The 82856-nt window shown below is 39.8% G+C and carries 79 protein-coding genes and 1 riboswitch; of the genes, 42 read left to right on the forward strand and 37 right to left on the reverse strand.

Features of this window, described 5'->3' with window-relative positions; all coding sequences use genetic code 11:
- Positions 1–48 precede the first annotated feature (48 nt).
- Positions 49–672, reverse strand: coding sequence for a 7-carboxy-7-deazaguanine synthase QueE (locus B3H30_RS20525; protein ID WP_046674459.1), 624 nt, complete (start codon positions 670–672; stop codon positions 49–51).
- Positions 673–1302: 630 nt separating this feature from the next.
- Here B3H30_RS20525 and thrS point away from each other — a divergent pair.
- From thrS to B3H30_RS20550, 5 genes are all read left to right on the forward strand, one after another.
- Positions 1303–3228: a threonine--tRNA ligase gene (thrS, locus tag B3H30_RS20530; protein WP_286834839.1), complete on the forward strand. Its 1926-nt coding sequence runs from the start codon at positions 1303–1305 to the stop codon at positions 3226–3228.
- An 11-nt stretch (positions 3229–3239) separates the two neighbouring features.
- Positions 3240–3800 (forward strand): translation initiation factor IF-3, encoded by a 561-nt coding sequence (infC, locus tag B3H30_RS20535; protein ID WP_083295912.1) that lies wholly within the window; start codon positions 3240–3242, stop codon positions 3798–3800.
- Between the two features lie 39 nt (positions 3801–3839).
- Entirely contained in the window at positions 3840–4040 is a 201-nt protein-coding gene (rpmI, locus tag B3H30_RS20540; protein WP_002993964.1) for a 50S ribosomal protein L35, read from the forward strand.
- Between the two features lie 98 nt (positions 4041–4138).
- Positions 4139–4483, forward strand: a complete 345-nt coding sequence (gene rplT, locus B3H30_RS20545) for a 50S ribosomal protein L20 (RefSeq protein WP_046674462.1) — start codon at positions 4139–4141, stop codon at positions 4481–4483.
- 250 nt (positions 4484–4733) lie between these two features.
- Entirely contained in the window at positions 4734–5183 is a 450-nt protein-coding gene (locus B3H30_RS20550; RefSeq protein WP_070565655.1) for a DUF3060 domain-containing protein, read from the forward strand.
- A 70-nt stretch (positions 5184–5253) separates the two neighbouring features.
- On the opposite strand, the gene B3H30_RS20555 is transcribed toward B3H30_RS20550, so the two are convergent.
- From B3H30_RS20555 to B3H30_RS20575, 5 genes are all read right to left on the reverse strand, one after another.
- Positions 5254–7995: a DUF3857 domain-containing protein gene (locus tag B3H30_RS20555; protein WP_070565653.1), complete on the reverse strand. Its 2742-nt coding sequence runs from the start codon at positions 7993–7995 to the stop codon at positions 5254–5256.
- A 160-nt stretch (positions 7996–8155) separates the two neighbouring features.
- Complete coding sequence (gene rimK / locus B3H30_RS20560; protein WP_070565651.1) at positions 8156–9091, reverse strand: 30S ribosomal protein S6--L-glutamate ligase; 936 nt, start codon at positions 9089–9091, stop codon at positions 8156–8158.
- Positions 9092–9148: 57 nt separating this feature from the next.
- Entirely contained in the window at positions 9149–9586 is a 438-nt protein-coding gene (locus B3H30_RS20565; protein WP_070565649.1) for an ATP-dependent zinc protease, read from the reverse strand.
- Positions 9587–9649: 63 nt separating this feature from the next.
- Complete coding sequence (locus B3H30_RS20570; protein ID WP_070565647.1) at positions 9650–10828, reverse strand: AIR synthase related protein; 1179 nt, start codon at positions 10826–10828, stop codon at positions 9650–9652.
- A 53-nt stretch (positions 10829–10881) separates the two neighbouring features.
- A complete protein-coding gene (locus B3H30_RS20575; RefSeq protein ID WP_070565645.1) occupies positions 10882–11364 on the reverse strand; it encodes a DNA-deoxyinosine glycosylase in 483 nt (160 codons plus the stop codon).
- A gap of 96 nt (positions 11365–11460) precedes the next feature.
- On the opposite strand from B3H30_RS20575, the gene B3H30_RS20580 reads away from it, so the two are divergent.
- The 4 genes from B3H30_RS20580 to mgtE all read left to right on the forward strand — a co-directional run bounded on the left by B3H30_RS20580 (position 11461) and on the right by mgtE (position 14797).
- The gene (locus tag B3H30_RS20580; RefSeq protein ID WP_070565643.1) at positions 11461–12324 is read left to right on the forward strand and encodes an SPFH domain-containing protein; all 864 of its coding nucleotides are present in this window, start codon (positions 11461–11463) and stop codon (positions 12322–12324) included.
- Positions 12325–12334: 10 nt separating this feature from the next.
- The gene (locus tag B3H30_RS20585) at positions 12335–12511 is read left to right on the forward strand and encodes a ribbon-helix-helix domain-containing protein (protein ID WP_070565641.1); all 177 of its coding nucleotides are present in this window, start codon (positions 12335–12337) and stop codon (positions 12509–12511) included.
- An 87-nt stretch (positions 12512–12598) separates the two neighbouring features.
- Positions 12599–13309, forward strand: a complete 711-nt coding sequence (gene pepE / locus B3H30_RS20590; protein ID WP_070565639.1) for a dipeptidase PepE — start codon at positions 12599–12601, stop codon at positions 13307–13309.
- A gap of 171 nt (positions 13310–13480) precedes the next feature.
- Complete coding sequence (gene mgtE, locus B3H30_RS20595; RefSeq protein ID WP_070565637.1) at positions 13481–14797, forward strand: magnesium transporter; 1317 nt, start codon at positions 13481–13483, stop codon at positions 14795–14797.
- A gap of 138 nt (positions 14798–14935) precedes the next feature.
- Here the strand turns inward: mgtE and B3H30_RS20600 are convergent, their stop codons facing one another.
- The 6 genes from B3H30_RS20600 to ubiE all read right to left on the reverse strand — a co-directional run bounded on the left by B3H30_RS20600 (position 14936) and on the right by ubiE (position 19234).
- Complete coding sequence (locus B3H30_RS20600; RefSeq protein WP_070565635.1) at positions 14936–16174, reverse strand: voltage-gated chloride channel family protein; 1239 nt, start codon at positions 16172–16174, stop codon at positions 14936–14938.
- 36 nt (positions 16175–16210) lie between these two features.
- Positions 16211–16273: riboswitch (Fluoride riboswitch) on the reverse strand.
- A 6-nt stretch (positions 16274–16279) separates the two neighbouring features.
- Positions 16280–16654, reverse strand: a complete 375-nt coding sequence (locus B3H30_RS20605; protein ID WP_070565633.1) for a DUF423 domain-containing protein — start codon at positions 16652–16654, stop codon at positions 16280–16282.
- An 11-nt stretch (positions 16655–16665) separates the two neighbouring features.
- A complete protein-coding gene (locus tag B3H30_RS20610) occupies positions 16666–17169 on the reverse strand; it encodes a GNAT family N-acetyltransferase (protein ID WP_236560229.1) in 504 nt (167 codons plus the stop codon).
- A gap of 36 nt (positions 17170–17205) precedes the next feature.
- The gene (locus tag B3H30_RS20615) at positions 17206–17655 is read right to left on the reverse strand and encodes a GatB/YqeY domain-containing protein (protein ID WP_070565629.1); all 450 of its coding nucleotides are present in this window, start codon (positions 17653–17655) and stop codon (positions 17206–17208) included.
- Between the two features lie 10 nt (positions 17656–17665).
- Positions 17666–18427 carry an SDR family oxidoreductase gene (locus tag B3H30_RS20620; RefSeq protein WP_070565627.1) on the reverse strand — a complete coding sequence of 254 codons (762 nt, stop codon included), beginning with the start codon at positions 18425–18427 and terminating at the stop codon, positions 17666–17668.
- A 66-nt stretch (positions 18428–18493) separates the two neighbouring features.
- Positions 18494–19234 carry a bifunctional demethylmenaquinone methyltransferase/2-methoxy-6-polyprenyl-1,4-benzoquinol methylase UbiE gene (gene ubiE / locus B3H30_RS20625; protein WP_070565625.1) on the reverse strand — a complete coding sequence of 247 codons (741 nt, stop codon included), beginning with the start codon at positions 19232–19234 and terminating at the stop codon, positions 18494–18496.
- Positions 19235–19619: 385 nt separating this feature from the next.
- Between ubiE and dnaB the strand changes: the two genes are divergently transcribed.
- From dnaB to B3H30_RS20640, 3 genes are all read left to right on the forward strand, one after another.
- Positions 19620–21230: a replicative DNA helicase gene (dnaB, locus tag B3H30_RS20630; protein WP_370445164.1), complete on the forward strand. Its 1611-nt coding sequence runs from the start codon at positions 19620–19622 to the stop codon at positions 21228–21230.
- A gap of 412 nt (positions 21231–21642) precedes the next feature.
- Complete coding sequence (gene rlmH, locus B3H30_RS20635; RefSeq protein ID WP_070565601.1) at positions 21643–22116, forward strand: 23S rRNA (pseudouridine(1915)-N(3))-methyltransferase RlmH; 474 nt, start codon at positions 21643–21645, stop codon at positions 22114–22116.
- Positions 22117–22142: 26 nt separating this feature from the next.
- Positions 22143–22289: a hypothetical protein gene (locus B3H30_RS20640; RefSeq protein ID WP_172462499.1), complete on the forward strand. Its 147-nt coding sequence runs from the start codon at positions 22143–22145 to the stop codon at positions 22287–22289.
- A gap of 432 nt (positions 22290–22721) precedes the next feature.
- Here the strand turns inward: B3H30_RS20640 and B3H30_RS20645 are convergent, their stop codons facing one another.
- The 4 genes from B3H30_RS20645 to B3H30_RS20660 form a co-directional block, all read right to left on the reverse strand.
- Complete coding sequence (locus B3H30_RS20645) at positions 22722–23975, reverse strand: PQQ-dependent sugar dehydrogenase (protein WP_070565599.1); 1254 nt, start codon at positions 23973–23975, stop codon at positions 22722–22724.
- 153 nt (positions 23976–24128) lie between these two features.
- Entirely contained in the window at positions 24129–24374 is a 246-nt protein-coding gene (locus B3H30_RS20650; protein ID WP_046674482.1) for a hypothetical protein, read from the reverse strand.
- Positions 24375–24445: 71 nt separating this feature from the next.
- Positions 24446–25270, reverse strand: coding sequence for a glutamate racemase (gene murI / locus B3H30_RS20655; protein ID WP_070565597.1), 825 nt, complete (start codon positions 25268–25270; stop codon positions 24446–24448).
- Between the two features lie 53 nt (positions 25271–25323).
- Positions 25324–26739, reverse strand: coding sequence for a glycoside hydrolase family 125 protein (locus tag B3H30_RS20660; RefSeq protein ID WP_070565595.1), 1416 nt, complete (start codon positions 26737–26739; stop codon positions 25324–25326).
- A gap of 195 nt (positions 26740–26934) precedes the next feature.
- Between B3H30_RS20660 and B3H30_RS20665 the strand changes: the two genes are divergently transcribed.
- Together B3H30_RS20665 and aroQ are read left to right on the forward strand one after the other, a co-directional pair.
- Complete coding sequence (locus tag B3H30_RS20665; protein WP_070565592.1) at positions 26935–28608, forward strand: gliding motility protein RemB; 1674 nt, start codon at positions 26935–26937, stop codon at positions 28606–28608.
- A 267-nt stretch (positions 28609–28875) separates the two neighbouring features.
- Positions 28876–29295 (forward strand): type II 3-dehydroquinate dehydratase, encoded by a 420-nt coding sequence (gene aroQ, locus B3H30_RS20670; RefSeq protein ID WP_070565703.1) that lies wholly within the window; start codon positions 28876–28878, stop codon positions 29293–29295.
- 89 nt (positions 29296–29384) lie between these two features.
- On the opposite strand, the gene B3H30_RS20675 is transcribed toward aroQ, so the two are convergent.
- Genes B3H30_RS20675 through B3H30_RS20695 form a run of 5 tightly spaced genes read right to left on the reverse strand, consistent with a single transcriptional unit; the run spans position 29385 to position 33084 of the window.
- Complete coding sequence (locus tag B3H30_RS20675; RefSeq protein WP_070565590.1) at positions 29385–30359, reverse strand: bifunctional riboflavin kinase/FAD synthetase; 975 nt, start codon at positions 30357–30359, stop codon at positions 29385–29387.
- 55 nt (positions 30360–30414) lie between these two features.
- A complete protein-coding gene (gene truB, locus B3H30_RS20680) occupies positions 30415–31137 on the reverse strand; it encodes a tRNA pseudouridine(55) synthase TruB (RefSeq protein WP_070565588.1) in 723 nt (240 codons plus the stop codon).
- A 9-nt stretch (positions 31138–31146) separates the two neighbouring features.
- A complete protein-coding gene (locus tag B3H30_RS20685) occupies positions 31147–31941 on the reverse strand; it encodes an undecaprenyl-diphosphate phosphatase (protein WP_070565586.1) in 795 nt (264 codons plus the stop codon).
- Between the two features lie 22 nt (positions 31942–31963).
- A complete protein-coding gene (locus tag B3H30_RS20690) occupies positions 31964–32203 on the reverse strand; it encodes a DUF3098 domain-containing protein (protein WP_046674488.1) in 240 nt (79 codons plus the stop codon).
- 2 nt (positions 32204–32205) lie between these two features.
- Positions 32206–33084: a cell division protein FtsX gene (locus B3H30_RS20695; protein ID WP_046674489.1), complete on the reverse strand. Its 879-nt coding sequence runs from the start codon at positions 33082–33084 to the stop codon at positions 32206–32208.
- 217 nt (positions 33085–33301) lie between these two features.
- Here B3H30_RS20695 and leuS point away from each other — a divergent pair, with 217 nt between their 5' ends.
- Entirely contained in the window at positions 33302–36085 is a 2784-nt protein-coding gene (gene leuS, locus B3H30_RS20700; protein ID WP_070565584.1) for a leucine--tRNA ligase, read from the forward strand.
- Between the two features lie 53 nt (positions 36086–36138).
- Here leuS and B3H30_RS20705 read toward each other — a convergent pair whose 3' ends face one another.
- Entirely contained in the window at positions 36139–36420 is a 282-nt protein-coding gene (locus B3H30_RS20705; protein ID WP_070565582.1) for a GNAT family N-acetyltransferase, read from the reverse strand.
- A 404-nt stretch (positions 36421–36824) separates the two neighbouring features.
- On the opposite strand from B3H30_RS20705, the gene B3H30_RS20710 reads away from it, so the two are divergent.
- Positions 36825–37250 carry a cold-shock protein gene (locus B3H30_RS20710; protein ID WP_070565580.1) on the forward strand — a complete coding sequence of 142 codons (426 nt, stop codon included), beginning with the start codon at positions 36825–36827 and terminating at the stop codon, positions 37248–37250.
- A gap of 305 nt (positions 37251–37555) precedes the next feature.
- Here B3H30_RS20710 and B3H30_RS20715 read toward each other — a convergent pair whose 3' ends face one another.
- Both B3H30_RS20715 and B3H30_RS20720 read right to left on the reverse strand, forming a co-directional pair.
- Positions 37556–38419, reverse strand: a complete 864-nt coding sequence (locus B3H30_RS20715) for a metallophosphoesterase (protein WP_070565579.1) — start codon at positions 38417–38419, stop codon at positions 37556–37558.
- Complete coding sequence (locus B3H30_RS20720; protein ID WP_070565577.1) at positions 38416–38928, reverse strand: GNAT family N-acetyltransferase; 513 nt, start codon at positions 38926–38928, stop codon at positions 38416–38418. Before B3H30_RS20720 ends, B3H30_RS20715 begins: the two co-directional genes overlap by 4 nt.
- Before the next feature lie 119 nt (positions 38929–39047).
- On the opposite strand from B3H30_RS20720, the gene B3H30_RS20725 reads away from it, so the two are divergent.
- Positions 39048–39527 carry an SRPBCC family protein gene (locus tag B3H30_RS20725; protein ID WP_070565575.1) on the forward strand — a complete coding sequence of 160 codons (480 nt, stop codon included), beginning with the start codon at positions 39048–39050 and terminating at the stop codon, positions 39525–39527.
- A gap of 216 nt (positions 39528–39743) precedes the next feature.
- On the opposite strand, the gene B3H30_RS20730 is transcribed toward B3H30_RS20725, so the two are convergent.
- The 4 genes from B3H30_RS20730 to B3H30_RS20745 all read right to left on the reverse strand — a co-directional run bounded on the left by B3H30_RS20730 (position 39744) and on the right by B3H30_RS20745 (position 44633).
- Positions 39744–40361 (reverse strand): hypothetical protein, encoded by a 618-nt coding sequence (locus B3H30_RS20730; RefSeq protein WP_070565573.1) that lies wholly within the window; start codon positions 40359–40361, stop codon positions 39744–39746.
- A gap of 1423 nt (positions 40362–41784) precedes the next feature.
- Positions 41785–42264: an RrF2 family transcriptional regulator gene (locus tag B3H30_RS20735; protein ID WP_070565571.1), complete on the reverse strand. Its 480-nt coding sequence runs from the start codon at positions 42262–42264 to the stop codon at positions 41785–41787.
- A gap of 99 nt (positions 42265–42363) precedes the next feature.
- Positions 42364–43566: an NO-inducible flavohemoprotein gene (gene hmpA / locus B3H30_RS20740; RefSeq protein ID WP_236560227.1), complete on the reverse strand. Its 1203-nt coding sequence runs from the start codon at positions 43564–43566 to the stop codon at positions 42364–42366.
- A 227-nt stretch (positions 43567–43793) separates the two neighbouring features.
- Positions 43794–44633: a DUF4846 domain-containing protein gene (locus tag B3H30_RS20745; RefSeq protein WP_070565569.1), complete on the reverse strand. Its 840-nt coding sequence runs from the start codon at positions 44631–44633 to the stop codon at positions 43794–43796.
- Positions 44634–44797: 164 nt separating this feature from the next.
- Between B3H30_RS20745 and B3H30_RS20750 the strand changes: the two genes are divergently transcribed.
- From B3H30_RS20750 to B3H30_RS20760, 3 genes are all read left to right on the forward strand, one after another.
- A complete protein-coding gene (locus B3H30_RS20750) occupies positions 44798–48220 on the forward strand; it encodes a glycosyltransferase (protein ID WP_070565568.1) in 3423 nt (1140 codons plus the stop codon).
- A 137-nt stretch (positions 48221–48357) separates the two neighbouring features.
- On the forward strand, positions 48358–49866 hold the full coding sequence (locus B3H30_RS20755; protein ID WP_070565566.1) for a bifunctional ADP-dependent NAD(P)H-hydrate dehydratase/NAD(P)H-hydrate epimerase: 1509 nt from the start codon (positions 48358–48360) through the stop codon (positions 49864–49866).
- Entirely contained in the window at positions 49863–50294 is a 432-nt protein-coding gene (locus B3H30_RS20760) for a GNAT family N-acetyltransferase (RefSeq protein ID WP_070565564.1), read from the forward strand. Before B3H30_RS20755 ends, B3H30_RS20760 begins: the two co-directional genes overlap by 4 nt.
- A gap of 41 nt (positions 50295–50335) precedes the next feature.
- Here the strand turns inward: B3H30_RS20760 and B3H30_RS20765 are convergent, their stop codons facing one another.
- Complete coding sequence (locus B3H30_RS20765; protein ID WP_070565562.1) at positions 50336–50926, reverse strand: sugar O-acetyltransferase; 591 nt, start codon at positions 50924–50926, stop codon at positions 50336–50338.
- A gap of 338 nt (positions 50927–51264) precedes the next feature.
- Here B3H30_RS20765 and B3H30_RS20770 point away from each other — a divergent pair, with 338 nt between their 5' ends.
- Positions 51265–53478, forward strand: coding sequence for a glycosyltransferase family 4 protein (locus tag B3H30_RS20770; protein WP_070565698.1), 2214 nt, complete (start codon positions 51265–51267; stop codon positions 53476–53478).
- Here the strand turns inward: B3H30_RS20770 and B3H30_RS20775 are convergent.
- Entirely contained in the window at positions 53450–54934 is a 1485-nt protein-coding gene (locus B3H30_RS20775) for a glycoside hydrolase family 130 protein (RefSeq protein ID WP_070565560.1), read from the reverse strand. The genes B3H30_RS20770 and B3H30_RS20775 overlap by 29 nt on opposite strands.
- Positions 54935–55060: 126 nt before the next feature.
- On the opposite strand from B3H30_RS20775, the gene B3H30_RS20780 reads away from it, so the two are divergent.
- The 6 genes from B3H30_RS20780 to B3H30_RS20805 all read left to right on the forward strand — a co-directional run bounded on the left by B3H30_RS20780 (position 55061) and on the right by B3H30_RS20805 (position 62060).
- Positions 55061–56518: an aminoacyl-histidine dipeptidase gene (locus B3H30_RS20780; protein ID WP_286776686.1), complete on the forward strand. Its 1458-nt coding sequence runs from the start codon at positions 55061–55063 to the stop codon at positions 56516–56518.
- Positions 56519–56755: 237 nt separating this feature from the next.
- Positions 56756–58084, forward strand: coding sequence for a gluconate:H+ symporter (locus B3H30_RS20785; protein ID WP_070565556.1), 1329 nt, complete (start codon positions 56756–56758; stop codon positions 58082–58084).
- A 30-nt stretch (positions 58085–58114) separates the two neighbouring features.
- The gene (locus B3H30_RS20790) at positions 58115–58579 is read left to right on the forward strand and encodes a RidA family protein (RefSeq protein WP_046674510.1); all 465 of its coding nucleotides are present in this window, start codon (positions 58115–58117) and stop codon (positions 58577–58579) included.
- 10 nt (positions 58580–58589) lie between these two features.
- Positions 58590–59696: a D-TA family PLP-dependent enzyme gene (locus tag B3H30_RS20795; RefSeq protein WP_070565555.1), complete on the forward strand. Its 1107-nt coding sequence runs from the start codon at positions 58590–58592 to the stop codon at positions 59694–59696.
- Between the two features lies 1 nt (position 59697).
- On the forward strand, positions 59698–60822 hold the full coding sequence (locus tag B3H30_RS20800; RefSeq protein WP_286834840.1) for a dipeptidase: 1125 nt from the start codon (positions 59698–59700) through the stop codon (positions 60820–60822).
- The gene (locus B3H30_RS20805) at positions 60819–62060 is read left to right on the forward strand and encodes an MFS transporter (RefSeq protein ID WP_070565553.1); all 1242 of its coding nucleotides are present in this window, start codon (positions 60819–60821) and stop codon (positions 62058–62060) included. The genes B3H30_RS20800 and B3H30_RS20805 overlap by 4 nt, the downstream gene beginning before the upstream one ends.
- A gap of 95 nt (positions 62061–62155) precedes the next feature.
- Here B3H30_RS20805 and B3H30_RS20810 read toward each other — a convergent pair whose 3' ends face one another.
- A complete protein-coding gene (locus B3H30_RS20810) occupies positions 62156–62500 on the reverse strand; it encodes a hypothetical protein (RefSeq protein WP_070565551.1) in 345 nt (114 codons plus the stop codon).
- Between the two features lie 94 nt (positions 62501–62594).
- Complete coding sequence (locus tag B3H30_RS20815) at positions 62595–64376, reverse strand: ABC transporter ATP-binding protein (protein WP_070565548.1); 1782 nt, start codon at positions 64374–64376, stop codon at positions 62595–62597.
- Positions 64377–64557: 181 nt separating this feature from the next.
- Here B3H30_RS20815 and B3H30_RS20820 point away from each other — a divergent pair, with 181 nt between their 5' ends.
- Genes B3H30_RS20820 through yajC form a run of 4 tightly spaced genes read left to right on the forward strand, consistent with a single transcriptional unit; the run spans position 64558 to position 67478 of the window.
- Positions 64558–65637, forward strand: coding sequence for a Glu/Leu/Phe/Val family dehydrogenase (locus B3H30_RS20820; RefSeq protein ID WP_046674513.1), 1080 nt, complete (start codon positions 64558–64560; stop codon positions 65635–65637).
- Between the two features lie 60 nt (positions 65638–65697).
- Positions 65698–66645 (forward strand): transcription antitermination factor NusB, encoded by a 948-nt coding sequence (gene nusB, locus B3H30_RS20825; protein WP_070565546.1) that lies wholly within the window; start codon positions 65698–65700, stop codon positions 66643–66645.
- A 27-nt stretch (positions 66646–66672) separates the two neighbouring features.
- Positions 66673–67134, forward strand: coding sequence for a DUF1573 domain-containing protein (locus B3H30_RS20830; RefSeq protein ID WP_070565544.1), 462 nt, complete (start codon positions 66673–66675; stop codon positions 67132–67134).
- Positions 67135–67160: 26 nt separating this feature from the next.
- Entirely contained in the window at positions 67161–67478 is a 318-nt protein-coding gene (gene yajC / locus B3H30_RS20835; protein ID WP_070565542.1) for a preprotein translocase subunit YajC, read from the forward strand.
- Positions 67479–67540: 62 nt separating this feature from the next.
- Here yajC and B3H30_RS20840 read toward each other — a convergent pair whose 3' ends face one another.
- Positions 67541–68200 carry a DUF6266 family protein gene (locus tag B3H30_RS20840; protein ID WP_070565540.1) on the reverse strand — a complete coding sequence of 220 codons (660 nt, stop codon included), beginning with the start codon at positions 68198–68200 and terminating at the stop codon, positions 67541–67543.
- Between the two features lie 362 nt (positions 68201–68562).
- Here B3H30_RS20840 and B3H30_RS20845 point away from each other — a divergent pair, with 362 nt between their 5' ends.
- Genes B3H30_RS20845 through B3H30_RS20860 form a run of 4 tightly spaced genes read left to right on the forward strand, consistent with a single transcriptional unit; the run spans position 68563 to position 72084 of the window.
- Complete coding sequence (locus tag B3H30_RS20845; protein WP_070565538.1) at positions 68563–69537, forward strand: BtrH N-terminal domain-containing protein; 975 nt, start codon at positions 68563–68565, stop codon at positions 69535–69537.
- 52 nt (positions 69538–69589) lie between these two features.
- Positions 69590–70540 carry a hypothetical protein gene (locus B3H30_RS20850; protein WP_046674519.1) on the forward strand — a complete coding sequence of 317 codons (951 nt, stop codon included), beginning with the start codon at positions 69590–69592 and terminating at the stop codon, positions 70538–70540.
- Positions 70541–70550: 10 nt separating this feature from the next.
- A complete protein-coding gene (gene coaE, locus B3H30_RS20855) occupies positions 70551–71126 on the forward strand; it encodes a dephospho-CoA kinase (RefSeq protein WP_172462500.1) in 576 nt (191 codons plus the stop codon).
- 4 nt (positions 71127–71130) lie between these two features.
- Positions 71131–72084 carry an exonuclease gene (locus B3H30_RS20860; protein ID WP_083295911.1) on the forward strand — a complete coding sequence of 318 codons (954 nt, stop codon included), beginning with the start codon at positions 71131–71133 and terminating at the stop codon, positions 72082–72084.
- Between the two features lie 41 nt (positions 72085–72125).
- On the opposite strand, the gene B3H30_RS20865 is transcribed toward B3H30_RS20860, so the two are convergent.
- Complete coding sequence (locus B3H30_RS20865) at positions 72126–72530, reverse strand: hypothetical protein (protein ID WP_197084053.1); 405 nt, start codon at positions 72528–72530, stop codon at positions 72126–72128.
- A 265-nt stretch (positions 72531–72795) separates the two neighbouring features.
- On the opposite strand from B3H30_RS20865, the gene dinB reads away from it, so the two are divergent.
- From dinB to B3H30_RS20900, 7 genes are all read left to right on the forward strand, one after another.
- Positions 72796–73893, forward strand: coding sequence for a DNA polymerase IV (gene dinB / locus B3H30_RS20870; protein ID WP_070565536.1), 1098 nt, complete (start codon positions 72796–72798; stop codon positions 73891–73893).
- A gap of 144 nt (positions 73894–74037) precedes the next feature.
- Positions 74038–76164, forward strand: coding sequence for a S9 family peptidase (locus B3H30_RS20875; protein WP_286834841.1), 2127 nt, complete (start codon positions 74038–74040; stop codon positions 76162–76164).
- A gap of 207 nt (positions 76165–76371) precedes the next feature.
- Positions 76372–77178: a beta-carotene 15,15'-monooxygenase gene (locus B3H30_RS20880; protein WP_070565532.1), complete on the forward strand. Its 807-nt coding sequence runs from the start codon at positions 76372–76374 to the stop codon at positions 77176–77178.
- 15 nt (positions 77179–77193) lie between these two features.
- A complete protein-coding gene (locus B3H30_RS20885; protein WP_112376162.1) occupies positions 77194–78351 on the forward strand; it encodes a 1-deoxy-D-xylulose-5-phosphate reductoisomerase in 1158 nt (385 codons plus the stop codon).
- Positions 78352–78367: 16 nt separating this feature from the next.
- Positions 78368–79693: an RIP metalloprotease RseP gene (rseP, locus tag B3H30_RS20890; RefSeq protein WP_070565528.1), complete on the forward strand. Its 1326-nt coding sequence runs from the start codon at positions 78368–78370 to the stop codon at positions 79691–79693.
- A 264-nt stretch (positions 79694–79957) separates the two neighbouring features.
- Positions 79958–80161: a YwbE family protein gene (locus B3H30_RS20895; protein WP_070565526.1), complete on the forward strand. Its 204-nt coding sequence runs from the start codon at positions 79958–79960 to the stop codon at positions 80159–80161.
- Between the two features lie 249 nt (positions 80162–80410).
- A complete protein-coding gene (locus B3H30_RS20900) occupies positions 80411–80788 on the forward strand; it encodes a response regulator (RefSeq protein WP_070565524.1) in 378 nt (125 codons plus the stop codon).
- Between the two features lie 32 nt (positions 80789–80820).
- Here B3H30_RS20900 and B3H30_RS20905 read toward each other — a convergent pair whose 3' ends face one another.
- From B3H30_RS20905 to B3H30_RS20915, 3 genes are all read right to left on the reverse strand, one after another.
- Positions 80821–81033 (reverse strand): DUF6965 family protein, encoded by a 213-nt coding sequence (locus B3H30_RS20905; protein WP_070565692.1) that lies wholly within the window; start codon positions 81031–81033, stop codon positions 80821–80823.
- A 25-nt stretch (positions 81034–81058) separates the two neighbouring features.
- Positions 81059–82525: an efflux transporter outer membrane subunit gene (locus tag B3H30_RS20910; protein ID WP_070565522.1), complete on the reverse strand. Its 1467-nt coding sequence runs from the start codon at positions 82523–82525 to the stop codon at positions 81059–81061.
- Positions 82525–82856, reverse strand: a 332-nt coding sequence (locus B3H30_RS20915) for an efflux RND transporter permease subunit (RefSeq protein ID WP_286834842.1), incomplete at its 5' end; no start/stop codon positions are given. The genes B3H30_RS20910 and B3H30_RS20915, both read right to left, overlap by 1 nt.

An 82856-nucleotide genomic window follows, 5' to 3' on the forward strand; every position in this document is an offset into this window, starting at 1 on the left:
ATTTGAGACAGCTTCTTTTTTGTGTCTATTTAATCGTGCATTTCACTATTAAGGAATGTTTAAAAACTTATGTGTTTGTAGTGAAATATCCCATTTAGGGTTTTCTTTTACGTAATCAATAATAGAAGGCGTCATTTCTTTAGATTTCGACCATTCAGGTTGAAGGTATAATCTGCAGTTTGGCCCTACAAGTTGTGCATATTCTTCTCCCCAAGCGAAATCGCTTTTATTGAAAACGATAACTTTAAGTTCACCAGCAGCTTCTAACACATCTTTGCGTGGTGCTTTGAATTTTTTTGGAGATAAACATATCCAGTCCCATTCACCACTCAGAGGATATGCACCAGAGGTTTCAATAAACGTTTTAATCCCTGCCTCATGAAGCCCTTTTGTTAGGTAATCCAAATTATAAATAAGCGGTTCGCCACCCGTAATGACAACAGTTTTTGCCGGATATTTCTTTGCATTTTCGATAATCGAATCTGCGGCTGTAAGGGGGTGGATAGATGCATCCCAGCTTTCCTTTACATCGCACCAATGGCAGCCAACATCGCAACCACCCAATCGTATGAAATAAGCAGCAGTCCCGGTATGGTAGCCTTCTCCCTGAATCGTGTAAAATTCTTCCATTAGGGGTAATAGTGTTCCGTCTTCTGGTACTTGATTTGACATAGTTAAAATTTCAGTCTGCAAAGGTAGCAAATATTAATGAGATGCTCAATTTGTCCTGTTGCTTTTAAGTAGCTGCCCTGTCATTTTTTTATATATAGTAGCTGGTATAATCTGCTTTTATCCCTTTGTTTTTAGGTTCATGTTTAAACAAAGCACATAGTTTACTGCTACCATGCTATCAGCCTATACTATGTTTTCTATTAACAGTGAAACAACACTCTTTTTGTAGAGGTATAACAGGGGGTTAATAGGGATTTACCCCTGTTAACCCCCTGCAATTACCCTGTTAATATATAACCTGATTTTCATTAATTGTTGGGATGTACCTCGGTACCATAGAGCGATATTGTTGGTCAATAAGATCAGATTATCAATCCGTTTTAAACTGCAACGATGAGGATGTAAAGTGTGTAAAGCCAATGAAGTCGGCGTATTTGAACAGTGGAGAGGTGGGGAGCCTGTAAATGCCCTGAATAATGCGTTGAATAGCGCAAAAAACCTGTTATTTTATCAGAATTTTTACTAAATTTGTGTCACAATTTATTTATTGAAAACGTAAGTGTAATAACATAATTGTACATGTTGTTTTATGTTTTCTATTTTTTAACAATTTAAAGATCATAGTTGTAAATGATTAAAATTACACTACCGGATGGTTCCGTAAGAGAGTATCAAAAAGGAATCACTGCTGCAGAGATTGCGTTATCCATCTCAGAGGGGCTTGCAAGAAACGTTCTTGCTGCCGAAGTAAATGGCGAAGTGTGGGATTCTGCCCGTGCTATTGAAAATGATGCTACTGTTAAGTTATTAACCTGGAATGATACCAAAGGTAAATCCACTTTTTGGCATTCTTCAGCCCACTTACTGGCTGAGGCTTTGGAGGCATTGTATCCAGTGATTAAATTTGGTATTGGTCCCGCGATTGAAACCGGATTTTACTACGATGTTGATTTTGGTGATCGTGAATTCTCGTCTGATGACTTTAAAGCCATCGAAGACAAGATGCTGGAGCTGGCTAAACGGAAAGAAACATTTGAACGTAAAGCTGTTTCGAAATCGGATGCATTGGCTTACTTTACTGAAAAAGGAGATGAGTATAAGCTAGATTTAATCAAAGACTTGGAAGATGGAAAGATTACTTTCTACACGCAAGGGGAATTTACAGATTTATGTCGTGGCCCTCATATTCCAAATACTGGGTTTATTAAAGCGATTAAATTGACTAATGTTGCCGGTGCTTACTGGAGGGGTGATGAGTCTCGCAAACAGTTGACACGTATTTATGGTGTTACGTTCCCTAAGGCATCGGAGCTTACAGAGTATTTGAAATTTATAGAAGAGGCGAAAAAACGCGATCACCGTAAACTTGGGAAAGAGTTGGAACTTTTTGCTTTTTCTGAAAAAGTTGGTGCAGGTTTGCCACTTTGGTTGCCTAAAGGAGCTGCATTACGTCAAAAGCTGATAGACTTTTTGCAGAAAGCACAGTTAAACTCTGGGTATGAGCCTGTTGTTACGCCGCATATCGGGCATAAGCAGTTATATGTGACTTCTGGACACTATGAGAAATATGGCGCGGATTCATTTCAACCAATAAAGACTCCGATCGAAGGAGAAGAGTTTTTGTTAAAACCAATGAACTGTCCGCATCATTGTGAAATTTATAAAGTAAAACCACGCTCGTATAAGGACTTACCGGTTCGCTTTGCTGAGTTTGGTACTGTATATCGTTACGAGCAATCTGGTGAGCTTCACGGTTTGACAAGGGTTCGTGGGTTTACGCAAGATGATGCACATTTGTTTTGCCGTCCTGATCAGGTTAAAGATGAATTCAAAAAGGTAATAGACTTGGTTCTTTATGTATTTGGAGCGTTAGGCTTTAATGATTATACAGCACAAGTGTCATTACGTGATCCTGAAAACCGTACAAAATATATTGGTACTGACGAAAATTGGGCTTTGGCTGAGTCTGCGATTATTGAGGCTGCTGAAGAGAAAGGTTTACCGACAGTCGTGGAATATGGAGAGGCGGCTTTCTATGGTCCTAAGTTAGACTTTATGGTGAAGGATGCTTTAGGACGGAAGTGGCAATTGGGTACAATACAGGTCGATTATAATTTACCTGAGCGTTTTGAATTGGAATATACTGGAAGTGATAATATGAAACATCGTCCAGTAATGATTCACCGTGCACCTTTTGGATCTTTGGAGCGTTTTGTAGCTGTACTGATCGAACATTGTGCGGGACAATTCCCGTTATGGCTTGCACCTGAGCAATTTATCGTCTTGCCAGTGTCAGAAAAATACGAAGAATATGCGCAAAATGTTTTGAATTCGCTAAATAATTCCGATATTCGCGGACTGATAGACTTACGTGACGAGAAAGTGGGCAGAAAAATCAGAGACGCCGAAGTGAAAAAGCTTCCTTATATGTTGATTGTAGGGGAAAAAGAGGTGGAAAATGGCACAGTTTCTGTACGTAAACATGGCTCAGTGGAATTGGGAACAATGACTGCTGAGGCATTTAGAGATATATTAATTAAGGAAATAACCGTTTAATTTTTAAACATTTGGCATTAAAAAGACCCGGTGGTCCAAGACCACCAATGAGAAAGAAAGAACCAGATCACCGCATTAATGAGTTAATCAAGGTACCGGAGGTGCGCTTGGTAGGAGATAATGTGGAACAAGGAGTTTACCCTACGCGCAAAGCGTTAGAGTTGGCTGATGAGTTGGAACTTGATTTAGTGGAGATTTCGCCAAATGCTGTACCGCCGGTTTGTAAGATTATCGACTACAGTAAGTTTGTTTACGAACAGAAGAAGAAACAAAAGGAAATCAAAGCTAATGCAAAACAGACTGTTATTAAAGAAATCCGTTTCGGACCTAACTCTGGTGAGCATGATTTTGAGTTCAAATTGAAACATGCTATTAAGTTTCTAGAAAGTGGAGAGAAAGTTCGTGCTTATGTACACTTCAAAGGTCGTGCTATTGTACACAAGGATCAAGGTGAGATCTTGTTGTTACGCTTTGCTCAGGCTTTAGAGGATTACGGTAAGGTAGAGCTTTTACCGAAATTAGAAGGTAAACGCATGTTTTTAACAGTAGCTCCAAAGGCTCCTAAAAAATAATAAGAATTCTAACAGATTGATATAAAATTTATAAGTATTATGCCAAAAGTTAAAACCAATTCCAGCGCAAAGAAACGTTTCAAATTGACTGGAACAGGTAAAATTGCAAGAAAAAACGCTTTCAAAAGCCACATCTTGACAAAAAAGAGCACAAAACGTAAACGTAACTTAACACAAACAAGTTATGTATCTGATGGCGATATGGGCAACGTAAAACGTATGCTTGCTATCGGTAAATAAGTTTTATTCGATTTTATTAATAATAATTTTTTAACCGGGTATAAGGTTGTAAGTTCATTGAAATACATGACACCTTCTACCAAACTAATTTTAAAAATATGCCACGTTCGGTTAACGCAGTAGCTTCTAGAAGAAGACGCAAAAAAATCCTAGGCCTTGCAAAAGGTTACTTTGGATCACGTAGCAAAGTTTATACTATTGCTAAAAATACAGTAGAAAAAGGTTTACAATACGCTTACCGCGATCGTAAAACCAAAAAACGCGAGTTTAGAGCTTTATGGATTCAACGTATCAACGCTGGAGCTCGTCAACACGGAATTTCTTATTCCCAATTGATCGGTAAATTAAACGCTAAGAATATTGGTTTGAACCGTAAGGTTTTAGCTGACTTAGCTTTAAATAACCCAGAAGCTTTCAAAGCAGTTGTAGACGCAGTAAAATAGAGTTTTTAATCCGCTGTCAATTTGTTAGAGATATTAAAGGAGCCTGTTAGGCTCCTTTTTTTGTTGTAACGGATGCTGTATCTTTTTTGGGACGTTATGTTCCAAGTAAAACCAATACATGCTGTATTTCATTTTATTTCTTATTCCCCAATTATACTTTTGAGGCATTGACGTAGTATATTACAGCTCATATCCCTTTTAAATCTGAAATTAGGTTTGATTTTTGTTGAACTGTAGAAAATAGAGCATTATGAAACTAAGAACAATTACATTTGGATTTTCGCTTCTTTTGATCGGAAGCTTGGTTATAGCGGCCAAAGAGCCATTTTCCAAGGCTCTAACGAACGATGTGGTTAATCAACAGGGAAAAGTTATCTCGATTGAAGGGGTAAACAATAACCGTACAATAGAGGCCAAAGGAGGAGAGATCGTACAAATAGAAGGAGCTGACAATAAAGTTGTGATTCGTGGCAATGTGAGCAAATTGATTATTGAGGGGAAGGGGAATACAGTAACAGGCAATGACATCGCAACGGTAACGATAGAGGGAGCAGACAATAGGGTCAATATTGGTTCAGTAGAGACCGTTCAGATTGAGGGAGTCAAAAACCATGTCCATTATAAGTCTACGAAGAACAAATCTGGTCAGGTAAAAGTGTCTACTGAAGGCGCGGATAATATGGTGATGAAGATGAAATAATGTAAATCATATTTTCATAAAAAATGGTTTCGTATATTATTTACGAAACCATTTTTACGCGAGGTGGCAACTATGGTTTATCTGGATGATCCTCGGGATGACTGCTATTGGCTCTATCACCCTGGGATTGAAATTCCGCCTCAGCTTCGTTTTCTCTTTGTTTTGTAATTGAATAAGGCTTTAGAAAATCTTGATCAAAAGGATGAACTGTCGCAGCCTTCTGAATAATCTCATCGTTCTGATACGTCCGAATACAGGTGCCTTTTACACGTTCCGATTTATAGACGTAAGTTCCCCAAATACAGAAGAAAAAAATTGATTTTATAGTATCTTTATAATGTGTGAACAAGTCTTCTGTTTTATCAAAATAACTTTTGAACATAAGATGGGATACAATTCCATCAATAGTACAGAATACGGCCATAAATAGTGCAACCATAAAGAAGGTCTGAGCGAAAATATCGCGTTTCTTGACCAGCAAGATGCAGCTATAAATCAAACCCGCTAGTACCAATATATTACCGATTATTTCTAATAATAGTAAAGTTCTGTATAAAAAGGGGGAAACACCTTCCAGCTGATCTGCCGCCTGCCAAGTATTTAAATTAAAGAAGGACTGCTGGAAGAAAAATATACCGGATAGGGTCACTATATTTATAAATAGTACAATAAGCAGCACGATCATCCATCCGCCGATCTGATCGTGATAGATCTCGTCATAAGGTTTGATGATAAAAGCTCTGGTTTTATTATACTTTTTAACAATATACCAGATGATGGCTGGCACCAGAAGAACGAATAGGATTAATGAAAACCAATTAATTTCATTGACTGAAGAAGGGGTTCCTAAGCGAGGTATCCCATCTGTTACATATCCGTCATTGTCAAGATAAAAGCCATTATAAAAGATATCATCACGATCTGCAAAATCTGTATAATACTGTTTCAGGTCTTTTTGTTCGACAAAGGGTTCGTGGAAACTTAACGTGTATGAGAGCTTAATACTATCTTGATTTACTTCCAGTGTTTTACCGAAGACATACGCAGTCCTGTCAAAATAACTATTGTCCCTGTAATTACCAAATTCCTTTTTGCCTTTGTTGACAATATACATTTCGTAGGTTAGATCTGTTGGAAAAGAAAGGCTTAGGGGAGCAATACGATCCTCCATAATCTCTGGAAGCTTTTCATTGATATTTGTTCCCAACAAAGGAATATATTTTTTTGTAGATCCGCTTTCCTTCTTTCCAATGTTCTTTATTTTATACTTTTCGATGACCTCCACAATATTGTTCTCCATATCATCTTTGTATTGTATATGACCAGTTTTATTGATCTTGGGGTAGATCTTTGTATAATACTCTAAGTATTGCTTCTGTATGTCATTTTTGGCGCTACTTTGAAAATAACTGCGCATATCGTCCGCCTCATTTCCAACATAAGTTGTGTGGACATCCAGGGTAGCCTCAAATTTGCCTTCCAGTGTCAAGGTTTCCTTGACTTTAATATTGCCGGTAACATGCTGCGGTACGTCTGTAAGCTTTCCACTACCCATGGTGGAGAGTACTTTCCCATAAGCTGGGAAATACCTGTTTTTGATATCTCCACCCTGCTGAGTTATGGTGGGGTCAATATATTGGGAACGTCCACCAATATTAACTTCAATAACCATATGGTTGAAAGCATAGGGCGAGGGGAGCTCTTCCTGCAGGCCTCTATTCTTATAGGTATTGGCTAATACGAGTCCTACATCAATATTCTTGTTTTTGAGCATTGTAGCCAGCAGCATTGATTTATCCTTGCAATCGCCGTAGCGCTGGGAAAATACTTTTTCTGGAACATTTGCCCGGTGCGAATATTCTCCCATCTCAATACCCATATAACGTATCTCATTTTGTACAAAGTCGCAGGCTTTTTTCAGGTATGTATAGGGCTGTCCTTTGGACTCTTTCCAAAGTTGGTTGACGAAGGTTTGCAGTGTACTTGTCGTTGCTATTTGCGGGATGGGATTAATTTTACGGTTCCATTGATCAACTTCCTGCCAGGTATTGAATTCCGTGCATTGGATATATTTTAAAGGGCTGTACCATGACGGGCTATAATCTTCGTATTGAACCGTTTTGTCAGCCGTCAGCTCCCAGAAGAAATTTGTTGTATTTCCTGTTGACTGTTGCTGCACCTCAGGAGCGCCATTGAAACTCTTAAACTGAAGTTTGCGACCATTGGGTACAATATAGTTGAGATGGACCAGACCTGTAGGTTCATATCCCTGTAAGTAGTAGCTGTCGAAAAATTTCTGTTCAAATACTGGGTTTACACCTATTATTGAATAAGCAAATACAATCTTGTCGTCTTTACGTAAATCCTCCAAAACATAATGGGCCATTTGACTTCCGTTGTAGATAGATCTCGAAAGCTCTGTTTCGGAGGCAAGGAGCTTAAATTTTGCTTGCGGTAGTAGATTAATATCCTTGCCGTTGCGAATAACCTTTAGCTCATGTAGTTGAAGTTTTTGAAAATGCGGGTCAAAGGTTACCTGAATTTGCCCCAGATTTTCGATTCCAGTCTGATCAAATAGAACTTTTATGTCCTTATAATATTTTGTTTGGGTAGCCAAGTTTATTTGATGTTCGATTAGCTCATAGTAATATCCATCACTAATATCATCCAAATTTGGCTTTATGGCCTTTTTTGTAGTGGGCCGGAGCCAAGTTGGCGATGCCGTCTTTTGGATAGTTGTTTGGCTAAAAGACCAGGAAAATGCAGCTAGTACGAGTACAAAGGCAAATAGAAGATGGCTAAATCTTTTCATTAATTCATAATTTAGCCTAAGATAAGTAAAAATTGGAAGCAACGGTAGGCGAATTTAAGGAGTATTGGAAATTCGGCTTTAGTTGAGTCTAGGTTATCTAGCAACTAAAAAGGGTTGTCCGTATATACGAACAACCCTTTTAGTTGCTAATCCGGTAATTTTATAATTTACTTTCTCTTTTTTTCTTTTTCTTAACGACTTTAGGCATTTGAGCTTGCTTTGCTTCATATTGTCTCTCAATATATTGTATAATTTCTGAGGCAATATCTTTTTTTGTCGCTTTCTCGATGCCTTCCAAACCAGGAGATGAGTTTACTTCCAGTACTAAAGGGCCTCTGTCAGAAGGAATCATATCTACACCACAAACCGTAAGTCCTAGCTGTGCCGCAGCCGCAATTGCTGTTTCTCTTTCAGCTTTACTTAACCGGATAATCTGAGCGGTGCCACCCCGATGGATATTTGATCTAAACTCACCCTCTTTCGCCGTGCGTTTCATCGCTCCAACAACTTTGCCGTCAACCACGAATGCACGAATATCAGAGCCTTTAGACTCTTTGATGAACTCTTGGATCAGGATGTTATTGCCCAGGCCGTAGAACGCTTCTATAACAGAAGAGGCCGCTTTTTTGGTTTCGGCAAGTACAACACCGATACCTTGGGTTCCCTCGAGTAGTTTAATGACTAAAGGAGCTCCACCTACCATACTGATGAGATCGTCCACATCGGAGGCTGTGCGTGCAAATCCTGTAATCGGGAGTCCGATACCTGCCCCGGATAAAATCTGTAGGCATCTCAATTTGTCTCGGGAACGCGTAATGGCTTGACTGGGATTCGCGGAAATGACATCCATCACCTCAAATTGTCTAACGATAGCAGATCCATAGAATGTTACTGATGCTCCTATCCGGGGAATAATGGCATCAATATCACTGAGATCCTGTCCTTTATAATGAATACTGGGTTTACCTTGTTGAATGCCTACATAACATTTGCTGTGATCGATGACAACACATTCGTGTCCTCTTTGTTGTGCGGCTTCTACGAGACGACGAGTTGAGTATAAACTCTTTACTGTCGATAATACGGCAATTTTCACGATTTGTATATTGAATATATTTTGTGCTAAGATAACAAAATAGCTTGGCTAATTGTTTTATTTTACCAGGGTCTTCGTCGACAGATTTTCTTTGGAAACATCGACCAAAAATCTTTTGTTTAAGAAATTTTTACCCAACAGCATAGGATAGGTCATTTGTGATCTATTTCTAAAGGAGATCTTAATGCTAAATACCTGGTTATATAATGTTGCTGTTGTGCGGATATAGTAACGCTTTTCTTCTTGGCCAAAAGAACTTTTCACGAGTTTTGTCCTATAGAGTTTTAACTTCAGTGTTTTTGTTTCTTTTGTCCCAAAATTTGTTATAAGTTCACAGATAATCCAATCCTGACCATCTTCCTTAACGATCTCGTACGAATTGCAATGTAGTACCGATGAAGCAGCACCGGTATCGACTTTTGCTTCTATACCATATATTCCCAATTCAGGTAAATCAAGGGTCTCTTTCCAGCCCACAAGAAGTTTCTCTTTCATTTATACCAAATTGAAAAAATAGCCCTGTCGCCTGTATAAGCAGGGGACAGGGATGAAAATCTTTTATTCGTAGATAAATTCTCCGTAAGGAGAGGTTATAGTAACTTTTTTAGCAGTAGATTCTTCCACGCGACCTATGATTTGAGCCGGAATGCCAAACGACTCTGAAATAGCAATGATATCCGATGCAATTGACTCCGGTACATATAATTCCATACGATGTCCCATATTAAATACTTTGTACATTTCTTTCCAGTCTGTATTGGATTCTTTCTGTATTAATTCAAAAAGAGGTGGGATCGGGAAAAGATTATCTTTGATGACATGCACATTATCAACGAAGTGTAAAACCTTTGTTTGCGCTCCACCTGAGCAATGCACCATTCCGTCGATTTGTGAACGATACTTGTCCAGTATTTGTTTGATAACAGGCGCATAAGTACGCGTCGCCGAAAGAACAAGCTTACCCGCAGTTATTTTTTCTCCTGTTTCAACTTCGATTTCATTGGTGAGGTCCTGGCTTCCAGCGAAAACTAGTTCGTAAGGAACAGCTGGATCATACGCTTCAGGATATTTTTCAGCTACTTTTTTGTTAAATACATCATGACGTGCAGAAGTTAGTCCATTGGAACCCATTCCGCCATTGTACGTCTGTTCATAGGTTGCTTTTCCATTCGATGCCAATCCAACAATTACATTGCCACCTTTGATGCGATGATTTGAAATGACGTCTTCACGTTTCATACGACAGGTCACCGTACTATCAACAATGATGGTGCGAACAAGGTCGCCAACGTCGGCCGTTTCACCTCCTGTAGAATAGATGCCAATTCCCAAATCCCGAAGTTCAGATAGAATCTCTTCTGTGCCATTGATGATTTCTGCGATCACCTCTCCAGGAATAAGATTTTTATTTCTGCCAATCGTTGAGGATAAAAGAATGTTATCGATGGCTCCCACGCAAAGCAAGTCGTCAATATTCATGATAATTGAATCCTGTGCTATACCTTTCCACACTGAAATATCACCGGTTTCCTTCCAGTATACATAAGCCAATGAAGATTTGGTACCAGCACCATCCGCATGCATAATATTACACCAGTCTGGATCTCCACCCAAAATATCTGGAATTATTTTGCAAAATGCTTTGGGAAACAGACCCTTATCTATATTTTTTATCGCATTGTGCACATCCTCTTTCCCTGCGGATACGCCTCGTTGATTGTATTTTAAATCTGACATCTTAGGGCAAAAATAAGCAATAGGACTGAATTAACGAATCTAATTCGTGTAATTTAATCACTTATTATTATGCGCCAATGTTGAATTAGATTTTCGAGATTACTTTTCGCATTGGCCGGACTTGTGCTGGGTAAGCATCTGTACATAATGTCTTCTCGTTTGTTGAAATGCTTTAAATACAAACTGTACGCTTTTTGTCCGTTAAAAATAATTTGTGTGATTGTGGGAAAGGTTTGCAGCAGCTCGTCAATCGGATTCGGAACTTCATTTTGTATGGCTAAATCCATACTGCCGGGACGAGAGGCTTCTGCACAAACATCCCAAAGACCAATGTTGTTTTTGAGTAATAAATCTATCTTCTCCGTATAATTTGTTTGTTCCGGTGCATTGAACAAATTGGTGATTACTTTCCAAAAGCGATTTTGTGGATGTGCATAATATTCATTTTCTGCCAGAGATTTATCTCCGGGCAACGAGCCAAGGATGAGTATTTCTGTCGTCGAATTGACTAAGGGTAGAAAGGATTTTTTGCGCATGATCAAAAATAGCAATTTTAAATTTTCCTTTGAAATATGAAAATTATTGTAGTATTTTTATGATATTAAAATGATATCAAATATATATTAACAATTATGGAAAAACTAATTAAACCAATGTCAGGCTATTTAGCTTTATTGATAGCTGTTGTCTCGTTTGTGGCAGCTATATTTTCATTTGCGAGTGTAGAAGAAAGTTCGCTGTATGTTGTATTGGGAGTGGTATTAATGATTGCTACTTTTTTTATTTTAAAGGGATTGATGATTATTAATCCAAATCATTCACGTGTGCTGAATTTCTTCGGAAAATATGTAGGTACCGTTAAGGAAAATGGATTGTTTTTTGTCAATCCGTTGTATTCAACGATTAAAGTAAGTCTTCGTTCGGATAACTTACAGGGACAGACACTGAAAGTAAATGACAAGATGGGAAACCCAATTGAGATTGGGGCAGTGATCGTGTGGCAAGTGGGTGACACGTATAAAGCTGCTTATGATGTCAGTAACTACACATCTTATGTACGCACGCAGAGTGAAGCAGCAGTAAGACATTTGGCCGGAAGCTTTCCTTACGATAACTTGGAAGATGAAGGAGCGGAGATCACCTTGCGTGAAGGTGGGGATACCGTAAATCATATTCTTGAACAAGAATTGTCGGATCGTTTGGCGCCAGCTGGCGTTATTATTAAGGAAGCAAGAATCAGCCATTTGGCCTACGCGTCAGAAATCGCTGGTGCGATGCTTCAAAGACAACAGGCGGCAGCAATTGTGGCCGCAAGGGCAAAGATCGTAGATGGTGCAGTTGGGATGGTGGAAATGGCCTTGCATAAATTGTCTGAGAAAGATATTGTAGAGTTGGATAACGAGAAAAAAGCAGCAATGGTCAGCAATTTAATGGTTGTACTCTGTGGAGAGAAAGCAGCGACACCAATTGTAAATACAGGTACGTTGTACCAATAAACGAAATGAAATGGCGGATAAGAAAAACTTTATGCTACGCTTAGACGACCAAATGTACAAAGCATTGGAAAAATGGGCTGCAGATGAGTTTAGAAGTGTTAATGGGCAGATAGAATATCTTTTACATAAGGCACTGCAAGAAAATAAAAGATTGGGTGCAGAAAAAAAGCCTGCTGATAAGAAATAGCCTATAGTAAGGAACGAAAACTGTACCTTTGGCCTCGCAATTAATAAAGCCAAAGGTACTTTTTATTTAATGTTTTAACGATAGAAGATGAAGATTAATCCAGCGTACAAGTTATTGGTCGTAAGTACAAGCACGATCCATGGGAGTGAGTTTTTAGCTTATATTAAGCACGATTTTGTCGAATTTATTCAGTCAGACGAATTGCTGTTTGTCCCTTTTGCGAGACCTTCAGGAATTTCCTTTGATGCTTATACCGCTAAGGTACAAGATGCCCTGAAAGATGAGGGCGTGACGGTTAGGGGGCTCCATGAGTTTGACAATATGAAGAAGGCTATTCAGGATGCTAAAGCTATTTTTATTGGTGGAGGAAATACATTTTTACTCTTAAAAACGCTGTATGATCTGGATTTGGTTCCGCAACTGCGCGTACAAGTAGCAAAGGGGATTCCATATGTGGGCACATCCGCGGGGTCCAATTTGACCGGATTAACAATTGGAACCACGAATGATATGCCTATTGTTTATCCGCCTAGTTTTAACGCACTTGGTTTCTTACCTTTTAATATCAATCCACATTATTTGGATCCAGATCCAAATTCTACACATAAAGGAGAGACGAGGGAAACGCGAATTCAGGAATTTCATCAATTGAACAGCCAACCTGTTATAGGCTTGCGTGAAGGTAGCTGGCTACACGTAAATGACGGGACCATTGTACTGCAAGGTGGTTTAAAAGCACGGTTGTTTAAGGCGGGGCTTGAACCTGTAGAGCTAGCACCTGGATTAATTAATTTTTAAGCTATTGTAAAGTTAATGGGCAAGGAACGTCAAATGGACCGTTCAGCACAGTGGTAGACGATTTTATGAAAAGCTGGCCCTAATTCCCATTGGAAAAAATAGTTTTTCAGATTGTTGAAAATAATACAAAATAAGCTACTTTTGCGCTAAATCCATTAAAATTTTCTTCCAATGGAACAAAATTCAGCATTACACCCGGCCGATATCGCGGAAGAAATATCGCGTTTAAGTAAAGGGGAGCAACATCAAGAGTTTATGGACTATCCTTTGGAGGATAGATTGGAGATCTTTTCTTTTTTTGAAATGGATGTTCAATATACGTTGATCAAATCCATGACGGAGCATGAGCTGTCCGAATTGCTGAATAATTTGAAGCCGGATACCCGGAATGAATTATTGTCGGAATTGCCGGATGATCTGATTAAATATCTGATCAATCTATTGAATGAGCGCGAGAAGCAAATGGCTTTGGAGCTGATCGGATATAAAGAGGATAGTATAGCCCGACTTATGACACCAATGTATGTGCAAGTTCGTCCTTATTATACTGTTGATGATGTCTTTCGGCATATTAAAGTTTTTGGAAGGAAAGCTGAAACGCTCAATTTTATTTATGTAGTTGATGAGAAAAACGTATTGATCGATGACTTGAAAATTGGTCAATTACTACTATCGGATTCTTCTACTAAGATTTCCGACTTAATTGACTACAATTTTGCCGCGATTAAAGCCTCTACACCCATGGAAGAGGCCTTCGAGATTTTTCAAAAATATGACCGCAGTGCTTTGCCTATCGTTACAGAAGCAGGGGTGTTGGTTGGAATTGTGACATTTGATGATGTGTTGGACCGAATTGAAGATCGCGATACAGAAGATATCCAGCGATTTGGAGGGATGGAAGAATTGGATCTGGCTTATACCAAAACCCCCTTGTTGCAATTGATTCAAAAAAGAGCTGGCTGGTTAATCATTTTGTTTTTTAGCGAAATGCTTACAGCCTCAGCAATGGGCTTTTTTGAGGGGGAATTGGAAAAAGCGGTTGTGCTTGCTTTGTTTGTTCCTTTAATTATATCCAGTGGAGGTAATTCGGGGTCGCAGGCGGCATCTTTAATTATTCGTGCCATGGCGCTCGGAGAGTTAAAGCTTAAAGATTGGTGGTATGTGATGAAGCGCGAAGTTTCTTCCGGTTTAATTTTAGGTGGGATATTAGGTTCGATCGGATTTCTACGGATATTGGCCTGGCATTTTCTTGGTCTATATGACTATGGTCCTTATTGGATTTCAATTGGCTTTACGGTTGCGGTTTCCTTATTGTTTATTGTTTTATGGGGAACTTTGTCGGGATCGTTTATTCCATTTATCCTACGTCGGTTCGGTTTGGATCCAGCGACAGCATCAGCGCCGTTTGTTGCAACGTTGGTGGATGTCTCCGGATTGATTATCTATTTTACTGTTGCAGCATTCTTTCTGCACGGAAAACTACTGTAGTTCAGATGTCATCTATCCATTCTTGTAATCTGCACTCTTCTTTTTAGCATGTTTTTTTGTCCGATCTTGTGTTTATTTGAAGTAGTCCATAATGGAACACAAGGAGATAGACAAAGAAGCTGAAAGCGTATTGCTTGTTTATAAATTTAGCCTGCGGTATAATTTTTCCTTTAAACCGCCTTTTTGCGCGATATAAATTCCTTTTTTTCCGGAAAATAAAAAAGCGACTATACACGCTATTGCTATAAATAAAATAGGTTGAATCCCAAATAATTCATAACCCATTACAATACAGGCGAGCGGGGTGTTTGTAGCGCCTGAAAATACGGCTACAAAGCCCATGGCAGCCAGCAGGCTGACGGGAAGTGGAATAATGGTGCTTAATGCACTACCTAAGGTTGCCCCGATAAAAAATAAGGGGGTGACTTCTCCGCCTTTAAACCCGGCCGAAAGGGTGAAAGTCGTCAAAAGTAATTTGATAATAAAATCATAATAGTTCGACTGATCGACAAATGCGTTCTGAATCATGGGGATACCAAGTCCAATATAGTTACTGCTATGGAATAACGTAATGATAGGTACCAAAATAATACCGCCAATCACTGGTCTAAGCAGAGGATATTTAATTCGTTTGAATTGAAGGCTAAAGAAATCGCTGGCAGATGTAAAAAGCCATGCTGTAATACCGAATAGAATACCTGCGGCGAGGCTAAATCCAATATTGGTCAAGGACAGCATTGGAATAACATCATGAATTGGATAATGGCTGTGTGGAATATTCCATAATTGACAGCTGAAGTTCGCAAAATAGGCGGTAAATAAACAGGGTAGGATGCCGAAATATCTTTTTTTGCCAATCAGTAGGACTTCCAGGCCGAATATCGTTCCGGCGAGCGGGGTGCCAAACACAGCGGCAAATCCTGCAGTGATGCCGATCGAAATTAAGATGCGGCGTTCAGTTTTATCGAAGTCAAACCAGCGATTAAGCTGATCGGAAACTGCTCCACCTATCTGTACAGCAGTTCCTTCACGGCCTGCAGAACCCCCAAACAGATGTGTAAGTAAAGTTCCGAATAAGACAAGAGGCGCCATGATAAGCGGAATGCGGCGTTGAGGATGAAGGTATTCTTCAATCAGCAGGTTATTTCCTTTGCTTGATGGATCGCCCCAATACTTATAGGGCAATGCTATGGCAAATCCTGCTAGGGGAAGTCCATAAATTATCCAAGGATGAGCCTCCCGGTACTGCGTTACCCAATTGAGGGAAAAGAGAAAAAACGCACAAACAGATCCGACAATGAAACCTATCGCACTACAGGAGATAAGCCATTTAAGAAAAAAATGAAGATTGCTTTGATTTGAATGTGTTATAGCCATAAGTCTACACTTTATATAAAATTGTTGTTTTATACTAAAATAGTAGACGTCATCAGCTTATCAGGGCGGTTCAGGGCAGACATCATTGCCATATTTATTTCAAATCTACAAAAAACGAACGATAACAGCAACCCAGCCTGCGATCATAAGCAATCCGCCGAGCGGGGTAATTGGGCCAAGAAACTTTAGATTCTTTTTCCAGTATTCAGCAAACGATAGAAAATATATACTTACAGAGAATAAAATAGTTCCTAGTGTGATCAGATAAAATGCCACTCGTTCAGACTGAAGCTCAAACCGAAAATTGAATCCTAGAATCAATAGGGTTAGTGCAGCATACATTTGATATCGCACGCCGACCTCAAAGGATTCCAGTTTTTCAGCGGATAGGATTTTTTTGAACGCATGGGCTCCAAATGCACCTAGGATAATAGCGAGGCTGCCAAATAGAGCGGCCGTGATGATGACAACGTTTTGCATGCCTGAATTTACTAAATTGTGGGTTTAATCATATCAATATGAAGGATTCCGTAATCAGGGTAGGGCTCGGAGATTTGTTTAAACCCTAATTTTTCATAAAAGGATTTTAAATGAAATTGTGCGCCTATTTGTATCTCGCCTTCACCAAATTCTTTATAGAGCGATTCGATGGAATGAATCATTAATTGTTGACTCAAACCGGTTCCGCGAGCTTGCTCAGCGACAATGACCCGACCGATGGAAGCCTGCGGATAGGAGAGACCAGGGGGAACTAATCTCGTGTATGCAATGATATCATCATTGTGTTCCGCCCAAAGATGGAGACAAGCAAAGTCCTTATCGTCCAATTCAGGATATAAGCATTCTTGTTCCAAAACAAAAACTTCCATTCGAAGCTTTAAGATACGATACAGTTCTTTATTGTTGAGTTCATCAAACTTCTTGAGGTTCCACTGAAAATCCATCATTAAAATAAAAAAAAGAGTCAAATTAAATCGATATATCAGGGAAGACATACCCGATTTAATTTGACTCGAGTGATTTGAAAACTTTTATGCGAGAAGACTTTTAACGACTTCAGAGATTGTTTTGCCATCAGCTTGTCCTGCAAGCTTTTGATTTGTTGCACCCATTACTTTACCCATATCTTTAATGGAAGAAGCTCCTGTTTCTACGATAATTGCTTTGACAATGGTTTCAACTTCTTCTTTGCTTAACTGTTTGGGTAGGTAAGCCTCGATTACTTTTTCTTCCTCAACTTCAATTTCATACAGATCTTCACGGTTTTGCGTCTTATAAATTTCAGCAGATTCGCGACGTTGTTTGACAAGTTTTTGTAACACTTTAATCTCCGCCTCCTGGCTAAGATCTTCTGCATGACCTTTTTCTGTTTTCGCTAAGAGGATAGCTGCTTTAATCGCACGTAAACCACGTAATTTTGCCGTGTCTTTTGCGATCATTGCTGCCTTAATGTCTTGATTTATTTGTATTTCTAATGACATGATATTTGAATTATTTTCGATTGACAAGTGTGCCTGTGGCCTGCGCTGTAGGCATGATTAAGAGATCGTTGATATTAACATGTGCTGGTCTGGTAATGACGAAAAGGATCGTTTCCGCAATATCTTTCCCTGTTAGAGGTTGTACACCATTGTAAACATTTTTAGCTCTTTCTCGATCTCCATGAAAACGAACTTCCGAAAACTCTGTCTCTACCATTCCGGGATCGATGGAGGTTACCTTAATGCCTTGCGTTAGCAAATCAATACGCATCGCTTTAGTCAATGCGTCGACAGCATGTTTGGTCGCACAGTATACATTTCCATTCGGATACACCTCTTTCCCTGCAATAGATCCTAAATTAACAATATGAGCGCCGTTGTCGGTATCCATAAGGGGTATCACAGCTTTACTTACATACAATAAGCCTTTGATATTGGTATCAATCATTCTGTCCCAATCGCCGATATCACCATCTTGAATAGGATCTAATCCCTGGCTCAACCCAGCATTGTTGATGAGAATATTTATTTTTTTCCATTCGGGGGGCAAACCTCCAATTTGGTTTGCAACTTGCTTAGCATCTCGGACATCGAGCTCAAATATATGGATCTGAATAGTCGGGTAGGCCGCAAGTAGTGTATCTCTTAATGTTTCTAAACGGTTTAACCTGCGCGCGCAAAGTAAAAGATTATACCCCTCTTTCGCTAAAACTTCGGCACAAGCCTGACCGATGCCGGAACTTGCTCCTGTAATAAAAACTGTTTTAGTCATATATTGTAACTAGTTGGTATTTAAAATTTAATCAGATTTTCCCTAAAAAAAAGCGCCTCGGTCACCCTATTTTGTAGCAATATAGATGGTACAGATGCCAAACGTCTGTGGTCTAACAATAGTTTCATTAAAACCAGCTTTTTTGTTTATGGCCACGAACTTTTGGCCGTCCGGAAATTGAGCAACGGATTCCGGTAAATATTCATATGCACTGGAATCTTTTGAAAAGAATTTTCCAATGGTTGGTGTGATAAACTTGAAATAAAAATTATACAATTGTTTAATGGGGAACTTTTTCGGATTAGAAAATTCTAAAATAACAGCTTTCCCACCAGGCTTTAATACGCGGTATATATCCGATAAGCCCTTTTCCAGATTTTCAAAATTGCGGACACCAAATGCTACAGTAACTGCGTCGAAGGTATTATCTTCGAATTGAAGCCGCTCAGAATCTCCTAACTGAACTTCAAATTGATTCGCTAATCCCTTGCTTGCAATCTTTTTCTTGGCGACTTCAAGCATGCCTTGGGAGATATCGACACCAATAATCTTTTTTGGATTCAAGATTTTAATTGATTCCAGTGCAAAATCACCAGTTCCTGTCGCTACATCCAACATCAGTTGCGGTTTTATGGACTTTAAGGAATTGATGGCTTTTTTACGCCATATAATGTCAATACCCAAAGACATGAAATGGTTCAAAAAATCATAGGAATGCGAGATATTGTCAAACATATCTGCTACCTGTTTCTTCTTCCCATCGTTGGCGTCTTTGTAGGGCTTTAGTGTTGAGGAATCGTGCGTCATTTTACAAAGATACAATATATGAATATTTTTCGGTGCTAAAAAAGGGATTTGTTTTCATATCAAAGTCAGTTTATTTTGATGGTAGTGGAGGATATTGATTTGTTTTTGACCATTTTGCTTATTCACAATAGTTTAAGTTATTAACATTTTTTTAAAGTATTGATTTTGAGTGGTAAATTTTTATTTTCAACATCTTTTCAACAGTAGGTGTTGAAAACTAATCCTGTAAATCTGTGTCCATCAAAGCTTTTTGAGGGTTCGGATCTGATCGTCGAATTTCCCTGTTTGTAAATCCTCATGGTGGTGAATTTTATTTTTTATACATTTGTTATCCTATCTAAAATTTATAAGGATAGCAAAGCTATATTTCTGATATAATATCATGATGAACGACAGTAATTTTGAAGCGAATAACACGGATAATAACAAACGGGGTAATTATGGCGAACGTCGTACCAAATTAAATAATTTGGTGAGCGGTTTGGGTAAGCTTCCGCCGCAGGCAGTGGACCTTGAAGAAGCTGTTTTGGGGGCTTTGATGCTGGAGAAAAATGCACTGAGTGAAATTATTGATATTCTAAAACCGGAATCGTTTTACAAAGAATCACATCAAAAGATCTTTGAAGCGATTTTTGGCCTCTTTCAAAAGACTTCTCCAATTGATATATTGACAGTTACCTCGGAACTTAGACGGATGGGGGCTCTTGAAATGGTCGGCGGTGCCTACTATATTACGCAATTGACAGATCGCGTGGTTTCTGCAGCTAATATTGAGTATCATGCCCGTATTATTTCTCAAAAATATATTCAGCGTGAGCTTATTAAGGTTTCTACCGAAATTATCAATAGTTCATATGATGAAACATCAGATATCTTCGATCTTTTGGATCATGCCGAAAAAAGCTTGTTTGATATCGCGCAAAATAACTTGCGAAGAGATTCAAGAAAGATGGATGATATTATGCGTGAGGCGATTTCTAATCTTGAAATGCTCCGGGATCGCACAGATGGTCTAACAGGTGTGCCTTCGGGTTTAACAGCCTTGGATCGTATGACTTCAGGTTGGCAGCCTTCTGATCTTGTTATTATTGCAGCACGTCCAGCGATGGGAAAAACTGCATTTGTACTTTCTGTCGCGCGTAATGCCGCTGTGGAACACGGTAAAGCAGTCGCCGTATTCTCGCTGGAGATGTCATCTGTTCAGCTCGTCAATCGTCTAATCGCTGGTGAAACCGAAATTGAGCAAGAGAAATTGAAAAAAGGAAATCTTGCTGATCATGAATGGCAACAATTACATTCGAGAATTGGTCGATTAACTGATGCGCCTATTATTATTGATGATACGCCGGCGTTGAACGTGTTCGAATTTAGAGCAAAATGTAGGCGTCTAAAAGCACAATACGATATCCAAATGGTGATCGTCGATTACTTGCAGTTAATGCACGGTAAAGCAGACGGTAAAGGCGGGGGTAACCGGGAACAAGAGATTGGTAGTATTTCGCGCGCGTTGAAGTCTGTAGCTAAGGAATTAAATATCCCCGTGCTTGCATTGTCGCAATTGAGCCGTGCAGTAGAGTCAAGACCGGGCAATAGTAAGCGTCCTATGTTGTCCGATTTACGGGAGTCTGGTTCTATTGAACAGGATGCTGATATGGTTCTTTTCTTATATCGACCTGAATATTATGGTTTGACAGAAGATGAAGAGGGACGTCCTACTGCCGGTGTCGGTGAAGTTATTATTGCAAAACACCGTAATGGTGAGACCGGAATTGTTCCACTTCGCTTTGTGGGTAAATTTGTGAAGTTTGTGGATTTAGAAGATGAGTTTTCGGGTATGGGTGGTGGAGATGGATTCGGTGATGCGCCGGCTACATTTTCTGCTTCGGCCTTGAATCCGTCGCCAAACTTTGCAGATGATTTTAGTGCTGGAGGTTTTAGTGGAGGTATTACTATGCCCTCCCGAATGAACGATATGCCTGATGATGCGCCATTTTAGTGGTTAATTTTACATAAGTATTCCTAAATAACAGAAAAAACCGAATGATTTAAATTCGGTTTTTTCGTTTACCGCGTCCGGCTTGTTTTCGCTAGTAAAACAAGGTTATTATCCATTTTCAAAGTGATGTATTAAGGGGGTACGCAAAAATAAATGTTTTAAAACTAAATGAACAAATGGGGTTAATGTTTTTTTGTCGTTTTGATTGTTTTTATTTTAAATAAAATCGGAACTTTGTGCGCCTTTGGGTTTATTAGAATGGTAGCTTTTAGACTTAGTATAACAGGTCTTAGACAAAAGTTGGTGATCAGTTTTTCGACAATGACAGGAAGCTAATGGATATTCATTATTTTGGATCGAGCAAGTTAGCTTTTATTTGGCTATTGATAGCAAAAACAAATAATATATTTCGATGAAAATAACATTACTTTGTATAGGTAAGACGGATGACAAATACCTAATTGAAGGTATTGAAAAGTACATTAAGCGATTAAAGTTTTATGTGAACTTCAGTATTGTCGTTATTCCCGATATCAAGAATGTCAAGAATCTTTCTGCTGAACAGCAAAAAGATAAAGAGGCTTTGCTGATTTTGAAACAGCTACAACCACAAGATCTAGTAGTTCTGCTAGACGAACATGGAAAAGAATTTCGCTCCTTGGAGTTTTCAGCTTATTTGGAAAAAATGATGGTACAAAGTGTTCAGCATTTGGTATTTATTATAGGAGGCCCCTATGGGTTTGACCAAAAGATTTACGATCGGGCAAAATCAAAAATCGCTTTATCGAAGATGACGTTTTCGCACCAAATGATTCGTTTGTTTTTTACAGAGCAGCTTTATCGTGCTTTTTCCATCATGAAGGGGGAGCCTTATCATCACGAATAATATGGAAAAAAGTCCGTAACTTCATCATGAATAAAAACAAGCTTATGAATTTGCCCAACAAACGAGATTATCACTATAAAAGTGACGAAGGAGAGAAAAATAGCCAATTGAATAAATACATTATGATTGCTTGTATTATTATCGTGATCTTATTGGCCTATTTTTTCGCATAGCTTAATGTCTTTCCATACGGATTTAGTAAAAGAAATAAATCTCTTACTTAATATCCGTATGGAGGATATCAGCAGATGATTTTAATAAATTTTAATTGAATTGTTTAAGCAAGAACGCTTAATTTTTGGGAGAAGATTGGCAGGTTTTGCGCGTTCTTTTTGGGGCGGTGTTGTTTACGAATCCCCAGTTGGTCATATAGAATGACAAGGGATTAATTTCTAATAATTTTTTCATTTTTTCTTTTTTTACCATATAATAATTTATTGATTCGCTAATAGATGATCAATAATCGAGCCAAACTATGATATTTGTCATGTTCGAAAAGAAATATAGAAAATAAGGTCAATAAAAGTAGTTGAAAGTGTGTTTTTGAGGGCCAAGTCAAAATAAAACGCAGCCCATTTGAGAGGGGCTGCGTCGAATCAAGGAATTTATTTTTTATCAATTTTATATAATTTTCCGATATCTGTGATAGCGTACAGCGCGCCATCTTTTCCCTGCGTGATATCTCTAAATCGTTGTCCTTCACTACCTAATAGACGCTCTTCTCCAACCACCTTGTTATCCTTCAGTATAATTCTGGCAATGTGCATGCTGCTCAAACCGCAAATAAAGAGATTATTCTTCCATTCTGGAATATTCTGTCCGGTATAGAATGTAATTCCACTAGGAGAGAGGACCGGATCCCAATAATAGACAGGTTGTTCCAGACCGTCTTTTTGTTGTATACCCGCGCCAACTTTATCGCCTTTATACTCTATACCATACGTAATCGTTGGCCATCCATAATTCTTGCCAGCTTCAATTCGGTTCAGCTCGTCGCCGCCCCGTGGACCAAATTCGGTTTCCCAAAGATCGCCGGTTTCCGGATTTAAGGCAAGCCCTTGAGGATTGCGGTGTCCATAACTGTAAATTTCCGGACGGACATTTGGCTTGCCTATAAATGGATTTCCTGGAGCAGGCTGTCCCTCAGTGGTGATGCGTAAGATCTTGCCCAATGCTGCATTAAGATCTTGTGCCAATGGTCTTGTAACCAAATCAGATCTTTCACCCGTACTCAAAATAATATTTCCTTCTTTATCAAAGATAATACGACCACCATAGTGCAGATTTCCTTTATGAGCCGGAGTAGCTTGATAGATCACCTTGGCACCTTCTATCGATTTCTCGTCTGCAGACAGTTTTCCTTTTGCAACAGCCGTCAACGTCCCAGCAGCGGTATTATCAGAGAAAACCCAATAAATCATACGGTTTGATTCGAATTTTGGATCAAGACGTAATCCCAGAAGTCCACCTTGCCCACTGCTATTGACTTGAGGTAAACCTTTTATTGGGTCACTTAATTTACCGTCCGCCGTTGCAATGCGAAAATTCCCCTCTTTTTCTGAGATTAATAATCGGCCATCAGGCAGCGCAGTTATGCCCCACGGAGATTTTAATCCCTCAGCAATTACTTTACCTTCGAACGGCGTGCTTGTCTTTGCACCCTGAATTCTCGTTTGTCCGGCAAATGCTGGTTTATAATTTGTGTTTGCCTTCTGTGTTTCTACCGGAGGGTAACTTGTTGTGTCAGTTGCAGCGTTTGCGCTGCTATCCGAACTCGAATTTGAATTCGCATGGTTGGAATTACATGCGGTTAATCCTAAAGATACTGTTAAGAGGCTTATTGTCAGTTTGGTTTTCATTATCTGTGACTTGTTTTTGGTCTGATTATCTGCTTGAAGATATTAAAAATTAATGAAATATTATTTTATAGAATGTAATAATATAAATATATAACTCTATTAATAAGAAAGGGAGGATGCTAGCCAGCCAATAGATTTTAAATATTAAAAGAGTTATTTTTCCGCCAGGCAGTGTTTTACGATTCGGTGGAGTTCAGTTTCCTTGTTTACATAATAATCACTTATATCTAGAATCGTGTTTGTGTTTAAATTGTAGATACACACCGGTACATAGTTAGGCTGGGCAGATGTCTCGAAAGTTTTAAAATAATCTGCACTTTCCTGAATACTTGAAAATTCTTTGGATTCACAATGTTGTGTATCCTGATTGTAAGCAATGGTTATAAAGTTCTTTTTCATTGTACTAGCCTTTTTATCAACATAACGAAGACCAGGGAGTAAAAGTTTTAAAAATCATTGCCTTTTATTTGTTAAACACTGATGTGGCTTGCGGCTATTGGCTTTCCAAAAAATATTTTTGCTTTACTTTCAAAGTCTCTTGGATCATCTGTCGTATAGAAGGCCAATTGTCCATTTTGGGAACAAATAGTTTCAATCTCCTGATGACGATGGAGATAGTCCCTTAAGCTATTTGCAACAATTGGACCCTGAGAAATGATATTGATATTGCTTGGTGTATATTTTTTGATTACGGGCAGCAATAATGGATAGTGGGTACAGGCAAGCACAATAGCGTCGATCTGATCGGACTGTTGTAAAAGTTCCCGTATATCTTTTTCTACAAAGTAATGAGCGCCTTCTGTATTGATTTCGTTATTTTCTACTAAAGGGACCCAAAAAGGACAGTCATGTTGAAAAACTTCTATTTCTGGATTAAATTTATGTATTTCTATTTTATAGGATTCAGATTTTACCGTTCCCGTAGTAGCTAAAATCCCGATCTTATTAGTTTTCGTAAAATTGTGTACAATTTCGGTAGTGGGTCTGATGACGCCGAGGACTCTCTTTCCCGGCGGTAGATCATGTTGTTGTATGGTTCTTAATGCTTTTGCTGAAGCTGTATTACATGCCAGAATAACAAGGTTACAGCCTAGATCAAAAAGTTTAAAAACACATTGTTTGGTATAGTTATAAACGGTTTCAAAAGACCGTGTACCATAAGGGACCCGAGCATTGTCCCCTAAATAGATATAATCGTACTGAGGTAAAAGATGTTGAATTTCCTTAAATACGGAGAGTCCTCCGTAACCGGAATCAAAAATGCCAATCGGACCTGGTTTTGATAAGTTATCCATAACACAATGTTATAAGCTCTTCCACTTATAACATTGTGTTACAAGTTTCAGCTTTATTGAAGCAAAGATGGTTTCTCTTTGTATATTTTCCAAATTAATTCGCCAAATAATGTATTTGTCCAAGCAAACCAATGTCTTGTGAATTTTTTAGGATCGTTTTTATGAAAAGACTCATGCATAAATCCAGTTCCGCCATGCGTATTGACCAGCGTTTTGATGCAATTGCGAATCTCGTCATCATTTGTCGAAGTTTGCGCTCGCATAATAATGGACATCGGCCAGATCATATCTCTTCCTATGTGAGGTCCGCCAATACCTTCTGCTGCTGTTCCCTTAAAAAAGAATGGATTTTTATCAGACAAAACAAAGTTACGTGTACGTTGATAAACTTCGTTATTTAGATCGACAGCCCCTAAATAAGGTAGAGCCAATAAACTCGGAATATTTGCATCATCCATCATAAGATGGCTCGAAAAACCGTCTACTTCAAAGGCATATATCCGGCCTAGTGTCGGATGGTCGATGATACCATATGTATTGACTGCTGTTTCGACCTCATTCGCAAGAGCTTCCATTTTGACAGCTAGTTCATGTTCATTTTTAACCTTTTTCAAAATTTCGGCAGATTGTCTAAGGCTAACGATCGCAAATAAATTGGACGGAATAAGAAAGGAGAAAATGGTAGAATCGTCTGACGGTCGAAAACTGGAGCAGATCAAACCAACTGGATTTACAGGATATCCGTAGCCATCTACTTGTAATGTATCGGAGCCTCTGGAGGTTGTACGTTCAAATTTGTACGGGCCTAGACTATCTTTACGCTGTTGCTCAACAAAAGTCTGATATATTTTATGTTGCGCTTCTAACCATTCTTCATTAAACGGGCTATTGTCATTCGTTTCTTTCCAATAATGATAAGCTAATCGAATTGGATAACACAATGAATCGATTTCCCATTTTCGTTCATGGATTCCAGGTTTCATATTTGTGTGATCACTGAACCATTCGCCTTTTTTGGTCGGATCGTTATAAAATGCATTGGCATAGGGATCAATATTGATACATTTACTCTGCTTTTGGATTAAGCCAACAATAAGATCCTGTAGTTTTTTGTCCTTTTTCATAAAAGGAAGGTATGGCCATACCTGTGCACTGCTGTCACGCAACCACATGGCATCAATGTCCCCTGTAATTACATAGGTATAATTTCTTCCGTTTTGAACATAGGGAAATACGGTAGTATCTAAGGTATTAGGAAAGCAGTTGTTAAATAACCAAGCCAGTTCCTTATTTTTAACATTTTTCTGAAATTCTACAATTGCATCTTCGATGACCTTGCTCGAGAAAAGTCTTTTCTCTTTACTTGTTCGTACAGTGGGAAAAGAATGTTCTTGAGCAAATGAAAATTTGCTTGTAAGTGCACCCGCGGTTAACAGGCTTGCGTTTTGGATAAATGTTCTGCGTTTCATGCTTGCTAGGACTGATTTTTATGTTATAAGGTTATTTACTAAAATGCAAGATATAAATATTTTTGAATAAAAGGAATAGCAAATACGATTTAGCATTATAAAATTGACTGAACATAGGAATAAAGTCATTTTTATTCGGTTAATTTGCGTTTAGGAATGCATTTTGCTAGAAAAAATAATCTTTGAAATAATTTTATGAGGCTTAATATAACAAAAAATAATAATTTACTCCGAATTGTGCTGGCAAGCATGGGGGTAGGTATTTCCTTCGGCGGTTTTGCCCAGATCAAGAGTCAGCCTTATTCGTATCATTTTTATCAAAAAATGAACGATGCGGTTTATTCTACTGAGACGAGAATGCACACTGCTGCTAAACCATTCGTCATCAAAGACTCTTTATTGTTAGCCAAGTTTGATTCAATCCAATCCAATAAGCCTGTTTCTTCGTCCAATTGGTTTATGCGTAAGATTTTTAATGAACATCTGGTGCAGGTTGAGAAAGAAGATTATACATTCTATGCTGATTTTTTACCGGATCTTTATATTGGAAAGGATATGTTAGGTGACAAGCGTCGGACATGGATGAATAGCAGAGGATTTCAGGTGGGATTGAACGTGGGTAATAAATTTACATTCAATACTTCCGCATTTGAAAGTCAGGCGGTATTTCCCAAATATTTGGATGACTATATCGTAGCCAATAAAGTTGTGCCGGGGCAGGCGAACTCAAAATTTAAGTCCAACAATAAAATGGATTGGATGTATGCGACAGCAAGTATGACCTATGACGCGCATAAGTATATTCAGGCAACTTTGGCTTACGACAAAAACTTCATTGGGGATGGATATAGATCCATGCTTCTCTCTGATTTTTCATCGAATTATGCGCATCTGAAATTAACAGGGACGATAGGGAATGTTCAATATACGTCGATTTGGGCCTATATGAATGATCCGACGCATCCTAGACAGGATTTAACAGGTACATATCCGATGGAGGGTGAACCGAACAAGCGTTTGGGCGATGGTAAAAAATGGGGGGCTTTCCAATATCTGGACTGGAATGTGACCAATAAATTATCAATTGGCTTTTTCCAATCTGTTGTTTGGGCTGCGCAAGACGATGCAGGTAAAAGAGGTTTTGATTTCAGTTATATTAGTCCTATTATCTTTATCCGACCTGTTGAAAATAATAATCGTACTTCGCCAGACAAAATGTTTTTGGGGTTAACTTCCAAATATAAACTACCCTATAATTTGACGGCATATGGTCAGTTCTTATTGGGGGAGTTTACCGCCAAAGAGTTTTTTGCTGGGAATGGATATGCGCATAACAAATGGGGAGCACAACTTGGTGTCAGGGGATATGATATGTTTGGTGTGAAAAACCTGAACTTTTTAGCCGAGTATAATACAGCCAGACCATATACTTACGCACACTTTAAGTCGTATTCAAACTATAGTAACAATGCCGAGCCATTGGCTCATCCGAAAGGGGCAAACTTTAGAGAGCTTGTTGGCCTTGTGAATTATGCATGGGATAGATGGGACTTTTCGTTACAGGGTATGTTTACCCAAAATGGACTTGATCTGCCTGATGGAAGTAATATGGGCGGTAACATCTTCCAATCCTATAATACAATACCAAATCTATATGGAAATCATATTGCCCAAGGAATAAAGAATAATATCTATTATGCGGATGCTAAGGCTGCCTATGTGCTTAATCCCAAGTATAACCTCCGTTTAGAACTTGGTTATACCCAACGTTACGCAAAAGCACAATATGAAACACCTGTAGTCAATAAATCCGGCGTAGTGTCATTTGGACTTCGTTCAAGTTTCCGGGCAATTTATAACGATTTATAGAAATTTTTATAAACCGATCTATAATTAAAATAAACTATATTGTTTTGGCGATAAATGCTGTAAAACCAATATAGTTTATTTTTAAATATAGTTTTAGCACAAATTGACAATTAGGGAAGACAACTTGGATACAATTAGAATAAATATCCGATCGTGGACGATCCCTTCTTATGATGTGTTAGGGCTTAAAAACGATTTGCTTAAACAGAAAATGGCATGGGTTCGCTTAGTTAGCCAATGGACCAGCACAAAACTAATGTTATTCCAATGAAAAAAATCCTCGTACTGAATGGCCCAAATTTAAATTTGTTGGGTGTAAGGGAGAAATCAATTTATGGTAGCCAGGACTTCCTGAGCTATTTTGAAGAACTAAAACAACAATTTGAAACAGTGGAATTAGCCTATTTTCAAAGCAATTCTGAAGGAGGATTAATCGATAAGATACACGAAGTCGGTTTTGAATTTGATGGAATTGTGTTGAATGCCGGAGCGTATACTCACACTTCAGTTGCGATTGGGGATGCAATCGCAGCAATCACAACACCTGTTATTGAAGTTCACATAAGCAATGTCCATCAAAGAGAGGAATTTCGTCATCATTCGTTCCTCGCAAAGAATTGTAGAGGGGTGATCTGTGGTTTTGGCCTGGATAGCTACAGATTGGGTATAGAGGCGTTTATTAAATAATATCTTCTTTTGCAAGGAAGAGAAAAAATAGCTATAAAACAAAAAAGCGGGAATTCCCGCTTTTTTGTTTTATAGCTAACAGACTTGTTCTAACCAATAAGACTTCTGATTTCGACTTCGTCTGCTTTGATCTGAGCTTTCATTTCTTCAAGTGAGTCAAATCGTTCATCGTGTCGGATAAAATGAAGGAACTTTACGCGGAGTGTCTTGCCATAAATATCCTGATCGAAATCGAATAGGCTGATTTCAATAGCCCGATTCATGCCATCGACAGTGGGCCTGGTTCCTATATAGCCCATGCCTTTCGCGATGGATACTGGACTTTCCTCTTTATACTCTCCCGTAGTGATGTTTTGGATATGATTATAGATGTATACCTCAACAGCATAAATACCATAGGCTGGTATTAGTTTATGAGGTTCGTGAACCTGAAGGTTGGCTGTTGGAAATCCGATGGTACGACCAATTTGGTCGCCTCTAATCACCGTTCCCGTTAATTCAAAAGGATAACCTAAATAGAGATTAGCCGTTCTTATATCGCCTTTTATAAGCGCTTCACGTACGCGCGTGGAGGACACTGCAATATCATTGATGTCTTGCTCCGGAATTTCGTCAACGCTATAGTCAAATATAGATGCAAACTGCTCCAAATCGCCCATCGAACCCTTTCGATCTTTGCCAAAATGGTGATCATAGCCTATCACAATCTTTTTTGTGCCCAATTTGCCAACAAGAACATTGCTAATATATTCTTCCGGAGTCTGATTGGAAAAATCACGGGAAAAAGGAATGATAATTAAGTGGTCAATTCCTACTTTGCTTAATTGACTGACCTTTTCTTCGATATCGTTGATCAGGCGTAAACTATCATCGTCTGGATTGATAATCAATCGTGGATGTGGAAAAAAAGTAAGCAAAATTGTCTCACCATTAATTTTATGAGCTGCTTCCTTTAGGTGAGCCAATATTTTTTGATGGCCAATATGAACTCCATCGAAAGTACCGATGGTTACAACTGCATTTTCAACTGGTGAGAAATCATCTAAACTTCTGTAGATTTTCATTTATAGGAGTTTTTGCAAAAATAAGATAAAGAATCAATAAAATGGGACGGTAAAGTTATTTAATGATTTCTTTATGACGTTTTATTTCAGCGATAAGTTGTTCAAGGTTCCAAGCATTTTCTACGCGATAATCTCCACTTTTGGTGCGTCGCAAGGAACTCAGATGTGATCCACTCTGTAAGAATTTTCCAAAATCGTAGGCCAACGATCTGATGTAAGTTCCTTTTGAACAGGATATACGAAAATATACGTTGGGGAGCTCGATTCTTTCAATGATAAAGCTATTGATACGTACCTGGCGGGACTTTATTTCAACCTCCTCGCCACGACGGGCCTTTTCATAGACACGTTCGCCATTAATTTTTATGGCTGAATGGGCGGGGGGAAATTGCTGAATATCGCCTTCAAAGGATTTTGCTGCTTCGAAGATCATGTCCTCCGTGATGTGATCGATTGAAAAGGTTTGGTCAATTTCTGTTTCCAGATCGTAAGAAGGCGTCGTCGCTCCTAAGGTGATCGAACCCGTGTATTCTTTGTCCTCAGCTTGGTAGCTGTCTATTTTTTTTGTTAGTTTTCCAGTGCATACAATGAGTAGCCCCGTTGCCAGTGGATCTAAAGTCCCTGCATGACCGACTTTTAATTTTAATGGCTTGATTGAGTTTCTAACTTTACCAACAACGTCAAAACTTGTCCATGTTAAAGGTTTATCGATCAACAACATTTCTCCTTCAGCAAAGTTGAACTTTGCTGAGTTTTCACTAACCTCTATATTTTCCATCCAAAGATTTTAGATAATTTGTAAACTATGACCCGAAAGTAGGAGGGCAAGAATAATTACACCAACGATGATTCGGTACCAACCAAATGCTTTAAAACCATATTTGGTTAAAAAGCCGATAAAAGACTTAATGGCGACGATTGCAACAACGAAACCAATTAGATTTCCGATAATAAGCAAATTAAGTTCTTCTCCCGTGAAGGTGTTACCTTCTTTAAAGAACTTTAAAAGCTTTACGGCAGAAGCGCCAAACATCATAGGCAAAGCAAGGAAAAAGGAGAATTCCGCAGCAGCTTTACGTGTTAGTTTCTCGGCCATACCACCAATAATTGTGCTTGCAGATCTTGAGGTACCCGGAATTAATGCAAGACATTGGTATACCCCGATCATAAAAGCTTGTTTGTAGGAAACCTTGTCCGAATCTTCAACAGTTGGTTTGTTGAACCACTTGTCAACAAAAAGTAAAACGAGACCGCCGACGACCAACATCACGGCGACCATTAATGGACTCTCCAGTAATGCATCAATATAATCGTTGAATAACAAGCCCAACACAGAGGCGGGGATAGCTGCAATGATCAATTTGTAGTAAAATGATAGTGTTTTAAAGAAACGCTTGTAGTATAACACCAATACGGATAATATCGTTCCTAACTGGATGACAATTGTAAATAATTTGACAAAAGCCGATGGTTGAATACCCATTAGGGCAGTAGCAATGATCATATGACCTGTCGAAGACACAGGCAAAAACTCCGTTAATCCTTCAATGATAGCAAGGATGATAGCTTCAATAATAGACATCTGTTTGAGGTAAGATTACGCTTTAATTTGATTTGTTTTTGGGACGATATAGGATTGCCGCGAATCCGATCGCAAATCCAAGAACAACAACAATAGGGGCCAAGGTGATCTTGGTAAAGCTATAAATGTCAGTTTCACCAGACATCAATGTAAAGCCAATGACTACAATAGCTAAGCTCGCTATAAACAGTTGGTAATTTACTTTGGAGAATACAAATGAACCTTTATTGACTGATTCAGTAGATTTCTTTATTTGAGCCATTTTTATCTGTATAAATCGTTAGATTGTGCCTTTAAATATTTTGTTACTGCGAAATAGGTGCTAAGTCCCGAAATGAGAATTCCAATCAGGATTACGCCTAAAAAGATCACTGCAAATTCAAACCAGTTGCGTAAAAAAACCAGTTCCGGTATTTGCTGTTGTGCAAATTTCAGCGTTAGAATGAGCAGTAAAATCGCGATCAAAGATCCCAATAAACCATGAATGATGCCATATGTTATAAATGGTTTACGAATAAAGTTTTTAGTCGCCCCAATCAATTGCATACTTTTAATTAAGAAACGCTGCGAATAGATCGCAAGACGTATCGTATTATTGATTAAAGCTACGGCGATAATCAGTAAGATAACCGCAAAAGCAAGAACAATCATTCCGATGATGCGTACGTTTTTGTTGACCATGTCAATTAATGACTCTTGGTATACAACTTCTTTAATTTTATTGTTTTTGGAAATCTTTTCAATAAAAGTTTTAATGCTATCTGTATTGGCATAATTCTCTTTCATGTAAACATCTAAAGAAGGCAATAGTGGGTTATGCCCCAGATATTGTACGAAATCTTCACCAAGATCTTCTTTCAAGTTTTTTGCAGCCAATTCTTTACTGATATATTCGGTGCGAAGTACGTAAGGATCTTTTTCAAGGTCTTTTTGTAGTGAAAGGACATCACCTTCACTTGTGCCATCATTTACGATGACATTTAAGACGATATTTTCCTTAACGTATTTCGAAAGATTTTTAGCGTGCACCAAGAGTAACCCCAACATACCTGTTACCAGCAACACGAGAGCGATACTGATAACCGTAGATACATATACAGATTTTGTTTTTCTTTTTTGTGTGCTTAATTCGTATTCTGACATAATAAGCAAAAATTTATTTGCGAAAGTAACTATTTGAGTGGAAGATTTCGAATTAATCTTGTAATTACTTTGATAAAATCTATTCGAACGCTGTTTTCTTCCTATGTTTAATTAACTTTTCAATACTATAATTTATTGTTCAAACTACAAAACTTTTATCACATTTCAGTATTAAAATCGTAATTTCGCAAGTCATAAAAATTCCTTACGAATAAAAATGGAGTATAATCACAAATCATTAGAGAAAAAGTGGCAAAAATTTTGGGCGGATCATCAAACGTATAAAACGTCCGATACGCATCAAAAGCCAAAATACTATGTATTGGATATGTTTCCTTATCCTTCCGGAGCGGGGCTGCACGTTGGTCACCCGCTGGGATATATTGCTTCGGACATCTTTTCAAGATATAAACGTTTGAAAGGTTTCAATGTATTGCATCCGATGGGATATGATTCTTTTGGACTTCCTGCAGAGCAATATGCCATTCAAACTGGTCAGCATCCTGCTGTTACGACTGAGGTAAATATCAATCGTTATCGTGAGCAAATGGATAACATTGGGTTCTCTTATGACTGGAGTAGAGAAGTACGTACTTCTGATCCGTCATACTACAAATGGACACAGTGGATTTTTATGAGATTGTTTGATTCTTGGTATAATAAAGAGTCAGATAAAGCTGAACCGATCGAAACATTAATCGCTAGGTTTGTTGCAAGTGGCTCTGCTGGCATTTTAGCAGTTTCCGATGAAGATGTCTTGGAATTCAGCGCTGATGAATGGAAATCTTTTGACGAAGAAAAACAACAACGGGAATTGTTGAAATATCGGATTGCTTATTTGCGTGAAAGTACAGTAAACTGGTGTGCCGCTTTAGGTACAGTGTTAGCGAACGACGAGGTAATCAACGGTGTCTCTGAACGTGGCGGTTATCCTGTGGAGCAAAAGAAGATGATGCAGTGGTCTATGCGTATTACGGCCTATGCGGATCGTTTGTTGAAAGGTTTAGATACAATTGATTGGCCAGAGCCTTTGGTTGAAATGCAACGGAACTGGATCGGGAAATCTGTAGGTGCCTCCGTGAAATTTCCCGTGCCACAATTAAATACAAACATAGAGGTATTCACTACACGTGTAGATACCCTATTTGGCGTTTCGTTTATCGTATTGGCTCCAGAGCATGAATTGGTGGCTGCATTGACTACTCCTGAGCAGCAAGCTGAAGTGGATGCCTATATCGAGAAAACGGCGAAAAAATCTGAATTGGATCGTATGGCCGATACGAAAACAGTTTCTGGTGCTTTTACAGGTTCTTATGCTAAACATCCTGTTTCAGGACAAGATGTACAAATTTGGATTGCAGATTATGTACTTGCCGGTTATGGTACAGGTGCTGTAATGGCTGTTCCGAGTGGCGATCAACGTGACTATGTGTTTGCTAAACATTTTGCTCTTCCTATTATTCCTATTTCGGATACCCAACATATTGAAGAAGAAGCTGATCCTAATAAAGACGGGAAATATATCAATTCCGATTTTATCAATGGTATGACTTACCAAGAGGCGGTCCCTGCGTTGATTGCTAAATTGGAAGAATTAAAATTAGGTAAAGCAAAAATAAACTTCCGTATGCGTGACGCTATTTTTGGTCGTCAGCGCTATTGGGGAGAACCCGTTCCTGTCTACTTTAAAAATGGATTACCTTATTTAATTAAAGAAGAAGAATTACCGCTCTTATTGCCCGAGGTTGATAAATATTTACCGACAGAATCAGGAGAACCTCCTTTAGGAAGGGCAAAAGATTGGAAATATGAAGATCAATATGAGTATGAATTGAGTACGATGCCAGGATGGGCGGGCTCTTCATGGTATTGGTTTAGATATATGGATCCAAAAAATGAAGGTAATTTTGCGTCTAAAGAAGCAGTGGATTATTGGAAAGCCGTAGATTTATACATCGGTGGCTCTGAGCATGCTACTGGACACTTGTTATATTCGCGTTTTTGGAACAAGTTTTTGAAAGATTTGGGCTATCAAAATGAGGAAGAGCCATTCCGCAAATTGATTAATCAGGGCATGATTCAAGGGCGCTCTAATTTTGTGTATCGCGTGTTGGATGAAGAGGGTAGAGGCACAAATCGATTTGTATCCTATGGGTTGAGAAACGAATATAAAACAATTCCATTACATGTCGATGTAAATATAGTCTATAATGATCAGTTGGATTTGGAAAAATTCAAAGCTTTCAGACCTGACTTTGCCAACGCCGAATTTGTGTTGGAAAATGGTAAGTATATCTGCGGCAGCGAAGTGGAGAAAATGTCAAAATCCAAATTCAATGTGGTCAATCCGGACGATATTATCGAATCCTATGGAGCAGATACATTACGACTATATGAAATGTTTTTGGGGCCTTTGGAGCAAGCTAAGCCTTGGAATACAAATGGGATTGAAGGGGTTTATAAGTTTTTACGTAAAGTATGGCGACTGTTCCACGATGCTGAGGGTAGTTTCACTGTTTCCGATGAAGATCCATCCAAAGCAGAGTTTAAAGCCTTACATAAAATTATCAAAAAGGTGGAAGACGATATTGAGCGTTTTTCATTCAATACTTCAGTTTCAGCCTTTATGATCTGTGTCAATGAATTGACCGAGTTGAAATGCAATAAAAGACAAATATTGGAACAGCTTGTCATTATTCTTCAGCCTTATGCACCACATATTACGGAAGAGTTGTGGGCGCTGTTGGGTAATGAAGCTGGTACACTATCTTACGCTTCATATCCTGTATTTAAACCAGAATATTTAGTTGAATCGGAATTTGCTTATCCGGTGTCTTTCAATGGTAAGATGAAATTTAATCTGTCATTGGCACTTGATTTAGATCAAAAAGCAGTAGAAGATACGATTAAAGCCCATGCTGATGTACAACGGCATTTAGATGGGAAGGCGATCAAAAAGATTATTTTTGTCAAAGGAAAAATAATCAATATCGTCATTTAATCCACTCAATACAGTATAAAAAGCCGTTTTATCAATAGGATAAAACGGCTTTTTTATGCCAATACATCTTGAAAAGCTATTGTTTTATCGAAGATAGCTTTCGCATAGGGACAATTTGGGATAATTTTGGCGTCATTCTTTCGGGCGTAGTCAACAGCCTCCAGTACCAATTTTTTTCCCACGCTCATTCCCTGATACTCGTCGTAGACTTCTGTATGATCAATGGAAAACTCATGATCGTTTTGCCAGGTATACTCTAAAATTCCGGCTTCATTATTTTCAACTTCTGCAATAAAATTGCCTCTTTCGTCCCTTTCGATGTTTCTTATTTCCATAGTTTTTTTTAAAAGTAACGTCTAAATGATCTTTTTTGTTTTATGGAATTTCTCAATTTTAGGATTGCAATCGGGTTTATCTATTTGCGAAAGGATGCGAGAGTATAGGCTCTTATTCACAATTGAAGGTTAAACTCACCGCTAGTCAAACTATCGTTTGCTCTAGGGGCGTTCACAAAAACATACGCATAAAACTATTACCTATAGATCGAGCTTAAAATCAATAACGATGAACTCACGCTAAGTTGATATCAGCATGAATACAAACGCTTAATAGACATTTTCTGAAGAATTTTTCTTATCTTTGTAAATATCTCCTTAGTATACCTCGCATTTTTATCTTTTCAATGAAGCTCTAAAGGTCCGTAACCTCTTCGGGAACATTTTATTTTAATCCATATTGAATGAGCAAAAGCCAAATTACATTTAACAAAAAAGAACGAGAAAAAAAGAAGCTACTTAAAAAGCAACAAAAAAATGAGAAAAAAGAATTCAACAAAACAAACAATGACAAGGGAAAGTCATTAGAAGAATTGTTTGCCTATGTTGATGAATACGGAAATATCTCAGACAAACCGCCGGTAAAATTGAAAGAAGGTGAAACTCCGACATATAACGCTTCTCCTCAAGAAGACTATTCTTTTGGAAAGGTTGTTCATTATAATACCGAGTCCAATTACGGTTTTATTAGGGACAACGAAACGCAGCAATCAATATATTTCAATGATCGTCTCGTCGGTCAGAAATTAAACCTCAACCAAAAGGTGAAGTTTAAATTCAAAAGTGCAAAACAAGGTGCGCAAGTAACCGAGGTTTTGATTGAATATTAGCACGAAAGAAAACACTTGGCATGTCAGGTGTTGATCATAAGCTCCTTTGTTTGATATCATCGTGGTTGGCGTCAAACAAAGGTTTTTTTATGCTTTAAATTGACGGTTTTTGATTTATGTTCCGTCGAGATATTCCATTGTCGAATTTAAAAAGCTTTGTGCGTCAGCTTTTCATCGTTTCGGATTTTTGGAGTTCAAGCTATGCTGTTTTGGGTAGACAGCAAGGAATAGATCCTTTAGACGATTATAGGCAAACTATTTATACCGCATTTTATCCATACCTTCTTTAAAAGGTTGGATCGAACCTAATGGATTTCATTTTGTGATTCCTTTTTCAAGGTGAAAATTGTAACCTCGGGTCTGGCGTTGAATCTGATAGGAATACTGTGTCCCAGTCCTCGATTGATATATAATATTCTGTTTCCGCTTATTTTTTTTATTCCTTGATCATATTTTTTGTTTCGTACAGGTATGATCGGGGAGCCCCAAAATGGAATTCGTATCTGACCCGCGTGCGTATGTCCTGCCAGAATCCAGCCAGTGTAACCATTCCAGACATTGAGGTCTGCGGCATCTGGATTATGGCATAAGACCAAACTGGCTTGCGATTGGTTATACTCCTTCATAGCTTTGATAGGGTTAAAATTCGTTCCCCAAAGGTCATCTATGCCGAATATTCTTAACCCATGAATTGTTACACTTTCATTTCTCAATACGCTGATGTTATATCCTTTGAGTAGGCTCACGATTGAGTCTGCTGCAGCACTGTCCCTAAAATTCGTTCCATAATCATGATTTCCTAGGATCGCCAATGTCTGAAGTTTGCCTTTTGGTGCAACTTGCATGACTTTATCAAGCTCAGCTAAGGGTATTTTATGATTAACGAGCCGTACAAAATCGCCGGTGTACACAATGATATCCGGTTTTAATGCTGCGATTTCTCGGAAGGTTCTTTTTATAAAATCTTTATCCACATAGTTTCCGATGTGGATGTCAGAAATCTGGACCAATGATTTTCCGTTCAATACCTCGGGTAAATGTTTTATAGGTAGATCGATCTGTTCATATTTTACCCAATGCGGCTCGATTTTCCAGCTATAAAAACCGATCAATGTACCCATAATAAGTAAGTATAGGGTGATATGCTTTAATTTTCGCTTGTTTTTCATCGCGCTAAATTAGCTTTCCATGTTGATTTATTGATTTGCATATTGAGGCTTTTCCAGGTTTCATCTCCAATTGCTACTGTTGAAATAATATTTTCGTTGATCCGGAAGCCTACGGTTTCATAGCACCGAATTGCATTGTAGTTCCAGTCATAAACGTTTAGATCAGCTATATCATAGTTTCCTTCGATGAAAAGTAGTTTTAGCAGTGCATTTATGGTGCTTTTGCCATAGCCTTTATTTCGTTCGGAACTTTTTGCAATCAAAATGCGGCAGAGTCTTGGGATGTCTCGTTCGAAGTTTAATTCACAGTGACCAATAGTTTCTGTGGTTGTTGTATCTGTTATTTTAAAAGCGCGGCGCTTTGGGTTTTGTATATATTGTTCAAGTTGCTGATCGCTAAGAGGAAACGAAAAATAAGGTCCTGCAAATTGCAATAGTTCCTCTGCTGATCCAATCCAGGATTTAAAAAGGGGGAAATCTGATCTTTCGAATGGAAGGAGTGTTATCATGCTTATTGTCTATGTTGCTGTTTGGATAGAATACACTCAATTTATAAAATTCTAATGCTGAATCCTAAAGAAGTTACCGAATTTTACGAAATTCGTGTGAAAATTTTTAAGCGTATATTATGCCGCAGCTTATTTTAGATACAGTTATAGAGGCTCCTTTGCCTGTTGTTTTTGACCTGGCGCGTAGTATTGATTTGCATATGTATTCGACAAAGAAAACAAGGGAGAAAGCGATTGATGGAGTGACGACGGGTTTGATCGAAGCAGGACAAAAGGTTCGGTGGCTCGCAAGACATCTCGGCATTACGCAAACATTGACCGTGCAGATAACGGCGATGGAAAAGCCTCATTTTTTTGAAGATCAAATGACCCAGGGGGTATTTCATACCATGGATCACAAGCACATTTTCAAGCAACTTGAAAATGGAAAAGTAGTCATGCGTGATATATTTAATTTCAAGGCGCCGCTCGGAGTTTTGGGGAGATTTGCAGAATGGCTTTTTTTAACGCGCTATATGCGATGCTTTCTCGAGGAGCGCAATCAAGTGATCAAAGAAGTTGCGGAATCAGGAAAATATGGCTCGTATATTCAAGAGTAGCTTTGTTGGAAAAAGAATAAAGGATTGATAGGCTCAGCTTAGGCGTCCTTAACAACCGTATGAATGTTCTTCGCTAGAAGGTTATAGATTTGTTCGTATCGTGTGTTTAGTGAGAAGGTCATCGATTCGCTGTTGGCTGGATTAAAATCCGATATTGACTTTGAGGTAGCATTGCTTCTTTGTACTTTTTTCGACAGTATCCGTAAAACCTTTTTATTAATGATTTCTTGCTAAAATAACCAAATCCGGTTTTTTCTTCCAAAGCTCTTCCTGTAAAAACTCAAAAGCTCCTTTTTGATTCATGGTAACCTGATGAATTTTTTTGAATTCATTGTAGAAATAGATACGATAGCTGTTAGGTCCCCGGTAATTTCTGATAATTTTTGTTTCAATACGATGGATTTGATGAATAGCGATCCGTTTGTTTCCGATCAACGGAAAGAATAAAATCTCATTTTCACAAAAAAGATAAGGAGCGGCAACGGCAAAAAAGTGCATGAGTCGTCTATTGTACTCCTGGTAGACTGCTATATCATGATCGTTTAGTCGCTGTAGCGCATTGATGAATTTTTGATTTTTAATGTAAGCCATCCAGCACAATATACCGAACGCAAAACCTAAATAAATAAAAAGAACAGATATGGTAGGGAGTGACTTATAGAAAAACGAGAGCTTATCTTCACTGGCTGACCATTTCGAAAAAAAGGCAAATAAGAAAAAACCGTAACAAAAAGCAAACATAACCAAGAAAATTCCAATAATGACATTACGGGCTTTCTTCATCTTTATCCGTTCTGCTTTTAAGAATGATCTCACTAAGGTGTCTTTATTCATGGTCTTTTTGAAAAATTTAAAGATAATAAAAGCGTTTGTTATGTTCTTTCCGAATTTGATTTTAACGGTCTAGGGTAGTTTTTTTATGATGTATAGCTTTATATAATCCATTTTACTTATTTATTTTAAAGGTTTTTATTCTCATTTTTTTTATGAATTTGCGACCCTTCAACTCCTGAAGTTTTTTACTGGGTCCATAAAGTTCTAGCGCAGATAAGATGTTGTTTGAGTCGTTTTAAGCCCCACTGTGCTCTTCTTTTTTTGTAGAGGTGAATGTGGTGTTTTGCAGAAAGTTGTTATCTTAAATCGATTAAGAGGGGGGTAGAATTGGATAGCATGACTCAGAATGGTGATATAGAAATAGAGTGTCCCGTCGACTGCAAGTCAAGTACTCCTCATGGGTACTTCGGCAGCTGTGTTTTTAAGGTTTACCCATAGTTAGGCGGGAAAGATGTTATTATCCGTTTTAAGCGATTTTGTAAAGATTATATGTATTTGGTTGGTTATGGATAGATATTCTCTTATATCGCATAAAAAGCTTGTTATATCGCGTGTTTGCTTGCGTTCATGAGACGGGGTGCGCAAGTGGGGCTTACGCTGGTCAATTGAACCCTGCTCAGGCGCCCATTTGTTTCGAGGCCTTTTTTGTCTGCGGTTATCATTGACATATGTCTTGTCGCACATGTTATTTTTAGCCTGCATAAATCAAGCGCGAAGATACAACGATATTTACCTGTTTGACTTTTGTGTAAACCGGGGCTGTATGGTTCTTCACATTGTGGCTGTACTTGAGTAAGAAAAAGGTGTGGATAAAATTTTATCCACACCTTTTTTTATTTAAAATAGCCCGTTAATGGTGTTATTTAATGTTATTTTTTTTGTTTATATAAATTACATAATTTATTGTTAATTAGAGTTTATAATGCTATTATTTTTAATAGTATGATTCTTCCAGTAAAATACGAAAAGATGGTGTTGTAGTCAGAGAATAATCCTCATTTTTTAAATTTAACCCAAAGGAAAGCTATGCAAAGAGGGCAATTATTGCCCAGTGATCGGTTAAATAGATGCCTGATTGCTGCGCTCAATAGGACTGTTTAATTAGGAAATGAGCATTATTTACAACAGGTTATATCGAGGCGGTCGAGCCTCTGCCAGATCGGTTTTCCTATAAGCGTAGTTTCACCCTAAAAGGTCGAATTTAGGGCGATTTTAGGTCTTCTGTGGAAACAAATGTTAAGATGTCTAAAATTCTTTTTTTTACATTTTTATTTTTTTTTATAAACCTATCTTTCAGGTGTTTATTGTGTGTTATATGGATTTAATATTTATATATTGAAAAATGGAATTTATGCGCACTTCTTTACTTTTTGTAAAGGGGCACAGCTGGAAAATAGCAGGAAGAAGCGGAAGATTTGGCCTATTAATCTGAGGAATTTGTCCTGGTTTTATCGGGTTCGATATGGCTTTTCGTTAATAGGATTTTTCCCTTGATAAGATCATCATTGAATTGGCCGACTGTTGTTTTTTGAAGCATTTCTGAAAGGTTATTGCGTATGCTTTTGAACTCATGATGCAAGGGACAGGGATATTGTTCGGAGCAGAATTCAAGCCCCATGCCGCAGCCGACAAATAGACTTTCACCGTCGATTGCTTTAACGACCTCGGATAGTGGTGTGGACATATCTCCGCTGTCGAGGTAAAACCCCCCGCCAGGTCCCTTCATGGATCGAATGATACCTGCTCGGCTTAGATTCTGTAGTATCTTGCCTAGAAAAGCCTCTGGAGAATGGATACTCTCTGCTATTTCTTTTATGCTCACGCGTTTATTTTCTTGGGAGCTTTGTGCAATAAAAAAAACTGCCCTTAGTCCATATTCACATGTTTTAGAAAAAATACCCATAATCTCTTTTTTGCTTTTTGCAAATGTACAAAATCAAAAATAGCCATCCGCAACGATTAAAAATTAGGGATGACTATTTCATGAAATAGGGCAGTGCAATTAATTTAGTTGCAAAGATGCCGGACCAAATTCTTCAAAATGAATGTTCTCAGCGTTGATGCCCTGATGGGTTAAATATTGGAAGTGCTTTTTGATAAATCCTGCAGGGCCACACAGGTAATAGTTTGCCTCCTGTGGAAGATAAGAAGCATCTATTTTAGCGAGATCAACCCAACCCTCAAGAGCGTCAGTGTCCATACCCTGCGCTTCGTCATAGAAAGAAAAGCTAGTCATGTTTTGATGTTGGCTCTCCAATGTTTTTACTCTTTCTTTAAACGCATGTAGATCAGGGTTGCGGCAACCATGGATCCAAGTGATCGGTTTGTCTTCTTTCTTGTCCGCTAGATGCTCTAACATGGCCATCAATGGGGTCTGACCAACGCCGCCACTGATAAATACATGTGGTTTGTCACTTTCGACCAATTGAAAGGAGCCTGTTGGTGCTGTGAGTTCCAGTTGTTTTCCAACCTCAACGTATTGATGTATATAATTACTCACCATACCCTCAGGTTTTCCTTCCGCGGCTTCTCTTTTTACCGAAATCCGGAGGTATTCGCCGTTACTCGCATCGGAAAGACTATATTGTCTGGGTTGATAAAGGTGTAATTCGGGAAGAAATACACGTACACTTACATACTGGCCTGCCTCGTGTTTTGGAAGTCTTCCTTGATCTGTTGGCTTGAGATAAATAGACTGAATCTCATCGGTCTCGGCTACCACTTTTATAATGGTGAATGGCTTCCAGCCCGTCCATCCGCCGTCGCTCTGGATCATCTGATTATACATATCCTTTTCGACTCCGACCATCAGATCTGCTAGCTGAAAATAGGCAACTTCCCAGGCTTCAATCAGTTCTTCTGTGGCAGCAGCCCCCAATACTTCCTGAATGGACGCCAATAAATGCTTCCCAACAATCTGATAATGCTCCGGACGAATATTGAGGCTACTGTGTTTTTGTCCGATATGTTTCACTGCCGAAAGAAGGACTGCTGGATTCTCAATATGCTCCGCATAGGCTAATACTGCTGTAGCCAAAGCCGTTTGTTGTCGCGCATTTTGTTGGTTTCCCATATTGAAGACATGTTTAAGCTCCGGATTGTGGTCAAACATACGTTTATAAAAATAACTGGTCAGCGCTACACCATGTTCGTTTAAAACCGGTACAGTACCTTTGATTAACTCTTTTTGTGCTTCAGTAATCATAATAAAATATTTAAATACCTTTTTATCTTTTATTTGATCAGAATAAAAAATGAAAAAATCCACTCGCTGCGAGGAATCTTATAACCTTGATAGGGTTCATTTGCAAATGACTATCGTTTACAAAAATAGAGAATTATAATAAAAGACAAAAATATCTTTTATTATTTTTTACTGCTTGTACGGACAATCATCCGGTCGATTTTAACGGCAGTCTTGTTCACAGTGGACTACTCCCAGGTTTTAAGGTTTTTAGGATAAAATGTCCATTCAGGGGTTTTTATAATATCTTGGTCAATATCGTACCAAGGACTAAGCTTGCTGTTGTTCCAATTGTTTAAAATTTGTATTTCTTGGGCTGGCATGTAGCTTTGTGCGAGTAGTACAATTGTTTTTCCAGTGCTGTCCTTGGCCAGATCAACTACAATGATTGCATGGCCAATAGGAGATCCTTTTTGGATAAAAGTATCTCCAATCTTAACTTCTTGAGTCGTTTTTACACGGGGCAGCTCATCATGTAGTGAAGCCGTATTTGCATAGGCAAAAATATATTCCAAATATTTCCAATAGGTTGGGTAGGCGTAATCTCCTTTTGCGTAGTTTGTAAATGTACGGGGTTTACCGTCTGAAAGGAAGTTGAATTTGATATCCTTGTACCGCTTTTGTTGGTATAAGTAATCTGCCCTGAGTCGCATGACAGCATCCGCGCATTGGTGTAAATCGCGCTTTCCGATGTCCAGCTTTACAACACTGTTGTAGATGTTATTTCTAGGTTTAATTTTTCCATTGTAATAATGTACCTCCCTGTCGATGGGGTACAATGGAAGATTTTCAAGGAAATTTCCAAATTCTTCAGTCCGGTAGTTTGCTCTTTTAAAGCCTTCCGGCAATAAAATGCGTGATTTGACCGTCATCCCAGCGGGGTTAATAAACTGGCTTCCGTCCGTTCTCGCTAGATCCGCAGCGACCGAGTCGAGCACTTGGGCTTTTGGTGAAGCCACATTCGGTTGTCCACAGCCAATGAAAACCTGACACGAGAGGAGTGGAATGAGTACATGTATGGATCTCATATAAAATTTTCTGAACTAGTGTATTGCGTTTATCGAATATACTTAAATCTAGATATAATTCGAAACATAAATCATTTGAGAAAATTAAGAAATTTTTAAGCTACTCATCCGCTTTTTGGATCATTTTCTGATGTAGCTTAGCCGAAGTTAAAAAGAATACGATTATGTCAGGAAAACAGATTTTTCAGACGTCAAGCAAAAAGCGCTGGTACGCTTTTTCATGGATGAGCAGCGCATTGGTAATAGGTTTGATCATTGGTGTGATATGTGTGGTTTATACATTGGGAAAGATTCAGATTCCTCCTTTTCCAACAATTAATACCAACACAGCATTGACCGAAAAGTCCACCGCCAGATTAAAAAAATCCAAACAATTCAAGGAGTTTACCATTGTAAAATCCGAATTGGAGAAGATTAAACGTGACCGTGAGCTGAAGCATTTGAAACATATTGGTACCAAAGACAGGATCAATATGGGCTTTTATGTCAGTTCTTGGTCTAATGAAGTTCGTGAACAGTCTTTATCTGATTTACGCCGAAATATAGGTCATTTGGATATGGTCGCCATGGAGTCCTTTTTTACGGTACCTAATCAAGATACCGTGGTCGATAAAGCAGATACTGCTGCGCTTAAGGTGATCCATCAATATAAGCGTAAAGCAATTGCGCAGATTTCCAATTTCAGTGGTAACGATTTTGATGGGCAGACTGTAAAGGCTATTTTGCTTAATCCGGATAAACAACAACGTTTTATAGACGACATCCTTCTTAAAGTGAAGCGTAATGGTTTTGCAGGCATAAATATCGACTTTGAGAATTTACAGTTGGATGACCACCAGCCATTAAACGATTTTATGGCGCATATCTATACCGTATTTCATACGGAGGGCCTGCTTGTCACGCAAGATATCTCGCCTGAAAATGATGATTACGATCCCATTTCCTTACAAAAATATAACGATTATATTATTTTGATGGCTTATGATCAGCATTCCATTGAAAGTAATGCTGGGGCCATTTCACATCAGGCATGGGTTGAAAAGAACCTGGATGAACTTTGCAATAAGATCGATGCAGACAAAGTGATTTTGGCTTTGGCATGTTATGGATATGACTGGCCGAAAGATCGGGTGGGCAAAACGTTGACGTATGATAACGCCGTTATCTTGGCGCATAATTACAATGCTAAGATTACTTTTGATCCCCAATCTTCCAATCTCAACTTCAGCTATACAGATGGTGCGGGGATGCGCCATGATGTCTATTTCACCGATGCCGCAACTTATTTCAATCTCATCCGCAAAGCCGATGACTGGGGCCTTGCAGGCATTGCTCTTTGGCGTTTGGGAAGTGAAGACGCTCGTTTATGGTCGTTTATTTCCAGATCATTGAATCAAGAAAATTTGAAAAAAGAGCCTTTTGACTTTCGGAAAATAAGTCAGATCAATGTGGGAGGGATTCAATATATTGGCGATGGGGAAATTTTGGATTTGGTCAATAGCCCGGCTCCTGGGGAAGTTAAATTTACTTACGATCCATCGACGCTAATGATTCAGGACCAAGTGTATGTAAAAACACCGAGTAATTACGTTATTAAGCGCTTTGGAGAAAGAGACAAGACGGTGGTGCTCACATTCGATGATGGGCCTGATCCGACATATACGCCACAAGTATTGGACATCTTAAAAAAAGAACGTGTTCCGGGAGCTTTCTTTCTTGTGGGTGTGATGGCTGAGAAAAATATGGATCTGGTCCGTCGCGAATACCAGGAGGGACATGAAATCGGTAACCATACTTTTTTTCACCCCGATATGTCCACAATAGGGCCAAATCGTGTTAAGTTCGAGTTGAACGCCACCCGAAAGATCATTGAATGTATAACCGGTCATAGTACAATTCTTTTCAGAGCTCCTTTTAATGCGGATGCCGAACCACAGACGGTGGCCGAAATTCTGCCCGTGGCCCAGAGCCGTAAAGAGAACTATATCAATATTGGCGAATACATCGATCCCAACGATTGGTTACCTGGCCGTACAGCAGATGAAGTCTATAATGAAGTCATCAAACGACGCGATAACGGGAATATTATCCTATTACATGATGCTGGAGGCAATCGAGAAGCGACCATAGCCGCCTTGCCACGTATTATTCATTATTTTAAATCGCATGGATATAAATTTGCAACGATTGGTGATTTAATGGGCAAAAAACGAGATGAATTGATGCCACCTGTTGAAAATGCTTCCGATTCGGGATTTAGTGGATCTTCCAACCGCTTGTTCTTAGGAACATTGTTTTATGGTAACATCTTTTTGAATCTGGTTTTTTCCATTGCCATTGTATTGGCAATTTTTAGAACAGCAATGATTGCTTATTTGGCAATCCGGCAAAAACAAAAAAGTAAAAAAGAGCAATCTCAATTGGTTGTGGATCGTCGGGAGAAGGTAAGTGTGATCATTCCGGCCTATAATGAGGAAATAACCGTGTTGGCAACTATAAAAAGCCTGTTGAATTTGGATTACCCCAATTATGAGTTGATTTTCGTTGATGATGGATCGAAAGATAAAACTTTTGAGATGGTCAGTAAGGTGTATGGCGATCATCCTAAAGTCAGGTTATTTACAAAACCAAACGGAGGGAAAGCATCTGCGCTTAACTATGGTATCGAGCAATCCGATGCTCAGTTTGTGCTCTGTATCGATGCCGATACTCAACTGAAGACAGATGCGCTAAAGCAGTTGATGAAATATTTTAACAAATCTCAAGTCGCTGCTGTCGCAGGAAGTGTTAAAGTAGGAAATGTCCATAATATATTGACACATTGGCAATCGATCGAGTATATTACTTCACAGAATATGGATAGGAGAGCTTTCGATTTGCTCAACATGATATCGGTCGTACCAGGGGCAATTGGCGCCTTTCGTAGATCTGTTATTTTGGAAGTGGGTGGATTTACAACGGATACATTAGCGGAAGATTGTGATTTAACCATGCGTATATTAAGAGCGGGTTATACCGTGCGAAATTCATCTGAAGCAATCGCTTATACGGAAGCACCAGATACGGTAAAAATGCTCTTCAAGCAGCGTTTCCGTTGGAGCTTTGGTGTGTTGCAGAGTTTTTGGAAAAATAAACAAACCCTGTTAAATCCCAAATACGGCTATTTTGGTATGGTCGGAATGCCTAATATTCTGATTTTTCAGATTATACTTCCTTTATTTGCGCCCTTGGCCGATATTTTTATGTTATTCTCTCTGGTGAGCGGTCTTTTCTCCCTAAGCGAGGTAAATGGTATCAGCTGGACAGGAATTGCAGGATTATTTTCACTGCATAATGGTTTTGGTCAAGTGATGTTTTATTACTTCCTTTTTGTATTCGTGGATATGTTCTTTGCAGGCATTGCCTTTAAAATGGAAGGCGAGAAGCTTAGCAATTTAATTTATTTGTTTCCGCAGCGTTTTTTCTGGCGTCAACTGATGTATTTCGTTTTATTCAAGTCTGTCAGAAAAGCGATTAAAGGTGAATTAAATACTTGGGGTACCTTGAAACGGACAGGCGGGGTGAAAGAGGTAACAACAAGTGCATAGAAATTGTGACTTACACGAGTTAGGCGGTAGCATCCTTCTTGGTATCCTACTTTAGGATTGCTATCGCCTACCAAAAAGTATACAGAGATTTTTAATTGAGCTTGAGAATAGGTACTTTCAATAAAAATAGAAACGACATGAAGATACTTTCCGCTCAGCAGATAAACGGGATTGATAGTGAAACCTTAAAGGATCAGAAAATTAGTAGTCTTGACCTGATGGAACGAGCTGCAACAGTTGTTTTTGAGGAAATTAAAAAGCTTCATTCACGATTGGAGCAAAGTACCTTTTATATTTTTTGTGGTAAGGGAAACAACGGCGGCGATGGTTTGGTGCTGGCGGGTCTGTTGGATCAACAACAGGCCCAAGTCAAGGTTTATTTAGTGGATGTTAAGGATTACTCCGTAGATAATCTTACCAATCAAAAGCGTTTACCCAATCATATGATTCAAAAAATTGCAGCGGAAGACCAGATTGATATTCCTTCCGATGCAATCGTACTGGATTGCTTGTTTGGATATGGATTAAAGCGGGCACTGACAGCTGACTGGAATGGTATAATTTCCAGTATAAATGGATGTGGTGCAACAATCTATTCGATCGATATGCCTTCTGGGCTGCTGGCTGATGAAAAGACAGCTAAAGATGTTCCCATTGTAAAGGCAGATATGGTATATACCTTTCAGTTTCCAAAGATAGCCTTGCTAATACCCGAAAACCAATGGTATGTAAAAGACTTCAAGGTATTGGATATCGGTCTTAGCCAACGTGCAATTGAATTGGCAGAAACCAATCTGTTTTATGTCGACGAGTCCTTCCTTAGGTCCTTTTATCGACAACGAAGGAGATTTGATCATAAGGGAACATTTGGTCATACCCTGATTATTGGCGGAAGTAAAGGTAAAATGGGGGCTGTTCAGCTTGCGCTAAAAGCGGCTCTTCGAGCGGGTTGCGGTTTAGCCTCAGCTTATGTACCTAACTGCGGTAATACTATTTTACAGACTGCCGTGCCCGAAGCGATGGTGATGACTGATCTCCAACAAGATTTCATTAGTCAATTCCCCTTATTGACAGGTTATCAGTCAGTGGGTATCGGAATCGGGATGGGAACAGCATCCCATACAATTGATGCGTTAAAGGTATTTATAACTCAGGTTAATGATACCCCTTTGGTATTAGATGCTGATGCTTTAAATATTCTTGCCCGCGAACCAGATCTTTGGGCCTCTGTTCCAGCGCACAGTATATTAACACCCCATCCCAAAGAACTTAGCCGGATATTGGGTGCTTGGCAAGATGATTTCGAAAAGATTGAGAAAGTGAAAGCTTTTGCGCGTAAACATCAGTTGTACCTGTTAATAAAAGGGGCAAATAGTGCAATGGTTATGCCTGATGGGCTCGTTTACTTCAATAGTACAGGCAACGTGGGCATGGCAACAGGAGGCAGTGGCGATATACTGACAGGGATTATTACCTCCTTGCTTGGACAGGGCTATTCTTCTAAAGAAGCTTTAATTATGGGGGTATATATCCATGGGCGCGCGGCAGATATTGCAGTTAAGACGATTGGTGCCTATTCCTTATTACCTTCGGATACCATTAATCATCTTTCCGACGCATTTATCTCATTAGAAAAAGGATTATGATAGATTGGTACATTGAACAAGTTTTTGCCGCCCGGACCTGGAAACTTCGAAAAGAGGTTTTCGCTCTGGAAGGTAAGTTGGCCGAGGTGATGTTGGAGGGCGATTTTGAAGCGACGCATTTTGCCGCCTACGACGGAAACGAAGTAGTAGGCGTGCTGAGCCTGATTAGTTCAGGTGATACTTATACAATCCATTTCCTCGCTGTTGCTCCACATGTAAGACTGAAAGGTGTAGGCACAGCATTATTGAAACATGCGCGACTATTTATCGATACGTTCGGTGGTAAAATGCTCCAAGCCGAAGCGCCCTCTGCACAGCAGCATTTTTGGGAAAGTAATGGTTTTGTTCCTATAAAACAAAAGGAGGAGCTCATGATCACGTATTCATTACCGCCAACCAATGATCTCATGCCCGACAATGAGCCATGAGGTAGGTTATGGCTGCACACCGGTGCTGCTCCTTGTGATCCTTACGGATTTTCAGCATAGGTGATCCGATCCGCTTCGGTAATGTTACGTATAACCCGGCACGGATTACCTGCAGCTACGACGTCTGCTGGAATATCTTTTGTGACGACTGATCCAGAACCAATGACCGAATTTTTTCCGATTCGCACGCCGGGATTGACGACAACCTGTCCACCGATCCATACATTATCTTCGATTACGATAGGCAACGCAAACTCCCAACCTTGATTTCTTGCTTCAAAATGGAGGGGATGGCCGGCTGTGAAGAGGCTTACATTAGGACCAAATAATACATTATCACCTATGGTAACTGGTGCACCGTCTAATATTGTACAATTATAATTGCTGTAAAAGTTCTCACCAATAGCAATATTGTAACCATAATCGCAACGAAAAGGAGGTTCGAGAAAGAATCGAGTTCCCGTCGATTTAAAAAGTTTTTGAATAATCTGTTTTCTGAATTTCAGGTGTTTAGGCTCCGAATCGTTAAACCGTTTAAGTTCTTCTTTTGCGTATTGTCTTTCCTTAAATAATTGCCCCTCCGAATCGATATAGGGAAGGCCGGCAATCATTTTTTCCTTTGCTGATTTCATTCAATGCCCATTTTTCCGCAACAAACTTAGATAAATTGATTTTTAAATGCAATAGCAATCTACGCCTTGTGAATCTGGGTTATTGAGTTTTTTTTGCATAATCAATGGCCCTTGTTTTCAACTAAGCATAACCAATGGATACCCTGTTTCCATCAAATGGGCTGCGTTGCAGCGCCAAGTTTTGTAACAGGAGCTTATCTACACAAGGTGGTTTAGCACCTTCTTCCGATTTAATTCATTGCAGTTGTGACAAACAATTTTCCTTCGAAAAGCATTTAGATAATGGACACACGTATGCTACTGCCTTCGTCGTAGCTGTATTCAAAATTATTATTTCAATGAAGATCGCTTATATAAGTACTTACTTGCCCAAAGAATGTGGCATCGCCACTTTTACATCGGATTTGTTGCATGCTGTTGCGTTGCATAATCAGGAATTAACACAGCACGTTTATGCTGTCGCTGACCGGGACTATGATTATCCCAGTGAAGTTGTCTTTAAAATAGACCAGTATGATCAATTGTCCTATATTGAAGCAGCCAACTATATTAATGAACATGGCTATGACTGTGTGATATTGGAGCATGAATATGGCATCTTCGGTGGTAATAGTGGAATATATATCTTATCGTTGGTTAACGCATTGCATATTCCATTGTTAGTTAATTTTCATACCATTCTTGAGAAGCCGAATGTTGATGAAAAGGCTATTCTCATTGAAATTGTAAAAAGGGCTTCGATTGTAATCGTCATGAGTAATTATGCGGTTACTTTACTCAAATCCATTTATAGGGTCAATACCACGAAAGTTAGACTGATACACCATGGTGTGCCCGAGTTTACCTTGGAACATGAGCTTGCAAAGCTTAAAAAAGGTCTTTCTGGCAAGAAAGTGTTATTGACATTTGGTTTCCTGGGACGCAACAAGGGCATCGAAATGGTGATTGAATCCTTGCCTGAAGTCGTTAAAGATGAACCAGATCTGTTGTACCTGGTCGTTGGCAAAACACACCCTAATGTGTTGGCGCATTCGGGAGAGGAGTATCGGGAGTATCTAGGCAGTCTCGTGGAAGCTTATCAGTTGCAGGAGCACGTCCAATTTGTTAATTCCTTTGTGAGCCAGGCCGATCTGGTAGAGTATCTTTGTGCCTGTGACGTTTATGTCACCCCTTATGTTAATGAGGCGCAGATTACGAGTGGAACGTTATCTTACGCCATTGGTGCCGGAGCTGCGGTGGTCTCTACGCCTTACTGGCACGCCAAGGAACTGCTGGCTGATGGAAGGGGGGTATTGGTCGAATTTAAAAATTCAGCCAAGATGGCTGAAGCGCTTAAAAACTTGTTTTCAAATTTGGATTATCGTACCACCTTGCGGGACAATGCCAGTGCATTTGGAAAGGAGCTCACCTGGAAAAATATTGGCCTCCGGTATACACGGATTTTAAATAAAATCATACCTACCTACGACGGCCTTAAAGAAAACGCAGGATTTAGTAAAGATGAGATGCCTAAATTCAGCTGGAAGCATATCGATAGGTTGACCAATCAGGTGGGTATCTTACAGCACGCAACTTATTCTTTGCCCAATTATAAAGAAGGCTACTGTCTCGACGATAATGCGAGGGCACTTTTACTTGCTTTATTAGCCCAGGATGATTTTGCTGATAAGAAATTAGACCGCCGTATTTCCACCTACCTGAGTTATATTTATTATCATCAGCGCGAAGACGGTCTTTTTCATAATTTTATGGATTTCCAGCATAATTTCTTGGATGAAGTCGGTTCGGAGGATTCCTTTGGACGAACGATATGGGCCTTGGGGGTGCTTCTTCGTAAAACTAAATTAACCAGTTATTATCAATTGGGACACGAGTTATTTTTTAGAGCTGTGCCGAATTTCGGTCAGTTGCGCTCCAATCGGGCGATAGCGTATACTGTGCTGGGAATTGCCGAATATTTACATCATCAATCCAATGACGAGGTCATGATAGAGCTGATGCGGACGCTTATCGGCAAACTTGTGCGGGAATACGAAGCGAGTTCAGATGAACACTGGCAATGGTTTGAATCCGTATTGGCGTATGATAATGCAATATTACCTTATGCGTTTTTGACAGCATATCCTTTTTTAAATGATGAGACAATAAAACAATTGGGGCTAACGACATTAAAGTTTCTCGAAAGCATTACGATCCAAAATGGTGCGCTTTCGTTGGTTGGAAACCAGGAATGGGCCAAGCAGGGCAAGCATGTCAGCAAGTTTGGTCAGCAGCCGCTCGATGTTACAGCCATGGTATTTATGTATCGCGAAGCTTTTCGACTGACGAATAAAAAGGTTTATTTTACCCGAATGATAGCCTCATTCCGCTGGTTCTTGGGCGAGAATGATCTTAGACTCGGACTCTACGATGAGGAAACCAAAGGTTGCTGTGATGGACTGGAGGCTTATGGCATCAATAGAAACCAAGGGGCTGAAAGCACCCTCTGTTTCTATTTGGCCTATATTGTGGTTTCTCGTGCCTTTAATGATAGCGATCAGGATTCAAGATAGCCAGCAATAAGTCTTCAAGCTTGATGGTGGCATAAGTCGACTCATAATCAGACATTGCATACGGTAAAATGAGGTGTTCATTGTGGACCAGGGCACCGCAGGAATAAATGACGTTTGGTACATAGCCTTCCCGTTCTTCATCGTTTGGGGTCATCAATGGGCTATGTAGTCGTCCAATTTCAACATGGGGGTTGTCCAGGTCCAGAAGGGAGGCCCCCAAAACATACTCGCGCATCGGGCCCACGGCATGGGTCAGGATTAGCCAGCCATATTGAGTTTCAATCGGTGAGCCACAATTGCCGATCTGGACAAATTCGTAGGGATATTCAGGTTCTTGAATGCGGATTGCCGTTTCCTGCCATATGTTGATATTGTTGGAGTAAGCAATATAATTGTTTTCACCGTCAATTCGACAGAGCATGGCGTAGCGCCCATTTATTTTTCTTGGAAATAGTGCCGCACCTTTATTGGCAATTTCACCATAGATGGGTTTCACCTTAAAATGATAAAAATCTTTTGTGGTGAGCAGTTTAGGAAGGATACTAAATCCGTCGTAGGCTGTGTAGGTAGCATAATAGATGCTCTCATTCTTCTCAGTTTTGAACTGGACAAAACGGGCGTCTTCTATCCCTCTTTTTTCTGTGTCGGCGAGCGGAAATATCACGCGTTCCGAAATGGAAGTGTCCAATGAAAAAGTCATTTCATAATGCGAGGAAGCGAGCCAGAGCGCCTGTTGTAAAAATGTCACATTTTCAAGATTTTCTTCACTCTCCCGCCGCACTTCATCGATGTACCGCTTAAGTTCCTCATACGTAAATGTCTCCGTTAGCTTTTCCTCGAGTTTGGACTTAACTTCCGTTGGTTCCGCATGTAGCTCATTCATCTTCTTTAAGAAGGACTCCTTGTGATACCGGTGGTTTTTAACTTGCATGGGTTTATCCAATAGATTACCGATATAGTCGATATGGATATTATTGTCGACATCCAAGGTGCCCGAGCGAAAAACGATCGAAGAGACATGACCTTCTCCGGTGGCCCTGAAGCTTAAAATAACCCGTTTTTCACCTTTGAATAATTCGGTCTGATCCGGATGTTCGATAATGGAGGGATTAAATAACGCTGCCGATTCAATGGAATATTCCATGGTAAAGTAAGAGCCGATCAGCAACTTGTCGATATGACTTAGCTTCTCCTTTGAAAATGGAATCTTCTCCAAAAGGTGGCTTACCCGGTCAAAATTTCGTTCAAAGATATGGGCAATGCTACGATGTCTTTTCGTATAGCTTCGTAAAACCTGTCCAAAGACTTCTTTCCGTTCCGACTCATTAAGGGATAAAATGCGCCTGATAATTTTTATTGTACGGTCATCGCCAAGGAAAAAAAAACGTGCGAGAACTCTTTTCTTATCCGGTTTAAAGTAAATATCCTTTCGTTCAACTTGTACTGGTTTATGCATAATTTTATGTTCATGTTTACACATTTATTAGAACGATCAGCGATTGTCTTTTGTTTTATTCCCCGGCAATAATCAACGGATATCTGATAAAAATCGAGTAACTTTGACCAAGGAAAAATTTAAGATATGAATGAAAATAGTTTAGAACCAAAAGCAATTTGGAAAAATTTCGTTGCATTGAATGCGGTCCCCAGAGCTTCAAAAAAAGAAGAGCGCGTGATTGCCTTTATGGTAGACTTTGGTAAATCCTTGGGTTTAGAAACAAGCGTTGATGAGATTGGTAACGTGCTCATTAAAAAATCCGCTACTCCGGGAATGGAGAATCGCAAAACGATTGTTTTGCAGTCGCATTTAGATATGGTGCACCAAAAAAATAACGATACTGTTTTTGACTTCGATAATGAAGGTATTAAGATGTACGTTGATGGCGATTGGGTAAAAGCAGAAGGTACCACTTTAGGGGCAGATAATGGTCTTGGTGTTGCGACAATCATGTCGATTCTGGAATCATCCAGTATTGTACACCCTGCTATTGAAGCTTTGTTTACCATTGATGAAGAAACAGGTATGACAGGAGCTTTAGGTTTAAAAGGCGGTGTACTTTCGGGCGAAATCTTGCTCAATTTGGATACAGAGAATGATACTGAAATTGATATTGGCTGTGCCGGCGGGATTGATGTGACGGCAACGCAGTCCTATAGCGCAGAACCTTGTCCTTTTGATACGTTATCTTTTGAAATTACCGTAAAAGGACTACATGGCGGGCACTCTGGAATGGATATTCATAAAGGTTTTGCCAATGCCAATAAGGTAATGAATCGCCTGCTCTATAGAGGCTATGAACATTTTGGATTGCGTATTGCGTCGTTATTGGGTGGAAGCCTCCGCAACGCCATCCCGAGAGAAAGCGTTGCCAAAGTGGTGGTGGTTAAGGATAAAGCAACTGACTTTGTTCAGCAGCTAACACAATTGGCTCAGGATATTAAATTGGAATTTGCAACGACAGAACCAGCTATGGAAATTGTGGTGAAGCAAACTGATGCTGCTTATGCTACAGTCGTTCCCGTAAACGTGCAGGAAAACTTGATCAACAGCGTTTATGCGGCCTTAAATGGTGTATATCGTGTGAGTGCCGATTTTGAAGACTTGGTAGAAACCTCCAATAATATTGCCAAAGTAGAAGTAGGCGGGGAAAAGGTTTCCATCAAATGTCTAACCAGATCTTCTGTTGAAACTTCTAAATTTGATTTAGCCCAATCGTTACAGGCAGCATTTGAACTGGGCGGTTTTAAGGTAGATTTTTCGGGCAATTATCCCGGATGGGCTCCTAATCCGAATTCTGAAATTTTAGAAGTCCTCAAATCCATTTATACGAGACAACATGGCGAAGTTCCGGAAGTCGTGGCGTGCCATGCCGGATTGGAATGCGGTATCTTGGGGACAAACTATCCGGCAATGGATATGATTTCTTTTGGACCAACAATCTTAGGTGCACATTCGCCTGCAGAGCGTGTCTCCATTTCTTCGGTGCAGAAATTTTGGAGTTTTGTGCTTGATATTCTCAAAGAGATCCCCAAAAAATAAGTCGCAACAGCAGACGGTTGCATTATTTCTGAACGACAGGCCATGAAATCAAAGTCATCGGCGAGTAAACAAAAACGGGTATGGCTTGAGCTATACCCGTTTTTGTTTGTATCATTTTTTCATTTTTCTTGCAAAAAATGAAAAATATCCTTACTTTCAGGATGAAAAAATGATTTAATAGACCAAATTTTATACAAGCTCTCAAATTGAGGGAAAACCTAATCGTGATATGATATAATGACCATAATCCTCATTGTAATCAGCATTTGTTTGCTTATCCTTTGCATAACTTATTTTAAGATCAATGCCTTTCTCGCATTTTTGGTTGTTTCCTTGCTAAGTGGACTTTGTTTGGGAATTCCACCGGCACAGTTGGTAGGCACCGTTGAAAAAGGTGTTGCCGGCGTTATGGGGAGCCTAACGTTGATCATTGTTTTGGGCGCAATGTTGGGGAAAATTGTAGCTGAAAGTGGGGCCGCTGAGATTATTGCTGAACAAATGGTCCGCTTAATGGGAGAGCGATACCTTCAGTGGGGGCTTATGTTGACGGGTTTTATCGTTGGTATACCACTATTTTATGGAATCGGATTTGTCTTATTAGTCCCCTTGATATTTTCGATTTCCTACCGGTATAAGTTGCCGGCAGTATATATTGGATTACCGATGCTGGCAGCTTTGTCTGTGACACATGGCTTTATTCCGCCGCATCCTTCTCCCGTTGCTCTCGTTGCCCTGTTTCATGCCGATATGGGATTGACACTTATTTATGGTCTTTTGATTGCTATACCTGCTATTATTTTAGGTGGCCCTATTTTTGGAAGATGCCTGAAAAACATACGGGCGAGTCAAGAATCAATTTTTCGGGAGCAAGATCGCTCGGAATCAGCGCAGTATCTGCGCCCGACAGTTGGGGTAAGTTTGGCTGTAGCCCTGCTACCGGTATTACTCATTGTCCTATTTACACTGCTTCCTTATTGCTACCATACAAGTAATATAGCGCTGCAGCAGGGCGTGAAGTTTGTCGGCAACCCCACCGTTGTTATGGTTATCGCGCTCAGTGCAGCAACCTATTTCTTAGGATTGAAATTGGGCCGATCGATGGCCAATGTGATGACAATTTATGAGTCTGCTGTGAAAGATATTGCCATGATACTGTTGATTATTGCTGGTTCGGGAATCTTTAAACAAGTGATGGAAGACAGTGGAGTCAGTCTCCTTTTGGCCAACACCTTACAGCAGCTCTCCATTTCACCTTTACTGTTGGCCTGGTTAATTACAGCTGTTATCAGAGGTTGTGTCGGCTCGGCCACAGTCGCCGCGTTGACAGCCGCTGGCGTGCTGCTCCCTATTGTTACAGGGGGAGAAGCGGATCCCAATCTCATGGTATTGGCGATAGGGGCCGGAAGTCTGATGTTCTCCCATGTCAATGATGCCGGATTTTGGCTTTTTAAAGAATACTTTGGCCTTAGCGTAAAGGATACGTTATTTTCCTGGTCGATCATGGAGGCGATTGTTTCCATTGTTGGACTCCTTGCTGTTTTACTATTGCAATTAATTTTATATTAGCTATTATTTTAAACTTTAAAATCGTTAAAGATGTACAACGCAGACGAACAATTCGAAAAATTAGGTTTGACATTACCTCCAGCACCGGCACCAAAAGGTGTTTATAAACCATACGTCATTGATGGTAAGTACCTGTATCTTTCCGGTCATGGTCCTGTACAAGATGATGCCACATTGATTATAGGTCGAATTGGAAGTGATATCAGCCCCGAAGAAGGTAAACTTGCCGCGCGTCAGGTCGGTTTGACCATGCTGTCGACCATTAAAACCAACTTGGGTTCCTTGAACAAAATCAAACGTGTAATCAAAGTATTGGGTATGGTCAATTGTACCTCGGATTTTCTTTATCACCCCGGTGTGATTAACGGTTGTAGTGAACTATTTGCTGCAGTTTGGGGAGAAGAGAATGGTATTGGAACACGTAGCGCAGTAGGATTCGGTTCTTTGCCCGATAATATTCCAGTGGAAATCGAAGCATTATTTGAGTTATATTAAACCGAATAGTATGGAAACTTGGTGTCACATACAAAATGTCGATCAAGTCGATTCGCCGGCCTTGCTGGTCTACCCTGATCGCATTGTCAAGAACATAGACCGCGCTTTACACATTGTGCATGGGCGGGCGGACCGATTGCGGCCGCATATCAAAACGAACAAGTGTCGTGAAGTATGCCAGCTGATGATGGATAGGGGGATTACAAAGTTTAAGTGTGCAACCATTGCAGAAGCAGAACTATTGGGTGTTATCGGTGCAAAAGATGTTTTGCTGGCGTACCAGCCCGTAGGGCCAAAGATAGATCGTTTCTTGAATCTGGTGAGCGCCTTTCCCCAAACACATTTTGCCTGTCTTGTGGATCATGTCGATGCAGCAGAGGAGATTTCAGCGCGGAGTCTGTCGAAAGGTTTGCGAAGCGCTGTTTATTTGGATGTTAATATTGGAATGGGACGTACAGGGATAGCTTTAGACGGGATTGAGCGTCTCGTTATGGATATCAATCTCCTGAATGGTATTCAGTTGGTCGGTATGCATGGCTACGATGGTCATATTCATGATAAGGATTATCAGCTTCGCGAAAAACAATGCCAACAGGCATACGGTATACTTGAAACGGCCTACCTGATGGCGCAGACATCCACCTCTAAACCATTGACTAAAGTGATTGGCGGTTCACCGAGTTTCCCTTTTCATGCCGAACGCAGCGATGTAGAATGCAGCCCAGGAACCTTTGTGTTTTGGGATTTTGGCTATGCCGAAAATTATGCAGAACAAGATTTTATGCTTGCCGCGGTACTTCTAACGCGTGTCGTTTCTATTGTTGATCACAAACACCTGTGCTTGGACCTAGGGTATAAATCCGTTGCATGCGAATCGCCGCAGCCTCGCGTCAAGTTTTTCGATCCACGTATAGGTGAAATAAAAATGCAGAGTGAAGAACATCTGGTTGTTGAGGTGACAGATAGTGCGCAGTTCCACTTAGGGGATGCGCTGTATGCTGTACCACGCCATATCTGTCCTACCGTAGCCTGTTATGGCGAACTTCAAGTAGTCCATGAACGGCATGCAGATCAAACGTGGACTGTTTATGCACGAAATAAAAAGATAAATTGTTGATATGTACGAATTTGAAATGCCATTTTTGGTCGATGCACATTTGGATTTGAGTATGAATGCCATGGAATGGAATCGGGATCTTCGATTGCCAATTACGGAACTCAACCGCAGGGAAAAGGGGATGGATGACAAGCCCGATCGGGCTAAGGCAACAGTCACTTTTGACGAATTGCGTCGTGGTCATATTGGTTTGGTTGTTGCCACACAAATCGCTCGATTCGTAAAACCCGAAAGCTCTTTACCAGGCTGGTACTCCCCAGAACAGGCTTGGGCGCAGACGCAAGGGCAGCTTGCGTGGTATAAGGCAATGGAAGCCGATGGGCAAATGAAAATGATTTGTACAAAGGCTGATCTGGATCAACATATAGCACTTTGGTCGAATGGCAGCGATCATGTAGATAAGCCAATCGGATATCTGCTGAGTCTGGAAGGAGCCGATTCAATTGTAGATATCAGTTATCTTGAAACAGCTTATAATTATGGTTTGAGAGCTGTCGGACCAGCGCATTACGGACCGGGGCGATATGCCAACGGAACCGACTCATCGGGCAAGCTTAATGAACAGGGCGTCCTATTGTTGCGGGAAATGGAGCGATTGGGGATGATATTAGACGCAACACACCTCAATGATGATGCGTTTTGGGACGCTGTTGGACGTTATAACGGTGCCATTTGGGCAAGCCATAATAATTGTCGCAAGTTTGTCGACCATAGTAGGCCGTTCAGTGACGAAATGATCAAGACTCTTGTTTCGAAAAAAGCAGTGATCGGTGTAGCGCTCGATGCTTGGATGATGGTACCGAATTGGGTCCGCGGTGTATCCGACCCTAAAACAAGCAATTGCTCCATGGAAATCATGGCCCACAATATTGATCATATTTGTCAATTGGCAGGAAATGTTGATCATGTTGGCGTGGGGAGCGATTTAGATGGAGCATTTGGCCGAGAGCAGTGTCCTTATGATCTGGAAACTATTGCTGATATCCAAAAAGTATTTGGTATCCTGTCAAAAAGAGGGTATGATAAGACCGATCTTGAAAAGATTGCTAGCAAGAACTGGCTTAATTTTATGCGAAATGCATTGCCCGAATCAAAACAAACACCTCCAACACAACTGAATAGATGAAACCAGTATTACGCGTGCAATTGTCCCTGATGATGTTTTTAGAGTATTTTATCAAAGGGGCCTGGTTTGTCACTTTGGGAACATACTTGATTAAATCGCTCAATGCCTCAGGAATGGAGGTAGCGAATATTTTTGCGACACAATCCCTTGGTGCTGTATTTGCTCCTTTTTTTGTGGGTTTTGTCGCCGACAGATACTTTAATGCCGAGCGGGTGCTTTCAGCTTTGCATCTCATTGGAGCTGGACTACTTTACGGGATGTCTCAAGCACCTGATGCAACACATTTTTATCCCTATGTGTTTGTTTACTTTATGGCTTACATGTCTTCGTTATCCTTGTCCAATGGAATAGCATTCCGGCATATAGAAGATGCGAAGAAGTATTTTCCGGGGATACGTGTTTGGGGAACGATCGGTTGGATCTGTTCGGGACTTGTCATCAGTTATTTGTTCCGTTGGGATGCGCCCGAATCGATACAGGCAGGTGCTCTGCACAACACCTTTATTATGGGGGCGGTCTGCTCGTTGTTACTGGCATTCTTTAGTCTAGCCCTCCCAAAAACTCCGCCGCAGGTGAAACTCAGGGATGAAAAATTTGATTTTGGCAAGGCGATCGGTTTGGATGCGCTGAAGCTTTTAAAACAGCGGAGCTTTCTGATTTTTTTTGTGACAGCAATTGTCATCTGTATACCTATTTCGTTCTATTATCAAAATGCCAATCCATTTTTTGTCAACGCCGGAATACCGAATCCCACAGCAAAAATGGCATTGGGGCAATTTTCCGAAGCCATCTGCCTGTTGTTGATTCCATTTTTCTTTAGACGCCTGGGGTATAAAAAGATGATTTTATTGGGGATTGCAGCCTGGGCACTCCGTTATTTGTTTTTTGCATACGGCGACGGACAGGAACGTTCATTCTTATTGCTACTCGGAATATTATTACATGGCATCTGCTATGATTTTATGTTTGTAGTCGGCCAGATTTATACCGATAGAATTGCCGGCGAAAAATACAAAGCTTCTGCACAGGGGCTTATTACCATTGCGATGTATGGTGTAGGGATGTTAATCGGATTTTGGGTTGCCGGTGCAGTTTCAGATTATCTAAAAACAGCTTATGCTGCTCAATTTTGGGAATATCTTTGGTTTATTCCTGCAGGTATTTCTGTTTTTTGTCTTGTGTTATTTGCCGTATTTTTTAAAGAGGAGAAAGCGCTGCCGGATGTGAAAGCTCGTTAAAGATGCCTTTGGTCAATTAAAAACAGGGATTTCAGAAAAAATTAAAACATGGAGCATCTTTGATGGGGAGGTGCTCCATGTTATTTATAGGCCTATTATATCATATTAAACCATTCCTGGTATTTTTCACCGATGAAAGGGAGTGGCTTTCGCTCTCCGGCAAATGCAGACATTAATCCCAATATAAGAGCAATGAGTAGGAGCAATCCAACAATACTAAGGGCAATTCCGCCAATACCTGGAACAAAACGTAACAGCCCCAAGGCCATTCCTGTCAAGGAGATACCTATACTTTGTCGGATATGGAACTGCGCTAAAGCAGTCTTTTCCTTGTTGTTCATAATGATGGCTGCAACAAGGCCGATGATGGTTAAGTAAGAAATAATAGCAATTGTTTTTCCGTCGTTTGACGTAGCCTTTTGAATAGGGGTTCTCTCCATGATCCTTTAATGTAAAATGTTTGACTTAAATATTTAAGACAAATTTAGGAGAGATATCCCTTGGATCCTTTAGCTGAATTCAGGGATATTTTATTTATCCTTCCACACTTTCCAGTAATTGCTTTTCATGGAGTTCAAAATATTCACCTCTTTTATCCATCAATTCAGCATGTGTACCCTGTTCTACAATTTCTCCTTGATCCATCACCAATATATGATCTGCATTCTTGATCGTCGAGATGCGATGGGCAATAAAAATACAGGTCTTGCCTTTCATGATGCGGCTTAGTGAACGGAGAATGGTTTCTTCCGTTTTTGTATCCACGGCTGAAAGACAGTCATCAAAAATCAATACTTTGGGTTCCTTAATTAAAGCGCGTGCGATGGATACCCGTTGCTTTTGCCCCCCGGAGAGGGTAATACCACGTTCTCCAACAGCGGTTTCAAATCCATCTTCAAAAGCGATAATATTGTCGTATACAGCGGCATCTTTGGCAGCCTGTTCCACTTGTTCCTGTGTAAAGTGGTCTAAACCAAAGCCTATATTATTGGCAATGGTATCCGAAAATAGGAAAACATCTTGTGGGACGAATCCGACCTGTTGGCGTAAGCTTTTGAAATCAAGGTTTTTAATTTCAAGACCATCATAATGAATACTTCCTTTGTCGATATCATACATCCGAAGTAGTAAGTTGGCCAGCGTAGATTTTCCAGATCCTGTTTTTCCGATAATAGCAAGTGTTTTGCCGATCGGGATTTGGAACGATATATTTTTTATCGCCTGAATGCCGGTTTCCGGATAAGTAAACGAGATCCCATTAACCTTGATTTCGCCCTCCAGTTCCTTGGCAGCTGTGCCGTTAACGATAGGAGATTCGGTTTGAAGGAATTCGTTAATCCGTTTTTGTGACGCGGCAGCACGTTGCACCAATGACGTGACCCAAGCCAAAGACATGGCAGGGAAAGTCAACTGGTTGACATAGATGATAAACTCGGCGATATTTCCGGCAGTCACTGTTCCTTTGGCAACTTCGATTCCACCAATATAAATGGTAATGACTGTACTGAGTCCAATAAGCAATAGAATAAGCGGGAAGAAAACAGCCTGTACTTTGACGAGATCAAGAGCCGTGTTCCGATAAATGGTACTTTCCTTCTCAAATTCCTGTATTTTATTTTGTTCTCTGGTGTAGGTTTTGATGACTCGGATGCCAGCAAAAGTCTCCTGGACAAAGGAAGAAAGTTTCGCCAGTTGTTTCTGTATTTTTAAGCTACGCTTGTTAATGATTTTATTAACAAATAAAATAATAACCGATAGGACCGGGATTGGCGCCAATGCATAAGTGGCCAATCTTCCGTTGACGCTATACATCGCATAGATGACCATGATCGATAAAACTACGGTATTGATCGCATACATGATGGCAGGTCCTAGGTAGTTACGCACCTGATTGACGTCTTCAGTCGCGCGGCTCATGAGATCTCCGGTGTTGTTTTTCCGAAAGAAACCAAAGTTTAAATCCTGGTAATGATTATAGATCTCATTTTTGAGGTCGTATTCAATATAACGCGAGGTTAAAATGATCGTCTGACGCATAAAGAATAAAAATATGCCCCGCAGCAGCGAAAGTAGGAGCACGACGAAACCAAAAAATAGGAGGCTGGTGCCAAATACCTGATAGATGAGTTCCTGTCTGTCGAAACCATCAAATAGACGGTATAGATAGATGTTTTCTTGTACCAAATCAAATGCTTCGCGAATTACCTTTGCAGGCAATACCCCAAAATAGTTGGATATGATAACGAAAATAACCCCTGGAATCAGTTTCCAGCGGTATTTATAAAAGTACTTATTTAAGTAGGCGAGATCCTTCATATTACGAATACAAAAGTAGGACTAATTCATCAAAATGCTTTACGATTTAAGCGAATTTACTGTCATTCGGAAATCAAATGTTAAGTCTTGGATAAAAAAAGTTGTTATGCACAACGAATAATTTTCCTACTTTTGCATCAAGTACCTTAAAAAATTAAAACAAATTAGAGTAGTACATTTTATGTCAACATCTCAAAATTCTATTTTTGAATTGATGAGCCAGTCTGGCCATCAAAACTTATTTTTCTGTAATGATGAATTAGTGGGCTTGAAAGCTATCGTTGCGATCCATGATACAACCTTGGGGCCTGCGATAGGAGGAGTTCGTATGTTACCATACGAAAGTACAGAAGAAGCTATTGAGGATGCTTTACGTTTATCCAAGGCCATTACGTATAAATCTGCCATCACTGGATTGAATTTAGGCGGGGGAAGTGCTGTTATTATTGGTAATAGCCGTTTGGACAAATCTGAGGTTTTATTGCGCCGTTTGGGCCAGTTTATTGAAGGATTGAATGGTAATTTCATTGCTTCACTAGACGTAGGTACGACACAACGTGATTTAGAACATATTTATACCGAGACTGACCACGTTGCTGGTCTACCAAAGGCTATTCATGGTAGCGGTGTCGGTGATCCTTCCATTTTTGCTGCACAAGGTGTTTATTTTGGTATAAAAGCCTGTTTAAAGGAATTATACGGATCGGAAAATGTTGCTGGTAAAAAAGTTATTGTACATGGAGTAGGTGGTGTTGGCGAACGTTTGATCGCGATGTTACGTGAAGAGAATGCACGTGTATATGTCAGCGATATTACGGAAGAAAAAATGCTGAAAGTGGCGGCTAAGTACAAAGCTGAGCCAATACCTTACAATGAAGTATTCGATCACGAATTTGATGTATATTCTCCTTGTGCGTTAGGTGGTACGGTAAATCCGGAATCCGCACAGAAAATGCAATGCAAAATTATTGCTGGTTCTGCCAATAATCAATTGAAAGATGAACTTGTTACAAGTTCTATTCTGCATGAAAGAGGTATATTATACGCACCTGACTATTTGATCAACGCCGGTGCATTAATCGGCTGCTATTCAGAAATTCAAAATTACGGCGTAGATCACACTGAATTTGTGATCAAAAATATTTATAATGCGACTAGAGACGTCTTGAAAAAATCAAAAGAAGAGAATATTTCTACTTTTGAAGCGGCTAATCGCATTGCGGAGAAGCGTATCCAAGATATTAAAAAAATCAAGCGGTAGTCTTCATCCCAAAATCGTTCTTACTTATTATTTTATAAAAAAATCGTTCTTTAAATTACTATGTTAAACAGGAGACACCTGAGGGTAAAAGTAGTGCAAACGCTTTATGCGTACAGTCTTTCAGAAGATAAAGACATCAAAACATTTGAAAAAGCACTATTAAAAAATGTGGATGAAGTCTATGAGATGTATATGTGGACACTGAATCTATTAGATGAAGTATCTGATTATGTCTTAATAGATGCAGAGGGTAGAGCTAATAAGTTTTTACCAACTGAAAAAGACTTGTCTTTAACGACCAAGTTAAGTACTAACACTTTTATTGAGTCATTGAGACAAAATCCACAATATGGAGAAGGTGTCAAAAAGTATAAAATTTCTTGGAGTTTCGATCCGGAGATCGTTCGTACGGTATTTTTGCAATTAAAGGATTCCGAGGCTTATTTGGAGTACTTGCAACAAGAGGATCGTTCGATCGGTACGGAAAAGGATATCATCAAGCATATCTTTAAAAAGATCATCTTGAAATCGCCGGTTATTGAGCAGGTTTTTGAGGAGAAATTCATCAACTGGCCTGTCGATAAAGAAGTATTGCAAGCGTTGATTGCGAAGACTTTTAAGAATTTTAGTTCAGAAGATCCACGTAAAAATAAACTGGCAGAGATTACGCAAAACTGGAATGATGATAGCGACTACGTCATTGCATTGCTAGGTAAAACTATTCGCAATACAAATGAATATCAAAAGCTTATCTCGGAGAAAACGAAGAATTGGGAGTCAGACCGTATTGCGCTAATGGATACTTTATTGATGCGTATGGCCATATGTGAGTTGGTTAATTTTCCATCTATTCCTGTGAAAGTGACAATAAATGAGTATATTGAAATTTCTAAGGTATTCAGTACATTGAAAAGTAATACATTTATCAATGGTATCTTGGATAAAATATTAAACGATCTGAATCAACAAGGAAGAATCCAGAAGGCAGGTCGTGGTTTAAGAGATTAAAACCAAACGCATAAATAATTTATACGAATGAAAAACTTTGGCAAATATTCGGTTTTAGCTTTGTCGGCAGTACTTTTATTTTCTTGTGGAAATGCACAAAAAGGAAAAGATGAAGGAAGCAAGACAGCGACTGAAACAGCAGCTGCGGATAGCCTTTCTAAGGCGGCAGCACAATTAGGAAAAGTAGAATTTGAAGAGTCTGCATTTGACTTCGGTCAGGTAAAGGAAGGTGCACAGGTAAAGCATACCTTTGTGCTGAAAAATTCGGGTGATGCACCTGTTATTATCTCGAAAGTGACTGCTTCATGTGGTTGTACACAACCTGAGTTTTCGAAAAGCCCTATTTTGCCAGGTGGAAAATCTGAGATCCATGTAACTTTCAATAGTGAGGGACAAGTTGGTAAACAGCAGAAGATCATTACGATTCAATCGAATGCTTCCAATGGCTTAACAACAGTGCAGCTAAAGGGCGAAGTATTAGCAAAATAACACATTATTAAACGATATAATAGAAGATGAACACAGTATTATTACAAGCAGCGGGTGGCAACATGATGAGTTTTTTACCAATGGTTTTGATTATCGTGGTATTTTATTTCTTCATGATCAGACCGCAGATGAAGAAGCAAAAAGATCACAAGAAATATATTGAAGAACTTGGTGTAAATTCAAAGGTGGTAACTACAGCTGGTATTCACGGACGCATTGTAGAAGTATCAGACACGACTTTCTTAGTTGATGTAGGTTCAGGTGTAAAAATCCGTTTTGACAAATCAGCCATTGCTTTAGATGCTTCTAAAGCTGCTAACAACACGGAGAAGAGCGCTTCTTAAGCTTTTTTGGGAAAGAAATGAAAGCCAGTTTTCGTGGAAAACTGGCTTTTTTTATGTACCGGTCAAATCTTTATCTTACCTAAGTGCATACTGTCTGTATTACCTCCGCCATAGCTCTCTACAAAAAAGATATACACTTCATAGGTCACTTGCTTTTTATGTTTCGGTATATCAATGTTTTGTCTGCCCGTTATTAAGCTATTTTTCGCCTCATTCGTCAAAAATGGATATTCAGCCCCATTATACGTTGCATTATACAGGAATAAGAACGAATCATAAGTTCCCATGTCAAATTTCTTCTCCAGATAGGGGTCGTATTCCCAGGTAACCAGAAACACCTGGTTTTCTTGATCGAAATCCATCGTGTAGGAAGTGATGGGATTGGGACTTCCTTTGGCAATCATAAATTTTTGCCAGTCCACCACAAAACCGTTCTCTTCCTGAATAAGCGCATGGTTTAAATTATAAGACATTGCGACATCATAGGCCCGTTTCGGATAACTGTATGCCTTGTAGCCTATATTGATGATCGGGTTTAACATGCTTATATGCGACCTCATAGTTTTGAAGCGTGTTCTACTCAGCAGCTGTTCAGGTGTGGGCTCTCGTTTTTTAACGCGAGGGAGAGAGCGTACATAATTTCCTGTTTTAGTCGACACAAATACAACAGAGCCTGCTTTCCCGGAAACAGTCCCATTAACGCCATTTTTGATGATTGCCATAATGTATTGATTAGCTTATAGATAATTAAGATAAGCATTAAAAAGGAAACATGCTAATACCAGGTAATCCCTAAACACAATTTTTAGTCTATGTTTAGACAGTAATCAGTCATTGTTTATTCAGTCTGCACTGAACAATCACTGAACAATCACTGAACGATCACTGAACAATCACTGTAAAAAGTGATAAGTTGGTTACCAACTGATATTCTTTTGTTGCAGCTAAAAAATTAAATGAGACAATAGGGAAGGGACTACACTCTGTAACAAAAAAGTGTGTCGCAAGAAGTATTTATTAGACGCTCTTTTCCTGCTGACACCAAGCTGTCAATCGAGCTTCTAATTTTGTAAAAAAGAATGCTATGGAAAATCTTAAACCGTTTGACGGGCTACATTGTGAAACCACCGCAACAGGTACTTTATTGAAGCATATTGGCATTGAACTTTCTGAACCGATGCTTTTTGGATTAGGGGAGGGACTTAGTTTTATCTATTGGAAAATGAAAACCATGGACTTTCCATTTTTGGGCGGACGAATAAAAACGGATCTCCTGACGCAGCATATCTGCAAAAATCTCGGTCTCGAACTCAATGTTCATGAAACCTCTTCAAAAGTAAAAGCCTGGCAGGCTGTACGACAGCTCTTGGATGAGGGGCAACCTGTGGGATTAAAACTCGATGCCTATTACCTGGAATATTTTACTAAGCCATTTCATTTTGCGGGACATTATGTCGCTATATATGGCTATGACGATGAGCACGCCTATTTGGTGGATACGAGGCAGCAAGGCGGTAGTGTGAAGACGTCGCTTGCGAGTTTAGCTATAGCGCGGGCAGAGAAAAGGCCTATGTCGTCCAAAAATTTGTATTATACCATAGCAGGTAATATGGAGAACGTTGACCTGAAAGAAGTGCTGATTGCCGCAATGGTCAATAATGCAAAGCAATATCTTGCACCACCTATCAACAATATTTCATATAAAGGAATTTTGAAGACCAGTGAAGAAGTGTTGAATTGGTTCAAGACAAGTCAAGCTATTGAAAGCGAGTTTAAGATGGCTGCAAGTCTAATGGAAAAAGCGGGCACTGGGGGTGCTTTGTTTCGAAATCTGTATCGCGACTTTATCAAGGAAAGTTACGATCTCCTCGGAATAGAACAACTCGCGGTGGTTCATCATGAGTTTGTACAGATTGCATTATTGTGGACATCCCTGTCGGAATTGTTTAGTCAAATTGCTGAGACGGCCAGTTTCGATGCTGTCCAACAGGCATCAGCAATTTTCAAAACCCTTGCCACAAAAGAGAAAAATGCAATGGAAATATTGGCGTCTTTGTGATGAAATGCAGATAAGAACGCTAATTTTTGCGCAAATTGATTAAGTTTGTGTCATGGCGAATGCAGTTCGAATAAATAAGACCCAACGGCGTAAGATTAATGTCTTCGTGCGTTGTGTTGGAATTTCGTTGTTAGCTTGGTTATTGTTTTCGATTTCCAATCAATATACTGTGTCCGTTAAGGCAGCAATTGAATATGTCAATCTTCCCGAGAAACGCGCATTTCACCCACAGCAATCCGATACGGTAAAGGTGAAATTGGAGATGACGGGATGGCAATTCCTATTTTCCAAAGCTGCTTTGGAAACCCCAAAGGTGCAGGTTGACCTAAGCTCTTTAAAAACCAAAGATTGGATTGTTTTTTCCAATCAATTGGGCTTTATCAACCGGCAGTTTCCACATGAACAACGGGTAGTCTCGGTCAGCCCAGATACCTTGTTTTTCGATTTTTCCAAACAGACGCAGCGCAAAGTGCCCGTCAAACCTTTATCCAATATTGGCTTTAAGCGTGGGTATGGTTTTATTGCTGATACCAAGATTACCCCGGCTTATGTGACGATTACAGGGCCCTATGAGGATGTTTCGGCGATTGAGTATTGGGAGACCGATACCGTTCGCGGGAAGGAAGTGGAGACCGATGTTCGAACCGTGGCAAACCTGGCACGTAACCAAAAAGCGAATATCAATGTTTATCCGACTTCGGTCGAGGTTCTGATGCCTGTAGGGGAGTTAACCGAGAAAGTGATTGAATTACCCGTGAAGGTTGAAAATGGCCAGCGCTATAGTTCTGTTAGGCTTAATCCAAGCAAAGTGGTCGTCACCGTACTGATGTCCGTTAAGGATTATAATAACTATACATCGCGAGATTTTGAAGCTGTGGTAGATCTGGCTGACTGGGAGAAAAACGGGGTGCAATATTTGCCTGTTTTGCTGACCAAAGTACCTGACTTTTGTAAGGTAATCAGCGTTGTACCTCAAAACGTGGACTTTTTTGTACGTAAATAACACTATTTTCATGAAGATTGGAATAACAGGCGGAATTGGATCCGGTAAAACATTTATCTGTCAGCTTTTTAAAGCCATGGCTGTACCTGTTTATAATGCAGATGATGAGGCGAAGGAATTGATGAATACCGATTTACGGATCAAAGAACGCTTGATTGCGGAGTTCGGTAAAGAGACCTATAAGGATGGGAAATTAGATCGGGCTTTTTTGGCCGAACAGATATTCAGCGACAAGGCGAAGCTCGAACTTGTAAATGGCATTGTACACCCCATCGTTATCCAGGCGGCCAAAGACTGGGCCGAACAACAAAAATCCCGTTATTCACTCAAGGAGGCTGCTTTGCTTTTTGAAAGTGGCTCTTACAAGGATCTTGATTATACCATCCTGGTTACTGCGCCTTTACACATACGTGTTAAACGTGTTATGGAGCGTGATGGCATCACTGAAGAACAGGTCATGGAGCGAATAAATAAGCAACTAACTGATGAAGAAAAATTAAAACTGGCAGACTTCGTCATCATTAATGATGGAACCACTCCGCTATTGCCGCAAGTGTGGACTTTACATCAAAAATTTCTAAAATAAAACTATGTCGATCATATTAGCTGACTTCTTAGTCAGAAAACCAGAAGGTTATTATTGCCGTTATGGTGATTTTTTTATTGATGCGAGCAATCCCGTCATGCACAATGTCGTATCTCATGCCCATGGCGATCATGCCAGTTCGGGACACGATTATGTGTATACAACGCAGGCAACTTCACTGTTTATGACTTATCGCTATAAACAAAACCGCAAAGATTCATATCAGGTTAAATTGTTCAATAGTCCGTTTAAAATGGGTGCGGTCGAAATCACATTTTTACCAGCAGGTCACATATTGGGTTCGGCACAAATTCTGATGGAATACCGGGGAGTGCGCTACCTATACACGGGCGATTACAAATTGCAAGCTGATGAGACTTGCGAGCCGATCGAAGTGCGGCAAGCCGATGTCCTTATTACAGAAAGCACATTTGCAAATCCGGATATTATACACCCAGATCCTGCGGAGGAGATAAAAAAACTCGACGGACATGCCAGTAATATTTTATTAGGTACTTATGTGTTGGGCAAGGCGCAGCGGATTACTGATTTGATCAACAGATATTGTCCGGAGCGAAAAGTGCTTGTGCATAGTGGAATATTGCCCTACCATCGCCTTTACGACCAGCACGGGCTGAAGAAATTAGACTATGAGCCCTACAACAGAAAAGAAATGAAACAGGGCGAACAGAATAAAGTTTATTTGGTACCGCCGATGACTTTTAATAGTTATTTTAGGGCGACCAAAGTATTACGTGCATTTGCTTCAGGCTGGAAACGTTTACAGGCACAGAATGATATCGAATTGTATATTTCAGATCATGTGGACTGGAATGACATTCTTCACTACATTAAGATGGTAAATCCCCAGGAAGTTTGGACACTACACGGTGACGGGACCATTTTAAAAAGTTTTTTTAACGAAAAATTGATCGTGCGTGATGTGCTTTCTGCATAAGCAGGCTGTGTCGAAAAGTTTTCAATCGGGAACGTAAATTTCTATTTCATATTGACAACTTTGTCAACAATATAAACCGTGTTTCCACGCCAGGGAAGAACGCCATGATATTCTTTGTAGCGCAGATCGAAGTACTTTCCACTATTGAGCTCCAATTGACGGAATATAGAATCATCTTCAATAGAAAATTCAAATTGGTTGCTGGCGATACCACCCGTTTTGATACTTCCAAACCCCTCCTGGATGAGTTTACCTTCGTATGTCTTGAAAATATTGCCCTTTTTTACAGCATAATTAAGATAACCAGATTTTACGCCTTCACCGAATACATAGTAATACTTCCAGTAAACGTAGGATCCACCCCCCACAAGTAGAAAAAGGATCAGCAGAAGTAAGAACTTCTTAAATCCGGATTTTTTCGGTTTTTGTTCAGGCATATTTTCCATAATGTGCTATTTTTAAGTCTTTTTACTGTGGTTTATGAGACTATCAGGACTGGATGCTTTTTCGCCTAACCTATAGTTTCACCTAAAGATAAAAAATTAACGGCATAATAACGAATGGTTTAGATGTAGCCTAGAAAGTTGCCGAGCGTGATTGGAGTAAGAGACTCCCGAGCCTACCGTTTGCGGGCTTTGCTATAGTTGCTAATTCTATTAGTTATTTTTCGGTTTTCTTAGTCTGTAATGCTAATTTTTGTAAATTTGGATCATGGATCCCGAACAGGTACATCGCAAGATTATTCATTTGGATATGGATGCCTTTTATGCATCTGTAGATCAGCGTGATTTTCCCGAATATCGGGGGAAAGCGATTGCAGTAGGTGGTTCTCCGGATGGGAGAGGAGTAGTTGCGACGGCCAGTTACGAAGCACGAAAATTTGGCGTCAAATCTGCGATGAGCTCCCGAAAGGCTCTTCAGTTGTGCCCCCATATTATCTTTACCTATCCTCGTTTTGACGTGTATCGTCAGGTTTCATATCAAATCCGGGAGATCTTTCTCCGTTATACGGACTTAATTGAACCGCTTTCCCTCGATGAAGCTTTTTTGGATGTAACTGTAGACAAGCAGGGCATTGGTTCGGCTATTGATATCGCCAAAGCCATTAAAGAAGCAATCAAAGAAGAACTGAATCTGACCGTCTCGGCCGGCGTTTCCGTGAATAAATTTGTTGCAAAGATTGCTTCGGATATGGACAAACCCAACGGCTTAACATTTATAGGTCCTTCTAAAATTGTCAAGTTTATGGAGTCATTGCCCGTGGACAAGTTTTTTGGCGTAGGTAAGGTGACAGCAAAAAAAATGCATGAACTGGGACTGTTTACTGGGCTTGATTTAAAAAAACAGCGTGAAGAGGATCTCGTACGTTGGTTTGGAAAGACGGGGCATTTTTTTTACCGTATCGTACGCGGGATAGACGACCGTCCTGTTGTTCCCAATCGTAGCAGCAAATCGGTCGGGATTGAGGATACTTTTGGTGAGGATGTAGAAGTTTTTGAAGAATTAAATACCATTTTGCAACGGCTCTGCAAACAGTTGTGGACACGTATTGGGAAAAAGGAAATATCTGGGCGAACCTTAAACTTAAAAATTAAATATGCCGATTTTGTTCAGTTGACACGAAGTATCACCCTAGAAAATAGTTTTGATTCGGAAGACAAAATTTACGCCACCGCCCATAGTTTGTTGAGCAAGGTTGAGCTGGTGAACAAAGTGAGGTTGTTGGGTGTTTCGATATCAAATTTTGTGGAAGAAGCTGATTTTCCAAAGGAAGGCATACAGCTTGCACTTTTCGAGCAACATCCTTAGTAAGGAATCATCTGGTTTAATCGAGCCCTTGCTAAATCATATGGTACGCGATATGTGAATTAAGCTTGTTACAGGCAAAATCGTCGTTATTTGTCACAATTCTTTATCTTAGCCAAAATAATTAATAAACATATCCAAAAATTAATGAATACGGTATCAAGAGTACTCTTAGGTGCGTCTATCGTTTTTTTTGTGCACGAGGTTGGTTTCGCACAAAAGAAATTGGATTTTGCACAGCCCTGGGGGCAAAAGTCATCGTTGACAGTTCGTACCAATCAGTATCCTGGCTGGGCAGACGGGACAGCTTATCTGGAAAATGATGTAAATGATGGTCGTTTATATCAGGTTAACATTAAGTCAGGTCACAGAAGCATTTATACAGTTCCCGCTAAAGAAGGGACGGTTGTTTATGTCGAGAACAATGATATCTTCCTGAAAGGTACCGATGGTGTAGCAAAGAGGCTGACCAACTCTCCTGATGTTGCTGAACAGAATCCAACCTTATCACCGGATGGTAAATATGTAGCCTTTACGCGTAAAAGCAATCTGTATAGCGTGGACGTGACTTCAGGAAAAGAAATGCAATGTACAAAGGATGGTACTGATGTGATCTACAATGGTTGGTCATCCTGGGTATATTACGAAGAAATTCTTGGGCGCCCAACAAAATATAAAGCTTTTTGGTGGTCTCCGGACAGCCGTAAGATCGCTTTTATGCGTTTCGATGATACCAAGGTTCCGATGTTTCCGATTTATTCGTCCAAAGGCCAGCATGGTTACCTGGAGGAGACAAGATATCCCAAAGCCGGTGACCCAAATCCGGAAGTGAAGGTAGGAATCGTTCACCTCGAAGGGGGCAACGTTACCTGGGCTGATTTCAACGAGAAAGACGATCAGTATTTTGGCCAGCCTTATTGGGCCTTTGATAGTAAAAATGTGATGGTACAGTGGATGAACAGGGATCAGAACAATTTGAAGTTTTATCAAGTGGATCCGAATTCAGGTTCGAAAAAAGAAATCTACGATGAGCGTCAGGCTTCATGGATCAATTTGGATCACGATGAGCGTATCACATATCTGGCGGACAACAAATATTATATCCTAAAATCGGATAAGACAGGCTGGGCGCATTATTACCTCTATAAATTGGATGGAACATTGGTCAATCCAATTACTTCCGGCGAATGGCAGGTAACGGAATTAAAACGGATTGATGAAAAAAATAAGGTGATCTATTTTACCGCACGTAAAGAAAACTCAGCGCGTTTTGATTTGTACCGCGTGGATTATTCAGGTAAAAACTTAAAACGTCTGACGTTCGGTGAATACTCGCACGATGTGAATGTGTCGCCTGACGGCAAGTATTTTATTACCAAATACTCCAATGTGAGTACACCCGATCGGTTCGCTTTGTTGGATAATCAAGGTAAGGTCGTACGTCAGCTAGCGGATAGTAAAGCTGCTGATTTTACCTCGTATACCTACGGTAAAACCGAATACTTACATCTTAAATCAGATGACGGACTGTTCGATCTTCCATTGACCATCACTTATCCGACAAATTTTGATAAATCAAAAGTGTACCCGGTTGTTTTCAGTATTTACGGTGGGCCTGACGCGGGAACGGTAAAAGATACCTGGAAAGGAACGGCCAATCAGTACTGGGCCAATGAAGGAATTATTCAAGTCTCTGCAGATCACCGGGCATCTGGTCATTTTGGTAAACAAGGTGTTGCTTATATGCACCGCAATCTTGGTCACTGGGAAATTATTGATTATTCGACAATTGTTAAATGGTTAAAATCGCAACCTTGGGTCGCTAAAAACAAAGTACTTATTACAGGGCATAGCTATGGTGGCTATATGACGTGTTTGGCGATGACGAAGGCGGCAGATGTATTTGATTTTGGTATTGCTGGCGCACCGGTTACCTCATGGGATCTGTATGATAGCCATTACACGGAAAGATGGATGGACACGCCTCAAGACAATCCAGACGGATATAAAGCTGGTTCTGTGTTGACCTATGCCAATAATTATAAAGGCGTGTTGCGCATTATGCATGGCGATATGGATGACAATGTTCATTTGCAGAATACAACCCAACTTGTCGATAAATTAACGGATCGAAGCGTCCCTTTTGAATTGATGATCTATCCGGGAAGCCGTCATGGATTTGACCGTTCGAAAAGTAAATATGATTTTAATGAGCGTGCGCGTTTCTACTACCAATACTTATTGGAGAAGCCGCTTCCCAAAGAATTTAAATAGGAAGAGTTAAGGTCAAAATAGAAAATCCCTTATCCATTCGGATAGGGGATTTTTATTTTTAGCCTGTTTTCATCTATCTGGGATAACAGATTTTCCATAACCGTTCTTTTTATGTTAAAAATGATAAAAAAAGTGATTTTTCTAGGTGTGTAAATTGTTGAAAATTAAAAAATATGGCATCTTTGTAGAAGTTTATTCAAAGAAAAAATGATTCAATTCCTAAAGGAAAGTACTTTTGCCGTTAACGAGGTTTTTAATAAGTCATTGGAGTTGCTGAAAAGGCATTATTTTTCAGTGGCGGGGCTTTGTTTTTTACTATTTGTAACCTCCGGACTGTCTAATTATCTCGCGACCACCATCAGTGATTTCAATGTGGTGTTGAGTGGCTTTATGGCATTTTTTTTCATGGTGATGTATTTTGGATTGAACATGACTTTGTTTAAGTATATTTTAAGTCTGATTGATGGTAACCAGGAGAAGAAACTCGTCCAATGTATCCCGAGTACGAAAGAGCTTGCATACTTTTTTGGCGCTATGTTGAGTATTATGGTGCTTTCTATAGCACTTCTGATGCTATTGGGGGCCGTCTCTTTACCATTCCTTTACCTATTTGAAAATGGTGACAATCGGATGGAGCTGATGAGCAACTTTACGATGTTTGTTGTCTTTGTTGCGGCCATATTGACGTTCATCCTGATTATTCGAGTGGCATTTTATCCGTTTTTCATTATTGATAAACACGCGGGGACATTACGGTCATTACGCTTCAGTTTTGCATTGACAAAAGGCAATGTATTCAAACTATTATTGATTTTGGCTGTATTTGCTTTTTTCCAGTTACTACAGATGTATTTTAATTATTTAGAATATTACATAATTTTTATTATTTTGAACCTCGTGAGCTCGTTTTTGGTGGTACCTCTGGCTAGTATTGTTGTTTCGGTCGCTTACCGATCCATGATGGCGGATTACCATGGGGGAGAAGACCCAAAGATTTTAAATAATATATTTTAATTAATAGCAAAGGTTTTGAGTAAAAAAGGAATTGCCATTTTAGGGGCAACGGGAAGTATAGGCACACAAGCCTTGGATGTGATAAGAGCCTTTCCTAATACATTTGAAGCAATTGTTCTGACTTGTGGCAGCAATGTCACACTGTTGATCCAACAGGCCTTGGAGTTTAAGCCCAAAGCAGTGGTGGTAACAGATTCCCTACACTATAATCAGGTACAGGATGCTTTAAAAGGATATGATATCGCTGTTCTTTTGGGTGAAGCCGGATTGGTTGAAGTGGTGCAGTTGGAAGAAGTTGATATCGTTTTGAATGCAATTGTTGGATCTGCGGGATTAAAACCTACTGTTAAAGCGATTCAATCGAAAAAAGATATTGCACTGGCCAATAAGGAGACACTTGTTGTCGCTGGTGAGCTGATAATGGCCTTAGTGAAAGAATATGGTGTACGCATGCTTCCTGTGGATTCAGAGCATTCGGCGATCTTTCAGTGTTTGACCGGTGAGGAGCATAATCCAATTGAGAAAATATATGTGACGGCCTCCGGCGGTCCTTTTCGTGGGAAAAAACGTGCCGATCTCCTACAGGTTACGAAGGCCCAAGCCTTGAAGCATCCCAATTGGTCGATGGGCGCCAAAATTACGATTGACTCGGCATCCCTGATGAATAAAGGGCTAGAAGTGATTGAAGCAAAATGGCTCTTCAATCTGTCCATAAATCAGGTGGATGTGATTGTACATCCTCAATCTATTGTACATTCGTTAGTTCAGTTTCAGGATGGTTCCATGAAGGCCCAAATGGGGATTCCTGATATGAAATTGCCGATCCAGTATGCACTGACCTATCCGGCACGTTTTGAAAACAGTTTTGAACGATTTAATTTCATGGACTATCCGACGCTCAGTTTTGAAAAAGCAGACATGGAAACTTTTCGGAATTTGGCATTGGCTTATGAAAGCCTTCGTACCGGCGGAAATAGAAGCTGTGTATTAAATGCGGCCAATGAAGTGGTTGTGGATGCCTTTCTGAAAGATCAAGTTGGTTTTTTGGAGATGAGTGATATTATTGAACAGACATTAGATAAAGTAGAATTCATTGCGACACCGACGCTGGATGATTATCTGGAGACGGATCGTGTCGCAAGGTTAATAACAAAGGAAATAATCAAAGATTAAATTTTAAAAAGCATACATGGGTGTTTTAATTATGGTCGGACAAGTGATTTTAGGCTTGTCAATTTTAATTGTTCTACATGAGTTAGGACATTTCTTAGCAGCACGTGCATTTGGTATCAAGGTGGAAAAGTTTTATCTGTTCTTTGATGCTTGGGGAGTGAAATTATTTAAATTCAATTATAAAGGATGTGAATATGGTATTGGCTGGTTGCCTTTAGGCGGTTATGTCAAGATTGCGGGTATGATCGATGAATCGATGGATACGGAGCAATTGAAGGGGGAGCCACAACCTTGGGAATTTAGATCAAAACCAGCTTGGCAACGTTTAATCGTCATGTTAGGCGGTATTATTGTCAATATTGTCGTCGGTGTTGTTGTTTTTTGGATGCTGACTTTTAAAATGGGCAATACAGACATTAAAATGGATCAGCTGGTAAACGGTATTGTACCTGGGTCCATTGGTGAATCTATTGGTTTGAAAGCTGGCGATAAAGTGATTGCAATAGACGGTCACCGTATCGAAAATTACTCGGAGCTGATCAGTTCTAAAGTATTGATGGGGGGAGTTGCACTTACAGTTGAGCGTGATGGAGCTACAGCAGAAGTCAAAGTCCCCGCTGATTTATTAAACACGCTTTCCGACAAAAAAGGAGAGAAGTTTATCGAGCCACGGGTTAAAACGACCAGTGTTGCTGAAGTAGCTCCCGGTTCGGTGGCAAGTAAAATGGGGTTTGTGAAAGGCGATAGCATTATTGCCGTAAACGAGACACAGGTTCCTTTCTTCGATCAATTTAAGGCGCAAATAAAAGCGAATAGCAATAAAACGGTTGCGATTAAAGTTTTACGCAAAGGGGCTGAAGTTTCCTTGCAAGGAATTGTTCCTGCAGATGCCATGCTGGGAATAGGGATCAATCGTGATTATTCCATCAAATCGTTTACAACGCAATATACCTTGATGGAGGCGTTTCCGATCGGTGCAAAGAAAGCGTTTACAGTGATTACCGATAACGCTAAGGGATTTGGTAAAATTTTCAAAGGCGAAGTGCGTGCTGATAAAGCATTATCTGGCCCTATTGGCATTGCAACTCTGTTTGGCACGGAAGTGGACTGGATCCGTTTTTGGTCCTTAGTAGGGATGTTGTCTATGGCATTGGCATTTATGAACCTATTGCCTATTCCAGCTTTGGATGGCGGTCACGTGTTGTTCTTGTTGGTTGAGATGATTCAAGGCAAGCCATTGAGTGAAAAATTCCTAGAAAAAGCACAAATGGTCGGTTTCTTCATTCTTTTGGCCTTGATGGTCTTTATATTTGGAAACGATATCTTTAAGTTATTTAAATAAGTCAACGGTCGCCGGTCAATGCTGACGGTGACTATTTCTAAAAAAAAGCTAAAAGCCAACGATGGTCGGAATTTCTTCCGACCATTTTTTGTGATATGACAGTGCTAGCAGGAAAAGGTCTTTACATTTGATTTGTAACATTTATGTATGCAATAGCCCTGCATTCACTTCAATACGCTTTTTCCAGCATTCAGGATGAAGGTCTTTCCAACAATAAATGATTTTTTATATTGCATTTAAAAAACTATTTATCTAAGTTTGACCATGGATGGAAGAAATAGAGCAGATGTAAAGCCAGGTATGTTGGTGAATATAATCTTAAAAAAGGACCAGCGTACGGGAAATCTAACAGAAGGCATTGTGAAGGACTTGCTAACATCGTCCTCTTATCATTCGAGGGGGATTAAAGTCAGGTTGACGGACGGCCAAATAGGAAGAGTGGCCGAAATTATTGAAGATGATTTTTAGGAGATAATCTACCGGTCTTCTTTTCTCTTTACCACATCTTTTCTAGCGTTGTTGACGCGAAGAGATTGCTACCTATGATGTTCTTATTGTATAAATCAAACTAAAAGTTTGTTGGATTGTTAATATTGGACATTTTGAAATAAAATTTGTATAATAACATAATTATTGCTAACTTTTTTCTGTATTTTTTATTTTATTACATATTTATATAATATTGTTTTTATAATTACTAAATGACAGCTTATTCAAATGGATACCAAAGATAGATGTACGATTGTCTACGCAGATGATGCGATGATTCATCATGTGTTGATGCGAGCGATGGCTCAATCACATTTATTGGATTTGGTTTATTGTGCATCCAATGGCAGGGAGTTGATCGACTACCTCCATGAAAACGAGCATGAGCTTCCTGAGATATGTATATTAGACCTGCATATGCCTGTATTAAACGGAATAGAAACGGCAAAAATTGTGAAAGAAAGATTTCCCTCGATCAGAATATTTGGGTTGACTTCGAGCAGTGATGAGAATGAGCGGATGGAATTGCGGGACGCCGGGGCAGAAGAGATTTTTTCGAAAGAACAGATGCCTTTATTAATGAAACAACTTGCGCCCAGCCTATAGAACGTATAAATAAGGAAGAAGCCTAACAGATGTTAGGCTTCTTCTTTTGCTTCTAAGGCATCCTTGAATTTCAGCAGTCTAATCCAGGATGGACATTTGCTTAAATCTTTTTTCCATAAGCTTACATGGATGAAGCTTGTGCTCAAGAAACGCTGAACGTCGAAGACCTGCATATCTTGCTGTATTTCCAGCGTTTCGGGCAAGTCTTTGGATTGAAAATAGTGTTGTAATTCTTCTGGAGTCATACCACAAAAATAAAGTTTTAAATCCTTATCTCCAACCTCCACCGAGCGCACGATACAAGTCTACAAATGCATCTAAATGCTGTTGTCGTAATTCGACGAGATCCAGGTCGCTATTAAGGGCATTACTTTGCGCGGTAATGACCTCTAGATAGGTGGCATACCCACTTTTAAAGAGTAGACCTGCGTTTTTAACTGCCAGGTGCGCGTTATCGACCCTTTCTTTAGCCAAAGCTAATTGTTCACGTTGCTTGTCGACTGTGACCACTGCATTAGAGACTTCGGCGACTGCCTCGACAACTTTTTGTTGCAGTTGGATTTCGGCTTTATCACGTTCCAATTTAGCAACCTCATACTGTGTTTTAAATGTTTTGTTTTTGAAAATAGGCGTGGTTAAATTTCCAGTTATTCCACCAAGCAATGCGCCAGGGATATTAAACCAATTTTTAGGGAGCATACTATTTACCCCCAATACGCCGCCCACGGTCAATGACGGATAACGCATAGCCTGTTGGATATTCGCATTCGCATTGGCTGCCATCAGTTGAAATTCAGATGATCGGATATCTGGTCTATTGCGGACAATCTCGATTGGGGACCCCAGGGAGATGTCTTTGCTCTCCGCGAAGAGATGCTCGTAAGAAGTTCCTCTTTTGATGCTGTCGGGTAATTTTCCGGTAAGTGTCTGCAGCGCATTTTCCTGGATGGCAATTTCCTTTTCGATTTCGGGAACGAGGGAGGCTGCCAATAGGCGTTGTGATTGTGTTTGTTGGATCGCCAAGGCGGTGATTTCACCAGCTTCATATTGGAGCTTGATCATGCGGAGAGTGCTGTCATTTAATTGGACGTTCCGTTTGGCAACTTCAATTTTGGCATCTAGCATCAAGAGATTGAAGTAACCTTTTGCCACAGCTGTTATGATCGAGGTCTGTATCGCATTTTTTGCCTCCTGTGTATCCAAATACTCGGCTAAGAGTTGTTCTTGTTTGCTTCCTATTTTCTTCCAGATATCGACTTCCCAGCTAAAATTAATATCAGAGCCAAACATGGATTGATAGACGAACATATTTTGCGGCGCTTTTTCATCCTTATGATCGTAGTATTTAGTCAGAGGACCACTGCCAAAGTCCTTTGATCGCCAGGTACGGTTTCCATTGGCAATTGTTGCATTTACACTCGGCAGGTAGTTGGCTTTATTCTGAGCTAAGACTCGCGTTGAAATCTGCAGGTTGAGCAGTGCAGTTTTCATTTCAAAGTTATTGGCTAAGGCAGAATCAATCAATAGCTTCAATGTGGGATCATGAAAGAAGGATTTCCAATGGATCAGGCCCATACTGGAGGTATCTCCGAAGTAATCCAGCGTATCGCCACGAAAGTTTTCCGGAAGTTTGAGTTTGGGCTGCACATAATCTTTGCCGATCTTACAGGCATTCATCAGGCCTAAGAGGCCAATGATGATCGATATTCCCGAAAGGTATTTTTGTATGTTTTTCATTATTCTTCCTCTTCTTTAGCTAGTTTATCATGTAGTTTTTCATCCAGACTTTTGAATACAACAAAGAGTACGGGGATGATAAAGATGCCGAATGCTACACCAAAGAGCATGCCGCCGGCGGCGCTGAAGCTGATCGAATGGTTACCGATTGCCGAGGGGCCAACCGTCCACATCAAGGGTACCAGCCCTGCAACAAAAGCCAGGCTGGTCATCAAGATTGGCCTTAACCTAAGTTTTGAACCGCTAATGGCTGCTTCGACAATGCTTTTGCCATTTTTTCGCTCCTGGACAGCGAACTCCACGATCAGAATATGCTGCTCCCCTAAAACTA

This window comes from Sphingobacterium sp. UBA7038 (assembly GCF_002494055.1).
GTDB lineage: Bacteria > Bacteroidota > Bacteroidia > Sphingobacteriales > Sphingobacteriaceae > Sphingobacterium > Sphingobacterium multivorum.

Coding starts and splice junctions, on each gene's coding strand:
- B3H30_RS20525 (WP_046674459.1), bottom strand. CDS start 672: ATGTCAAATCAAGTACCAGAAGACGGAACACTATTACCCCTAATGGAA.
- thrS (WP_286834839.1), top strand. CDS start 1,303: ATGATTAAAATTACACTACCGGATGGTTCCGTAAGAGAGTATCAAAAA.
- rpmI (WP_002993964.1), top strand. CDS start 3,840: ATGCCAAAAGTTAAAACCAATTCCAGCGCAAAGAAACGTTTCAAATTG.
- rplT (WP_046674462.1), top strand. CDS start 4,139: ATGCCACGTTCGGTTAACGCAGTAGCTTCTAGAAGAAGACGCAAAAAA.
- B3H30_RS20550 (WP_070565655.1), top strand. CDS start 4,734: ATGAAACTAAGAACAATTACATTTGGATTTTCGCTTCTTTTGATCGGA.
- B3H30_RS20555 (WP_070565653.1), bottom strand. CDS start 7,995: ATGAAAAGATTTAGCCATCTTCTATTTGCCTTTGTACTCGTACTAGCT.
- B3H30_RS20565 (WP_070565649.1), bottom strand. CDS start 9,586: ATGAAAGAGAAACTTCTTGTGGGCTGGAAAGAGACCCTTGATTTACCT.
- B3H30_RS20570 (WP_070565647.1), bottom strand. CDS start 10,828: ATGTCAGATTTAAAATACAATCAACGAGGCGTATCCGCAGGGAAAGAG.
- B3H30_RS20575 (WP_070565645.1), bottom strand. CDS start 11,364: ATGCGCAAAAAATCCTTTCTACCCTTAGTCAATTCGACGACAGAAATA.
- B3H30_RS20580 (WP_070565643.1), top strand. CDS start 11,461: ATGGAAAAACTAATTAAACCAATGTCAGGCTATTTAGCTTTATTGATA.
- B3H30_RS20585 (WP_070565641.1), top strand. CDS start 12,335: ATGGCGGATAAGAAAAACTTTATGCTACGCTTAGACGACCAAATGTAC.
- pepE (WP_070565639.1), top strand. CDS start 12,599: ATGAAGATTAATCCAGCGTACAAGTTATTGGTCGTAAGTACAAGCACG.
- mgtE (WP_070565637.1), top strand. CDS start 13,481: ATGGAACAAAATTCAGCATTACACCCGGCCGATATCGCGGAAGAAATA.
- B3H30_RS20600 (WP_070565635.1), bottom strand. CDS start 16,174: ATGGCTATAACACATTCAAATCAAAGCAATCTTCATTTTTTTCTTAAA.
- B3H30_RS20605 (WP_070565633.1), bottom strand. CDS start 16,654: ATGCAAAACGTTGTCATCATCACGGCCGCTCTATTTGGCAGCCTCGCT.
- B3H30_RS20610 (WP_236560229.1), bottom strand. CDS start 17,169: ATGTCTTCCCTGATATATCGATTTAATTTGACTCTTTTTTTTATTTTA.
- B3H30_RS20615 (WP_070565629.1), bottom strand. CDS start 17,655: ATGTCATTAGAAATACAAATAAATCAAGACATTAAGGCAGCAATGATC.
- B3H30_RS20620 (WP_070565627.1), bottom strand. CDS start 18,427: ATGACTAAAACAGTTTTTATTACAGGAGCAAGTTCCGGCATCGGTCAG.
- ubiE (WP_070565625.1), bottom strand. CDS start 19,234: ATGACGCACGATTCCTCAACACTAAAGCCCTACAAAGACGCCAACGAT.
- dnaB (WP_370445164.1), top strand. CDS start 19,620: ATGAACGACAGTAATTTTGAAGCGAATAACACGGATAATAACAAACGG.
- rlmH (WP_070565601.1), top strand. CDS start 21,643: ATGAAAATAACATTACTTTGTATAGGTAAGACGGATGACAAATACCTA.
- B3H30_RS20640 (WP_172462499.1), top strand. CDS start 22,143: ATGAATAAAAACAAGCTTATGAATTTGCCCAACAAACGAGATTATCAC.
- B3H30_RS20645 (WP_070565599.1), bottom strand. CDS start 23,975: ATGAAAACCAAACTGACAATAAGCCTCTTAACAGTATCTTTAGGATTA.
- B3H30_RS20650 (WP_046674482.1), bottom strand. CDS start 24,374: ATGAAAAAGAACTTTATAACCATTGCTTACAATCAGGATACACAACAT.
- murI (WP_070565597.1), bottom strand. CDS start 25,270: ATGGATAACTTATCAAAACCAGGTCCGATTGGCATTTTTGATTCCGGT.
- B3H30_RS20660 (WP_070565595.1), bottom strand. CDS start 26,739: ATGAAACGCAGAACATTTATCCAAAACGCAAGCCTGTTAACCGCGGGT.
- B3H30_RS20665 (WP_070565592.1), top strand. CDS start 26,935: ATGAGGCTTAATATAACAAAAAATAATAATTTACTCCGAATTGTGCTG.
- aroQ (WP_070565703.1), top strand. CDS start 28,876: ATGAAAAAAATCCTCGTACTGAATGGCCCAAATTTAAATTTGTTGGGT.
- B3H30_RS20675 (WP_070565590.1), bottom strand. CDS start 30,359: ATGAAAATCTACAGAAGTTTAGATGATTTCTCACCAGTTGAAAATGCA.
- truB (WP_070565588.1), bottom strand. CDS start 31,137: ATGGAAAATATAGAGGTTAGTGAAAACTCAGCAAAGTTCAACTTTGCT.
- B3H30_RS20685 (WP_070565586.1), bottom strand. CDS start 31,941: ATGTCTATTATTGAAGCTATCATCCTTGCTATCATTGAAGGATTAACG.
- B3H30_RS20690 (WP_046674488.1), bottom strand. CDS start 32,203: ATGGCTCAAATAAAGAAATCTACTGAATCAGTCAATAAAGGTTCATTT.
- B3H30_RS20695 (WP_046674489.1), bottom strand. CDS start 33,084: ATGTCAGAATACGAATTAAGCACACAAAAAAGAAAAACAAAATCTGTA.
- leuS (WP_070565584.1), top strand. CDS start 33,302: ATGGAGTATAATCACAAATCATTAGAGAAAAAGTGGCAAAAATTTTGG.
- B3H30_RS20705 (WP_070565582.1), bottom strand. CDS start 36,420: ATGGAAATAAGAAACATCGAAAGGGACGAAAGAGGCAATTTTATTGCA.
- B3H30_RS20710 (WP_070565580.1), top strand. CDS start 36,825: ATGAGCAAAAGCCAAATTACATTTAACAAAAAAGAACGAGAAAAAAAG.
- B3H30_RS20715 (WP_070565579.1), bottom strand. CDS start 38,419: ATGAAAAACAAGCGAAAATTAAAGCATATCACCCTATACTTACTTATT.
- B3H30_RS20720 (WP_070565577.1), bottom strand. CDS start 38,928: ATGATAACACTCCTTCCATTCGAAAGATCAGATTTCCCCCTTTTTAAA.
- B3H30_RS20725 (WP_070565575.1), top strand. CDS start 39,048: ATGCCGCAGCTTATTTTAGATACAGTTATAGAGGCTCCTTTGCCTGTT.
- B3H30_RS20730 (WP_070565573.1), bottom strand. CDS start 40,361: ATGAATAAAGACACCTTAGTGAGATCATTCTTAAAAGCAGAACGGATA.
- B3H30_RS20735 (WP_070565571.1), bottom strand. CDS start 42,264: ATGGGTATTTTTTCTAAAACATGTGAATATGGACTAAGGGCAGTTTTT.
- hmpA (WP_236560227.1), bottom strand. CDS start 43,566: ATGATTACTGAAGCACAAAAAGAGTTAATCAAAGGTACTGTACCGGTT.
- B3H30_RS20745 (WP_070565569.1), bottom strand. CDS start 44,633: ATGAGATCCATACATGTACTCATTCCACTCCTCTCGTGTCAGGTTTTC.
- B3H30_RS20750 (WP_070565568.1), top strand. CDS start 44,798: ATGTCAGGAAAACAGATTTTTCAGACGTCAAGCAAAAAGCGCTGGTAC.
- B3H30_RS20755 (WP_070565566.1), top strand. CDS start 48,358: ATGAAGATACTTTCCGCTCAGCAGATAAACGGGATTGATAGTGAAACC.
- B3H30_RS20760 (WP_070565564.1), top strand. CDS start 49,863: ATGATAGATTGGTACATTGAACAAGTTTTTGCCGCCCGGACCTGGAAA.
- B3H30_RS20765 (WP_070565562.1), bottom strand. CDS start 50,926: ATGAAATCAGCAAAGGAAAAAATGATTGCCGGCCTTCCCTATATCGAT.
- B3H30_RS20770 (WP_070565698.1), top strand. CDS start 51,265: ATGAAGATCGCTTATATAAGTACTTACTTGCCCAAAGAATGTGGCATC.
- B3H30_RS20775 (WP_070565560.1), bottom strand. CDS start 54,934: ATGCATAAACCAGTACAAGTTGAACGAAAGGATATTTACTTTAAACCG.
- B3H30_RS20780 (WP_286776686.1), top strand. CDS start 55,061: ATGAATGAAAATAGTTTAGAACCAAAAGCAATTTGGAAAAATTTCGTT.
- B3H30_RS20785 (WP_070565556.1), top strand. CDS start 56,756: ATGACCATAATCCTCATTGTAATCAGCATTTGTTTGCTTATCCTTTGC.
- B3H30_RS20790 (WP_046674510.1), top strand. CDS start 58,115: ATGTACAACGCAGACGAACAATTCGAAAAATTAGGTTTGACATTACCT.
- B3H30_RS20795 (WP_070565555.1), top strand. CDS start 58,590: ATGGAAACTTGGTGTCACATACAAAATGTCGATCAAGTCGATTCGCCG.
- B3H30_RS20800 (WP_286834840.1), top strand. CDS start 59,698: ATGTACGAATTTGAAATGCCATTTTTGGTCGATGCACATTTGGATTTG.
- B3H30_RS20805 (WP_070565553.1), top strand. CDS start 60,819: ATGAAACCAGTATTACGCGTGCAATTGTCCCTGATGATGTTTTTAGAG.
- B3H30_RS20810 (WP_070565551.1), bottom strand. CDS start 62,500: ATGGAGAGAACCCCTATTCAAAAGGCTACGTCAAACGACGGAAAAACA.
- B3H30_RS20815 (WP_070565548.1), bottom strand. CDS start 64,376: ATGAAGGATCTCGCCTACTTAAATAAGTACTTTTATAAATACCGCTGG.
- B3H30_RS20820 (WP_046674513.1), top strand. CDS start 64,558: ATGTCAACATCTCAAAATTCTATTTTTGAATTGATGAGCCAGTCTGGC.
- nusB (WP_070565546.1), top strand. CDS start 65,698: ATGTTAAACAGGAGACACCTGAGGGTAAAAGTAGTGCAAACGCTTTAT.
- B3H30_RS20830 (WP_070565544.1), top strand. CDS start 66,673: ATGAAAAACTTTGGCAAATATTCGGTTTTAGCTTTGTCGGCAGTACTT.
- yajC (WP_070565542.1), top strand. CDS start 67,161: ATGAACACAGTATTATTACAAGCAGCGGGTGGCAACATGATGAGTTTT.
- B3H30_RS20840 (WP_070565540.1), bottom strand. CDS start 68,200: ATGGCAATCATCAAAAATGGCGTTAATGGGACTGTTTCCGGGAAAGCA.
- B3H30_RS20845 (WP_070565538.1), top strand. CDS start 68,563: ATGGAAAATCTTAAACCGTTTGACGGGCTACATTGTGAAACCACCGCA.
- B3H30_RS20850 (WP_046674519.1), top strand. CDS start 69,590: ATGGCGAATGCAGTTCGAATAAATAAGACCCAACGGCGTAAGATTAAT.
- coaE (WP_172462500.1), top strand. CDS start 70,551: ATGAAGATTGGAATAACAGGCGGAATTGGATCCGGTAAAACATTTATC.
- B3H30_RS20860 (WP_083295911.1), top strand. CDS start 71,131: ATGTCGATCATATTAGCTGACTTCTTAGTCAGAAAACCAGAAGGTTAT.
- B3H30_RS20865 (WP_197084053.1), bottom strand. CDS start 72,530: ATGGAAAATATGCCTGAACAAAAACCGAAAAAATCCGGATTTAAGAAG.
- dinB (WP_070565536.1), top strand. CDS start 72,796: ATGGATCCCGAACAGGTACATCGCAAGATTATTCATTTGGATATGGAT.
- B3H30_RS20875 (WP_286834841.1), top strand. CDS start 74,038: ATGAATACGGTATCAAGAGTACTCTTAGGTGCGTCTATCGTTTTTTTT.
- B3H30_RS20880 (WP_070565532.1), top strand. CDS start 76,372: ATGATTCAATTCCTAAAGGAAAGTACTTTTGCCGTTAACGAGGTTTTT.
- rseP (WP_070565528.1), top strand. CDS start 78,368: ATGGGTGTTTTAATTATGGTCGGACAAGTGATTTTAGGCTTGTCAATT.
- B3H30_RS20895 (WP_070565526.1), top strand. CDS start 79,958: ATGGATGGAAGAAATAGAGCAGATGTAAAGCCAGGTATGTTGGTGAAT.
- B3H30_RS20900 (WP_070565524.1), top strand. CDS start 80,411: ATGGATACCAAAGATAGATGTACGATTGTCTACGCAGATGATGCGATG.
- B3H30_RS20905 (WP_070565692.1), bottom strand. CDS start 81,033: ATGACTCCAGAAGAATTACAACACTATTTTCAATCCAAAGACTTGCCC.
- B3H30_RS20910 (WP_070565522.1), bottom strand. CDS start 82,525: ATGAAAAACATACAAAAATACCTTTCGGGAATATCGATCATCATTGGC.